Raw genomic sequence first — 113,821 nt, 5'->3', positions numbered from 1 at the left:
GGCCCTGCCCGGGTCGCGCCGGGACACGGAAGGCGGGCACGATGCGCGTACGGACACGGCTGGCGGCGGGCGCGGTGGGCGCCCTGACCCTGGCGGGTCTGTTGACCGGGTGTGGGGACGCCGGCTCGTCCGGCACCGACGCTCCGCAGCAGGGTGCCAGCGGTGCGGGCTGCGCCCCGGTCGCCGGTGACCAGCTCGTCGTCCTCGACGACGACAAGAAGCTCCAGAACACCGACAACATCATCCCGGCGGTCAACGCCAAGGTGGCCAACCCGCAGCTGCTCGCCGCGCTGGACAAGGTCTCCGCCGCGCTGGACACGCCGAAGCTGATCGCCCTCAACAAGGCGGTCGACGTGGACCGCAAGACGCCGAAGGCGGCCGCCGAGGAGTTCGCCTCGGCCAACGGGCTCACCACCGGCATCGCCAAGGGCCCGGGTGGGCAGATCGTCGTCGGGGCGGGCAACTTCTCCGAGAGCCAGACCCTGGCCGAGCTGTACAACATCGCCCTGACCGCGGCCGGTTACCAGGTCAAGGTGCAGCAGATCGGCAACCGCGAGCTGTACGAGCCGAGCCTGGAGAAGGGCGAGATCCAGGTCGTCCCCGAGTACGCGGCGACCATGGCTGAGTTCCTCAACACCAAGGCCAACGGCAAGGACGCCACCCCGGTCTCCTCGCCGGAGCTGGACAAGACGGTCAGCGCGTTGAAGTCCGAGGGTGACAAGGCGGGCATCACGTTCGGCACCCCGTCCTCGGCGCAGGACCAGAACGCCTTCGCGGTGACCAAGGCGTTCGCCGACAAGTACTCCCTGAAGACCCTCTCCGACCTGGCGGCCAAGTGCTCCGGCAAGGACACCGTGCTGGCCGGCCCGCCGGAGTGCCCGCAGCGGCCGAAGTGCCAGGCCGGTCTGGTGGAGGTCTACGACTTCAAGGCCGGTTCGTTCAGCTCGTTGGACGCCGGCGGCCCGCAGACCAAGAACGCGCTGAAGACCGGCACCGCCAGCGTCGGTCTGGTCTTCTCGTCCGACGGCGCACTCGCCACCAGCTGAGCGTGATCCCGGTCGCGGTCGGCTCCTCCCGACCGCGACCGGGCCCGCCCCGGAACGGGGTGATCGTGCCCCGGCTGACCAGGGCGGATGCCGGTCGGCGGCGATCCGGTCGCGCCGACCGTACCGGCCGAGATCGGGGCAATTCTGCCCTGGGACCGTTCCCAGCCCGCGTACATCTCGGTAGGCTGCACAGCCATGCCCTCCCCGGTCGTCTCCGAGAAGCGCAGACCGCAACTACTGACCGTCCTGTTCTGGATCGGGGTGGCGTTCGCGCCGATCGCCGCGCTGATCCTGCTGTTCGCCGACGGCAACGGTCCGCTGCGCTTCGCCGCGGTGTTGGCCATCACCGCCGTCGTGCTGATCGGCCTGTCCATCGCGCTGCGCGCCGAGGGCGGTGCCCAGCCGTCCGACGAGACGGTGCTCGACGAGTTGGAGCAGCTCCGACGCGAGCTGCGCAGCGAGATCGTGGCCGCCGCCCAGCGCGGCAACCAGGCGTTGGACCAGTCGCAGCGGGCCGAGGAGCAGGTCACCGCGTTGCGTCGCCGGTTGGATGCGGCAGCCGAGCTGGCTGCCGCCGTCGCCGCCCCGCCCGCCGAGGATTCCGTCGCCGGTGCGGGCCGGGCCCGGGTCCCGGCCGCCGAGCCGGAACCGGAGGCCCCGGTGGGCAGGCGACGGGCCGTGGTCGAGGAGCCCCCGTCGGACTGGAGCCACCCGGAGGGTTCCGCGCCGGTCGCGGCGGGCCGGGGACGGGTCCCGGCCGACCGGGAGACCGCCGAACCGACCGGCCGCCGTTACGCCCCGGAGCGCCCGCCCACCGGGCAGGCCGGGGTGTACGGGGCGGCCACCCGGGAGCCACGCGGCGGGGTGCCCGCCGGCGAGGCGACGTCCCGCCCGCTCGGGGTGGTGCGGCACACCGAGACCGTGCACGTGACCACCCGGCACACCGTCGTCGACGGCCCCGATCCCGCAGGCGGCTACGGCGGTGGGTACGCCGGCCGGTGGGCCGCCGGCGGGGACGAGTCGTCCTGGGCTGGCGGGGAGCCGGAGCGTCCCTGGTCGGCGTCGGCCGAGCCGACCGGCCGGGGCTGGTCGGCCCCGCCGGAGGACCGTTCCCGGGCGGCCCGTCCGGCGTCCCGTGACGAGCGGGCCTGGCCGGCCGCGGCCGGCCCCGGGTGGTCGACGCCGGGCGACGACCGGCCCGAGCCGGGCCGGCCGGAGTGGTCGGCGGGCGGCGGGGAGGCCGGTGCCTGGTCGGCGGGCGGCCGGTCCGGCTGGGCGGGGGGCCGTGCCGAGCCGGCCGAGCCGCGCGCCGGTGACCGCTGGGTGCCGGACCGGGCCGATGCGCCGGACCGTGAGGCGCGGGCCGGTGACCGCTGGGCCGAGGCGCGCGACGAGGGACGGGCCCGGGAGGTGCGGGTGGGGGAGCGTCGCGCGGAGGCGCGTGCCGACGGCGGCTACCACTATTCGGACCGGTGGGCGTCGGTGCGGCAGGAGGAGCCGTACCGGGACGGGACGGAGCCTATCGGCGACCGGTGGGGTGGCGGTCGCCCGGAGCAGCCCGACCGTCCCGCGCTGCCGGCCGGGGGTGTGCCGGTGCCGCAGCAGTGGCGGGAGCCGGCGCGCAGCCACCGGCCGGCCGAACAGTGGCCGGCCCACGCGACCCCACCGGCGCAGGAACGGGCGGACGGTCAGTGGCCGGCCCGCGCCGAGCCGCAGCCCGCCCAGGAGTGGCCGGCGCGCGCCGACGACAGGCGGTGGGAGGGGCAGCGGGCCGAGCCGCGGCGGGACCGGGAGCCGGTGGTGTCGTGGCGCGACCCCGAGCCCGAGCCGCGCGACGACCAGCAGTGGGCGGGCGGGCAGCGGTACGGCTACCCGCCGCAGGACGACGCCCCCCGCGCGGGTGGGCACTGGCGCTGACCGGCGGGGCGTCGGGGCGGCCGTTGCCGGCCGGGTCAGGGGCGGTTCACTTGTCGATGTCGCCGACCACGAAGAACATCGAGCCGAGGATGGCGATCAGGTCGGGCACCAGGCAGCCGGGGAGCAGGGTGGCCAACGCCTGCACGTTGGCGTACGACGCGGTGCGCAGCTTGAGCCGCCACGGCGTCTTCTCGCCCCGCGACACCAGGTAGTAGCCGTTGATCCCGAGCGGGTTCTCCGTCCACGCGTAGGTGTGCCCCTCGGGGGCCTTGACCACCTTGGGCAGTCGGGTGTTCACCGGTCCGGTGAGCCGGTCGACCCGGTCGAGGCACTGCGCGGCGAGGTCGAGGGAGGCGTACACCTGGTCGAGCAGCACCTCGAAGCGGGCGTGGCAGTCCCCGGCGGTGCGGGTGACCACCGGCACGTCGAGTTGGTCGTACGCCAGGTAGGGCTCGTCGCGGCGCAGGTCGAGGTCCAGCCCGGAGGCACGGGCGACCGGCCCGGACGCCCCGAACGCGGCGGCGTCGGCGGCCGAGAGCACCCCCACCCCGACGGTCCGGGCCAGGAAGATCTCGTTGCGTCGGATCAGGTTGTCCAGGTCGGGCATCCGGCGGCGGACCTCGTCGATGGCGGCGCGGGCCCGGCCGGTCCAGCCGGCGGGGACCTCCTCCTTGAGCCCGCCGACCCGGTTGAACATGTAGTGGATCCGGCCGCCGGAGACCTCCTCCATCACCGCCTGGATGGTCTCCCGTTCCCGGAACGCGTAGAAGACCGGGGTGATCGCGCCGATCTCCAGCGGGTAGGAGCCGAGGAACATCAGGTGGTTGAGCACCCGGTTCAGCTCGGCCAGCGCCATCCGCAGCCAGGTGGCCCGCTCGGGCACCTCCATGCCCATCAGCCGTTCCACGGCGAGCACCACGCCCAGCTCGTTGGAGAACGCCGACAGCCAGTCGTGCCGGTTGGCCAGCACGATGATCTGCCGGTAGTCGCGGACCTCGAACAGTTTCTCCGCGCCTCGGTGCATGTACCCGACGATGGGTTCGGCGGCGACCACCCGTTCCCCGTCGAGCACCAGCTTCAGCCGCAGCACGCCGTGCGTCGAGGGGTGCTGCGGGCCGATGTTGAGCACCATGTCGGTGCCGAGCTGCTCCCCGCCGGCCCCGGTGCCGACGGTCAGCTCGCGCGTTTCACCGGTGTCCGTGGTCATGTCGGTCATCGTGCCATGAGCGCATCGACGGCGACGCCGACCGGCTGGAGCAGCCAGTGGTGTCCGCCGAGCCCGGCCGGGTCGGTCAGCTCGGCCACCGCCGAGGCGGCGGCGAGCGCCCGCACGTAGCCGGCCGGGTCGGTGCCGGCCAGGCTCAGCGCCGGTCGGCCGCCGTCGGCCCCGAGCGCCCGCAGCGCCTCCCGCTGCGACAGCAACGTGTACGCGTACCCGGCGACCCGGGCACCGGCGGTGGCGACGGAGTCGATGGCGACGTGTGCGGTGATGTCGCACGACCCGTCGGGCACCGGCGGCACCTGCCGTCCGTTCCGGTACCCGGTCAGCGTGCCGCCCACCGGCCGCCGCCCGCGCAGGTGCCCGTAGTCGACGGCCAACGCCACCCCCCGCCGCAGCCTCCCGACTACCGCCTCCCAGGCCAGGTCCCGCCCCCGCCCCAGCTCCACCCGCTCCCCACCCCCGGTGATGGGGGCGGTGGGTGGCGGAGTGGGGTGCCAGGTGGTTAGCCAGGTCAGGTCTTCCGGGGTCAGTGGGGGGCCGGGGGTTTCCTCGCCGGTGCGCGGGTCCACCAGGTGGTAGCGCCAGCCGGTGTCGGTGGGGATGGCCACGTCCAGGGGGACGTTGTCCAGCCATTCGGTGGCGGTCAGCAGGCCGGTGATTCCCGCCGGGGGCTCGGCCGTCCAGCCGATGACGGTCGGCAGGTCCGCCGGCCGGGGGGCCAGTTCCACGGCCGTGAGGCGCAGGCGGTCAGCCAGCGGCGTCGGAGCCGCGCCGGACGTCGCCGACCCGTGGGCCAGGACGGCCAGGGCGCGCAGCAGCTCACCCCGGCCCGCGCCCACGTCCACCACGTCGAACGGGGTGGGGAAGCCGAGGGCGGCATCGAGGCGGGACACGAGCCGGAACACCGCCGCCGCGAACTCCGGGGAGGCGTGCACGCTGGTCCGGAAGTGGTCGGCCGGGCCGGACCCGGAGACGAAGAAGCCGTCCGGTCCGTAGAGGGCGGCGGCCATGGCCTCCCGCCAACGAATCGCGTTCATCCCGTGTCCAGGGTCCGTCACCGTGCCGACCCTACGGTCTGCGGGCATGAGACGAATCGTGATCCCCGCGCTGGCGGTCGTACCGCTGCTGACGACCACCGGTGCCGCCGCCGCGCCCGGTCCGGGCGGTGGCCGAGACACCCGCCCTGTTCGACGACGCGGCCGGCGGCGACGCCGACGCTCCCGGTGGAGCGGGTCCGCGAGTACGGCGGCCCGGCGGTCTTCGGCCCGGCGGTCGACGACTGCGTCACCGACCACACCACCGACCCGGGCTTCGGCGGGCGGATCGCCCAGGACGTGGAGGGCCTGACGATCATGCCACCGGCCGGTACGCGGGCACCCTCGTCGTGTCCAGCCAGGGCGACGACACGTTCTTCACCTACGACCGGGTCAGCAACCGGCCCGCCGGGCGGTTCGCAGTGGTCGACGGCCGGTTCGACGGCGCGCAGGAGTGCGACGGGGCGGCGGTGACGCCGGGTTCCTGGCCGGCCGGCGGTGAGCTGCCACACCGGGACGCCGGCCGCCACCGGGACGCCCGGTGCCGACGGTCGGTGAACGTTTTCACACATCCTTGTTCGGCTTCCCTGCCCCCGGCGCATACTTGCCATCGACCGGTACCCCCTTCGAGGACTGGATCGTCGCCATGAGCGCACCGCTGCGCCCGCGTCCGGCCGCCCCACCCGGCGTCGCCGTACCGCAGGGCCCCGTCGTACCCGATGTCCCGATCGTCCTTCCCGCCCACCTCACCGTGGGTGTGGTCGGTGCCGGCCGGGTGGGTGCCGTGCTCGGGGCGGCGCTGGTCGCCGCCGGGCACCGGGTGGTCGCCGCCTCCGGCGTCTCCGGGGCGACCCGGGCCCGGATCGCGCTGCTCCTGCCGGACGCGGTGAACCGCTCGGCGACCTCGGTCGCCCGGGAGGCCACCGACCTGCTGCTGCTCGCCGTCCCCGACGACGCGTTGGCTGGTGTGGTCGCCGGGCTGGCCGACACCGGGGCGTTGCACCCCGGCCAGGTGGTCGCGCACACCTCCGGAGCGCACGGGCTGGCCGTGCTGGCCGCGGCCGCCGCCGTGGGTGCCCGGCCGCTGGCCCTGCACCCCGCGATGACCTTCACCGGTACGCCTGACGACCTGTCCCGGCTGGCCGGCATCTCCTTCGGGGTGACCGCCCCGGCGGAGCTGCGGGCGGTGGCGGCCCGGCTCGTCGCCGACCTGGGCGGGGTGCCGGAGTGGGTGGGGGAGACCGACCGGGTGCTCTACCACGCGGCGCTGGCGCACGGCGCGAACCACCTGGTGACCCTGGTCAACGAGGCGGCCGACCGGCTGCGGGACGCCGGGGTGGCCCAGCCGGAGAAGGTGCTGGCCCCGCTGCTGCGGGCGGCGTTGGAGAACGCCCTGCGGCTCGGTGACGACGCGCTCACCGGCCCGGTGTCGCGCGGCGACGCGGGCACCGTACGACGGCACCTGGACCGGCTGGCGCAGACCGCGCCGGAATCCGTCGCCCCCTACCTGGCGTTGGCCCGACGGAGCGCCGACCGGTCGATCGCGGCGGGCCGGCTGCGCCCGGTCGACGCCGAGCCCCTGCTCGACGTGCTGGCGGGCGCGCACCGCGAGGTGGCGGCGTGAGCCGGGTCTGCGAGTCCCGCAGTCGCGAACGAAGGGCGATCCGGTGAGCGCGAGGAGCGAGCCGGGTCTGCGAGCCCCGCAGCGCGAACGAAGGGCGAATCAGTGACGGAACTGGTGCACACCCGGGCGGAGTTGGCGAAGGCGCGGGCCGGCCTGGCCGGCACGGTCGGCGTCGTGATGACGATGGGTGCGCTGCACGCGGGGCACGAGACGCTGATCCGGGCCGCCCGGGAGCGGGCCGACCACGTGCTGGTGACGATCTTCGTGAACCCGTTGCAGTTCGGCCCGAACGAGGACTTCGACAGGTACCCGCGCACCCTCGACACCGATCTGGAGGTGTGCCGGCGGGCCGGTGCGGACCTGGTGTTCGCCCCGGCGGTGGCGGACATGTACCCGGACGGGCAGCCCACGGTCCGGGTGAACCCGGGCCAACTCGGTGAGGAACTGGAGGGGCAGAGCCGGCCCGGCTTCTTCCACGGGGTGCTGACCGTGGTGTTGAAGCTGCTCCAGCTCACCCGGCCCGATCTCACCTTCTTCGGGGAGAAGGACTACCAGCAGCTCACCCTGGTCCGCCGGATGGCCCGGGACCTGGACGTGCCGGTCGAGGTGGTGGGCGTGCCGACCGTCCGGGAGCCGGACGGGCTGGCCCTGTCCAGCCGTAACCGCTACCTGTCGGCGGACGAGCGGCAGGTGGCGCTGGGGCTGTCCGCCGCGCTGCGGGCCGGTGCGGCCGCCGCCGAGCGGGGTGCCGACGCGGGTGACGTGCTGGCCGCCGCCCACCGGGCGTTGGGCGCGACGCCGGGCGCGCGGCTGGACTATCTGGTGCTCACCGACCCGGAGTTGGAGCCGGGGCCGGTCGCCGGGCCGGCCCGGCTGCTGATCGCGGCCTGGGTGGGCGGCACCCGGCTGATCGACAACCTGGCCATCCGGCTCGCTCCCCGCAGCTGACCCCGTACCTCTCTGAAAGGCACCACGATGCTCCGGACCATGCTCAAGTCGAAGATCCACCGGGCGACGGTGACCCAGGCCGACCTGCACTACGTCGGTTCGGTGACGGTGGACCAGGATCTGCTCGACGCCGCCGACCTGCTCCCGGGCGAGCAGGTGGCGATCGTGGACGTGACCAACGGGGCCCGGCTGGAGACGTACGTGATCCCCGGTGAGCGGGGCAGCGGCGTGATCGGCATCAACGGCGCGGCGGCGCACCTGGTGCACCCGCAGGACCTGGTGATCCTGATCTCGTACGGTCAGATGGACGACGCCGAGGCCCGGACGTACCGCCCCCGGGTGGTCCACGTGGACGCCGACAACAGGGTGGTTGAGCTGGGCGGCGACCCGGCCGCTGCGGCCGTCGGGACGGCCGGCGACCCGGTGCCGAGTCCGCTCGCCGTCGTCGGCTGACCAGAATTCCGGTCTGTTACCGGAAGGTCATTTTTGGTTACCCTGGGCTGACCGTCGGATTGACGGTCGTCGGCTGGGGGAGGCGCGTTGCGCCGTGCGATGAGGGTCCGCCGAGCGGTGACGCTCGCCGTCGCCGCCGTGGCGGCGGGAGCGGTCCTGGCGGCCTGCGGTGCCCCGGGCGGCCTCGACGGCGATCTCACCGACGACTGGGCGGCCCTGCCGTCGGCCGGGCCGTTCACCCCCGCGGCGGGCGTGTGCCAGGTGGCCGACTTCACCGACACGGTCTCCCTGGCGGCGTACGCGCCGGTGGACTGCGCGGTGCCGCACCTGGTGGAGACGGTGCACGTGGGCGCGTTGCCGGGTACGCGGGCCACCGCGCCGGCCACCGGCTCGACGGAGTTGCGGGGCGCGTTCGCCGAGTGCGACACCCACGCGGCCGGCTACGTGGGCGACGACTGGCGGGCCGGCCGGCTGCGGCTGGCGGTGGCGCTGCCTACCGCGCCGGGTTGGGCGGCGGGGGCCCGCTGGTTCCGGTGCGACCTGAGCGAGCTGAACACCGTCGAGGCGGCGGCCACGGTGGTCACCCGGACGGGCAGCCTGCGGGACGCGTTGAAGGGGCCCTCCCCGCTGCGGCTGGGCTGCCAGCGGGCCAAGAGCGGCCGGGGCGCGGGGGTGCAGGTGCTGGTGCCGGTGGAGTGCTCGGCCGTCCACGAGGCGGAGTTCGTGGGCGTCTGGAAGGCCCCCGACCGGCCGTACCCGACCAGGGACGTCGACTGGCTGCCGTTGTACGCCGGCTGTCGCGGCATACTCGGCCGGTACGTGGGGGTGCCGAACGACACCAGCCTGCCCTTCCGCAGCGGGGTGGTGGTGCGTCCGCCCGGTCCGGGCCGGTGGCGGGTCGGTGACCGGGGGGTCCGCTGCTACCTCTGGTTGAGCGACCGGACGGTGACGGCTTCGCTGAAGGGCGGCGGTCCGGCCGCCCTGCCGGTGCGGACTAAGTAGCGGACGGGGTAGTCGAAACCACTCGTCCCGCCCCCCGTCCCCCGTTGCGAGGATCGTTCGGGTTGACTGTGGTCATGGAACTTCGTCCGACCGTCGACCTGCCGGCCCTGCCCAGCCTGCTGGCTGCTCCCGCGCCCGGCTGGGTGGAAACCACCGACGTGATCGTGGTCGGCTCCGGGGTGGCCGGGCTCACCGCCGCGCTGCACCTGCGCGAGGCGGGCCTGCACGTCACCGTGGTCACCAAGGTCAACATCGACGACGGGTCGACCCGCTGGGCGCAGGGCGGCATCGCCGCCGTACTCGACCCGGCGGACTCGCCCGCCGCGCACGCGCGGGACACCGAGATCGCCGGGGTCGGACTCTGCAACCCGGCGGCGGTGCGGGTGCTCGTCGAGGAGGGGCCGCTGCGGCTGCGGGAGCTGATGCGCATCGGCGCGGAGTTCGACCGCAACCCGGACGGTTCGCTGATGCTCACCCGGGAGGGCGGGCACCGGGCCGACCGGGTCGTGCACGCCGGTGGTGACGCGACCGGGGCGGAGGTGCAGCGGGCCCTGCACGCGGCGGTCCGCCGCGACCCGTGGATCAGGCTGGTCGAGCACGCCCTGGTGCTGGATCTGCTGCGCGCCCCCGGCGACGGCCCGGACTCTCCCGGCCCGGCCTGCGGGATCACCCTGCACGTGCTCGGCGAGGGCAGCGAGGACGGCGTCGGCGCCCTGCTGGCCCGCGCGGTGGTGCTGGCCACCGGGGGCATGGGGCAGGTCTTCTCGGCCACCACCAACCCGGCGGTCTCCACGGGCGACGGGGTGGCGCTGGCGCTGCGGGCCGGCGCGGCGGTCACCGACGTCGAGTTCGTGCAGTTCCACCCGACCGCGCTGATCGTGCCCGAGCAGGCCCGGATGCCCGGGGCCGGCCTGGCCCAGCAGCCGCTGGTCTCCGAGGCGCTGCGGGGCGAGGGCGCGCACCTGGTCGACGCCGACGGCAAGCGGTTCATGCTCGGCCAGCACGAACTGGCCGAACTGGCCCCCCGCGACGTGGTGGCCAAGGGCATCCACCGGGTGCTGCTGGCCACCGGCGCCGACCACGTCCATCTCGACGCCCGGCACCTCGGCGGGGACTTCCTCGCCGGGCGGTTCCCGACCATCGTCGCCTCCTGCCTGGCGATCGGGGTCGACCCGGCGACGGACCTGATCCCGGTCGCCCCGGCCGCCCACTACGCGTCCGGCGGCGTCCGCACCGATCTGCGCGGCCGGACCTCCATCCCCGGCCTGTACGCCTGCGGCGAGGTCGCCTGCACGGGTGTGCACGGCGCGAACCGGCTGGCCAGCAACTCGCTGCTGGAGGGGCTGGTCTTCTCCCGGCGGATCGCCGAGGACATCGCCACCGGGCTGCCCGAGCAGGCGCAACCGGCGTCGACCGGGGCGTGGGTGGGCGGCGGGGGCGGGGTGCTGTCCGCCGGGGGCGTACCGGAGCTGCAACGGGCGATGACCCGGGGCGCCGGGGTGCTGCGGTCGGCAGCCAGCCTCGCCGGGACCGCCGCCACCCTGACCAGGTTGGCCGGTGACACCGGCCGGGCGGGCACCGCCGGTTGGGAGGCGACGAACCTGGTCACCGTGGCGGCGACGCTGGTGGCCGCCGCGTACGCCCGGCAGGAGACCCGGGGCTGCCACTGGCGGGAGGACTTCCCGACGGCCGACGAGCGGTGGCGCGGCCACCTGGTCGCGGCGATCGGTGCCCGGGGCGAGCTGACCGAACGTTGGGAGGGCCTGCCCTGACCACGGGCGGCCCAGGAGCGGTGGCGCGGGTAGCGCCGACGAACGGAGGGATCCACGTGCGGGAATCGACGCGGCAGGCGCTGACCGCCGGTGGGCTGGACCCGGAGCGGGTGCGGCGGGTGATCGTGGACGCGCTCACCGAGGATCTGGGGGCGGACTTCCTCGACGTCACCAGCGTCGCCACCATCGCGGCCGGGCAGACCGACACCGCCGACCTGGTGGCCCGGGAGGACGGGGTGGTGGCCGGGCTGGCGGTGGCCGCCGCGGTCTTCGAGCTGGTCGGGGAGGTGACCGCTGCGGAGCGTACCGTCGAGGTGGTCGTGGTGGCCCACGACGGCGCGCGGGTGGCCCGGGGTGACGTGCTGGCGACGGTGACCGGCCCGACCCGACTGCTGCTCACCGCCGAGCGCACCGCGCTGAACCTGCTCTCCCGGATGTCCGGGGTGGCCACCCACACCCGGGCCTGGGCGGACGCCCTGGCCGGCACCAAGGCGACCGTGTTGGACACCCGCAAGACCACGCCCGGCCTGCGGATGCTGGAGAAGTACGCGGTCCGCGCCGGTGGCGGCACCAACAAGCGGATGGGCCTGTACGACGTCGCCATGATCAAGGACAACCACAAGCTGGCCGCCGGCGGTGTCGGGGCGGCCTTCCGGCGGGTCCGGCAGACCTTCCCCGAGGTGCCGGTGCAGGTGGAGGTGGACACCCCGGCCGAGGCGGTGGAGGCGGTGGAGGCAGGCGCCGAATTCCTGCTGCTGGACAACATGTCACCGGCGACCCTGCGCGAGGTGGTCGCGGCGGTCGGCGACCGGGCGGAGCTGGAGGCGACCGGTGGGCTGACCCTGGAGGTGGCCGCCGAGTACGGGGCGACCGGGGTGGACTACCTCTCGGTGGGCGCGCTGACGCACTCGTCGCCGATCCTGGATATCGCCCTGGACCTGCGCGAGCGGTGAGCCGGCACGGGCCGCCGGACGCCGGCCCACTCCTCGCGCCCGCCGGCCCGGCCGGCGTCTAGGCTGCGTGCGTGCTGCTCTGCATCGACATCGGAAACACCAACACCGTGCTGGCGACCTTCGACGGCGACCGCCTGGTGCACTCGTGGCGGATCAAGACCGACGCCCGTTCGACAGCGGACGAGCTGGGGCTGATGTTCCGGGGGCTGCTGGCCGGTGACGCCGTGGAGATCACCGGGGTGGCCGCCTGCTCGACGGTGCCGGCGGCGCTGCGCTCGCTGCGGACCATGCTGGCCCGCTACTACGCCGACCTGCCGAGCGTGGTCGTCGAGCCGGGGGTACGCACCGGCGTGCAGCTCGCCATCGACAACCCGAAGGAGGTCGGCGCGGACCGGGTGGTCAACACGCTGGCCGCGTACACCCTCTACGGCGGTCCGTCGATCGTGGTGGACTTCGGCACCACCACCAACTTCGACGTGATCAGCGGCCGGGGGGAGTTCCTCGGCGGGGCGTTCGCCCCCGGCATCGAGATCTCCTTCGACGCGCTCGCGGCCCGCGCCGCCCAGCTGCGCAAGGTGGAGGCGAACAAGCCCCGCTCGGTGATCGGCAAGAACACCGTGGAGTGCCTCCAGTCCGGCCTCTACTTCGGCTTCGCCGGGCAGGTCGACCGGATCGTCGAGCGGATGACCGAGGAACTGGGCGGGGTCCGGGCGGTGATCGCCACCGGTGGGTTGGCCTCGGTGGTGATCGGCGAGTGCCGGACCATCACCCACCACGAGCCGATGATCACCCTGATCGGCCTGCGCATGGTCTACGAGCGCAACACCTGATCACCGCGGGCGGGTCATCCCGTAACGGCCACCCGGGGGCTTGAGTACGCTCATGGGCTGACCCCGCCGAAACTCCCTTAGCCGAGGAAGCGTGCCGTGACCGAGCAGAACGCCGTGCCAGTGGACCCCGCCGACGACCTTCCCGAGCAGATGAAGGTCCGCCGGGAGAAGCGGGACCGGATGCTCGCCGAGGGCGTCGAGCCGTACCCCGTCGGTTTTCCCCGGACCAGCACCCTGGCCGAGGTGCGCGAGCGGTACGCCGAACTGCCCACCGACACCGCGACCGGGGACCGGGTCTCGGTCACCGGCCGGGTGATCTTCGTACGGAACACCGGCAAGCTCTGTTTCGCGACCCTGCGCGACGGCGACGGCACCGAGTTGCAGGCGATGCTCTCCCTGGACCGGGTCGGCACGGAGCGGCTGGAGGACTGGAAGCGCCTGGTCGACCTGGGTGACCACGTCGGTGTCACCGGCGAGGTGATCACCAGCCGGCGCGGTGAGCTGTCGGTGCTCGCCGACGAGTGGGCGGTGACCGCCAAGGCGTTGCGTCCGCTGCCGGTGGCGCACAAGCCGCTGAGCGAGGAGGCCCGGGTCCGGCAGCGCTACGTGGACCTGATCGTCCGTCCGCAGGCCCGCCAGATGGTCCGGACCCGGGCCGCGGCGGTGCGCAGCCTGCGCGACTCGTTGCACGGTCAGGGATTCATCGAGGTCGAGACGCCGATGCTCCAGTTGCTGCACGGGGGCGCGGCGGCCCGCCCATTCGTGACCCACAGCAATGCGCTCGGTACGGATCTGTATCTACGAATCGCGCCGGAACTGTTTCTCAAGCGCGCCGTGGTCGGCGGGGTCGACCGGGTGTTCGAGATCAACCGCAACTTCCGCAATGAGGGAGTCGACTCGTCGCACTCGCCGGAGTTCGCGATGCTGGAGACCTACCAGGCGTACGGCGACTACGACACGATGGCCGAGTTGACCCGCAATCTCGTGCAGCAGGCGGCGGTGGCGGTCAGCGGCTCGACGACGGTGACCCACGCCGACGGGCGCGAGTTCGACCTGGGCGGGCAGTGGCGGTCGGTGACCCTCTTCGGGGTGCTTTCCGAGGCGCTCGGCGAGGAGGTCACGGTCCGCACCGACCGGGCCCGCCTGGTGGAGTACGCCGACAAGGTGGGGCTGGCGGTCGACCCGAAGTGGGGTCCGGGCAAGCTGGCCGAGGAGCTGTTCGAGGAACTCGTGGTGCCGAGCCTCCAGTCGCCGACCTTCGTGCGGGATTACCCGGAGGAGACCAGCCCGCTGACCCGGGCCCACCGCAGCGAGCCGGGGCTGGCCGAGAAGTGGGACCTGTACGTGCTCGGCTTCGAGCTGGGCACCGCGTACTCGGAGCTGGTCGACCCGGTGGTGCAGCGGGAACGCCTGGTCGCGCAGGCCCAGCTGGCCGCCCGGGGCGACGACGAGGCCATGCGGCTGGACGAGGACTTTCTCCGGGCCATGGAGTACGGAATGCCGCCGGCCGGGGGTATGGGAATGGGAATCGACCGGCTCTTGATGGCGCTGACCGGCCTGGGAATTCGGGAAACCATCCTCTTCCCGTTGGTCCGCGCCGAGTAGCTCCCCGGTGGGACCTTTGCCGGGTCGTTACGGCGACCTATTGACGCGGCAAGCATCGGGCGGGTTATCGTGCTCCTATTGCAGGAGCACCCTGCTCGAAAGGAATGTGGGACGTGGCCAAGCAGATCATTCACAAGCTGGTCGATGACCTGGACGGCGGGGACGCGGACGAGACCGTCAAGTTCGCCCTCGACGGCGTTCAGTACGAGATCGACCTGTCGAACTCCAACGCCGACAAATTGCGGGATGTTTTCGCGCCGTACGTGGCCGCCGGTACCCGGGTCGGTCGGGGCGGCGTGGTCGTGGGTGGCCGGGCCGCCCGGGGCCGGGGCGGGGCGACCGCCGACCGCGAGCAGAACAAGGCGATCCGGTCCTGGGCCAAGAAGAACGGCAAGGACATCTCCGACCGGGGCCGGATCCCGCAGGAGATCGTCGACGAGTACCACGCGACCCGCTGAGCGTCAGCGGCGAACCGACGCCGGGCCGGAGCACCCCTCCGGGCCGGCGTCGCCGTCTGTGGGCGGTCCGGCGGACCGGGCGGCGAGCGCCGTGGCGGGAGGGAAGTTTTCCGGCTCCGGGGGCGTTGTCCACAGCCGGTGGAGACTTCGTCCACAGCCTGTGGATGACCCACGGGCCCCCGGGAGGGCGTTCTGCACCCCGGGCGAATTTCGCTCTGCGCGTACAGGCTGGGGTGCCGGAACACCTCCTGAGCGCGGATGGTTGGTCAAAACGACGTCGGAACGGCTCGGTACGAGGAGACACGACCTCAGCGGAGTCGGTCAGCGGCGATAGAGTAAGGAGGCACGGACGCCCGTCCCGGACGTCCGAGCACCGGCCCCGCCAAGATCTCGCGGTCGAGGCGCACGGCACGTGAGGAGCACGAGGGCATGTTCGAGCGGTTCACCGACCGAGCGCGACGGGTTGTCGTCCTGGCCCAAGAAGAGGCCCGGATGCTCAACCACAACTACATCGGTACGGAGCACATCCTGCTGGGCCTGATCCACGAGGGTGAGGGTGTGGCGGCCAAGGCCCTGGAGAGCCTCGGCATCTCCCTGGAGGGCGTCCGCCAGCAGGTCGAGGAGATCATCGGCCAGGGCCAGCAGGCACCGAGCGGGCACATCCCGTTCACGCCCCGGGCCAAGAAGGTGCTGGAGCTGTCCCTGCGCGAGGCGCTACAGCTCGGCCACAACTACATCGGCACCGAGCACATCCTGCTCGGGCTGATCCGTGAGGGCGAGGGCGTCGCCGCCCAGGTGCTGGTGAAGCTGGGCGCCGACCTCAACCGGGTCCGCCAGCAGGTGATCCAGCTCCTCTCCGGCTACCAGGGCAAGGAGCCGGCCGCCGCCGGCACCGCGCCGGGTGAGGCCGCCCCGTCGACCAGCCTCGTGCTGGACCAGTTCGGTCGCAACCTGACCCAGGCTGCCCGCGAGGGCAAGCTCGACCCGGTGATCGGGCGCGAGAAGGAGATCGAGCGGGTCATGCAGGTGCTGTCCCGCCGCACCAAGAACAACCCGGTCCTGATCGGTGAGCCCGGCGTCGGCAAGACCGCCGTGGTGGAGGGCCTGTCCCAGAAGATCATCAAGGGCGAGGTGCCCGAGACGCTGAAGGACAAGCAGCTCTACACCCTCGACCTCGGTGCCCTGGTCGCCGGCTCCCGCTACCGGGGTGACTTCGAGGAGCGCCTCAAGAAGGTGCTCAAGGAGATCCGCACCCGGGGCGACATCATCCTGTTCATCGACGAGATCCACACCCTGGTCGGTGCGGGTGCCGCCGAGGGCGCGATCGACGCGGCGAGCATCCTCAAGCCGATGCTGGCCCGGGGTGAGTTGCAGACCATCGGTGCGACCACCCTCGACGAGTACCGCAAGCACCTGGAGAAGGACGCCGCGCTGGAGCGTCGTTTCCAGCCTATCCAGGTGGGTGAGCCGTCGCTGGCCCACACCATCGAGATCCTCAAGGGCCTGCGGGACCGCTACGAGGCGCACCACCGGGTGAGCATCACCGACGCCGCCCTCGTGGCCGCCGCGACGCTTGCCGACCGGTACATCTCCGACCGCTTCCTGCCCGACAAGGCGATCGACCTGATCGACGAGGCCGGGGCCCGGATGCGCATCCGCCGGATGACCGCGCCGCCGGACCTGCGTGACTTCGACGAGCGGATCGCCCAGGTGCGCCGCGACAAGGAGTCCGCGATCGACGCGCAGGACTTCGAGCGGGCCGCCCAGCTGCGGGACAAGGAGAAGCAGCTGCTGGGTCAGAAGGCGCAGCGGGAGAAGGAGTGGAAGGCCGGTGACCTGGACGTCGTCAGCGAGGTCGACGACGAGCAGATCGCCGAGGTGCTCGGCAACTGGACCGGTATCCCCGTCTACAAGCTGACCGAGGAGGAGACCTCCCGGCTGCTGCGGATGGAAGACGAGCTGCACAAGCGCGTCATCGGCCAGGAGGACGCGGTCAAGGCGGTGTCGAAGGCGATCCGGCGTACCCGGGCCGGCCTGAAGGACCCGAAGCGGCCGTCCGGCTCGTTCATCTTCGCCGGCCCGTCCGGTGTCGGTAAGACCGAGCTGTCCAAGGCGCTTGCCGAGTTCCTGTTCGGCAGCGAGGATGCGCTGATCCAGCTGGACATGTCCGAGTTCCACGACCGCTACACGGTGTCCCGCCTGGTCGGTGCCCCGCCCGGCTACGTCGGTTACGACGAGGGTGGCCAGCTGACCGAGAAGGTCCGTCGCCGTCCGTTCTCGGTGGTGCTCTTCGACGAGATCGAGAAGGCCCACCCGGACGTGTTCAACACGCTGCTCCAGATCCTGGAGGACGGCCGGTTGACCGACGGTCAGGGTCGGATCGTGGACTTCAAGAACACGGTCATCATCCTGACCACCAACCTGGGCACCCGGGACGTCGCCAAGGCGGTGTCGTTGGGCTTCCAGCAGTCGGAGGACTCCGAGTCCACCTACGACCGGATGAAGCAGAAGGTCAACGACGAGCTGAAGCAGCACTTCCGGCCCGAGTTCCTCAACCGGATCGACGACACCATCGTCTTCCACCAGCTGCGGCAGAACGAGATCCTCTCGATCGTGGACATCATGATCCAGCGGATCGAGGGTCAGCTCCGCAACAAGGACATGGGTCTGGAGCTGACCGACAACGCCAAGAAGTACCTGTCCAAGAAGGGCTTCGACCCGGTGCTGGGCGCCCGTCCGCTGCGTCGGACGATCCAGCGCGACATCGAGGACAACCTCTCCGAGCGGATCCTGTTCAACGAGCTGACCCCCGGTCAGATCGTGGTGGTGGACTGCGAGGGAGACCCGGAGGACATCGACAAGTCGAAGCTGGTCTTCCACGGCTCCGACCGTCCGGCCGCAGTGCCGGACGCCGTCCCGGCCGACCTGGGTGGCGCCGCCACCACGGGCGAGTAGGCCCCGACGGGTCGGTAGGACATCGAGCACCAGGGCGGCGGCCCGGTGGCGTGAGCCACCGGGCCGCCGCCCTGTCTGTCGAGTCAGCGCGGTCGGGCCGGCCGGATGCGGCCCCGGTCAGCCGGGAAGGGGCTGGGTGGCGGGGCCGTCCCCGATGAGCCGGAAGTGCTCCTCGCCGACGGGCTCCACCATGCCGTCCTTGACCAGCGCGGCGAGCGCCCGGGCTCGCTGCACGTCGTCGTGCCACACCTGGTCGAGCCGCTGCTGCGGCACCGGGCCGGTGGCGTCCCGGAGCACCCCGAGCAGCAGCCCACGTACCTGACGGTCGGTGCCGGCGTACCGCTGGATCTTGCGGGTCGGGCCGGTGGGTGCCACCTGGCCGGAAGCCCGCCAGGCGCAGATCGACTCGACCGGACAACCGGTGCAGCGCGGCGAGCGGGCGGTGCAGACGATCGCCCCGAGTTCCATGAAGGCGGCGCTGGCCAGCGCGGCGGCGGCCGGCTCCACCGGCAGCAACTCCGCGCAGGCGACCAGGTCGGCCGGGGTCGTGGCCGGGCCCGCATCCGGTGCACCGGCGACGGCCCGGGAAACGACCCGCCGGACGTTCGTGTCGACCACCGGGTGCCGCTGACCGTACGCGAACGCGGCGACGGCCCGCGCCGTGTACGTCCCGATGCCGGGCAGCGCCAGCAACTGGTCCAGTTGGTCGGGCACCCGGCCGCCGTGCCGCTCCACGATCGCCACCGCGCACTCGCGCAGCCGTACCGCGCGGCGGGGGTAGCCGAGCCGTCCCCACATGCGGATCGCCTCGGCCGGGGTGTCGGCGGCGAGGGCGGCGGGATCGGGCCAGCGGGCGAGCCAGGCGTGCCAGGCGGGCAGGACGCGTACCACCGGGGTCTGCTGGAGCATGACCTCGCTGACCAGGATCGGCCAGGCCCCGATCCCGGGCACCCGCCAGGGCAGGTCGCGGGCGTTCTGCTCGTACCACCGGCTGACCAGGGTGGTGAAGGTGGGTTCAGTCATCGCGCCGACGATGATGTCACGCGACGCCTTCCCGCTGGTTGGGCGGGCCGGGCGGGGCGTCGTCGGGTCGCCGGGCGGATCGGGCAGAATGCCCGGATGAGCGAGCTCGCGATCACCGTCATCGGTCGGGACCGGCCCGGCATCGTGGCCGACGTCGCCGAGGTGCTCGCCGGGCTCGGCGCGAACCTCACCGACTCCACGATGACCCGGCTGCGCGGTCACTTCGCCATGACCCTGATCTGTGTCGGCCCCGCCGCCGCCGAGGTCGAGGCCGCCCTGACGCCGCTGGCCGCCGACGGTCAACTCCTGGCCACCGTACGCGCGGTCACCCCGGACGGTACGGCGACGCCGGCGGGCGAGCCGTACGTGCTGGCGGTGCACGGGGCGGACCGGATGGGCATCGTCGCCGCGATGACCCGGGTGATCGCCGAGGCGGGTGGCAACGTGACGGATCTGAGTACCCGGTTGGCCGGCACGCTCTACGTGGTGGTGGCCGAGGTGGAACTGCCCGCAGGCCGCGCCGACGAGCTGGCCGGCCGGCTCTCCCGGACGGCCGCCGACCTGGGGGTCGGGGTCTCCCTGCGCCCCGCCGACCCGGATCTCCTGTGAGCGCGAGGAGTGAGCGGGGTTTGCGAGCCCCGCAGTCGCGAACCGAGGTGGGCCTGTGAGCGCGAGGAGTGAGCGGGGTTTGCGAGCCCCGCAGTCGCGAACCGAGGTGAGCCCGTGAGCGCGGAACCGTACGTCGGGCTCGGTGGCTGGACCCCGGCGGACCTGGGCGTTCCGGGGGAGGTACGCCGGGTGGTCTGCGCTCCCGAGGCGGTGCTGAGCCGGCCGGGGCCGGAGGTGGACCCGACCGCCGAGGAGACCGTCCGCCTCGCCGCCGACCTGGTCGCCACGATGCGGGTGTCGCCCGGCTGTGTGGGGTTGGCGGCACCGCAGGTCGGGGTGGGCGCACAGGTGTTCGCGGTGGACGTGACCGGGCATCCCAAGGCGGTGACGGTGCACGGCACCTTCGTGCTCTGCAACGCCCGGGTGGTGGAGGCGAGCCGGTGGAAGCCGGGTCGGGAGGGCTGCATGTCGGTGCCCGACCTGACCGGTGACGTGAAGCGGGCCAGCCGGTTGGTGGTCGAGGGGGTGCTGCCCGGCATCGGTACGCCGGTCCGGCTGGTCACCGACGGGTTCGAGGCGCGGGCCCTGCAGCACGAGATCGACCACTGCGCCGGGCTGCTCTTCCTGGACCGGGTGGCCGGCGCGCACGCGGTCTACCAACGCAAGGTCTACCTGTGACCCGGCGGGTCGGAACGGCGGCGACGCGGGTTCCCGCCGGAGCGGGCCGGCCGACTGTCGTCAGTGGAACGTCGTTCGTCGCCCGGTGGCCGATGCCCGGCGAGTCGTGGCCGGTCCACGTGCGCCGCGCCGCTACGGTGGGGGCATCATGCGTCTGACGGTCGGTCCCCTGCCTTCCGCCGTGTACTGGCGGCGTCGTGCCGTCGTACTCGGAGCGGGGCTTCTGCTCCTGGTTGTTCTGCTCTACTCGTGTGCCCGATCGGGGGACACCGGCACCACACCTGGTGCCGGGTCCTCGTCGTCGGCCCCCGCGGCGGGTGCGTCCACACCGACGGCCGCCTCACCGCCTGCCGGGTCCGCGTCCCCGTCGGGTGGTTCCGACGCGGCGGGCCCGCCGGCCGGGCCGACCGCCGATCCGGGTACGAACAACGTTCCGGCCGCCGATCCGCCCGCCCCGCCGACCAATCAGGCCCGGGTCGACGACGGTACCTGCACCGACAGTGAGATCGTGGTGACCCCGGTGGCGCTGCCCGCCGAGGTGAGCAGCGGTGCCCCGGTCGACCTCAGTCTCAAGATCAGGAACAAGTCGCAGCGGACCTGCAACCGGGACGTCGGCGCGGACGCCCAGGAGCTGTTCATCAAGTCCGGGGCGGAGAAGATCTGGTCGTCGGACACCTGCGGCACGGGCCGGGGCGCCGACGTGCAGTCGTTCACCCCCGGCTTCGAGCGTTCCTACCAGCTCACCTGGAACGGCATGGACGCCAGCCGGTGCAAGCAGGGGGTGGCCGCAGGCCCCAACCCGCCGGCCGGCAACTACCAGGTCTTCGCCCGGGTGGGCACCAAACTGAGCGAGCCGGTCAAGCTGGTCGTCACCGGCTGACCCGCCCGGTCAGACGTAGCGTTCCAGGATGGAGGCCTCGGCCAGCCGGGACAGGCCCTCCCGGACGCCCCGGGCCCGCGCGTCGCCGACGCCCTCGACGGCCTGGAGGTCCTCCACGGTCGCCCCGAGCAGCCGCTGGAGGCTGCCGAAGTGCAGCACCAGCCGGTCGACGATGGCCACCGGCAGCCGGGGCACCTTGGCCAGCAGCCGGAACCCGCGCGGGCTGACCGCCGCGTCGAGCGCGTCGGAGGCGGCCGGATAGCCGATCGCCTTGGCGACCGCGACCAGGTCGATCAGCTCGGTCGCGCCGAGCAGGTCCAACTCGACAAGGGCCTCGTCGAGGGTGCGCGACTTGCGGCCGGTGGGCAGGTAATCCCGGATGACCAGGGTACGGTCGGCGTCGACACCGGCCATCAGCTCGTCGAGTTGCAGGGCGAGCAGGCGGCCGTCGGTGCCCAGCTCGACCACGTACCCGGCGATCTCGTCGGCGATCCGGCGGACCATCTCCAGCCGCTGCACCACGGCGACCGCGTCGCGGACGGTGACCAGATCCTCGATCTCCAGCGCGGACAGCGTGCCGGAGACCTCGTCGAGGCGGAGCTTGTACCGCTCCAGGGTGGCCAGGGCCTGGTTGGCCCGGGAGAGGATCGCCGCCGAGTCGTCGAGCACGTGCCGCTGCCCGTTGACGTAGAGGCTGATGATCCGCATCGACTGGCTGACCGAGATGACCGGGTAGCCGGTCTGCCGGGCCACCCGCTCGGCGGTGCGGTGCCGGGTGCCGGACTCCTCGGTCGGGATGGACGGGTCGGGCATCAGGTGCACCCCGGCCTGCACGATCCGGGTGCCGTCGCTGGAGAGCACCACCGCGCCGTCCATCTTGCACAGTTCCCGGACCCGGGTCGCGGAGAACTCGACGTCCATCGGGAAGCCACCGGTGCAGATCCCGTCGACGACCTTGTCGTAACCGAGGACGATCAGCGCGCCCGTACGACCGCGCAGGATGCGTTCGAGCCCGTCGCGCAACGCGGTGCCGGGTGCCATCAGGGCGAGGTTGGCCCGCAGCGGGTCACCGGCGCTGCCGGTGGCTCCGGCCACGCTCACGCTGATCGGACGGGTGGGCGAGCCCACGGCGGCGGCGCGGGTGTGGGGCGTCGCGCCGGCAGGCTTGGCGGCGTCGCGGTCGGTCGGCACGCGCACAGTCTACGGACTGCCCTGCGGTGGGTGCTCTCGTGGTTACTGTGATGTGTCACGGCGTCGGATTCTTCCCACCGGTCGGACCTGCCGGACGTCGACCGGTATGGCCCGACCGGTCCCCCGCCGTCGCCACCCTCGGTCACTCCGCGGATGCGCGGGCGACCGCCTGGAGCGCCGACCGGACGTCCGTGACCTCGGTCACCCGCATGTTCTCCGGGCCGGCGCCGGTGCTCTCGGGGCCGCAGCCGGGTGGCACCAGGGCCATCCGGAAGCCGAGCCGGGCCGCTTCGGCGAGCCGTCGGGGAACCGCGCCGACCCGGCGCACCTCCCCGGTCAGCCCGACCTCGCCGATCGCCACCAGGTGCGGCGCGATGGCCAGGTTGAGCCCGCCGGAGGCGACCGCCAGCGCGACCGCGAGATCGGCGGCCGGCTCGACCACCCGGATGCCGCCGACGGTGGCCGCGAAGACCTCCCGGTCGTGCAGGGTCAGCCGTTCGGTACGGCGTTGCAGCACCGCCAGCACCATGGCCAGCCGGGCCCCGTCGAGCCCCGAGACGGTACGCCGGGGCGAGCCTGCCACCGTCGCGCCGATCAGCGCCTGCACCTCGGTCAACAGTGCCCGCCGCCCCTCCATCGCCACGGTGACGCAGGTGCCGGGGACCGGCTCGGAGTAGCGGGTGAGGAAGAGTCCGGACGGGTCGGCCAGGCTGCTGATGCCCCCCTCGTGCATCTCGAAGCAACCGACCTCGTCGGCCGCGCCGAACCGGTTCTTGACCCCCCGGACCATCCGCAGCGAGGAGTGCTTGTCCCCCTCGAAGTGCAGCACCACGTCGACGAGGTGCTCCAGCACCCGGGGGCCGGCGACCTGACCGTCCTTGGTGACGTGACCGACCAGCACGGTGGCGATGCCGCGCTCCTTGGCGACCGCGACCAGGGCGGCGGTGACGGCCCGTACCTGGGTGACCCCGCCCTGCACCCCCTCGGCACCGGTGGTGGAGATGGTCTGCACCGAGTCGAGGACGAGCAGGCCCGGCTTGACCGCGTCGAGGTGCCCGAGCACGGCGCTCAGGTCGCTCTCGGCGGCCAGCCAGAGCTGTTCGTGCAGGGCACCCATCCGCTCGGCGCGCAACCGGACCTGGCTGACCGACTCCTCGCCGCTGACCACCAGCGACGGGCTGCCGGCGGTGGCCGCCCACTGCTGCGCCACGTCGAGCAGCAGGGTGGACTTGCCGACCCCCGGCTCGCCGGCCAGCAGGACGACCGCGCCGGGGACCAGGCCGCCGCCGAGGACCCGGTCGAGTTCGCTGACCCCGGTGGGGCGGGCGCGGGCCGGCGCGGCGCTGATCGTGGCGATCGGCCGGGCCTGCTCGGCAGGCATCCGGGAGCTGACCACCCGGCCGGAGACGACGGGCCCGGTGACGGTGGACTCGACCACCGAACCCCACTCGCCGCACTCCGGGCACCGGCCCACCCACTTGGGCGGCTGGTGGCCGCAGGCGTCGCACTCGTAGGCGGGGCGGGGCTCGCGGGCGGCCCGGCCCCGGGACGCGCCGGAGCCGCTCCGGGCGGGGGTCGATCGGGAGGTGGTCACCCCAGGACGCTAACCCCCACCGGTGACGAAAACACCGTCGGCGTGGTGGTCACCACGCCGACGGTGTCGTCGGTGTCTCGGGGCCGGCCGGTCAGCCGCCGTGGCCGGAGCTGCCCTCCTGGCCGCTCTCCTCGCCACCCTCGCGGTGCACGATCGGCGAGGGCCGGGCGGCCGGGCTCAGCGGCACGCCGACCGGGACCGGGGTGCTGACGGTACGGCCGTCGCCGAAGTCGAAGGTCAGGTTGACCTGCTGACCGGTGCGCAGCGCCTCGTTCAGCCCGACGAGCTGGAGGTGCTGGCCGTTCTGCACGTTGAGCTGTACGTAACCGAGGGCCGGGACCTCGATCCGGGCCGGCTGACCGGCCGGCGCGGACGGGCTGGCCGACGGCGAGGCACCGTCCGACGGCGAGGCGCCCCCGGACGGGGACGCCCCCTCGGAGGGGGAGGCCCCCTCGGCCGGAGAGGCGCTGCCCGACGGCGACGCGTTCTCGGACGGCGAGGCGCTCTCCGAGGGGGAGGCGGAGCCGGAAGGGCTGGCCGAGCCGGCGGCCCCGGTGAGCACGATCTGCCTGGCGCTGTCGGTGGTGACGGTGACGGTGACCGGGTCCCGGGTGTCGTTGTAGATCACCGCGTTGAGCGCGGCGTTCGCACCGGCGGTGAGACCGTCCGCACCCGGGTAGTCGACGTAGAGGCCACGCACCTTGTACGCGTTGTCCGGCGTCTGGACGTTGACCCCCTGGACCGACGGCTGCTTGTTGGCGGTCTCGGACACCTGGCCCGCCCCGCAGCCCGTCGCCAGCAGGGCGGTCGCCCCCGCCAGGCCGGACAGCAGCAGGGTGGCCCGCCGGGAACCCCTGATCGAGCGCGTCACGTCGGTCCTCCTCGTCACGATCCCCACCCGGTGCGTGCCCCGGGCGCGGGGTGGTCATACCCGCGCAGACCGCGCTCCAGGGTAGTTGGGGCTGATCGAGGGCCGCACAGGGACCCGGTGCCGCCACCCGGGCGGGTACCGGTCAGACCACCCGACCGCTCGCCACCAGCAGCAGCACATCGATCAGGGCCACCACCAGCACCGCCCGGAAGGCGGCCACCGAACGGCCGTCGCCCCGGGCGGTGACGCGACCCGCGTACCAGCCGACGGTGGGTACCACGACGGCCGCCGCGACCGCCGACCAGCCGACCCACGACGGCGGCCCGGGTGGCCCGAGGACCAGGGCGACGGTGGCGGCGAGCAGCAGCCCGGCGGCGGCCAGTCGGCTGCCCTTGGCACCGAGCCGGTGCGGCAGGCCGCGTACCCCGGTCCGGGCATCGTCGGCCAGGTCGGGCAGCACGTTGGCGAAGTGCGCCCCCGCGCCCAGGCAGGCCGCCGCGACGACCAGCCAGACCGGCGGTGCGGGCGCCCCCGGCAGGGCGAGCACCACGAAGGCGGGCAGCGAGCCGAACGAGACCGCGTACGGCAGCACCGAGACCGGGGTGGACTTCAGTGGCCAGTCGTAGAGCAGCGCCGAGACCAGGCCGACGGTGTAGCAGAGCGCGGCGACCGGGTTGGTGGTCAGCGCCAGCAGCGGGGTGGTGACCGCGGCCAGCACGGCGGCCACCACCACCGTCCGGCGGCTCACCGCCCCGGCGGCGACAGGCTTGTCGGTACGTCCCACCGTGGCGTCCCGCCCGGCGTCCACCGCGTCGTTGGTCCAGCCGACGGCGAGCTGGCTGGACAGCACGGTGAGCACCACGGCGACCGTCCCGGCCGGACGGTGGCCGACCGCGACGGCGAGCAGTCCGGCCACCGTGGTCACGGCCAGGCCCGGCTCCGGATGACTCGCCTTGACCAGCCCTAACACCGTCCGCGACATAAGAGAAGTCTGGTCGTTACCGGCCGGTCGTGCCACGCTCGATGCCATGGGTGACGGTCCGGTGTCCAACGGTGTGCGGGTGCTGCCCCCCAACGACCCCCGCCAGTACGACGACCTGGCCGACGAGTGGTGGCGGCCCGACGGCGCGTTCGCGATGCTGCACTGGCTGGCCCGGGCCCGTGCCGCCCTGGTGCCACCGGCGTCCCGGCCCGACGCGGTCCTGGTCGACCTGGGCTGCGGTGCCGGGCTGATGGCCCCCCACCTGGCCGGCAAGGGTTACCGGCACGTCGGGGTGGACCTCACCCGATCGGCGCTGGAGCAGGCGGCGGCGCACGGCGTCACCACGTTGGTCGGTGACGCCACGGCGGTGCCGCTCGCCGACGGATGCGCCGACGTGGTGGCGGCCGGCGAGGTGCTGGAGCACGTGCCCGACTGGCGGGCGGCGGTCGCCGAGGCGTGCCGGCTGCTGCGCCCCGGCGGGCTGCTCGTGCTGGACACCCTCAACGACACGGTGCTGGCCCGGCTGATCGCGGTGGAGCTGGGCGAACGGCTGCCCACCGTGCCCCGGGGCATCCACGACCCGCGGTTGTTCGTGGACGACCGGGCGCTGGTCGTCGAGTGCGCCCGGCGCGGTGTCGCCCTGCGGGTGCGGGGGGTTCGTCCGGGGTTGCGGGCGACGCTGGGCTGGCTGGTGCGGCGCTGGCTGGTGCGGCGGAACCGTGGGGGTGCCGCCGGCGAGGCGTCCCACGGCGGGCCCGCGATCCGTCCGACCTGGTCGACGGCGGTGCTCTACCAGGGCCGGGGGGTCCGGCACGGGTAGCCGCCCCGGTTCGGGGTACCAGGAAAACCCAGGAAGGGGACCGAATTGACTGTGGACGCACCGGCGGTGGCCCGTCGGTTGGCACCGAGGTTCGCCGCCCGGGCGGCCGGGCACGACCGGGACGGCACGTTCCCGGTCGACGACTTCGCCGACCTGCGGGAGTCCGGGCTCTTCGGGCTGATGGTCCCGGCCGCGCTGGGCGGCGCGGAAGCCTCCTTCGCCAGCTACGCGGCGGTCGCCACCGAACTGGCCCGGGGCAACGGCGCGACCGCGCTGGTGTTCAACATGCACGCCTCGGTCACCGGTGCGCTCGGCGCGGTCACCGAGGAGCTGGCCGAGGCGCTGGGCGTACCGGACGAGGCGCTGGCCGCCCGGGACCGGCTGCTGCGCGCGGCGGCCGAGGGCGCCTGGTACGCGGTGGCGATGAGCGAACGCGGCGCGGGGGCCCGGTTGTCCAGGCTCAGCACGGTCTACGAACCGGTCGACGGCGGCTGGCGGATCAAGGGGAGCAAGACCTTCTGCTCCGGGGCCGGGCACGCCGACGGCTACCTGGTGGCCGCCCGCAGTGCCGCCGACCCCTCGCTGGTCTCCCAGTTCCTGGTGCCCGCCGGTGCGGGGGTGACCGTGGAGCCGACCTGGGACGCCCTTGGCATGCGGGCCACCTCGTCGCACGACCTGCACCTGGATGTGACGGTGCCGGCGGACCGGCTGCTCGGTGGCGTGGAGGGGCTGGCCCTGGTGGTCGCCCAGCTGATGCCGCACTGGCTGGTGGCCAGTTACGCCGCCGTCTACGTGGGGGTCGCCCGGGCGGCGGTGGAGGCCGCCGCCGAGCACCTCACCGCGCGGGACCTCGGCGGCCTGCCGGCGGTGCGGGCCCGGCTCGGCCGGGCGGACGCGGCGGTGGCGGCGGCGGAGCTGGTGGTGGCCGAGGCGGCCCGCCGGGTCGACGACGCCCCCGGCGACGCCGAGACGAACCGATGGGTGTGGCGGGCCAAGCTGCTCGCCGGCACGACGGCGGCGGAGGTGGCGGCGTCCATGCTGGAGGCGGCCGGGACGTCGGCGACCCGCCGGGGGCATCCGCTGGAACGGCTCTACCGGGACGCCCGCTGCGGGTCGCTGCATCCGGCGACCTCCGACGTGTGCGCCGACTGGCTCGGGGTGGCGGTGCTCGGGGGTGACCCGGACCGCGACGGAACGGCCCCTCGTTGGTGAGGGTGACGGGGGTCGGGGCGACCACCGGACGAGCAGTGCGGACGAGAGGCGGGACAGATGGCCGTGCCGTTGATCGCGGGGCTGGGGGCGGCACACCCGCCCGGCGCCGCCCAGGACGAACTCTGGACGGGCTACTTCGCCCGGCACTTCTCGGGGGCCACCCGGGCGCTCGCCGAGCGGATCTTCGCCAACTCGGGGGTGTCCCACCGGCAGGCGGCGGTCAACCCGTTGCTGGAGGACGTCTCCGACTGGCCGACCGACCGACGGATGCGGCGCTACCAGGTGGAGGCGTTGCCGCTGGGCAAGGAGGCGATCGGTCGGGCGTTGACCGCCGCCGGTCTGGCCGCCGGTGACCTCGGTCTGTTCGTGGTCTGCTCCTGCACCGGGTACGCCACCCCCGGGCTGGACATCCTCCTCGCCCGCGACCTGGGCATGGCCCCGGACTGCCAGCGGATGTTCGTCGGGCACATGGGCTGTTACGCGGCCCTGCCGGGTCTGGGCGCGGCTGGTGACTTCGTGACCGCGCGGGGCCGGCCGGCGCTGCTGCTCTGCGCCGAGCTGACCAGCCTGCACATCCAGCCGTCCTCGGCCCGGATGGACACCCAGCAGATCATCTCGCACGCCCTCTTCTCCGACGCCGCGGTCGCCACCGTGCTGGTGCCGGGGACCGACACCACCGGCCGGGGGTACGCGTTGCGCGAGGTCGCCTCGGTGACCGACACCTCCACCGCCGACCACATGACCTGGGACGTCACCGACACCGGGTTCCGGATGGGCCTGTCGCCGAAGGTGCCGCAGGTGCTCTCGGCCCACGTCCGGGGGCTGGTGGACGACCTGCTGGCCCGGCACGGCACGACGGTCGCCGAGGTGGACGGCTGGGCCGTGCACCCGGGCGGCCCGCGCATCCTCAACGTGGTGGAGCGGGAACTGGCCCTGCCCGACGACGCGCTGGCGGCCTCCCGGGCGGTGCTGGACGCGCACGGCAACTGCTCGTCGCCTACCGTGCTGCTGATCCTGGAGCGGCTGCTGCGGCTGGCGGCACCGCCCCGGTGGATCGTGCTGCTCGCCTTCGGTCCGGGACTGACCCTCTACGCCGCCCTCCTCGAACGCCGCTCCTGATCCGCCCGTCGCCCACCCGCCACCGCGCCCCGGCCCGGCCGCCCCGCCAGCCTGCCCCCGAACCAGCCCGGCCCGAACCGGGTCCGGCCCGGAATCCGGCGGCCCGGATCTGCCGCCGGCCGGTCGGTAGCGCCCAAAGTGAGGCGGACGACCTGGTCAGGGCCGGTGGGGATCGGCGCTGCGCCGAGCGCCGCCGTCGGCCGCTCGTTACCCTCGCCGGGTGGGGGTCGACAGGGGCGGCGGTGATCGGCTGCGCGGTGCGGTGCTGGCCGGCGCAGCCCTGCTCGCCCTGGGCGGGGGCGGCTGGTGGTGGTCGGCCACCGCCCCGGCGGTCGACCCGGTCGGCTCGGCGGCGACGGTGTCACCGCAGCCGTCGGTCGGCGCGGAGGCGACCCGGCGGGTGGTGGTGATCGACGCCCGCACCGGGCGGGTGCTGGGCGCGACCGAACTGCCCGGGACCTCCGGTGACCCGGACGTGGGGCTGCCGACGTTCACCGACACCACGTGGCGGGAGCGGATGACCCTGGTGTCCGGGCGGGCACCGGTGCGCCGGGAATCGGCCCCGGACGGCGCTCGGCACCTGTTCCAGTACCGCTGCTCGGGCGACGGGACGCTGCTGATCTCGGTGCTGCACGACGATCCGCCGCAGCACCGGCGGACGGCCTGCGACGGCGAACTGGTCGCCTGGGAGCTGCGCGGTCCGGACGGGGGCACCCGGTTGGAGTTCTCGGTGGTCGGGCCGGGCTCGGTCGAGCTGGAGGCGCAGGTCGTCGCGGTGCCCTGAGCGGCCCGGGTCAGCCGGCGAGCCGGATCAGGTCGCTCCGGTAGTCGGCGGCGGCGCCCAGTTCGGGCAGCACCCGGACGACCGTGCCGGCCCGGTCCACCAGCAGCGCCGGGGCGGCACCGGCCTGGGCGGGCAGGTGCAACGCGGCGCGTAGCTCGCCGGCGGGGTCGGCGAGGGTGCGGACCGGTCCGCCGGCCGGTGGCGCGGGGGTTACCTCCCGTCCGGCGGCGACGCTGACCACCTGCACCCCGTCGGGGGCAGCGTTGGCGGCGGCGGTCACCTGCTCGGCGCAGGCGCAACCGTCGACCAGGATGATCATCGCGGGCAGCAGGCCGCGCAGCGGGACCGGCCGCTGGTCGACGTCGACTAGGTCCAGCGCGGGCAGCGACCGCCCGACCAGCGGCACCGGCGTGCCCGTCTGCGGCAGGACGGTGGGTCGTTCGGTGCCCCGGGACGACCGGGGCCAGGTGACGGTGACCAGCCCGACGGTGGTGGCGAGCACCGCCACCAGGAGCATCAGCAGGGGCAGCCCGAGCGGTGGCCGCCCGTCGGGGCGGGCGGTCAACCCCAGCCGGCGTCGCCACCGGCCGGACCGGGCCTGCCGGTGCAGCTCCCGGCGGAGTTGGGCGGCCTCGTCGGCGAGCGCGGACGCGTCGTCCGGCACCACCACCCGCCCCCACTCCGGTGGCAGGTCGGGCAGTCCGTCGGTCGGACCGTGTCCCTCGGCGTCGGGCATGCCCATCGGACCCCCCGGTAAGCGGTGCGGCGAGCGGTGTGTGGTACCCCTCCAGCGTCCCGCACGGACCCTCCTGCCGCTAGACATGGGCGGCCGGGACGCCGCCGGGCTACCATGGGAGAAGCGCACGGCTGGAGAAATCCGCGCTCCGATCACCCGTACCGGGTTGTCATCCGCTGCTCACGGAGCGTGTTTGAACCACTGGTTTGGCCGCCTGTCAAGCCGAAGCAACGCCTCTCACAGGGCCCCTGAGCTGCGCCAACGGTCAGGACGGCAGCGGGACATTGGTGCCTGAGCGTGTTACCCTAGACACAGCGAAAGGGGTTTCGAACCTATGGTTTTCAGCGTCGGCGAGACCGTTGTTTACCCCCACCACGGGGCCGCACTCATCGAGGCAATCGAGACTCGGGTCATCAAGGGCGAACCCAAGCAGTACCTCGTCCTGAGGGTCGCGCAGGGTGACCTGACGGTCCGGGTGCCGGCCGAGAACGCCGAGATCGTGGGTGTGCGTGAGGTGGTCGGCGAAGAGGGCCTGGGAAAGGTCTTCGACGTGCTCCGTGCACCGCACACCGAGGAGCCGACCAACTGGTCGCGGCGTTACAAGGCGAATCTGGAGAAGCTGGCCTCCGGCAACCCGCTGAAGGTCGCCGAGGTCGTCCGCGACCTGTGGCGTCGGGAGCGGGAGCGGGGCCTGTCGGCGGGTGAGAAGCGCATGCTCGCCAAGGCCCGCGACATTCTCGTCGGCGAGGTCGCGCTGGCTGAGAAGAGCACCAAGGACGAGGCGGAGACGCTGCTCGACAAGGTCCTCACCGAGGCCTGATCCCACCGCATCGTCGTACCCACCCCGCAGCGAAGAATTCCCGAGGACCGCGACGTGACCGCGCAGCTCAATCCGCGCGGTGACGTCGCGGTCCTCGTTCCTGCGGCCGGTGCCGGGGTACGGCTCGGGCCGGGCGGCCCCAAGGCGCTCCGGCTCCTCGGCGGCGAACCCCTGCTGGTGCACGTGGTGCGCCGGATCGCCGCCGCCCCGTCGGTGCACACCGTCGTCGTCGCCGCCCCGGCCGCCGAGGTCGACGCCGTCCGGCAGTTGCTGACCCCGGTCGCCCCGGTGCTGGTGGTGGCGGGCGGTGCCGAACGTCAGGCGTCGGTGGCGAACGCGCTGGCGGCGGTGCCGTCCGGCCCCGACATCGTGCTGGTGCACGACGCCGCCCGGGCGCTCACCCCGCCCGCGCTCGTCGAGGCGGTGGCGGCGGCCGTCCGGGCCGGCCACGACGCGGTGATCCCGGTGCTCCCCGTCAGCGACACGATCAAGAAGGTCGACGACGCCGACGTCGTCCTCGCCACCGTCGACCGGTCCGCCCTGCGGGCCGTGCAGACCCCGCAGGGTTTCCGCCGGGAGGTGCTCGCCGCCGCCCACGCCGCCGCCGGTGACCCGCTCACCGACGACGCCGGCCTGGTCGAGCAGCGGGGGGTGCCGGTGTTCTGCGTCCCCGGCTCGGAGTACGCGCTGAAGGTCACCCGCCCGTTCGACCTGACCCTGGCCGAGTACCTGCTGGCCGCCGGGCACTGACGCGTACCCTCGATCCATGATCGTTCCCAGGGTCGCCGTCGGCACCGACATCCACGCCTTCGCGGCCGGCCGGCCGTGTTGGCTGGCCGGCCTGCACTGGCCGGGTGAGGACGGCCTGGCCGGGCACTCCGACGCCGACGTGGTCGCCCACGCCGCCTGCAACGCGCTCCTCTCCGCCGCCGGGCTCGGTGATCTCGGGGCGAACTTCGGGGTGGACCAGCCGGAGTGGGCCGCCGCCTCGGGGGTCACGCTGCTCACCGAGTCCGCCCGTCGGGTTCGCGCGGCCGGGTACGCGATCGGCAACGTCTCGGTGCAGGTCGTCGGCAACCGGCCCCGGATCGGGCCGCGTCGCGACGAGGCACAGCAGGTGCTCTCCACGGCGGTCGGCGCACCGGTCACCGTCACCGCCGCCACCAGCGACGGCCTCGGTTTCACCGGCCGGGGTGAGGGCCTCGCCGGTATCGCGGTGGCCCTGGTCTACGACGCGTCGGCCGGGTAGGGCCGCGATGACCGACGACGAGTCGCCCCTGGACGGCTACCGGCAGCGGGCCCAGCTCCTGGCCGAACTGGGCCGCCACGACGAGGCCACCGAGGAACTGGGCTTCGCGCTCGCCCTGGCTCCCACCGACCCGGCCGCGTTGACGCTGCTGGCCCGGCTGCATCTGGCCGCCGGCCGCCCCGGCGAGGCGCTCGCCGCCGCCGACGCGGCGATCACCCCACCCCGTTCCGGCCCGGCGCAGCCTCCCACCCCGCCGCAGTTCCTCGGCCCGCCGCTTTCCGACCTGCCGCACCCGCCGGCACCGCCGGGGCCGGCCACGTCGCCGGAATCGGCGGTACCCCCCGGATCGAGGGCTGGCTCGGCTCTCCCGGACGCGCCGCAACCGCCATCGGCACCCCTGGCCGCCGCTGATTCGCCGACAGCCTCGCACCCGCCGGCATCGCCCGGCCAACCCGCACCGCCGATCGGCTCCGACCCGACCGGCACCGGCCCGTCCGGCACCGACTCGACCGGAGCGGTCGGGCCGGCTGGGGCGGCCGGGGCGAGGGTGCCGACGGCTGCGCTGGTCGTCAGGGCGATCGCCCTCGCCGACCTGGGGGAGTACGCCGAGTCGGCGCGTACCGCCGATCGGATTCTGGCGGCCGGGCCGGGTGACGCGTACGCCCAGCGGAGCGCCGCGGCGATCCTGGCCGAGGCGCGCAACGGCCAGCCGGCGCTGAACGCGGCCTGGCGTGGGGTGGAGCTAGCGCCCGACGAGCCGCAGGCGCATCTGGTGCTGGCCCTGGTCGCCGGCCGGCTGGAGTTGTTCGACCTGGCCGAGCGGGCCTACCGGGAGGCGCTGCGGCTCGACCCGGAGCTGGCCGAGGCGCGGCACGACCCGGGGGTGCTGCGGTTGGAACGGCGGCGCTGGGTGCTGGCGCTGGAACAGGTGGCCGCGCTGGCGCCGGTGCAGCCGGCCCGGGCCGAGAAGCTGCCGCTCTGGGCCGGGCTGCGCCGGCTCGTCCTGATCGGTAGCGGCTGGTCGCTGGTGGCCAGCCTGCTGCTCGCGTTCCTGGCGGTGGGCGGGGCGGGGGCGAGCCGGGTGGTGGCGGTGCTGGCGGCGGCCGGTGGCGCGCTGCTGGCCTGGCGGCTGTCCCGGCAGGTGCCCGAGCTGGGCCGGGTGGTGCTGCCGGCGCTGCGCCGGGAGGACCGGGCGTTGGCGTTCGCCGTGTACGCCGTCCCGGCCGGCCCGGCCCTGCTGCTGCTGTTCGCCCTGGTGGGCAGCCCGTGGCCGCTGGCACTCGCGATCGCCTTGGCGGTGCCGTCGACCCTGATCGCCGCCACCCGCGCCGGCGTCTCCTAGCCGCGCGCCCCACCTCTGGTCGACGACGGCTGAGCGACCCGCCGCGCCGGGAAAGCCGCCGCTGAGCCGTGACCGATCAAGGCACCCGGGAGGTCAGGGATGGCGGTTCCAGGTCCAGGCGTAGCCCGGGTCCTCGCACTCGACGGCGGCGTCGCAGAGGTCGAGTGGGCGGAAGGTGTCGACCATGACGGCCAGTTCGTCGAAGAAGTCGACGCCGATCGAGCGTTCCGCCGCACCGGGCTGCGGGCCGTGGGTGAAGCCGGACGGGTGCAGCGAGATCGAGCCCTGCCCGATGCCGGAGCCGCGTCGGGCCTCGTAGTTGCCGCCGGTGTAGAAGAGCATCTCGTCGGAGTCGACGTTGTGGTGGTGGTACGGCACCGGGATCGCGTCCGGGTGGTAGTCGACCTTGCGGGGCACGAACGAGCAGATCACGAAGTTGGGGCCCTGGAAGGTCTGGTGCACCGGTGGTGGCTGGTGCAGGCGGCCGGTGATCGGCTCGAAGTCGTGGATGGAGAACGCCCACGGGTACTGGTGGCCGTCCCAGCCGACCACGTCGAACGGGTGGTGGGCGTAGACGTGCCGGGTCCAGGCGGTGCCGGTGGCCCGGGACCGGTGGCGGACCAGCACCTCGACGTCGGTGCCGTCGACGAGCAGGGGCGTGTCCGGCCCCCGGACGTCCCGCTCGCAGTAGGGGGAGTGTTCCAGGAACTGGCCGCGTACGGACAGGTAGCGCTTGGGCGGGCCGATGTGCCCGGTGGCCTCGATGGTCAGCAGCCGGACCGGGGCGTCGCCGGTGGGCACCAGCCGGTGGACAGTCGAGGTGGGGACCACCACGTAGTCGCCGGCGACCAGGTCGAGCGTGCCGAAGGTGGACTCCAGCCGTAGCGTGCCCGCCTCGACGTAGAGGCACTCGTCGCCTGTGGCGTTGCGGTAGAGCGGGGACGGCCGGTCGGCCAGCACGTACCCGATCCGGACGTCGTCGTTGGCGAGCAGCTGACGCCGGCCGAGCACCGGGTCGGCCCCCGCGCCGTCGAGCTTGTGGGTCTGCAGGTGGCGCGGCTTGAGCGGATGGTTCGGCAGCCGGGTGTACCCGGGCGGGGCGAACTCCTCGGCGGCGACGATCGCGGTCGGCGGGTGCCTGTGGTAGAGCAGGGAAGAGTCGGCGGAGAAGCCCTCCTGGCCCATCAGCTCCTCGGTGTACAGGCTGCCGTCGGGCTGGCGGAACTGGGTGTGCCGCTTGCGGGGCACCTCGCCCACGCGGCGGTAGTACGGCATGTCGCCTCCCGTATTGTCCCGATATCCGGCCGGTGGCGTCCGACAACCGGACGTTGCTGTCCGTTCCTTGACAGCGTCCCGTAGATTCTTGTCTCGTGTCAACGCAGGTCCCCCGCCTCCTCGCCGGACTCGTCGACGACGCCGCCGTCTTCCCGCCCGGCAGCGCGTCGCTGCCCGACGCGATCGCGGCCCACCGCGAACACCGCACCTCCTGGTACGCCGACCTGGTCGGCCCGCTGCTGGTGCCCGCCTCCGCCGTCGGCGCGCTGGACGGCCTGCCCGAGGGCACGGTGACCGGGCTCATCGGCGACACCGGCGTCGCCGGGCTGCCCGCGGCGCTGGGCGGGCTCGCCGCCGCGGGCATCGCCGTCCGCCAGGTCGAGGTGGCCGTCGCCCGACGCGGCGAGGACCCCCAGCCCGGCCTGGCCGCGCTGCGCGGCGTGCTCGCCCGCCACGGTGACCTCGACTGGTACGCCGAACTGCCACTGACCTTCGGGCTCACCGCCGCGCTGGACACCCTCGCCGAGGCCCGCGCGGCCGGCGAACCGGTCGCCGCGAAGTTCCGCACCGGCGGGCTGGCCGCCGAACTCTTCCCCACCCCCGTCGAGTTGGCCGCGGTGATCTGCGCCTGCCGGGACCGGGCGCTGCCGTTCAAGCTGACCGCCGGGCTGCACCACGCGCTGCGCCAGATCGACCCGGAGACCGGCTTCACCCACCACGGCTTCGGCAACGTGCTGGCCGCCACCCTCGCCGCCGCCGCCGACGCCGAGGTGGACGCCGTCGCCGCGCTGCTCGCCGACACCGATCCGCTGCGGGTGGTCGAGCCGGCCCGGGCGGCCCGGGACGACGACCGTCCGCTGTGGATCGGGTTCGGCTCGTGCAGCGTGCGGGAACCACTTACCGATCTGATCCGGCTGGGGCTGGTGAACGGGGGATTCGACCGATGAGCTGGGTGACGGGCGCGGACGGCTCGCCGTACGGGGTGACCAACCTGCCGTACGGGGTGTTCCGGCACGACGGGCGGCCACCCCGGATCGGCGTACGCGTCGCCGACCTGGTGCTCGACCTGACGGGGGCGGAGGAGGCCGGGCTGGTCCTCGCCGCCGGGGCGATGCGCCGGCCCACCCTCAACGACTTCATGGCGCTCGGCCGTCCACAGTGGACCTCGGTCCGGCAGCGCATCGTCGAGCTGCTCACCGACCCGGCGCACCGGGCCGCCGTCGAGCCGCTGCTGCTGCCGCTGGCCGCCGTCGAGCTGCTGCTGCCGTTCGCGGTGGCCGACTACGTCGACTTCTACTCCTCCGAACACCACGCCGGCAACGTCGGGCAGATCTTCCGCCCCGGCCAGCCGCCGCTGCTGCCGAACTGGAAGCACCTGCCGATCGGCTACCACGGCCGGGCCGGCACGGTGGTGGTCTCCGGCACCCCGGTCGTCCGCCCGAGCGGGCAGCGCGCCACCGGCGAGGGTCCCACCGTCGGCCCGTCGGTACGCCTCGACATCGAGGCCGAGGTGGGCTTCGTGGTCGGCGTGCCGAGCGGGCTCGGCGACCGGGTCACCACCGGCGACTTCGCCGACCACGTCTTCGGGGTGGTGCTGGTCAACGACTGGTCGGCCCGGGACATCCAGGCCTGGGAGTACCAGCCGCTCGGGCCGTTCCTCGGCAAGTCCTTCGCCACCTCCGTCTCCGCCTGGGTGACCCCGCTGGACGCCCTGGCCGACGCGTTCGTGCCGGCCCCGCAGCAGGACCCGCCGGTGCAGGACTACCTGCGCCAGACCCCGCACCTGGGCCTCGACCTGCGGCTTTCGGTCGAGTGGAACGGTGAGCGGGTCACCGAGCCGCCGTTCGCCGGCATGTACTGGACCCCCGCCCAGCAGTTGGCCCACCTCACCGTCAACGGCGCGTCCCTGCGGACCGGCGACCTGTACGCCTCGGGCACCGTCTCCGGCCCCGAGCGTGGCCAGGTGGGCTCGTTCCTGGAACTCACCTGGGGCGGGGCCGAACCGGTCACCGTCGGCGGGGACACCCGTACGTTCCTCGCCGACGGCGACACCGTCACCCTGCGGGCCACCGCGCCCGGCCCGGACGGCTCCACCATCGCCCTCGGCGAGGTCACCGGACGCATCCTGCCCGCCCGCTGAGCCGACGCCTGACGGTCGCACCGGCTGTCCGACCGTCAGGCACTCCTGCCGCGTTTCTCCCACCGGATTCCGCCGTACGCCCCGCGCCGCCGTCTCCCGTCGGCGGCGCGGGGCGCGTCGGCGTGGCACGTCCCAGTGGAGAGGAGGTACGAGCATGAACGATCTCGTCGGCGCGGTGTGGCGCACCAGTAGCCGCTCGAACGACCAGGGGCTCTGTGTGGAGGTGGCGGACAACCTCGTCCGCACCCGGGCCGTGGTCGGGGTACGCGACTCCAAGGACCCGTCGGGCCCGGCCCTGGTCATCGGCCCACCGGGGTGGACGGCGTTCGTCGATGCCGTCCGGCAGGGGACCTTCCGCCCCTGACCGCCCCCGTCACCGGCGTCCCACCCGGGACGCCGGTGACGGAAATTTCACCGTACGGCCTCCCGTCGGTCGCTCACCCGCCGTACGGTGGACGACACGGGAGGTGCCATGTCGACGGTTGCGGTCACCGCTGTCATCGAGGCGTCGGCCGTCGACGTGTGGGAACTCCTGACCGACCTGCCCGTCCGGGCCGACTGGCTCTGCACGGTCAGCGCCGCCGAACTGCTCACCTCCGGGCCGTTCGGTCCGGGCACCGCGTGGCGGGAGACCCGTACCCGCCCGGACGGCGGCGACCAGGCGGAGGAGTTCCTCGTGCTGGCCGCCGAGCCACCGCACCGGCTGGTGCTCGCCTCCCCGGGCATCGGGGTCGACTACCGGATCACCTGGACCCTGCGCGCCGTCCGCCGTCGTCGCCGCGCCTGCACCGCCGTCACGGTCGAACACCGTGCCCTCCCGACCGCCCCGTCCGGGCGGGTGATGGCGCTGCTCTTCGGCGGCCTGGCCGCCCGGACGGTCGAGGGTGCGATCCGGCACGACCTGACCGCCCTGGCCGCCACCGTGCGCACCACCGGCCGGGCCACCGCCGCCTGATCCGCGTCCGGGCACCGGCGGCCCGACTTCCTTCGCGCGACGCGACGTGACCTGACCGGTCCCGAGGGGGAACGCCTGGGTAGGGTGCCGGGCGGAGGTGGGCATGGGATTCCCGAAGGGACGGCGGCGACTCGTGGTCGCGGCCACCACGCTGCTCACCCTCGCGGCGGTCGCCGGCATCGGCTACCGGGTGCTCGCCCCCGCCGAGGTCGTCACGCCCGCCCGGGGCGCACCGCCGCCCGCCGGCACCCCGGCGATCGGGGTGGTGGGTCGGCTGCCGGTCGCGCCGCTGGTGGTGGCGGGGCGGCTGCGGGTCTACGCCGCCGAGCGTCAGCTCTACGCCGACCAGCCCGCCGACAGCCGCAACCGGGTCACCCCGTTCTGGTCGTACCGGCGCTGGCCGGCCACCCTCGACGGGGTGCTGGCAGCCGGTACGACGGTGCTCAGCCGCTGGTCGGACGGGAAGCTGGTGGCCCTGGACGCGCTCACCGGAAGGGTCGCCTGGCGGGCCGACGGGCCGACGCCGAACGCCGTCGCCCCCGCCCGGCGTACCGGAGCGGCCACCGTCTGGGACCCGCGCGGCATCTCCGTCGCCCCCGCCCCCGGCAGCCGGACGGTGCTGGTCGTCTCCGGGCGGGACGGTCTGCGCGGCTACGACCTCGCCGACGGACGGGAGCTGTGGCGGGTCGACGGCGGCCGGGACTGCCGTACCGACCTGGGCACCACCGCCGCCGGGCAGGTCTTCTCCGTCGACTCCTGCGCCGGCCCGATGGTGGTCGAGTTCCGTGCCGTCGCCACGGGCACGGTGGGCACCCGCTGGCGGCCCCCGGACGCACCCGAGCGGTTCACCGTCACCCCGGTCGGCTGCCTCACCCCCCGCTCGCAGTGCCGGGGGCTGCGCACCGACGGCGGTTCCGGTAGCCGGGGCTGGCAGGTCGGCCCGGGTGCGCCGATGGCCGCCCCCGCCCTGGACGCCGCCGACACCACCCTGGTGGGCGAGTTGGCCGTCGGCGACGACGGCGGGGTGCTCAAGGGCCGGGAGGCACGCAGCGGCAGGGACCGCTGGCAGCGCGGTGACCTGGGGCCGGTGACGATCCTCGCCACCGAGGCCGGCCGGCTCCACGTGCTCACCGAACGCCGGGAACTGGTCACCCTCGACCCGGTCACCGGCGCGCAGCGGTCCCGCTTCCCGATGACCCCCGGCCGGGACGGCATCGGCTGGAAACCCGGCCGGGCTTACGCGGCCGGCGGCTACGTCGCGGTGGAACGGTTGCGGGAGCGTGCCGGCCCGGACGACGACGACCAGGCGTACTTCCTGATGGCCGAGCCGGTGGTGCTCGCCGCGACCTGACCCCGCCCGGCCCGACCCGGCCGGCGGGCCGGGGGCCGGGCGACGGTTCAGGACAGGGCGGCCTCCGCCACGGCCAGGAAGGCGTCGTTCTCGGCCGGGGTGCCGATGGTGACCCGGACGCCGTCGCCGGGGAACGGGCGGACGATCACGCCGCGCGCCTCGCAGGCCCGGCCGAACTCCACCGCCCCCTCGCCCAGCGGCAGCCAGACGAAGTTGGCCTGGCTGGACGGCACGTCGGGGACGAACTTGCGCAGCGCCGCGGTGACCCGGTCCCGTTCCGCCACGACCAGCCCGCAGCGGCGTTCCACCTCGTCGGCCTGGGCGAGCGCGGCCAGCGCCCCCGCCTGCGCCGCCATGCTGGTGGAGAACGGGGTGACCACCTTGCGGACCGCGGCGGCGACCTCAGGGGCACCGACCAGCCAGCCGATCCGCAGCCCGGCCAGGCCCCACGCCTTGGACAGGGTGCGCAGCACCACCACGTTGGGCCGGTCGAGGTAGGTCAGGCCGTCGGGCACCTGCGGGTCCGTGACGAACTCCCGGTACGCCTCGTCGATGACGACCAGCACGTCGTCGCCCACGGCGTCGAGGAAACGGTCCAGCTCCGGCTGGTGCACGGCCGTGCCGGTGGGGTTGTTGGGGTTGCAGACCAGCACCATCCGGGTCCGGTCGGTCACCGCCGCCGCCATCGCCGTCAGGTCGTGCCCGTGCCCGGCGTCGTTGGGGACCCGCACGCTGCTCGCGCCGCTGGTCGCCGCGATGATCGGGTACGCCTCGAACGAGCGCCACGAGTAGAGCAGCTCGTCGCCGGGCAGGCAGGTGGCCCGGACCAGGTGCTCGGCCAGCGCCACCGACCCGCAGCCGGTGGCGATCCGGTCCGGGTCCACGCCGTACCGCTCGGCGAGCGCGGCGCGCAGCGCCACCACGCCCATGTCCGGGTAGCGGTGCGACCCGGCGACCGCCTCGGTGACCGCCTCGACCACCCCGGGCAGCGGCCCGTACGGCACCTCGTTGCTGGCCAGCTTGATCGCCTCGGCCAGGCCCAGCTCGCGGGCCAGGTCGGCCGGGCTGCGCCCGGGGACGTAGTTCGGCAGGGCGTCCAGGTCGGCGCGGGTCAGTCGCAGCGGGGGCTGGTGCCGTCCGGTGTCGGTCATGGGGTGTCTCCCGGGGGCTCGGGGTCGGTGCGGTCGGTGGTGGTGTCGGGGTCGTCGGTGGGGGTGTCCGGGTGGTCGGTGCGGGGCACCTGCACCACGACCGTCTGGGCCCGCTTGTCGTGCAGCGCCTGGCGCAGCGGGTGGTCGAACAGCGCGGAGACCGCGTCGACGAACTGGAGCAGCAGGCCGAAGCCGCAGCAGAACCAGAGCAGGGTGGGCATGCCCATGGTGCTCCACCGCCGGGTGGCCCGGCCGAAGCCGAGCGGCTGGTCGGCGTCGACGGGCACCGCCCGGATGCGCAGCAGCCGCTTGCCCAGGGTCTGCCCGCCGGAGGCCATCGTCGGCACCTCGTAGGCGAACCAGAGCGCGGTCGCGATGACCAGGATGGCGATCTGGAGGCCGCCGGCCTGCTCACCGATGACGGGCAGCCCCTCCCGGGAGGAGTCCCCGGCCATCGCCCGACGGACCGCCTCCCGCAGGTAGGGCGCGGTCTCCTCGAAGTACCGCCAGACGAACCAGCCGTTGACCACCGCGTTGAGCCCGAAGACGACCCCGAAGTCGATCAGCCGGGCGAGCAGCCGGGCACCGTAGCCGGCCAGCGGCACGCCGTGCGGCCGGGGTTCCGGTGGACGCCCCGGCCAGGTCGGGTGCGGCCACCCGGGCGGCGGCCCGCCGGGCTGCCCCGCGCCCGGCTGACCGGCCCAGGGCTGCCCGGCCGCCCCGGGCTGGCCCGTGCCCGGCTGGCCTGCGTCGGGTTGCCCGGCCCAGGGCTGGCCCGCCCAGGGTGCGCCGGGCGCGTCAGGCGTGCCGGGCGCGGCCGGGGTCGGCGGGTGCTGGCCGGAGGCCGTGGTGGCCCCGGCGGGGGCGGGCGGCTCGGCGGCGGGCTCCGGCTCGGGCGGGGGCGGGCCGTCGGGCGGGGTGGCGTCGACCGGGATCGGGGCGCCGATCCAGCCCTCGCCGTCCCACCACCGTCGGGTGGTCGGCTCGGCCGGGTCGACGTACCAACCTGGTTGCACGCTCACGGTCTCGCCCTGCGCTGTCCGGTGCGGTCGCTCTGCTCGCTCACCCGGCAACCTTAACGACGATGGTGCCGGCGAACTTGTCGTGGAGGCACTGCTGCCACGGCTTGTCCCAGAGTTGCCACAGCCCGTCGAGGTAGCTGAAGACGGGAATGACCGCCCCGCCGATCTGGTAGGCGGCCCACCGCTTGGCCGCCGCCGTACGGTTCAGCGTGGCGGCCGGGTCGAGCGGCACCACCTGGATCTTCATCACCCGCTTGCCGATGGTCTGCCCGGTCTTGAACATCATCTCGACCTGGTAGACGTAGCTCAGGGCGAACGCCACCACGAAGATCACGCCCTGCAACGCCAGAATCGGAATCAGCAAGTTGGTGAACGGGTCGGAGGTGGGCCGGCCGTCGGCCGTGGTGGTCAGGTCGGGCAGGACCATCCGGAAGAAGACGATGAAGGCCGGCACGATGAAGACCATGCTGGCCGCCCCGACCACCAGCCCGTCGATGAGCAGGGCGAGCAGCCGGTCACCGAAGCTGGCCAGCGGCAGCCCCCGCGGCGACATCCCGGGCGGCGGCATGCCGGGTGCCGGCGGCGGGTACCCGGGCGGCCCGGCGTACGGGCCGGGTCGCGGGTACCCGCCGGGCGGGGCGGCGTAGGGGCCGGGTTGCGGCGGCACGGCGTACCCCTGCGGGTGTGGGCCGGAGGGCGGGGCGAAGCCGCCGGCGGCGGGCCCGGGCCCACCGGCCGGCGGTGTCGGGTAGCTCGGAGGTTGCGTCACGCGAGACAGTGTTACAAATTGCCGCGCGCCTCCTGCTCGCGCTCGATGGCTTCGAACAGCGCCTTGAAGTTGCCCTTGCCGAAACCGAGCGAGCCGTGCCGCTCGATCAGCTCGAAGAAGACCGTCGGCCGGTCCTGCACCGGCTTGGTGAAGATCTGGAGCAGGTAGCCGTCCTCGTCCCGGTCGACCAGGATCTTGCGGGACTTCAGTTCCTCGATCGGCACCCGCACGTTGCCGATCCGGGCCCGCAGCTCGGGGTCGTCGTAGTACGAGTCAGGCGTGTCGAGGAACTCGACGCCTGCCGCCCGCATCGCGTCGACGCTGGCCAGGATGTCGTTGGTGGCGACCGCGATGTGCTGCGCGCCGGGCCCCTGGTAGAACTCCAGGTACTCGTCGATCTGCGACTTCTTGCGGGCCACCGCCGGCTCGTTGAGCGGGAACTTCACCTTCCGGGTGCCGCTGGCGACGACCTTGCTCATCAGCGCCGAGTAGTCGGTGGCGATGTCGTCGCCGATGAACTCCGCCATGTTGGAGAAGCCCATCACCCGCTTGTAGAACTCCACCCACTCGTCCATCCGGCCCAGCTCCACGTTGCCGACCACGTGGTCGACGGCCTGGAAGAAGCGCTTCGGCTGGAGGCCGGCGGCGATCATCGGCTGCCGGTCGACGATCGGGCCCCGGGCCACGAAGCCGGGCAGGAACGGGCCGCTGTAGCGGGACCTGTCGACCAGGCTGTGCCGGGTGTCGCCGTACGCGGCGATGGTGGCCAGCCGGACGGTGCCGTACGTGTCGGTCACGTCGTGCGGCTCGATGAGGCCGGTGGCGCCCTGGGCCACGGCGTGCGCGTACGCGGCGTCCACGTCCGGCACCTCCAGCGCGATGTCACTGACCCCGTCGGAGTGCTTCGCGACGTGGTCGGTGCCGGCCGCGTCGGGGCGGACCGCGCCGGTCAGCACGAACCGGGCGGACCCGCTGGTCAGCACGTACTCGGCGTGGTCCCGGTAGCCCTGCTCGGGCCCCCGGTAGGCCACGCAGGTCATGCCGAACGCGGTGGAGTAGTAGTGCGCGGCCTGCTTGGCGTTGCCGACCAGGAAGTGCACGTGGTCGAGGCCCTTGACCGGGAACGGGTCACGGGTGATGTCGTGGTCGACTGCGCCGACGAGCGTGTCGACGTCGATGTCCTCGGTCGACTGGGGTCGGTCGATCGCCTGGGTCACGGTGGCCTCCCTCGGTTGCGGCCGGCGTCGTGGGCCGGTGGTCCGTCAGCTCTTGCAGGCAGCATCGCGGTGGGCCCGTCCACTGGGCAACACTCACGTATTCCGCTGGTCAGGTTGCGCAATCGGTAGGGTGTGCAGCCATGAACGCTGGACAGGGTGCACAGCTCGACGAGCTGGACGGCAGGCTGGTCCAACTCCTCGCCGACGAACCCCGGATCGGGGTGCTGGAATGCTCCCGCCGGCTCGGGGTGGCCCGGGGCACCGTGCAGGCCCGGCTGGACAAGCTGGTCGACCGGGGGGTGATCGGCGGGTTCGGGCCGGAGATCCGCCCGGCGGCGATCGGGTTCGCGGTGACCAGCTTCGTCACCCTGGAGATCAGCCAGCGGCACGGCCACGACACGGTCACCGCCCACCTGGCGGCGATCCCCGAGGTGCTGGAGGCGCACACCATCACCGGGGCGAGCGACCTGCTCTGCCGGATCGTGGCCCGCTCCAACGCCGACCTGCAACGGGTGATCGACCAGATCGTCTCGTCCGAGGCGATCCGCCGGGCCTCCACGATCATCGCGCTCGCCGAGCAGATCCCGTACCGCACGCTGCCGTTGCTGCGGTCCGCCACCGGAACGTGATCAGTCCAATTGGGCTGATATAGCGGCATCCGAAGGCCCTGTCGGCGCTATATCGGCGATGGTGCGATGCGTCCGATCTGCCCGACGAATGCGCGGCCGGTCGGGGAGAAAGCGGGGCGACACTCCGGCGCGGGGGCGGGGCGGGGAGGTGATCGTCGCTACGGTGTCCGGTGTGAAGGGCCTTGGCGGGGTGCGGGGAGGGCTGCTGCTCGGGCTCGTCATCGTGATCGCGCTCGCCGTCACCGGCGTGTGGAACCCCTTCCCCGGAGTGTGGGACTGGGTCGACCGCAGCGAGCCGATCTCCGAACCGGACGTGCTGTGGCAGCAGCGGGTCGGCGGCACCCCGAAGAGCGTCACGATCGTCGGCGACACCGTCGTGGTCGAGCAGCGTACCCGCACGGAGGTGCGCAGCCTCGCCACCGGCGCGCCGCTGTGGGAACGCAAGGCGGACTGGTCGGCGGTGGCCGGCGGGGACCGCGACGCCGTCGTCGCCGTGGGCAAGCTCCTGGTCAAGGGGTACGAACTGCTCGACCCCACCACCGGGGCGGTACGTCGACGCGACGGCGACGCGGTGGCCGTCTGGACGTACCGGAACATGTTGCTGGACGCCAGGTGCGTGGCCGCCACCGACTGCACGCTGAGCGCCTGGGACCCGCGCGGCACCAGCCCACTGTGGACGGCCTTCCTGCCCGGCGTCAGCAGCGGACTGTTCGCCGACAACCCGGGCCTGCTCGGCACCCGGCGGCTCACCGCGCAGCGGATCGACGAGGGGGTGGCCGGTCCGGAGGCGGTGCCGCCGCTGCTCGGATTCCCGGTCGACGGTCGGGTGCACGTGGTGGACACCGCCACCGGCCGGGTCGTGCAGGACGTCGAACCGGGGCAGGACGAGCGGTTGTCGGTGGTCGGCGGCCGGATGCTCAAGATCCGCGCGGTGTCGGTCGACGGCAGTTGCCAGTACGCCGTCTCGGCCCGTGACCCGGCCACCGGGCAGGAGGTGTGGCGGCGCAGCGGGTTCAACCTGCGGACCGCCGACAGCGCCGGGTGCGCGCAGCGGGAGGACCCGCAGGGGGCGCGCAACGTGCTGATCGGGGTGGCCCCCGACGGGCGGGAGGCCGTTCTCGACGGCTACGACGGCCGGCTGCTGCTGGTGGACGCCGAGGGGGAGAAACTGCTCGCCGTCGACGACAGGTACGCCCTGGTCCGCAGCGCCGACAAGGACTCGGTCATTGCCCGGGAACTGGGCACCGGCAGGGCCCGCTGGAACCGGCCGGCCGGGGCGAAGGCGGGCGCGGCGCTCACCCTGTACGCGGCGGTGCTGACCGGGGACAAGCCGAACCGGCTGGTCGCCGTGGACCCGCGTACCGGCCGGGAACTGGTGGTGTTGCGGACCAGCGCCAACGCGCTCGCCGTCGGGCCCAACGGGATGGTCGTCGGCGAGGGGCGGGAGATCGGGTACGTCCGGTTCGGCGCGGGCTCCGGTGCGCCCCCGCCCGCCGATCCCCCGGCCGGTTCGGACGCCGGCGTCGGGCCCGGCCCGGGGCGCACCGGCGGCGCGCCGGAGCCCGGGGACAGCTGCGGACCGAAGCGGGAACTCTGCGCCGACGGCAACGGGTGAGAGCGGCGTCCCACGACCCACCCGGCGGGTGTCACCGATCGCCCGGTCTGCCCTAGGCTTTTCGGTCATGAGCAGTGCCGCCGCGTTCTCGTACGCCCCCTTGCTGCCGACCGGTCCGGATCAGACCGAATACCGCCTGGTCACCGACGAGGGCGTCGACGTCGTCCACGGCCCGGGGGGCCGCCGTTTCCTGACCGTGGAGCCGGCCGCGCTGACCGCGCTGACCGCCGAGGCGATGCACGACATCGCCCACTTCCTGCGCCCGGCGCACCTGGCCCAACTCCGGTCGATCATCGACGATCCGGCCGCCTCGCCCAACGACCGGTTCGTCGCGCTGGACCTGCTGCGCAACGCCAACATCGCCGCCGGTGGCGTGCTGCCGATGTGCCAGGACACCGGCACCGCCATCGTGATGGGCAAGCGTGGCCGGCACGTGCTCACCGACGGCTCCGACGCCGAGGCGATCTCGCGTGGCGTCTACCAGGCGTACACGCGGCTGAACCTGCGGTACTCGCAGCTCGCCCCGCTGACGATGTGGGACGAGCGGAACACCGGCAGCAACCTGCCCGCCCAGGTGGAGCTGTACGCCGAGGACCCGGACGGGCACCCCGACGCGTACAAGTTCCTCTTCATGGCCAAGGGTGGCGGCTCGGCCAACAAGTCGTACCTCTACCAGGAGACCAAGGCGCTGCTCAACCCGACCCGGATGATGCAGTTCCTGGAGGAGAAGCTGCGGCTGATCGGCACGTCGGCCTGCCCGCCGTACCACCTGGCGATCGTCATCGGCGGCACCTCCGCCGAGTACGCCCTCAAGACCGCCAAGTACGCCTCCGCGAAGTACCTCGACGCGCTGCCCACCTCCGGCTCGATGACCGCGCACGGCTTCCGGGACCTGGAGCTTGAGGCCGAGGTGCTGGAGCTGACCCGTAACTTCGGCATCGGCGCGCAGTTCGGCGGCAGGTACTTCTGCCACGACGTGCGGGTGGTCCGGCTGCCCCGGCACGGGGCGTCCTGCCCGGTGGCGATCGCCGTGTCCTGCTCGGCCGACCGGCAGGCGGTCGCCAAAATCACCCCGTCCGGGGTGTGGCTGGAGCGCCTGGAGACCGACCCGGCGCGCTACCTGCCGGACGTCACCGACGAGACCCTCGACGCCTCGGACGTGGTGCGCGTCGACCTGAACCGGCCGATGGACACCATCCGGGCCGAGCTGTCGAAGTACCCGGTGAAGACCCGGCTGTCGCTGACCGGCCCGCTGGTCGTCGCCCGGGACATCGCCCACGCCAAGATCGCCGAGCGGCTCGACGCCGGTGAGTCGATGCCGCAGTACCTGCGCGACCACGCCGTCTACTACGCCGGCCCGGCCAAGACCCCCGAGGGCTACGCCTCCGGCTCGTTCGGCCCGACCACTGCCGGTCGGATGGACGCGTACGTGGCGAAGTTCCAGGCGGCCGGCGGCTCCCAGGTGATGCTGGCCAAGGGCAACCGGTCCGCCCAGGTGACCCGCTCCTGCCAGCAGCACGGCGGGTTCTACCTCGGCTCGATCGGTGGCCCGGCGGCCCGGCTCGCCCAGGACTGCATCAAGCACGTCGAGGTGCTGGAGTACGCGGAACTGGGCATGGAGGCGGTCTGGAAGATCGAGGTGGAGGACTTCCCCGCGTTCATCGTCGTCGACGACAAGGGCAACGACTTCTTCGCCGAGGTCACCAAGCCCGTGCTGACGGTCGGCCGCCGCTGAGCAACGACACGTGCTGCTCAACTTTCTTATTCGATTTACCTCCTCTCCTGGAGTGTTAGTCTGACCGGGAGATCATGGAGGTTCCTTGCCGCATGTAGACGTGGATGAAGCCACGGACAAGTACCTTGCCTTTGCCGCCAGTATCGCGGGGTTGACCAAAGGGGAGGTGGTGGCACGACTGGTGTTGCAGGCCCAGGCGGCGACCGCTCTGCCCCTCGGTGACGGAGGCAACGAGGAACCCGCTGCCGTACGGGTCTACGCCGACTACGCCGGCCACCGTACCTACGCGTCCTTCGTGCCAGGACCAGGCCGGATCGACATCACCTCTGGTCCGCTGGCCGGGCAGTCCTTCCGGACCCCCAGTCAGGCGGCCCGGGAGATCGTCAAGCACTACAACCCTGAGGTGAGCCCGCATCGGAACGGCTGGAGCTTCTTCTTTCTGGCCGCCACCGGTGCGCCGCTTCAGAGCCTCCGGCACCGGGCAGTGTGAGGCAGCCAGATGGGATCGCGTATCTACGTGGACGAGACCAAGGAGCGAGGGTCCCTGCTCGCGGCGGCCACACTGGACGACTCGCATCTGACGGCTGCTCGGGCCACCGTCGGCCGATTGGTGTTCCGTGGGCAGCGCAGTATCCACTTCTGCAAGGAACGGGACGAGCGGCGGCGACAGATTCTCCGCGCCTTCCGAGATCTTCCTGTGGAGATCGTGATCTACGACGCGACGGCGTATCGGAACGACAAGCCTGCCCGTGACGCATGCCTGCGCGGCCTCGTCGCCGACGCTGCCAAGATGGCAGCCGAGCGGCTGGTACTGGACCTCGATACGTCGTGTCTCGGCTCCGACAGGAGTCTTCTCGGATACGAGTTGGGCTCGGTGGGCCTGGCGGGTCGGCTCCGCTACGACCACCTCAACGCCCACGCGGATCATCTGCTTGCGATCCCGGACGCTGTGGCCTGGTCATGGGCCAAGGGCGGGCAGTGGCGTGCCATGGTCCGGCGCATGGTCGTGGAGGTACGGAAGGTGTGAGCTGCGCCGAATGCGCGAAACCCGGCCCACCCACCGTCCGGAAGGCTGCCGGGTTCACTTCCTGCAGCTAGTGCCACAGGCACTTGCATGCTAACTGACCTGTGAAGGTCCGGCAAGTCGTCTCGACTTGACTCCTCTCGACTCCATTGGTGGCCTCGGGGAGTCCCGCATGTGCCTGGGGCCTATGTCTAAGGCGGAGGTTGTCAGCGGAAGATCGCGCTCGATCCTGGGAAGAGTGGCCTCCGGCGGCACGTGACACCGCTCTTTGCCTGATCGAGCGCGATCTTGCCCGACTGCTTTCTCCCGGGCATTCCTGCAGGTGGCCGTCGGGCGGGGCAGGATGGGACGGGTGACGACTCCAGACGCAGCGGGCTACCGGATCGAACGCGACTCGATGGGCGAGGTGGAGGTGCCCGCCGAGGCGTTGTGGCGGGCGCAGACCCAGCGCGCAGTCCAGAACTTCCCCATCTCGGGCCGGGGCATCGAACCCGCCCAGATCAAGGCGCTGGCCCAGATCAAGGGGGCCGCCGCCCTGGTCAACGGCGAGCTGGGGGTGATCGGCGCGGACGTCGCCGAGGCGATCGCCACCGCCGCCGCGCACGTGGCCGACGGCGGGTACGACGACCAGTTCCCGATCGACGTGTTCCAGACCGGCTCGGGCACCTCGTCGAACATGAACACCAACGAGGTGATCGCCACCCTGGCCACCCGGGAGCTGGGCCGGGACGTGCACCCGAACGACGACGTGAACGCCTCGCAGTCCAGCAACGACGTCTTCCCGTCCTCGATCCACCTGGCCGCCACCCAGTTCGTGGTGGAGGACCTGCTGCCGTCGCTGCGCCACCTGGCGGAGGCGTTGGAGGCGAAGGCGGCCGAGTTCGAGACGGTGGTCAAGGCGGGGCGTACCCACCTGATGGACGCCACCCCGGTCACCCTCGGGCAGGAGTTCGGCGGGTACGCCGCGCAGGTCCGCTACGGCGTCGAGCGGTTGGAGTCGGCGCTGCCCCGGCTGGCCGAGCTGCCGTTGGGCGGCACGGCCGTGGGCACCGGCATCAACACCCCGCTGGGCTTCGCCGGCAGGGTGATCGACAAGCTGCGCGCCTCGACCGGGCTGCCGTTGACCGAGGCCCGTAACCACTTCGAGGCGCAGGGGGCGCGGGACGCGTTGGTCGAGACGTCCGGCCAGCTGCGTACCGTCGCGGTCGGGCTCTACAAGATCGCCAACGACGTACGCTGGATGGGGTCCGGCCCCCGGGCGGGCCTGCGGGAGCTGCGCATCCCCGACCTCCAGCCCGGCTCGTCGATCATGCCGGGCAAGGTCAACCCGGTGGTCGCCGAGGCGGTGCGGCAGGTCTGCGCGCAGGTGATCGGCAACGACGCGGCGGTCGCGTTCGCCGGCAGCCAGGGTGACTTCGAGCTGAACGTGATGCTCCCGGTGATGGGCCGCAACCTGCTCGAATCGATCAAGTTGCTCTCCGCGTCCAGCCGGCTGTTCGCCGACCGCCTGGTGGCCGGCCTGGTCGCGGACGCCGAGGTCTGCCTGGCGTACGCGGAAGGGTCGCCGTCGATCGTCACCCCGCTCAACCGCCACCTCGGGTACGACGAGGCCGCCTCGATCGCCAAGGAGGCGCTGGCGAAGCAGGTCTCCATCCGCGAGGTGGTGATCTCCCGGGGGCACGTCGACTCCGGCAAGCTCACCGAGACCCAGCTCGACGAGGCCCTCGACCTGCTCCGCATGACCCACCCCTGACCGGCCGGCCCTCGCTTGATCGACTCCTGTGGGCCGAGGTAGCGGTGTCAGGCGGATTCGACAGCGCTACATCGGCCCCCGCGAGGGGATCATGGCTCGGCGGGCGGGCGGGTGCGGGGTACCCAGGCGAGGAAGCGGGCGAAGAGGGTCGCCGGGTCGGGGCCGGTGTCGGGAAAGAGCCGGTACAGGTCGGCGACGGCGTCGTGCAGCACCGTGCAGAGGTAGATGTTGAGCGCGACCCGATCGTGGGCGTACTCGGAGACGAGGGTGAGTCGGGCGGCCCCGCAGGGCCACGGCGCGGCGCACACCCGGCACAGCCAGAGCGGGCGCAGCGGCAGGTGAGGGCGCGGATTCGCCGGCCCCGGCCCGCCCCGGCCGCCCGGGTCGGGTGGTCCACCGGTGCGGCGCGGCCCGTCCGGGCCGGCCGCCGCGCTCACCGGCGTCCCCGGTTGGCGCGCCACTCCTGGGCCAGCGTGAGCCAACCGACCCGCCCCACCCTGGGAAACGACACGGTGGAGTCCTCCCAACCGGGCGGGGCCGCCCCGGCGCCCGGTGGCACCTCCGCTCCCGTGTCCCGGGGCGGGGCCGGACAGGCGTCCGGTCCGCTGGCCAGGTAGGGGGCCGGATGAGTATCCGGTCCGCTGGTCGGGGACAGGGACAGGGACGGGGACGGGGTCGGGTGGGTGGCCGGTCGGGTGGACGGGGGAGCGGGCTGGGCGGGTTCGGCCGCTGCGGGGAGCCGGGCGGGTCGGAATCCGCGGGCAAGCCGGTGTCGCCAGGTGAGCCGGGGCATCGCGTCGCCTCCATGGTGGGTCGGCTGGTCGTCTCCCCCGGCGGCGGGACGCCGGCCGGGCAGCGGGCCGTCCCACCGCGACACCGGCCCACCCGGAGGGAGAGCGGCCGATGTCGCACTTCACAGTCTGCTGATGAAACCACTACCGTGTGAAGGGTTGTTGTCGGCTTCCGGTCTTGTCCTGTGTTAGCGGCGTCCCTGGTCGGCGTGGTGTCGGAGTCGATCGTCGGCGCGGTGGAGGACGGGGCCGGATGACCGGTCGACCGGACGACCGGCATGATCCGGGGAGTGACCAGCTCGGACGGGGTGCTGCTGACGACGGCCCGGCTGCGGCTGCGCCGCTTCACCACCGACGACGTGCCGCGACTGGTCGAGTTGGACGGTGACCCGGAGGTGATGCGGTTCCTCACCGGCGGTCGGCCGACCCCGCCGGCCACCGTGCGGGACGAGCAGCTGCCCCGGATTCTCGCCGTCCACGACCGCCACCCGGGGCTGGGCCGGTGGGCGGCCGAGGACGCCATCGACGGTGCCTTCCTGGGGTGGTTCGCGCTCGACCCGTCCGACGACGGCAGCGGGCCGGAGCTGGGTTACCGGCTGCGTCGCGCGGCCTGGGGGCGGGGCCTGGCCACCGAGGGCGCCCGCGCGCTGGTCGACCACGCCTTCACCCTGGCGGGGGTACGCCGGGTGTGGGCGCAGACGATGGCGGTGAACGTGCGTTCCCGGGCGGTGCTGGCGAAGGCCGGCCTGCGGCACGTCCGCACCTTCCACCTCGACTGGGCCGACCCGATCGCCGGATCGGAGCACGGCGAGGTGGAGTACGAGCTGCTCAGGGCCGACTACCGGCCGCCTTGCGGGCCCGGTAGGCGTTGACCGCGACCCGGTTGCCGCAGCCGGCGTCGCAGAACCGGCGGGACCGGTTCTTGGAGAGGTCGACCAGCACGTTGGGGCATTCGGGGTGGGCGCAGTGCCGCAGCCGCCCCAGTTCGTCGCCCCGGACCAGGTCGGCGACGGCCATCGCCGCCTCGACGGCCATCCGGGTGGCCAGCGGGGCGTCCCTGGGCACCGCGTGCACGTGGTACGGCTCGTCGTCGTGCCGGATGAGCTGCGGCAGCGCCCGGGATTCGCGGAGCAGGTCGTTGACCACGGTGACGACGGTGTCCTGGTCGTCGTCCCAGAGTCTGCGCAGCCGGGGGCGCAGGGCGCGGACGGCGTGCAGCTCGGCGTCGGTGTGCTCGTGTCGGCCGGTCCACTGGTTGGTGGTTACGAAACGGTCAAGCGCGGCGATGTCGGGCAGCCCCTCGCCGTCCCGGCCGTCGGTGTTGACCAGGGCTGCGGCGGCGGTCAGCCCGCACTCCGTGTCATGGGCGAAAAGCAACTTGACCCCTGTCATCGGCGACGGCTAGCGTCATCGGCGTAATCCTACTTTGCTGATGTCACGCCGGAGGAGTCCCGATGCCGCACCGATCCACCGCCGGCACCGGCCTGGCACTAGCCCTGCTCTCCGCCGTCACGTTCGCCACCTCCGGCACCTTCGCCCGGTCGCTGATCGAGGCCGGCTGGTCGGCCGAGGCCGTCGTGGTCGCCCGGGTCGGCCTGGCCGCCCTGGCACTGGCCGTCCCCGCCGTGCTCGCGCTGCGCGGCCGGGCCGGGGTGCTGCGCCGCAACCTCGGCCCGGTCACCGTCTTCGGCCTGCTCGGCGTCGCCACCGCCCAGGCATGCTTCTTCAACGCCGTCCGCTACCTGCCGGTCGGGGTGGCCCTGCTGCTGGAGTACCTCGGCATCATCCTCGTGGTCGGCTGGCTGTGGCTGGTGCACGGGCAGCGCCCCCGCCGGCTCACCGTCGCCGGGTCACTCGCCGCCCTGGTCGGCCTCGTCCTCGTGCTCGACCTGACCGGCGCGGGCCGGCTGCACCCGGTAGGCGTGCTCTGGGGCCTCGGCGCGGCCGTCGGGCTGGCCGGCTACTTCGTCCTCGCCGCCCGGGTCGACGCCGACCTGCCCTCGGTCACCATGGCCAGCGGCGGAATGGCCGTCGGCGCGGCCGTGCTCGCCCTGCTCGGCCTGGTCGGGGTGCTGCCGCTGCGGGCCACCTTCGGCGCGGTCGACTTCGCCGGGCAACGCACCAGCTGGCTCGTTCCGATCGTCGGGCTGTCGCTGGTCGCCGCCGTGGTGGCGTACCTGACCGGGATCGCCGCGACGCGCATCCTCGGTGCCCGGCTGTCGTCGTTCGTCGGGCTGACCGAGGTGATGTTCGCGGTGCTCATCGCCTGGCTGGTGCTCGGCGAGCTGCCGGTGCCTGTGCAACTCGCCGGGGGCGTGCTGATCGTCGCCGGGGTGGCCCTGGTCCGCCTCGACGAGCTGCGCGCGGGCCGCACCGAACAGGCGGCGGTCCGGACGGACGAGCCGGCACTGACCTGACCGGCCCGCGTGGCCCCGCCGGACGACGTGAGAAGGTGTCGGACATGCTCAGCGTGGTGGTGTTCGACGCCGACGAGACCCTGATCGACCTGCGCCCGGCGGTCACCGGGGCCCTGGCGGCCGTACTGGAGGAGATGCGTCGCCGGACGCCGGTGGCGGCCGGGGTGACCTTCGCCGAGGTGGAGTCCGACTGGCAGGCGGTGTTCGGGTCGATGACCGCCGCGCCGGTGATGGAGATCCGCCGGGCTGCGCTGGCCCGGTCCCTCGACCGGGCCGGGCTGGTCGGTCAGCTCGACGAGTTCGCCGAACTCTTCTTCGCCCGCCGGTACGCGCTCAGCCACCCGTACCCCGACGCCCTGCCGGCATTGGCCGCGCTGCGGGCCGACTTCACCCTCGGTTACGCCACCAACGGCAACAGCCGCGCCGAACGCTGCGGCCTGCCCGGGGAGTTCGCCTTCGAGCTGTACGCCCACGAGGGCGGCCTGCCCAAGAAGCCCGACCCGGCGTTCTACGCCGCGATCGTCGCCGCCGCCGGTGAGCCGGCGGAACGGATCGCGTACGTCGGCGACTCGATCGCCCACGACGTGCTCGGTCCCCAGCAGGCCGGGATGTGCGGCATCTGGCTCAACCGGCTCGGACTCCCCCTTCCCGCCGGGGTACGCCCCGACGCCGAGGTGGGCGCGCTCACCGAGCTGCCGGCGGCGCTGCGCAGCCTGCAACCGACGAATGCCTGATGCGGGGCCAATTCGGATTTGTATCTGGCGGAATCGTCGCCGGTGCTATGGGATGGCTGCCACGTCCCTCAACGAGAGGATCTGATGTGGTGAGCAAGCGCTTCACCGCCGGAGCCGTCGCGACCGCGGCGGCCCTGGCACTTACGGTGACCGGCCTGACCGTCCCGGCGAACGCCGGGCCGACCACCAGCCGGACGTTCACCGTGGTGGCCGAGGACGGCGTTTCGGCGGACGCGGCGATCGCCGCGATCCGCGCCGCCGGTGGCACCGTCGTGTCCCGTACGGACGACGTCGGTCTCTTCCAGGTCACCAGCGACCGGGCCGACTTCGCCGGCCGGGTCACCGCCGCTTCCGCGCTGGTCGGCGCGGCCGAGCAGCGGGCCATCGGCCGCAAGCCCAAGCTGGACCGGGTCGCGCAGGAGAACCTGCTGACCGAGACCAGGAAGGCGGCCAAGGCGGCGGCCAACGCCAAGGGCAAGAAGCTCGACCCCCTCGACGACAAGCTCTGGGGCCTCACCATGATCGGGGCCGACAAGGCCCGCAAGGTCATGCCTGGCGACAAGCGGGTCACCGTCGGCATCCTGGACACCGGCGTCGACGCCAGCCAGCCCGACCTCGCGCCCAACTTCAACTGGGCGCTGTCGCGCAACTTCGCCCCGGACATCGCCGAGGTCGACGGCCCGTGCGAGGTGCCGAGCTGCCTCGACCCGGTCGGCACCGACGACGGCGGCCACGGCACCCACGTCGCCGGCACCATCGGTGCGGCGGCCAACGGCTTCGGCCTGTCCGGCGTGGCCCCGAACGTCTCGCTGGTGGAGCTCAAGGGCGGCCAGGACTCCGGGTACTTCTTCCTCAACCCGGTCGTCAACGCCCTGGTGCACGCCGGCAAGTCCGGACTCGACGTGGTGAACATGTCGTTCTACGTCGACCCCTGGCTCTACAACTGCACCGCCAACCCGGCCGACTCGCCCGAGTCGCAGGCCGAGCAGCGGGCCGTCATCAAGGCGATGAAGCGGGCCCTGAACTTCGCCCACAACAAGGGCGTCACCCTGGTCGGCTCGCTGGGCAACAACCACGAGGACCTCGGCGCGCCCCGCACCGACGTGTCCAGCCCGGACTACGGCGCCGACCCGTACCCGCGCCCGATCGACAACGAGAGCTGCTGGGACTTCCCGGTGGAGGGCCCGCACGTGATCGGTGTGTCCGCCATCGGCCCGTCCGGCAAGAAGGCCGACTACTCCAACTACGGCACCGAGCAGATCTCGGTCGCCGCGCCGGGTGGCTGGTTCCGCGACGGCTTCGGCACCGACACCTACCGCACCGACGCCAACATGATCCTCTCGACGTACCCGAAGAAGGTGCTCCAGGAGGAGGGGTCGGTCGACGAGAACGGCAACGTCGTGCCGGGCTTCGAGAACTCGGTGTTCAAGCAGTGCACCACCGCCGGTGAGTGCGGCTACTACACCTATCTCCAGGGCACGTCGATGGCGTCGCCGCACGTCAGCGGGGTCGCCGCGCTGATCGTCAGCAAGTGGGGCAAGAAGGAGGGCCGCGACGGTTACGGCCTGGCCCCGGCCAAGGTGGAGCAGCACCTCTACCGGACCGCCACCGAGCACGCCTGCCCGGAGCCGCGTCTGCAGAGCTACGCGAACGAGGGCCGGTCGACCGAGTTCGACGCGTACTGCGCCGGGTCGCTGAACTTCAACGGCTTCTACGGGTACGGCATCGTGGACGCCAACGCGGCGGTCCGCAGCCCGCTCAAGCCGAACGTCACCCCCTGACGCCACGGCCCTGGGAGAGGCCCGGACGACCCCGGTCGTCCGGGCCTCTCCGTGTCCGGACTCTTCTGCTTCTGCGCGACGGGGCCGATGTTGCGGTGTCGGGGTGAGGGGACAGCGCAACACCGGCCCAAGGGGGCGGATCATCGGCGCCAGCCGCGTCGGGTGAGGACCACGCGTACCTCGCGGGCCACGGCGGGGAAGTCGTCCCTCAGCCGGCGGCTGGTCACATGCAGGACGGTCCAGCCGGCGGCGACGAGGTGGTTGAGCCGGCGACGGTCCCGGTGCAGTTGCTCGGGATCGCTGTGCCAGTGCCCGTCGTACTCCACCGCCACCCGGAACTCCGGCCAGGCGAGATCGGGATGCAGCACCAGCCCCGACGGCAGCCGTACGGGATGCTGCGCGACCGGCCGCGGCAGGCCGGCCAGCACGAGTCGTACCCGCAGGTGCGACTCGGGCGGTGACTGCGCGGCCGGATCGGTCAGCTCGAAGACCCGGCGGGCCCGCACCCCACCACGCCTGTCGGCGAAGCGCGCGGCGATCTCGGCGAGAGCGGCCGGGCTGGTCAGGCCCCTGCCGAGCAGCGAGTCGACGATGCCGACCGCCCGGACCGGGTCCAGCCAGGCCGCCGTCTCCCAGGCGGCGAGCGCGGGGGACGACCGGGGTAGGACGGGCGGTGTCGGGCGCGGGCCGGTCGACGGTGCGCGGACGTCCGCCAACGCCGCCGCGCCGATCGGGACGGCCCCAGCCGATCCGGGGCCCGACCTGTTCCGGGTCGTCGGCCAATCCGTGCCGGCGGCCCCATCCGCAGGCACGGCCGGTGCGGTGGAGAGGGCTCGTGTGGTGGGCGGGGGCGGCTCGGGGTGCGGGGCTCCTGTGGTAGGTATGGCGGGTCGGGCTGGCGTGGTGGCACTGGCCGCAGCGCGGTGCGCTGTCGCTGGTGTGGCGTCCCCGGGGAGCCGGCGGGACGCATCCGGCTGCGGATGAGCGACCGGCCCGCCGGGTGCGGCGACGGTGTGCACCCGGATGCCGCCCGGGGAACCGGACCGCCCGCCACCCGCACCGGGCCGAGTCCCGCCCGCGTCGAGCCGGATTGCGCTGGTGACGGTGAGACGCGCGGGACTGCGGGAGGCGGACGTGACCGCTCCCTGGGAGCCGACCCGGGCGGTCCGGGGGACGAGCACGTGCACCTCGTCACCGAAGCCGGCGGCGTGCTCGATCCCGTGCAGGCACGCCGCCGACGGCCCGGCGACGACAGTGCCGGCGGGCATCCGGAGGAGGGCGGCGCGGCAGGTCAGGGCGTGGTCGAGGGCGAGGCGGGCATCGGCGTACACGTCGTGGCCGAGCCGGAGCCAGGACGCCCCGCGCAGCTGGTGGCGGGTGAGCAGGCCCTGGCGGATCGCGTCCGAGCCGCGGAACACCTGCCCGACGAGGGCCGCCGGGCGATGAGGTCGAGGTGGCATGACCCCAGCGTCGGGCCTCACCGCCGCCCGGCGACACCCCTGTGGACAACCACCCCGGTCCGTGGCAGCACCCCCTGTGGACAACCCCCACCGCCCGCCGAAGCGTGGTAGTGCACGGTCTCCCGCCCGTCCGTGCGCCCCCACCTTCTCCCACCCGCTTCCGTCCCTCGGTCTCCACGCCCTCACTCGTGAGGGCAGGCGAGGGGAGAGCGCCGTGATCAACTCATGTGGGCCGAAGTTGCGGGGTGAAGGTCGAGGGGATACCGCTGATTCGGCCCGGATGAGTCGATCACCCCCAGCCCAGCCCAGCCCAGCCCACGCCGGGGCGGGGCGGGTCGGGACGGAGGCGGGCCGGCAGTGGCAGGGCAGGGTGCCGGGAGGGAGTCAGGACAGGACGGTGGCGATCGTCCGGGCGGCGGTGGTGACCTGCGGGCCGACCGTGTCGACCGGGAGCGGGGCCAGGGAGATCACCCCGACGCTCGCCTCCAGGCCGGGCACCCCGAGCACCGGTGCGGCCACCCCGTACGCCCCGGCCTGGAGTTCCCCGGTGGTGCTCACCGGGCCCGCGTGGCCGGCCCGCCCGGCGAGGACGGCCCGTCCGGCGGCCCCGCGTTCCAGCGGGTGCCGGGCCCCCGGCCGGTACGCCACGTGGAACGACGTCCAGCTCGGCTCGACCACGGCCAGGGCGACGCCCTCGCCGCCCTCCACCACGGTCAGGTGCGCGGTCGCCCCGGTCTGTTCGGCGAGCCGCCGCAGTGCCGGCAGGGCCCCCTCGGCCAGCAGCGGCTGGGCCCGTCGGGCCAGGTGCAGCACGCCGACGCCGAGGCGCAGCCGGCCGTCGCCGCCCCGGCGCACCATCCCGTGTCCGGTCAGCGCGCCGACCAGCCGGTAGACAGCGGCCCGGCCGATGCCGAGCCGGTGGGCGGCCTCGGTGATGGTCAATCCGGCCGACGCGTCGGCCACCAGGTGCAGCAGGCGTAGGCCCCGGTCCAGGGTCTGCGCCGTCTCGCCACCCGCAGGCACCTGGTTGCCCGGCTCGCCGGGGGCCGCCGTCGTCTCCACAGCAGGCAGCGTACGACCCGGCTCGGGCCGACCCGGGGGAGCACGGACAGCTACCCTGGTACGGTGACGCTACGCCTGTATGACACCGCCGCCCGATCGGTGCGGGACTTCGTTCCGCGGCAAGCCGGCAAGGTGGGGGTCTACCTGTGTGGTCTCACCCTCCAGGCGCCGCCGCACATCGGTCACCTTCGCTCCGGCGTCAACTACGACGTGTTGCGGCGCTGGCTGTCGGCTGCCGGCTTCGAGGTCACCTTCATCCGCAACGTGACCGACATCGACGACAAGATCCTCGTCAAGGCGCAGGAGCAGGGCCGCCCGTTCTGGTCCATCGCGTACGCCAACGAGCTGGTCCTGGCCCGGTCCTACCGGGCGTTGAACGTGCTGCCGCCGACGTACGAGCCGCGGGCGACCGGGCACATCCCGGAGATGCACGAGCTGATCGCCCGGCTGATCGAGACCGGTCACGCCTATCCGGCCACCGACGGGTCCGGCGACGTCTACTTCGACGTGGCCTCCTGGCCGGCGTACGGGTCGCTATCGGGCCAGTCGCCGGACGACATGCAGTCCGCCGGGGACGCCCCGGAGCGCGGCAAGCGGGACCCCCGGGACTTCGCGCTGTGGAAGGGCGTCAAGCCGGACGAGCCGGCCGACGCCTACTGGCCCTCCCCGTGGGGTCGGGGCCGTCCCGGCTGGCACATCGAGTGCTCGGCGATGTGCCTGCGTTACCTCGGCGCGGAGTTCGACATCCACGGCGGCGGCCTCGACCTGACCTTCCCGCACCACGAGAACGAGATCGCCCAGTCGCAGGCCGCCGGGCTGCCCTTCGCCCGCTGGTGGGTGCACCACGGGCTGCTCAGCATCGGCGGCGCCAAGATGGGCAAGTCGCTGGGCAACGCGCTCGACCTCGACTACGTCGACTCGCTCGGGGTGCGCCCGGTGGAGCTGCGTTACTACTACGCGGCGGCGCACTACCGGTCGCGGATCGACTACTCGGAGGACGCGCTGCGTGAGGCCGCGGTGGCGTACCGGCGGATCGAGGGGTTCGTCCAGCGGGCCGTGGATCGGGTCGGCGTGGGGCAGCTCGGGGAGCTGCCCGCCGGGTTCGTGGCCGCGATGGACGACGACCTGAACACCTCCGCCGCGCTCGCCGTCCTCCAGGCGACGCTGCGTGACGGCAACACCGCGCTGGCGGACGGCGACGATGTGACGGTCCGCACCACCCTCGCCGCCACCCGGGCGATGCTGGATATCCTCGGCGTCGACCCCCTCGACCCGGCCTGGACCGGTGGCGGTCGCGTCGACGACCTGCGGGGCGTGGTGGACTCCCTGGTCGCGTTGGCCCTGGAGCAGCGCGCGCAGGCCCGCAGCCGCAGGGACTGGACCGCTGCGGACGCCGTACGCGACCAGCTCAAGCAGGCCGGCGTGGTGGTCGAGGACACCCCGCAGGGCCCCCGTTGGACTATTGGAGAGCAGGACTGATGGCCGGCAACTCGCAGCGCCGTGGCCGGCGACTGACGTCGAAGGCAGGTGCCCCCAAGGGCTCCGGCGGCAAGAACAAGGACTCCCTCGCGGGCCGGGGCAGGACCCTGCCGGCCGACGAGCGTCCCTGGCACAAGGCGTACTCGGGGACCGAGAAGCTGCCCGAGCGCACCGCCTGGAAGCAGGACAAGGAGCGTCGGGCGGCGGCCGAGGAGGGTCGTGCTCCCAAGATCGGCCAGCCGGGCACCAAGGACACCACTTGGGGCAGGGGCACCCGGGGCATGGCCCCCGTCCGGGCCGGCAGTGGTGGTCGAGGCGGCGCGGGCGGCCGGGGTGGCGCGGGCGCGGGCCGCGGTGGCCCCCGGGTCGCACCGGGCCGTAAGTCCAACCCGTCGCGGGACAGCCCGGAGCTGCTGGTGGGCCGCAACCCGGTGCTGGAGTCGCTGCGCGCCCAGGTGCCCGCGACCGCCCTCTACACCGCGCAGGGCATCGACGCCGACGACCGGGTCAACGAGATCACCCGGACGGCCGCCGACCGGGGCATCGCCATCCTGGAGATCAGCCGGGCCGAGCTGGACCGGATGACCGGCGGCGTGCTGCACCAGGGTGTCGGTCTCCAGGTGCCGCCGTTCGCCTACGAACTCTTCGAGGATCTGCTGGCGGCCTCCCTGGAGCAGCCCGCCCCGCTGCTGGTCGCGCTGGACGGGGTCACCGACCCGCGCAACCTGGGTGCGGTGATCCGGTCGGCTGCCGCGTTCGGCGCGCAGGGTGTGTTCGTACCGGAGCGGCGGGCCGCCGGGATCACCGCGACCGCCTGGCGGACCAGTGCCGGCGCGGCGGCGCGGGTGCCGGTCGCCCAGGTCACCAACCTGACCCGGTCGTTGAAGGCGTGTCAGGACGCCGGTTTCATGGTGGTCGGCCTGGACGCCGACGGCGACACCGACCTGTACGACCTGGAGGCCGCCGTCGGCCCGCTGGTCGTGGTGGTCGGCTCCGAGGGGCGCGGGCTGTCCCGGCTGGTCGGGGAGACCTGTGACCTGACCGTCAGCATCCCGATGATCTCCGACGTGGAGTCGTTGAACGCCAGCGTCGCCGCCGCCGTCACGCTCGCCGAGGTGGCCCGCCGCCGCGCCGTGGAGGGCTGATCCGGCGCCGGCACCCGCGCACGGGACGAAGGCACGACGGAAAGGGGCGGCCCGCCGAAGCGGACCGCCCTTTCGCGGGTGGATCAGATGCGGTGGCCGGTGGCCGCGTTGAAGACGTGGCTGCGGCCGGCGCGCGGCTTGACGAACACGGTGTCACCCATGTTCGGCATGTTCCGCCGGTCGGTGCGGACCACGAAACGCTCCTCGTGGCCCTCCAGCGCGGCGTGGCCGTAGACGTTGGCGTCCGAGCCGAGATCCTCGACCAGCTCGACCACGACCGGCATGCCGCCCTCGGTCGGGCTGACCAGGTCGCAGTCCTCCGGGCGGAAACCGACTGTCACCCGGTTGTCGCCACCCTCGCTGCGGGCCGCCTCGACCTGCTCGCGGGTCAGCGGGATGTGCATCTCGGCGAAGGCCGCACCCCGCTCGTTCAGCGGAACGGTCTTGATGTTCATGGCGGGGGAGCCCATGAAGCCGGCGACGAACACGTTGGCCGGGGTGTCGTAGAGCGCCCGCGGGGTGTCCACCTGCTGGAGGACGCCGTCGAGCATGACCGCCACCCGGTGACCCATGGTCATGGCCTCGACCTGGTCGTGGGTGACGTAGACCGTGGTGATGCCCAGCTTCGCCTGGAGCGAGGCGATCTGGGTACGGGTCTGTACGCGGAGCTTGGCGTCGAGGTTCGACAGCGGCTCGTCCATGAGGAAGACCTGCGGCTCGCGGACGATCGCCCGGCCCATCGCCACCCGCTGGCGCTGACCACCGGAGAGCGCCTTCGGCTTGCGGCTGAGGTACTCCTCCAACTGGAGGAGGCCGGCCGCCTCCTTGACCCGCCGGTCGATCTCGGCCTTCGGGGTCTTGCGCAGCTTGAGGGCGAACGCCATGTTCTCGTACACCGACATGTGCGGGTAGAGGGCGTAGTTCTGGAAGACCATCGCGATGTCGCGGGCCTTCGGCGGGAGGTGGGTGACGTCCCGGTCGTCGATGTAGATCGCGCCGTCGTCGACGTCCTCCAGGCCGGCGAGCATCCGCAGGCTGGTGGACTTGCCGCAACCCGACGGGCCGACCAGGACGAGGAACTCCCCGTCGCCGATCTGGAGGTCGAGCTGGTTGACCGCGGGGCGTTCGGTGCCCGGGTAGATCCGGGACGCCTTCGCGTAGGTGACCGTAGCCATGATGGTGCGCTTCCTTTCACCGGCAGGAACGTGCCGGACGATCCGAGTGAAGGAGCTGTCGGCACCCACGGTGCCGACCCGCGGACCACATCCGGAGGGCAGCCTGGCCGACCCCGGGTGTCATCCGTGTCACTGCACGGTAAACGGGATTTCCAGCTGTGCCAAGACGGGATACACCGAGTGGGACGGACGGCATACGCATTTCGGTCAGGCAGGCACGGCCGGGCATCAATCCCCTCGCCTGACGAGGGCCCGGCGCGTCAATTCGTCGGCGGCGCGGGCGTGAGATTGACGTTTTCCATGCTCGGGGACCCTGCCGGCCGGGATTTCCCGACGTCAGTCGCTATGCTGACCTCGCACCACGCGCCCCTGTAGCTCAGCTGGCCAGAGCACTCGCCTTGTAAGCGAGATGTCGCCGGTTCGATCCCGGCCGGGGGCTCCAATTCCACAGCACGGCCGCCACTGGCGTTGCCGCCTGTCGATCCGTCGGCGGCGTGCGGGGGCGGCCGACCGTCCGTGGCGGGGTCCCCGCCGGGGGCCGCCGCCCGTCGCGGGTCCCCGCCGGGCGGGTCCGGCTGGGTAGATTGGGTCGGCGCGAACGGGGACGACGGGGGCGGGGGCCGATGAGTCGTGCGGTGGAGCAGTCGAACCGGGCCATGCTGCGGGCCCGGGACGCAATGGACCGGGCCTACGCCGAACCGCTGGACATCCCGGCGCTGGCCCGGATCGCGCTGGTGTCCGAGGCGCACTTCATCCGTACCTTCCGGGCCACCTTCGGCGAGACGCCGCACCGCTACCTGCAACGACGTCGGGTGGAACGGGCGATGTCGATGCTGGTGGAGACCGGCCGGGACGTCACCGACATCTGTTTCGCCGTCGGGTTCAGCAGTCTCGGCTCGTTCAGCCGCACGTTCCGGCAGATCGTCGGCGAGTCACCGAGCGAGTACCGCAGCCGCCGGTCGGCAGGTGACACGACGGTGCCGAGCTGCTTCACCAAAGCCTGGACCAGGCCCAGCAGTTTTGGATAAGCAGCAGGTCAGGGGCCTGGCCTAGCGTTCCGGGCATGACGATGAACGCGATCACCCGCTCCCAGATCTACGTCCTCGACCAGGACGAGGCGCTCGACTTCTACGTCGGCAAGCTGGGCTTCGAGATCAATACCGACCAGGATCTGGGCTTCATGCGGTGGCTGACCGTCAACGTGCCCGGCGACCCGCAGCGCGAGGTGCTGCTGGAGAAGCCCGGTCCGCCCGCGCTGGACCCGGCTACCGCCGAGCAGGTCCGGGAGCTGCTGACCAAGGGCGCGATCGGCGGGTGGCTGAGCGTCACCACCGACGACGCGCACAAGACGTACGAGGATCTGGTCGCCAAGGGTGTCGACATCACCGACGAGCCGACCGAGCGGCCGTACGGCATCGACTTCGGCATCCGTGACCCGTTCGGCAACCGGATCCGGATCGGCCAGATGTTCCCCCGGGCCTGACCCGGCGACGCTGGGACCGCGGGTGTGGGCGGTGTGGTCGCCGGGCTACCGTCGCCAGGTGACCACACCGAGCCCTACTGACCAGGTGACCACACCGAGCCCTACTGATCTGCCCAGGTTCGAGTTCGCCTTCCCCGGCCCGCTGCGTGACCAGCTCGTCGCCGCCGTGCTCAGCGGGGCGAAGACCTCCACCACGGGCCTGCTCCAGGACTACGAGCGCGACGGCGAGCCGTTGCCGGCCGTCGGTGACCGGGCGGTGGTGGTCGATTCGGCCGACCGACCGGTCGCGGTGATCGAGGTGACCGGTGTGCGGCTGGTCCGGCTCGGCGACGTCGACCTCGACCACGCCCGCGACGAGGGGGAGGGGTACGACTCGGTGGCGGCCTGGCGGGCCGGGCACGAGGACTACTGGCACGGGCCGGACTACCTGGGCTGGCTGGGTGATCCCGGGTTCCGGGTGGACGACGACACCCCCGCCGTCGTCGAACGCTTCCGGGTGGTGTCGGGCCTCACCGGCTGACCCGGCGTGGCCGGGAGGATGGCGGGCCGGTCAGCCGGTGGGCTGTTCCAGTTCGTCCCGGATGGTGAGGAAGTCCTCCTTGCGGTCCGGCTGCTTGGTGGCGGTCAGGAAGACCACCACCCCGGCGACCTCCGGATCGGCCCAGGCGCAGGCGGTGAGGTGGCCCTCGTCGGCGGTCCGCCCGCGACCGCACCGGGCCTCGCCGCCGTACCTGCCGAACTCCACCGACCGGGGTTTCGGAATCCGGTACGGCTTGAGCAGCCGGGCCAGCATGGCCTGCGGGTCGGTGACGGTGCCCGAGACGGCGCTCACCACGATCGTCTCCGGGGTGGGTCGACCCCGCCCGTAGACCCCCTCGACGGTGCTGGTGGCCGGGGTGGCCTCGCGGGTCAGCTCGTTGAGCCGGAACCGGGGCAGCCCGGCGGGCAGTGGCATGCCCGAGCGGGGCAGCCCCAGCAGGGTGTCCGGGGTCCGTAACGTCCGTGCCACCGGTGTCGGGGTGGGCGGCGTCGGTCGTTCGACGTCGGCGACCGCGCACCCCGTGGCCAGGACGGTGGCGACCACCGCCGGCAGCACCGCGACCGGTCCGGGCCGGCGGCGCGGGCCGGCCGGGCGCGGCTCGTGCGGGTGGCCGGGGCCGGGGCCGGCGGGTCGTCTCCTGGGCACAACGCTCCTCGCGGGATTGTCCAGCGGGTAGGTTATCCGACGAGTGTCACCCCGGATCGCCGTCCGGCCGGGCAGGCCGGGTGAGCCGCGCCACCGGTCGACGCGACCGCTGGTCGGGCGCGGATCACGGTCAGCCGGTCGTGGTGGTCTTCAGCAGCAGGGCGGCCAGTTCCTGCGCGGCGGCAGATGGTTGCGGGCCGGTCGGGCAGTCGGTCCAGTCGACCCGGTGCGTCCCGACGGTGAGTTGGTAGCGGTAGGTGTCGGCGCAGCCGTCGTCGGCCGGGCCACCGGCGTCCGCGCGGGTGGCCGGGCCGGTGAGCGTCAGCAGCCGGTCGAGCGCCGCCGCGTCGAGCCGCCCGGTCCGCCGTGCGCCCGCCCGGTCGGTCGTCGTCCACCGGCCGTCGGGTTCGACGGTCACCGTGTCCCGGTTGCCGGCGAAGCCGCCGGAGCGGGTCAGGGTGACCCGGTCGACGCCGGTGGACCGGGCGTCGGGGTCGTCCGGGCTGGCCCCGGCTCCGGTCGGGGTGCTGCCGGTGGGGGTGGGCGCGGTCGTGGCCGCTGGTGGCGCGGGGGTTCCCGGCTCGGCCGCTGAGCAGCCGGTCAGTAGCGCGGCGGCGGCCGTGACGGCCACCAGGACCAGGGCGGATGATCTCATGCCGATCGGACGCGCATCGACGTCAATCGGTTCCCCCGGTGAGAACCGTCCTCCGTTCGGCCAGTGTCGTGTCATGGAACCGCGCCACCCCTTCTCTTTTCCCGGATGTATCGCTATATCTACATGCGTGACTACCCCCGTCACATCTTTCCCTTGCCAGGAGGGCACGTGAAAAGACCCCTCGCCGCCGTCAGCGCAGCTCTGCTCACCAGCGGAATGCTGACCTGCGTCGCCACCGCAGCGCACGCGGCTCCCCCCGCCCCCGCCCCCGATGCCGCCCCCGCCGCCCGCGCCGAGAGCCTGCTGCGCAGCAACCCGGGCGCGGTCCAGGGCACCAGCGCGGAGGCGTACCAGGCGGTCCGCACCAAGGTCGACGCCAACGGCGCGGCGCACACCCGCTACACCCGCACCTACCAGGGACTGCGGGTGTACGGCGGTGACTTCGTCATCCACACCGCGCCCGACGGTGCCCTCGCCGGGACCTCGGTCGGCCTGGCCGCCCCGCTGACCCTCGGCACCACCTCCAAGATCAGCCCGGCGGCGGCCGCCGCGACGGCCCGCAAGGCGTTCTCGGGCACGATCACCGAGGTGGGTACGCCGGAACTCTTCGTCGACGCCACCTCCGGCAAGGGCCGGCTCGCCTGGGAGACCGTGCTGTCCGGCTGGAAGGCCGACCAGCAGACCCCGTCGAAGCTGCACGTGATCACCGACGCCGTCACCGGCCGGGTCATCGGCGCGCACGACGAGATCGAGTCGGTGGTCGGCAGCGGCCAGGGCATCTACACCGGCTCGGTCAGCATCGACACCACGCTCTCCGGCAGCACCTACCAGATGATCGACCCGTCGCACGGCAACGGCCGCACCTGCGACATGAACAACGGCACCAGCACCTGCACCACGTTCACCGACGCCGACAACGCCTGGGGCGACGGCACCAACGCCAACCGGCAGTCCGCCGCCGTCGACGCCCACTTCGGGGCGGCCAAGACGTTCGACTACTTCAAGAACGTGCACGGCCGCAACGGCATCTTCGGCAACGGCGCGGGCGTGCCGAGCCGGGTGCACTACGGCCGCAACTACATCAACGCCTTCTGGGACGGCGCCCAGATGACCTACGGCGACGGCGCCAGCAACTCCCGGCCGCTGGTCTCCCTCGACGTGGCCGGCCACGAGATGAGCCACGGCGTCACCGAGGCCGTCTCCGGCCTGGTCTACTCCGGCGAGTCGGGCGGCCTCAACGAGTCCACCAGCGACATCTTCGGCAACATGGTCGAGTTCTACGCCGCCGCGCCGAGCGACCCGGGCGACTACCAGGTCGGCGAGAAGATCAACATCAACGGCAACGGCACCCCGCTGCGCTACATGTACAACCCGTCGCTGGACGGCTCGTCCGACTCCTGCTGGACCACCAGCACCAAGAACAAGGACGTGCACTACTCCTCAGGCGTCGGCAACCACTTCTTCTTCAACCTCGCCGAGGGCACCGGCGCCACCGCGTACGGCACCTCGCCGGTCTGCGGCTCCGCCCCGGCGGTCACCGGCATCGGCCGGGAGAAGGCCGAGAAGATCTGGTTCCGCGCCCTGGACGTGTACTTCACCTCCAACACGTCGTACGTCAACACCAGCACCCCGTCGAACACCGCCCGCGCGTACAGCCTCAAGGCGGCGACCGACCTGTACGGCAGCTGCTCCACCGAGTACAAGGCCGTCCAGGCGGCGTGGACCGCGGTGGCCGTCTCCGGCAGCGACGCCCCCTGCTCCTCGACCGGTAACGACTTCTCCGTCTCGCTCTCCCCGACCTCCGGCTCGGTGACCGCGGGCGGCTCGGTCGCCACCACCGTCGCCACCGCGACCACCAGCGGCACCGCGCAGACCGTGACGTTCTCCGCGTCCGGCCTGCCGACCGGTGCGACCGCGACGTTCAGCCCCGCCTCGGTGACGTCGGGCGCCGCGTCGACCCTGACCATCGCCACCTCGGCCAGCACCCCGGCCGGCAGCTACACGGTGACGGTCACCGGCACCGGCGCGGTGGCCCACTCGGCCAGCTACGCGCTGACCGTGAGCAGCGTCGGTGGCACCTGCACCGCCGGCCAACTGCTGGGCAACCCCGGCTTCGAGTCCGGCAACACGGTCTGGTCGGCCAGCACGGCCGTCATCGGGCAGAACGGCGCCAGCCAGCCCACCCACGGCGGCACCTGGAACGCCTGGCTGGGCGGCACCGGTGGCACCCTGACCGAGACGCTCTCCCAGTCGGTGAGCCTGCCGGCCGGCTGCGCGACGTACAACTTCAGCTTCTGGCTGCACATCGACTCGCGGGAGGTCACCACGACCACCGCGTACGACAAGCTGACCGTGCAGGTGCTCAACTCCTCCGGCACCGTGCTGGCGACGCTGGCGACCTACTCGAACCTGAACAAGGCCACCGGGTACACCCAGCGCTCGTTCTCGCTGGCCGCGTACGCCGGCCAGAGCGTGACCCTGAAGTTCACCGGCACCGAGGACGCCTCGCTGCGGACGTCCTTCGTGGTCGACGACACCGCGCTCGACGTGTCCTGACCTGACCCCTGCGTCGGTGGGCCCGGCGGCCACCCCTCCCGGGTGGTCGTCGGGCCCGCGCCGTTATGGTCGCCGCACCGGTGGCACGAGGAGAGGGGCGCGACGGTGTCGGACGCGGAGTTGACCGTCGGGGTGACCGGCGCGGTGGCGACGGTGACCATCCGTAACCCCAGCCGGCGTAACGCGATGACGCCGGACATGTGGCGACGGCTGCCCGTGCTGCTGGACGGGCTGGAGGCCGACCCGGCCGTGCGCGCCCTGGTGCTCACCGGCGCCGACGGGGCGTTCTGCGCCGGTGCCGACCTCGGTGACCTCGACGAGCTGCTGGACGCGAACGGGGGCGCGGGCATCGCGGTCGCCGCCGAGGAACGGTTGGCCGCGTTCGCCAAGCCCACGATCGCGGCGGTGCAGGGCCCCTGCGTGGGCGGTGGTTGCCTGCTCGCGGTCGCCTGCGACCTGCGGATCGCCGCCCCGGACGCCCGGTTCGGGGTGCCGCCGGCCCGGCTCGGGCTGGTCTACCCGGCACCGTCCACCCGGCGGCTGACCCGGCTCGTCGGCCCGTCCACGGCCAAGTTCCTGATCTTCACCGCCGAGCTGGTCGACGCCGAACGGGCACTGCGGGTCGGCCTGGCCGACGAGGTGGTCGATGACCTGCCCGGCCGGGTCACCGCGATCACCGCGGCCATCGCCGCGCGCTCCCAGCTCAGCATCGCCGCCGCCAAGGAGATCATCGACGACCGGGCCGGGCCGGCCCGGATCGCCTGGTGGCACCGGAAGGTGCAGGACAGTGGCGAGGCCCGCGAGGGCGTCGCGGCCCACCACGAACGCCGCCAACCCGACTTTCCCTGGTCCCCGTCCGGCGGTCAGTGACCCGGGTCGCACCGGCGGCGACGTTGCGGTATCCGAGCCAGCGGATACCGCTACCCCGGCGACAGCGACTCGATCATGAGGGGCGGTGGGACCGGCGGGCGTCGCACCGGGCGTACCCGACGCGACCCCCTGTGCCCGCCGGCCGGTCCGGTCACCGCCCGGCGAGGCTCGCCCAACTCGGCGTCGCCGGTTCCCGCCGCAGCGGCATGTCCGCCTCGGCCGGGGTCCGGTCACCCTTGTGCTGGTTGCACGGGTAACAGGCGGCGGTGGTGTTCCGCCAGGTGTTGCCGCCGCCGCGCGAGCGGGGTAGCACGTGGTCGACGGTGCTGGCCGGCCCGCCGCAGTACGCGCACCGACCACCGTCGCGGCGCAGCACCCCCGCCCGGGACCAGGCCGGGCCGGCGCTGAACCGCCAGCGGGTGACGACGTACCGGACGAGACGGACCACCCGGGGGAGGGGGAAGACCCCGATCACCCGGTCCGGCTCGGCCTCGTGGATCTCGGCGACCCGACGGCACAGCATCCGGATCGCGTGTTGGACGGTGACCCGGTGCAGCGGGCCGAGGTCGGCGTTGATGACGAGGACGGCGTCCACCGGGCTCTCCCTTCGCGGTCGGTGGGTCGATCGGGGCGGCGGGCGGAGTCACCCGTCCGGAGTGCGGCCGGCCCGGACGAACCCGCCGCCGGAGGTCGGCCCGGACGACGAAGGCCGCCCGGTCCTCGGGTGGGACGGGGCGGCCGGCGCGTACGGGCACGCGTCAGTCGGGATTCCCGCCCCGGGGACGTTCGGCTCGATCACCGCCGACGGGTGGCGTCGGCCACGCGCTGGTGGGGTGCGGCGACGTCATGGCGTGCTCCCAATTCGACTGGTTGACCGTGCGCGGATCACGCTATGCGCGGCGGTGCGAGCGGGCAACGCATTTCGATGCCCCCGCCGCCGCCCGTACCCTGCACGATCGTGACGGGAGGTGGCGGCTCCCCGCCACGATCCACGGGACCGGGGAGGCGGTGGTGGGTCAGGAGCGGACCGACCAGACGGTGACGTCGACCGAGGCCGGCGTCCCCAGGTAGCGGTTGTGGTCGATCCGGACGTAGTTGACCACGGTCGGGTCGCCCGGGTCGGGCTGGCAGTAGGTGACCGGGGTGGGTTCGAGCTGTTCGAGGTCGATGCTCGGATACCGCTGTGCCTTCGGGTTCCGGCAGCCCTCGTAGCTGAGGTCGGTCGGGTCGTCGGTCCAGTCGTAGAGGGCGAGCTGGTGGTGCTGCGCCTGGAAGATCAGGGTGCCCGCGCCGGTGCCCCTCGCCACCCGGGGCCTCGGCAGGAAATAGACCGAGTCCTCGGCGAGCAGGGTCCAGTGCGGTGCGCCGGCCGGCGGCACCCAGTCCGGCCCCACCGGCCCCCTGGTCGGCGTCGGTCCGGGCGTGGGGGTGGGCGCGGGGCCGGTCGTCGGCCCGTCCGGACCCGGGTCCGGGGTCGCCGGAGTGGCGGTGGGCGTCGCCCCGGACGGATCGACGGTGGGTGTGGACCCGCCCGGGGTCGCCGCGCCGGTGGGGCCGGCCGAGGCGGCGTCGACGGAGGTCGCGGGGGAGGCACCCCGCGCGTCAGGCGTCCGGTCCGTCGGCCAGGAGAGGACGGCCACCGTGCCGACGATCACCAGCAGCAGCGCGGCGATCCCGGCCGGCAGCCACCAGCGGCGGCGCGGCCCCGGGCCGGCCGGTGGGGCGGTGGACCCGGCCGGTGCGTCGGGCGCGGCCGGGGTCGACCCCGGCGGCAGGGCGGCGGCGTCCGTCGCCGCCCGGGACAGCCGTGGGTCGATCGCGCTGAACAGGGACAGCAGCCCGAGCGCGCTCGCGGCGAAGACGCCGGCCAGGCCCACCACGGCGTTGGCCTTGTCGACCCCCATCCGCCAGGCCAGCACCGCCACCCCGATGGCGGCCACGGTGAGCAACGTGTAGGCCTTTCGCGGTCCCGTCATGCGAATCATGGTGGACGGGGGCGGCGGGGCACGGTGTCGGGTAGGCGACGCTGCGTGGCCCCCGCCCGACATCGGGACCTTCGGCCGACCGGACACGCCCGGGACGGCGCGACGACGGGACCTTTGGCCACCGTCGGACGGGTCCTTGCGCCCCACCGCCGAGACGCCCGTCGATGGATGCTGAGGGTGTCCGAGACGCCGCCAACCGCCGAGGTGAAAGCATGTCGACCGCACTCGCCACCACGATCGACGCCCTGGTCGCCGACGGCCTCAAGGCCCTGGCCGACTACGACCGGTACGACCAGGAGCAGATCGACCACATCGTCCGCAAGGCGTCGGTGGCCGCGCTGGACCGGCACGCCGCCCTCGCCCAACTCGCCGTCGCCGAGACCGGTCGGGGGGTGTTCGAGGACAAGGCGGTCAAGAACATCTTCGCCTGCGAACACGTCACGCACAGCATGGCGAAGACCCGTACCGTCGGGGTGATCAGCCGGGACGAGATCAGCGGCATCGTCGAGATCGCCGACCCGGTGGGCGTGGTCGCCGGCATCACCCCCGTCACCAACCCCACCTCGACCACCATCTTCAAGGCGCTGCTGGCGCTCAAGACCCGCAACCCGGTCATCTTCGCCTTCCACCCGGCGGCGCAGCGGTGCAGCGTCGAGGCCGCCCGCACGGTACGCGACGCGGCGGTCGCCGCCGGAGCGCCCGAGCACTGCATCCAGTGGATCGAGGAGCCGTCGGTCGAGGCGACCACCGCGCTGATGCACCACCCGGGGGTCGCCACCATCCTCGCCACCGGCGGCAACGCCATGGTGCGGGCGGCGTACTCGGCGGGGAAACCGGCGCTCGGCGTGGGCGCGGGCAACGTGCCGGCCTGGATCGAGGCGACCGCCAAACTCAAGCGCGCGGTCAACGACATCGTGCTGTCCAAGTCGTTCGACAACGGCATGATCTGCGCCTCCGAGCAGGCAGTCATCCTCGACGCGGCGATCCACGACGCGGCCGTCGAGGAGTTCCGCACCCTGCACGCCCACCTGGCCACCCCGGCCGAGAAGGCCGAGCTGGAGGCGCTGCTGTTCCCCGCCGGCAAGCTCAACCCCGACGTGGTCGGCCGGAGCGCCGCCTGGATCGCCGACGCCGCCGGGATCACCGTCGCCCCGGACACCTCGATCATCCTGGTCGAGGTCGACCGGGTCGGCCCCGACGAGCCGCTGACCCGGGAGAAGCTCTGCCCGGTGCTGGCGGTGCTGCGCGCCGACAGCCGCGAGCAGGGCCTGCGGTACGCCGAGCAGATGGTGGAGTTCCACGGGCTCGGGCACAGCGCGGTCATCCACACCGCCGACGAGGAGCTGGTGGAGGAGTTCGGCCGCCGGGTCAAGGCAATCCGGATCATCTGGAACTCGCCGGCCTCGCAGGGCGGCATCGGCGACATGTACAACGCGTTCCTGCCGTCGCTGACGCTGGGCTGCGGCAGTTACGGGCGTACCTCGGTGTCCGACAACGTCTCGGCGGTGAACCTGCTCAACATCAAGCGGATCGGCCGACGGAACAACAACATGCAGTGGTTCAAGGTCCCGTCGAAGATCTTCTTCGAGGCGAACGCGATCCGCTACCTGGCCGAGATGCCCGACGTGCACCGGGTCACCGTGGTCACCGACGCCACCATGACCCGGCTCGGCTTCGTCGACCGGATCAACCGGGTGCTGCAACGCCGCCCCGAGCGGATCGCCCTCCAGATCATCGACGACGTGGAGCCCGAGCCGAGCGTCGACACCGTCGACCGGGGGGCCGCGCTGATGCGGGCCTTCCGGCCGGACACGATCGTCGCCCTCGGCGGCGGCTCCGCGATGGACGCCGCCAAGGTGATGTGGCTGCGCTACGAGCACCCGGACGTGGTCTTCGACGACATGCGGGAGAAGTTCTTCGACATCCGCAAGCGCGCCTTCACCTTCCCCACCCTCGGCGCGCTGGCCCGGCTGGTCTGCGTACCGACCACGTCGGGCACGGGCGCGGAGGTCACCCCGTTCGCGGTAATCACCGACCACCGGACCGGCAAGAAGTACCCGCTGGCCGACTACGCGCTCACCCCGACCGTGGCGATCGTCGACCCGGTGCTGACCGCCAGCATGCCGGCGACCATCGCCGCCGACAGCGGCTTCGACGCGCTCACCCACGCCATCGAGGCGTACGTGTCGGTGTACGCGAACGACTTCACCGACGGGCTCGCCCTGCACGCCATCCGGCTGGTCTTCGGCAACCTGGAGCGGGCGGTGGCCGACGCCGACCCCGAGGCGCGGGAACGGATGCACAACGCGGGCACCATCGCCGGGATGGCGTTCGGCAGCGCCTTCCTCGGCATCGTGCACGCCATGTCGCACACCCTCGGCGCGACGTTCCACATCGCCCACGGCCGGACCAACGCGGTGCTGCTGCCGCACGTGATCCGCTACAACGGCACCGTCCCGTCGAAGCTGTCCGGCTGGCCGCGCTACGAGAGCTACCGGGCACCGGAACGGTTCGCCGAGATCGCCGCCCAGCTCGGCCTGCCGGCGGGCACCCCGGCGGAAGGGGTGGCGTCGCTGGCCGACGCGGTGGAACGGCTGCGCGACGCGGTCGGCATCGAACCGTCGTTCGCCGCGATCGGCGTCGACCGGGCGGCGTTCGAGGCGGCGCTGCCGCAGCAGGCCCTCAACGCCTACGAGGACCAGTGCGCCCCGGCGAACCCCCGGATGCCGATGCTCGACGACATGCAGCAGCTCATGCGGGACGCCTACCACGGAACCGCACGCTGACCGCCCGGCCCGCCCGACCCCACCGGTCGGGTGGGCCGGCGGGACGGTTCACTCCCCGGCGAGCAGTCCCCGGGGGCGGATCGAGCGGACCGGTTCGGTGGCCGCCCCCGCGGCCCGCAGGATGTGGTTGGCGGCGACGATCCCGGTCGCTGCCGACCGTTCCATCAACGCGCTGGGGAAGTCGGTGCCGATGCCGTCCCCGGCCAGGTAGAGGCCCTCGGCGTCGGTGCGTACCCCGGGCCGGCCGGGGTGGCTGCCCGGGGTGAACGCCGGGGCCTGCGCCTCGACCCGGGCGCGCAGCTCCCGCACCCCCAGCCCGGCGACCTCCGGCCAGAGCGCGACCAGTTCGGCGCGCATCCGTTCGGCCAGTTCCTCGGCCGGCACCCCCTCGTCGCAGGCGTACGCGTGCAGCTCCACCACCGCGCCGCCGGTGCGCTGCGCCCAGCGGCGGGACTCGTTCTCCAGCCGGTGGTAGAGGGTCACCGAGTCCAGGGTGGGCTGGCGGGACACCCCGCTGAACACCGCCCGGTCGGCCCGGACGTCCCCGTCGAGCCAGTATCGCGCCACCGCGTACGGCGGACCCGGCCGGCCGAACGCGGGCATCCGCGCCACCAGCTCGGGCGCCACCGCGACCAGGCCGGGGGAGGCGTCGACCAGCGCCGCCAGCGCGGGCGGGTCGACGGCCAGCACCACCTGCCCGGCGGGGTGGACGGTGCCGTCGGCGGTGGTCACCCGCCAGCCGTCCGGCTCCCGGTCCAGCCGGGCGGCGGCCGAAGCGGTGCGCACCCGGCCGCCGTGCTGCTCCAGGTACCTGGTCAGCGGCTGCCAGATCGCCGTGGCGTAGTCCTCGTCGGGGCAGTCGAACGCCAACCCCTCCGGGTTGCCCAGCAGGTAGAAGTGGAACTGGGCGATCATCTCGGCGGCCGACATCTCGGTCTCGTGGTTGAAGAACGAGTGCGAGAAGACCTCGAACAGCATCGCCCGCGCCCGGTCCGGCAGCTTCAGCGAGGCGAGCAGCGCGTCGGCGGTGGTGTCGTCGAACTCGACGTAGGTGCGCACCGGATCGTAGCTGAGCAGCGGCAGCGCGGCGTCCCGGTCCATCGTGCGCAGGTCGGCCAGGCGCAGGCTGGGGCTGCGCAGCAGGAGCGCGAGCAGGTTGGCCGGCGGGGCCGGGGGCAGCCTGCCGAACTCCTCGGTGGGCCACTGCGCGGACAGGATCGGGTAGCCGGGGACCGGCTTGAGGAAACCGAGCGTCGGATCGACCCGCCGCAGGATCGACCGCCAGTTGTAGTACTGCCTGAAGAACGCGTGGAAGCCGTGCTCGTTGAGCTGGCTGCCGTCGGCGAGCGCCTCCGGCCACGCGCCGAGCCGGCCGCCCAGCGTCGGCGCGGCCTCCAGCACCGTCACGTCCACCCCGCGTTCGGCGAGCACCACCGCCGCCGACATGCCGGCGATCCCGCCGCCCACCACCACGGCCGTGGTCGGCCGGGCCACCCGGGGGGCGCCACCCCCGCCCGGGTCCACCACGTGCTCGCGTACGCCGATGAGCCGACCCAGCTTCTGCGACAGCGCCATGTGCACCTTCCGACCCGAGGGACCCCCAGTCTGCCCGACCAGGCCCGGTCCGGCCGGTCAGGAGGTTGCGCCGCCGTCGGCGGGCCGCCCGGCGGCGAGCGGGGGGCGGTCGGACGGCGGCCAGACGTACTCCAGGTCGGACGGTACGTCGCCGAACTGCGGGCGGTAGTGCTCCGGGTCCTTGCGCAGCAGCGCCGAACGGTGGCTGCGGTGCAGGTCGTCACGGCCCAGCCAGGGTGGCAGCTCACCGGCGGCGGCCAACTCGGCCTGGCTGCGTACCCGGCCGTGGCCCCGGGCGGTGGTCAGGTCGGTGACCAGGGTCGACGCGCAGGTGTCCGCCCGGCCCGCCGCCGACCAGACCGCGCACACGTCCAGCCCGTACCGGGTCAACGCCTCCTCGTAGCCGGCCCACATCCGCACCGCCGGGTGGTTGCGCCAGCCGTACCCCGGCCGGGTCAGCCCGCGCAGCACCTGGAGCGCCTCCACCCGCTGCTTGCCCAGCCGCCGCTGGTCGAGGGAGCGCGCGCTGGCCAGGAAGTCCGGGTACGGCAGGAACGTCTGCACGCCCGCTGCTCTACCCGCCGCCACGCCCACCATGCCTACGCGGCCACCGGTGCCGTTCCCACGCCGGCCGGTGCGGCTCACCAGGGCTGCGTCCCCGGCGACCGGCTGGCTACCATCCGGGCATGGCCGAACCCCTGCGGGACCGGGCCCGGCGCGCGACCGGCTGGCGGTTACGGATGAACGGCGACACCCGTCCGCACTACGTGGTCTGCGGCGGTGACCCGCTGGCGTACTGGGTGGTGCGGGCGCTGCTCGGCACCGACCTGGCGCACGGCCGGGTCCGGATCACCCTGGTGGTGCCGGAACGCCGCCGCTCCGAGGGCCCCGACGGGCGGGACGTCGACGGCGTCCAGGTGGTCCGGGCCGACCGGCTCGACGAGGCGACCTTCCGCCGGGCCGGCCTGGCCGGGGCGGACGGCCTGGCCCTGCTGCACCAGGACGACGTGGGCAACATGCAGGCCGCGCTCTGCGCGCAGGAGGTCGAGCCCCGGCTGCGCCTGGTGGTCCGAATGTTCAACACCAGCCTCGCCAACGGCCTGCGGCAGCTCTTCCCCGACTCGGCGGTCCTCTCCGACGCCTCGATGGCCGCCCCGGCGTTCGTCGCCGCGGCCCTCGGCGAGGTGGCCCCGACCCACTTCCGGCACGGTGGTCGCACCCTCTACGTGGCCCGCCGCGCCGACGTCCGCCCCGCCGACGTGGTCTGCGGGCTGGCCGTCACCACCGATCCGGAACTGGTCCGGGTGCTGCCCGCCGACGAGAACGCCGCCGACGTGGTGCTCGCCGAGGCGACCGGGCAGCCCGCCGGCACCGAGCTGGCGGCCCGTCGGCTGGTCCGGGCACGCCGTCGCCGGCGACCCTTGGCGGTGCTGCTGCGGGCGGTCCGCAGCTTCGCCACCCGCAAGATCGGCATCGCGGTGCTGACCCTGCTCGGGGTGATCGCCCTGCTCGGCTGGCTCAACGCCCGTGCGGTCGCGGTGAGCTGGACGGAGGCGCTCTACCTGACCCTGGTCACCACGCTCAGCGGCCAGGACCCGGACGTCACCAAACCGGCAGCCGCCCAGATCATGCAGGTGGTGCTCAACCTGGCCGGGCTGGCGCTGATCCCGCTGATCACCGCCGTGGTGGTCGACGGCATCGTCAACGCCCGGCTGGCCCTGCACGCCGGGCGCATCCAGCCGGAACGCACCGGGCACGTGGTGGTCGTCGGACTGGGCAACATCGGCACCCGGGTGATGGCCCAGCTGCACGACTTCGGTGTCGAGGTGGTGGCGATCGACCGCAGCGCGGAGGCGCGCGGCGCGGCGCTGGCCCGGCGGCTGGGCGTACCGCTGATCGTCGGGGACGCCGCCCGCGAGGAGACGCTGCGCTCGGCCTCGGTGGAACACTGCCAGGCGCTGGTGGTGGTCTCCACCGACGACGGGGTCAACCTGCGGGCCGCGCTGAACGGCCGGGCGCTCAACCCGGAGCTGCGGGTGGTGCTGCGGCTCTTCGACGGCGACTTCGCCGAACGTATCCAGCGGGCGTTCGGCATCGGCATCTCGCGCAGCGTGTCCTACCTGGCCGCGCCGTCGTTCGCCGCCGCCCTGCTGGACCGGGCGGTGATCGCCACCATCCCGGTCGACAGGCACGCCCTGCTGGTGGTGGAGGTGCCGGTGGCGGCCGGTGCGGCCCTGGACGGTCGCCCGCTCGGCGCGGTGGCCCGGCCCGGCGAGGTGCGGCTGCTGGCCCACTCCCGGCCCGGTCACAGGACCGACTGGCGGACCGACCCCCGGACGGTGATCTCGGCGGGGGACCGGCTGACCGTGGTGGCCCGGCGGGCCGGGCTGAGCGCCCTGCTCCGCGAGACCACTCCGCCCCCGCCTCCCGCCGACATCCCGGCGTCGCGTGATCCGCAGGAGTGACCAGCGGGGGCGGACGGCGTACCAGAGCCGAGGGCGAGCACCCCGAAGCCCCGGCAGGTTACGGGGCGGAGGTGAACGGGCGGCCCCTGTCGCGCGACCGGCCCGGGTCGGCGGTGAACGGGCGGTCCCAGCCGCGCAGCCGGGACGGTAACGGCAGCTCGTCCCAGGGGACCCGGCGCAGCAGCCGGTCGAGCAGCAGCCCCAGCAGCAGCCCGGCCACCGAGTCGGTCAGCCAGTGCCAGCCCAGGTAGGTGGTGGTGCACAGGACCACCAGCGGCGGCACCACCCGCACGGCGGTGGCCAGCCGGGGTGGCATCCGCCGGCCGACGGTACGCAGCAGCGGGACGAGCAGCAGGGCGAGCACGCCGTACCAGACGATCGCGTTGGCCACGTGCCCCGACGGGTACGACTGGGCGTAGCGGACCGGCAGCTCGTGCTGGAACAGCGGCAGGGTCCGCTCCGGCGACAGGAACGGCTCCTTCACGCTGGCGCTCGGGGCCGGGCGGGCCGTCCACACCTTGAGCGGGCCGATGGTCAGGTAGGTGAGCGCGAAGGCGACCACCGGGGGCAGCACCGGGCGGACCGAACGGAGCCGGAGGGCCAGCAGCACCCCGAGGGCGGTGGCGAGAAGCGTCAGCGGGGTGCCCTGGCCGAGCAGGTTGAGCACCCGGGCGATCCAGTAGGCGGCGGTCGGCCGGTGCGTCTCGGCCCAGTCGGCGACCGCCCGGTCGACGCCGAACAGGTGGTCGGTGGCGAGCGCACCGGTCAGCGCGACCAGGGCGGTGAGCAGCAGCAGGTCGTACCACCAGCCGGCCGGGCGGACCGGTCTGAGCCGTACCCCGCCGCGTACCGTCGTGGTTCGCTGCCGCACGCGATCACGCTACCGGCCGCCACCGGTGGCCGGGACGGCACGGGCCGGGGTCGATGTGTGCCGAACCACGAAGGGAGGCGTCGGGCGGGGACACCCGGCACACTTGTCCCCGTGCGGATCACCTCGGCCCTCGTCGACCCGGCGCTGCTCGACCTTCCCTGGTCGACCCCGCTTACGCAGTGGCCCGCCCGGCACCTGGTGGCGCTGCCGCAGGGCATCTCCCGGCACATCGTCCGTTTCGTCCGCCTCGGCGACTACGTGTACGCGGTCAAGGAGACCGGTGAACGGGTCGCCGAACGCGAGTACGACCTGCTGCGGGCGCTGGAACGGATCGACTTCCCGTCGGTGGAGGCGATCGCCATCGTGGCCGACCGGCAGGCCGACGACGGCACCCCGCTGGACCCGGTGCTGATCACCAGGCACCTCCAGTTCTCGCTGCCCTACCGGGCGCTGTTCTCCCGCACGCTGCGTCCGGAGACGATGGGCCGGCTGCTCGACGCCCTCGCCGTGCTGCTGGTCCGGATGCACCTGACCGGCTTCTTCTGGGGCGACTGTTCGCTGTCGAACACCCTGTTCCGGCGGGACGCCGGGGCGTTCGCCGCCTACCTGGTCGACGCCGAGACCGGCGCGCTGCACCGGTCGCTCTCCTCCGGCCAGCGCGGCGAGGACCTGGAGATCGCCCGGGTCAACATCTTCGGTGAGGCGCTCGATCTCCAGGCGGCGGGGCTGCTGCACGAGTCGATCGACCCGGAGGTGGTCTGCGAGGAGGTGGTGCAGCGCTACGAACGGCTCTGGCACGAGATCACCTACGAGCAGCAGGTCGAGCGGGAGGCCCGGCACGACATCGAGCGGCGCATCCGTCGCCTCAACGAGCTCGGCTTCGACGTCGCCGAGGTGGCCCTGTCCACTGTCGACGACGGGCGGTACCTGGTCCGCCCGAAGGTCGTCGACGCCGGCTACCACACCAGGCGGCTGATCCGGCTCACCGGCCTGGACGCCGAGGAGAACCAGGCCCGCCGGCTGCTCAACGACCTGGACGCCTACCGGGTGGAGAGCGACCTGACCGACGAGCAGCAGGCGGCCCACCGCTGGCTGACCGAGGTCTTCGAGCCGGTCGTCCGGGCGGTTCCGGCGCACCTGCGGCAGAAGCTGGAGCCGCAGGAGGTCTTCGCGCAGATCATCGAGCACAAGTGGCTGCTCTCCGAGCGGGCCGGCCGGGACGTGGGGATGGGGCCGGCGGTGCAGTCCTACCTGGCCGACGTGCTGGTGCACCGCCCCGACGAGCAGGCCGTCCTGGGCGTCGAGGTCCCCACCGCCTGACCCGCCCGACCTCTCCGGCGAGCGGGGTCAGTCGAGCCAGGCACCGGCGCGCATCACCCGGACGACGTTCAGCTCGTCGTCGAGCACCACCAGGTCCGCCCGACGGCCCGTCTGGAGCGCACCCACCCGGTCGCCGAGGCCGATGGCACGGGCCGGGGTGGTGGCGACCATGCGTACCGCGTCGGCGATCGGGATGCCGGCGGCGACGGCGTGCCGCAGCGCCGCGTCCATGGTGAGGGTGCTGCCGGCGATCGCCCCGTCCCGGGCCAGCCGGGCCACCCCGTCGGCCACGGCGACCGCCTGGCCGCCCAGCTCGTACTCGCCGTCGGGCATGCCGGCGGCGGCCATCGCGTCGGTGATCAGGGCGACCCGCTCCGGGCCGGCCACCGAGGTGGCGAAGGTGAGCATCCCGTCGTGCAGGTGCACCCCGTCGGCGACCAGTTCGCAGACCACGTTCGCGGCCTCCAGCAGGGCGACCACCGGGCCCGGTTCGCGGTGGTGCAGCGGGCGCATCCCGTTGAACAGGTGGGTGCCGACGCTCGCCCCGGCCGAGACGGCGGCCCGGGTCTGCTCCCAGGTGGCGTCGGTGTGGCCGACGGCGGCGACCACCCCGTGCGAGGTGAGCAGCTTGATGGCGTCCAGCGCGCCGGGGCGTTCGGGGGCCAGGGTGACCATGCGGACCGCCCCGCCGCCCTCCTCGATGAGCCGAGACAGCTCGTCGGTGGACGGGTCGCGGAGGAACTCCGGGTTCTGCGCGCCGCACCGGGCCGCCGACAGGTACGGACCCTCGAAGTGGACGCCCGCCAGCACCCCCTCGCGGACCAGCGGCGCGAACGCTGCGGTCGCCGTGCGCATCAGTTCGAACGGGGAGCTGACCAGGCTGGCCAGCAGGGAGGTCGTGCCGTGCCGCAGGTGGAATCCGGCGGCCTCGCGGGCGGCGTCGACGTCACCGGTGGTGAAGGTGTGCCCGCCCCCGCCGTGGGTGTGCATGTCCACGAACCCGGGCACGATCCAGTGCCCGTCGCGCTTGGCCGGGTACTCGGCGACGGCGGTGATCCGCTCGTCGTCCAGCTCCACGCACCCCTGCCGGATCACGCCGGTCGGGGTCACCACCTTGCCGGTCACCCGCTGGGTCATCGTCTCTCCAGACTGTCGAGGGCGAGCAGGGCGGCACCGAGGCAGCCGGCCTCGTCGCCGAGGGCCGCCGCGACCAGGCGCGGCTCCCGATGGAAGGTCATCCGTTCGCGCAGGGCCGCGCGGAGCGGGTCGAGCAGTTGCCCGCCGGCCCGGGCCAGGCCGCCGCCGATGACCATGGTGTCGACGTCGTAGAGCGCCTGCCCGGTGGCGAGCCCGTCGGCGAGGGCCTCGACGGCCTCCCGCCACACCCGCCCGGCCAGTTCCTCACCGGCCGCCGCCCGCCCGGCCACGTCGGCCGCGCTCGCCGTCGCCCCGCCCAGTTCGGCGTAGCGGCGGGCGACGGCCGAGGCGGACGAGAGGGCCTCCAGGCAGCCGGGCCGGCCGCAGCCGCAGCGTGGGCCGTCGGGGCGTACCAGGATGTGGCCGATCTCGCCGGCCGCACCGTGCGCGCCGACGGCGGCCGAGCCGGCGACCACGTGCGCGGCGGCGATGCCGGTGCCGATCGCGACGAAGAGCACGTGCCGGGCGTCCCGGCCGGCTCCGAGCCGGGCCTCGGCGATCCCGCCCACCCGCACGTCGTGCCCGAGCGCCGCGGGCAGCCCGAGCCGTGTCCCCACCAGCGTGCGCAGCGGTACGTCCCGGAAGCCGACGTTGGCCGACCAGACCGCCACCCCGGCGGCCTCGTCGACCACCCCGGGCACGGCGACGCCGCAGGCCACCGGGGTCGACCCGGCGGCGTGGGCCCGTTCGGCCAGCCCCTCGGCGACGGCGAGGACGGTCTCCACCACGGCGGTTGGGCCGCGCCCGGCGTCGGTCGGGTGCCGTTCGGCGTGCAGCACGCTGCCGTCCGGCCGGACCAGGGCGCACTTCATGCCGGTGCCGCCGACGTCCAACGCGACGACGACCCGGTCGTCGCCCGGCGGCCCCTCGGTCATGCCAGCACCACGGAGCGGGTCAGGTGCCGGGGTGCGTCCGGGTCCAGCCCCCGGCTGGTCGCCAGGGCCACCGCGAAGCGTTGGGCGAGGATCAGGTCGGCCAGCGGGTCGACCGGGGTCCGGCCGGCCGCCCAGCTGCCGAGCACGGTGTGGCAGCCGTGGTGCCGGCTGTGCACGAACGCCGCCCCGGTGGCCGCCACGTCCTCCGGCAGGCCGTCGGGCAGCTCCCCGAACGCCCAGACCAGCCGGCCGGGGCCGGCGATCGAGATGGGGCCGTGCCGGTAGTCCATGGCCGGGTACGCCTCGGCCCAGAAGGTGGCCGCCTCGCGGCACTTCAGCGCGGCCTCCTGGGCCAGCCCGACCGTCCAGCCGCGACCGAGGAAGGTGGCCTGGTCGATGCGGGCCGGGTCGAGCGGCAGCGGGGCGCGGACGGCGACCTCGGCGTCGGCGGCCAGCGCCTCGACGTTGTCGCCGAGGTGGGCGCGGAGCAGCGCCAGGGCGGTGGTGGCGAACCGGGTCTGCACCACCGACCGCTCGTCGGCGAAGGGCATCGGCACGGCCGCGTCGGCCAGCGTGACGGCGGGCGAGCCGGGATCGCCGACCAGGACGGTGGTGGGGGTCCGGCCGCGCAGCGCGACGAGCAGGTCGAGCACCTCGGTGGTGGTGCCGGAGCGGGTGACCGCGATCAGCCGGTCGTAGCGGCGGTCGGCGGGGAACTCGCTGGCCTGGAAGGCGTCGGTCTCGCCGTGGCCGGCCCGCTCGCGCAGCCCGGCGTACGCCATGGCCATGAACCACGACGTGCCGCAACCGACGACGGCGACCCGCTCGCCGGGGCGTGGGAGCACGCCGGCGACGGTGCCGGCCAGTCGGGCCGCCTCCCGCCAGCAGTCGGGCTGGCTGGCGATCTCCGCGTCGACGTACGCCATGGGGAACTCCTCGCACAGGGGAGGGAGGTGCGCAATACGGCTCATTACCACCGTCTTTCGCGCGTTATTCTGCGCGAACCGAGGTGTGCGTGGCAACCTGCCCCCGGATCGCGCAGTCGGGGTTTTTGCGTACCGGGAGTTTCGCGCACTACTGTGCACGCATTCGATCACCCTTCGTGCAGAGTCGGAGGCCCCCCGTGGACCGGTACGCCAGGTGGAACGCTCTGCTCGAAATGCTCACCGACAGTGGTCGGGTCAGCGTCGAGGAGGCCGCCGAGCGGCTGGACGTCTCCCAGGCGACCATCCGGCGCGACTTCGACCAGCTCGCCCAGCAGCAGATGATCACGCGGACCCGGGGCGGCGCGGTCGCCAACGGCGTCTCCTACGACCTGCCGCTGCGCTACAAGACGGCCAAGCACTCGGCCGAGAAGCAGCGGATCGGCGCCGCCGCCGCCGCGCTCGTCTCGCCCGGCACCGTTGTCGGCCTCAACGGCGGCACCACCAGCACCGAGGTGGCCCGCGCCCTGGCCGTCCGGCCGGATCTGAACACCAGCGCCGAGGGCGCCCAGCTCACCGTGGTCACCAACGCCCTGAACATCGCCAACGAACTGCTGGTCCGCTCCCGGATGAAGGTGGTGGTCGCCGGGGGTGTGGTGCGGCCGAAGTCGTTCGAGTTGGTCGGGCCGTTGGGTGGGGCGCTGCTGCGCGAGGTCACCCTCGACGTCGCCCTGTTGGGCGTGGACGCGCTCGATCCCCAGTTGGGTGCCGCCGCCCACCACGAGGGGGAGGCGGCGATGAACAACCTGATGGTGGCGCGGGCCAAGCGGGTGGTGATCATCGCGGACTCGTCCAAGCTGGGCGGTCACGCGTTCGCCCGGATCTGCCCGGTGGAACGGGTGGAGACCCTGGTGACCGACTCCGGGGCGGCACCGGAACTGGTCGATGCGTTCCGCACCGCCGGAGTGACCGTCGTCTGTGCCTGAGTGAACCGTCGGTGCACCGACGGTAGTGAACGGGCCCCGATGCATACCGGGTATTGCCCTGCCGGGTATACCGAGTATGGTGACCGCTGTCATCAGCCACCATCGGGGGAGGCGCAGCTTGTCGGCTGTCCTGGAGATCGAAGGTCTACGTAAGACGTACAAGAGCCGCCGGCGCGGGGTCCGCAACGCGTTGGACGGCTTCGACATGCGGGTGGAGGCCGGTCAGGTGCACGGCTTCCTCGGCCCCAACGGGTCGGGCAAGACCACCACCCTGCGTACCCTGCTCGGGCTGATCCAGCCCGACGGTGGGCGGATGGCCGTCCTCGGCCACGAGGTGCCCGGCGCACTGCCCGCCGTCGCCGGCCAGGTCGGCGCGATCGTGGAGAGCCCGCAGTTCTTCCCGCACTTCTCCGCCCGGGACACCCTGTCCCTGCTCGCCGGGGCCGGCGACGTCCCCGCCGTACGGGTCGACGAGGTGCTCGAACTCGTCGGGCTGCGCGACCGGGCAGGCGAGCGCGTCAAGACGTACTCGCTCGGCATGAAGCAGCGGCTCGCCGTCGCGTCCGCCCTGCTCAAGAACCCCCGACTGCTGATCCTCGACGAGCCGGCCAACGGCCTCGACCCGGGCGGCATCCGGGAGATGCGCACCCTGATGCGCACCCTCGCCGAATCCGGGATGACCGTGGTGCTCTCCAGCCACATCCTCGGCGAGATCCAGCTCATCTGCGACGAGGTCACCATCATCTCGCTGGGCCGCCGGGTCGCCGCCGGCCCGGTGGAGCAGGTGCTGGCCCAGCACTCGCACGGCGGCGTACGGGTGCGGCTGGACGCCGCCGAGGACCTCGCCGCCGCCGCCGACCTGCTCGGCCGGGCCGGCGTCGCGGTCACCCGCCACCCGGACCACCTGATGCTGGCCGGCGTGGACAAGCCGGCCACGGTCAGCCGGCTGCTCGCCGAACAACACCTGTACGTCAGCGAACTGGCCCCGGTCTCGGTGGACCTGGAGAGCGTCTTCCTGGAGATCACCGCCACCGCTCCGGTCCCCGGTCAGCACCGCCAGGTCGACCAGTCCGCCACGATCGGCGAGCCGGGCCACGCCGCCGGCACCACGGGAGGGTGGGGCGCATGAGCCTGTACGTCACCGAACTGCGTCGGCTGGCCAAGCGCCGGCTCACCCGGGTCATGCTGATCCTGCTCGTCGTCGGCCTGGCCGGCATCGTCACCGCCTTCGCCTTCTCCAGCCACAAGCTCTCGCCGGCCGTGATCGCGCAGGCGCAGGCGGAGTCGGACGCGAACTTCCGGGACGCCGTCCGGGAGTGGGAACGCTCGATCGTCGAGTGCGACGCGGCCAAGGCGCGCGGCGAGGAGACCGAGGAACGGTACGGCCCGAACTGCGGCCGGGACTGGAAGCCCACCGCCGACATGTTCGACCCGAAGTGGAACCTGCCCTACCAGTTCGACTTCCGGGCCGAGTTCGGCGACTTCATCGCCGTCTTCGCCGGGGCGGTGGCGCTGTTCGGCTTCCTGATCGGTGCCTCGTTCGTGGGTGCCGAGTGGAGCACCGGCGGGATGATGAACCTGCTGCTGTGGCGGCCGAAACGGCTCACCGTGCTCGGCACCAAACTGGCCGCGGTGCTCACCACGCTGACCGGGGTGACCGTGCTGCTCGGGGCGCTGTGGACCCTGGCCTTCTGGCTGATCGCCACCTTCCGGGGAACCACCGCTAAGGTCACCTCCGGGGTGTGGCAGTCCGCCGGGATCAGCGGCCTGCGGGCGCTGGCGATGATCCTCGCCGCCGGCGCGGTGGCCTTCGCCCTGGCGTCCCTGGGCCGGCACACGGCGATGGCGCTCGGGGTGGCCGTGGGGGCCGGGGTGGTCAGCGAGATCGGCATCCGGATCGCCACGACGATCGCCGAGGTCCGGTTCGGTGACAGGTGGGTGCTGTCCACCTACGCGCTGGCCTGGTTCCAGAAGCAGTGGACCCTCGTCGACTACCGCTCCTGCGACTTCGTCCAAGGCGCGTGCACGCCCAAGGAGATGCTGGTGACCTGGCAGGACTCGGCACTGGTGTTCGGCATCGGCATTGTCGTGGTGATGGTCGCCGCGTTCTGGATGATGCGCCGGCGGGACATCACCTGATCCGGGCCCCGTCCGTCGTCCGGAAGCGTCGCCCACCCTGGTTAAGCTGGGCTTCCCCGGCCGGCACGCCCGGTCGTCCACCCTGCCGAGGAGCGCCGTGCCGCCGCCCACCGACGCCGACCTGCCCGCACCCCGACCGGCACCGGACGCCGACGTGCCGTCGCCCCGGTCCGGGCCGGCGGCCGGACAGGACGGTGCGCGGGCGGGGTCCGGCGGCGACGAGCTGACCGAGCGGGAGCGGTCGATCCTCGCCTTCGAACAGCAGTGGTGGCGGCACGCCGGGGCCAAGGAGCAGGCCATCCGGGACACCTTCGGGCTGTCCGCGACCCGCTATTACCAGCTGCTCAACGCCCTGCTGGACCGTCCCGCCGCGCTGGCCGCCGAGCCGCTGCTGATCGGCCGGCTCCGCCGGCTGCGCGCCTCCCGCGCCCGCAACCGCCGCCGCTGAGCCCCGCCCGCCGTGACAGCGGAGCGTGAGGTTCCCAGCTCCGATGGGACGACCGGCCGATACCTCCGACCAGACCGCCAGTCACCGGCCAAAGGGGTGGACGACGTCCGGTGCGGGCGGCAGACTGCGGCACGTGGCAGGCACGGTACGGCTGGAACCGGTGGACGAGGCGAACCTGGAATCGTTGCTCTCCGTAGCGGCGGCCGAGGCGGAGCCGGCTGACGTCATGCCCCCGGTCGACGCCCCCGCCGGCTGGTCGCTCGCCCGTCGCGAGGCGTTCCGGGATTTCCACCGGGCCAGCTTCGGTGGGCTGAACGGCCCGACCCGCACCCTGATGTTCGCCGTGTGTGCCGGCGGCGAGGTGGTCGGCATGATCCGGATGACCCGCCGCGACGCCCCGGGGGTGGTGGAGACCGGGATGTGGCTCGGCCGGTCGGCCCGGGGCCAGGGCCTCGGCGCGGCGGCCCTGCGGGAGTTGCTCAACGCCGCGGCGGCGGCCGGCATGCACTCCGTCGTCGCCGAGACCACCCCGGACAACCTGGGGGCCGTCGCGGTGCTGCGCAACTGCGGTGCCAAGCTCCGCGAGGACGACGACAGGGTGTATGCGGAGATCTCGCTCGACGCGACACCCCCCGCCGCCGGCTGACCCCGCCGCCGGCCACCCCGGGGGTGGCGTGTCGCCGACGGTCGAGGTTCCCACGGTGAGTGATATGACCACCTGTCATATTTATGCCGCTCAGGCATGTCGCTCACCGCCACGTCCACCTGTTACCGGCGATCCGCCCGGCCCGAGCTGGCAAACCCGCCTGCCCGCCCGGTCGGGACGAGTCGCGTCCCACGGCAACAACAGCGGGCTCAGCCCGCGTGCTTGTCGGCGTAGGCGGCGAGCCAGGCGACCTGCTCCGGGTCCAGGGAGGGGCGGACGCGGTCCCGGGCGGTGGCGACGTGGGCGGCGGTGACCGTGGCGGCCGACAGCGACTCCCGCATCGCGGCCAGCGCCGCCTCCCGCACCAGCGCGGCACAGTCCGCCGCCGAGAAGCCGGTCAACTCCTCGCCGAGCGCCGCCAGGTCGACGTCCTCGGCGAGCGGCACGGCGCGGGACGCGGCCCGCAGGATCTCCGCGCGGGCCGGACCGTCCGGCGGCGGCACGTACACCAGCCGTTCCAGTCGGCCGGGGCGCAGCAGGGCCGGGTCGACCAGGTCCGGACGGTTGGTCGCCCCGATCACCACCACGTTGCGCAGCGCCTCCACCCCGTCCAACTCGGTCAGCAGGGCGGCCACCACCCGGTCGGTCGTACCGCCGTCGGTGGCCTGGCCGCGCACCGGGGCCAGCGCGTCCATCTCGTCGAGGAAGACCAGCGTCGGCGCGGCCTCGCGGGCCCGGCGGAACAGCTCCCGCACGGCCCGTTCGCTCTCGCCCACCCACTTGGACAGCAGCTCGGCACCCTTCACCGACAGCACGTTCGCCCGTCCGGTCCCGGCCAGGGCGGTCACCAGGTAGGTCTTGCCGCACCCGGGCGGCCCGTAGAGCAACACCCCCCGGGGCGGCTGCACCCCCAGCCGCGCGAAGGTGTCCGGGTAGGTCAGCGGCCAGAGCACCGACTCGGTGAGGGTCTGCTTCACGTCGCCGAGGCCGCCGACGTCGTCCAGGGTGACCGTCGCCAGCTCCAGCGTGGACGCCGCCATGGTGGTGGGCCGGACCACCTCCAGCGCCGCCGTGAAGTCGGCCATCGCCACCGTCGGGGTCTGCGCCGTCTTCTGCCGCAGCGCCGCCCGTACCCCGGCCTCGCGGACCAGCGCGGCCAGGTCGGCGGCGACGAACCCGGGGGTACGCCCCGCCACCTCGTCGAGCCGGACGTCCTCGGCCAGCGGCACCTGCCTGGTCAGTACCGTCAGCTGTTCCCGGCGCAACGCCGGATCGGGCAACGGCACCGAGATCCGCAGCGACAGCAGATCCGGTGCGCGCAACCCCGGATCGACCGACTCCGGCCGCGAGGTGGTGCACACCACCGCCGTGCCCGACCGGACGGCCCCGGCGAGCACCTGCCGGAACACGGTGGCCAGCGGCCCGGCGTCCTCGGCCGGGGCCAGCGCCTCCACGTCGGTGACCAGCAGCACGGCCGGCCCGCCCGAGGCCAGCTCGGCGGCGGTCTCGCGCAGCCGTCGGGCCGCCGCGTCGTTGGTCAGCGCGGCGAGTTCCGGCGCCCACAGCGGGCGTACCCGGGCACCTACCGCCTTCGCCACCGCCCGCACCAGCGCCGACTTGCCCGAGCCGGCCGGCCCGCTGAGCAGCACACCGAGCGAGACCGTGGTGCCCAGCCGCCCCAGCACCTCCCGGTGGTGGAAGCCGAGGTCCAACAGCTCGGTCAGCTCCTCGGCCTGGGCCCGCAGGCCGGGCAGCTCGTCCACGTGCGGCACGTCGTCGTCGTGCGCGGTCCCGCCGGCCTCCCCGGCCGGACCCGCCGCGCTGCCGGCCGGAGCCGCCCCGGTCCGGCCTGTCGAACCCCGCCCGGAACCGGCCGGGCCGGAGGAACCGTGGGTGACCTGGCCGTGTTCCCAGCCGACCACGGTGTCCATGGTGACCAGGCCACCGGTCTGCGGGTCGGCGGTGACCACGGTCAGCAGGGTGCTCGTCCAGGCGTACCCGACGGTGTTGGCGAGGCTGCGGCGGGCGGCCTCGACCAGACCGCGTACCGAGGCGTCGGGGAGCACGTCCTGGGGGAGCAGCGAGACGTTGTCACCCTCGCTGACGACCTTGCCGAGCAGGGCGAGCCGGAGCATCTCCGGGGACACCGCGGCGAGCACCGACACCGGGCCCGAGAGGGTCACCCGTCGGGCCGGGGTCACCGGGGCGGGGCCGACGGTCACCTGACCGCCGTCGCGCAGCCCGAGGTTGCCCAGCGTCAGGTCGTCGGCATAGAGCAGGGCGGCGCTGGCGGTCGGCTCGGCGGGCGCGACGATCCCGGCGGTGACCCGCCTGCCGGCCAGCCGTACCGGGTCCCCCGGGCGCAGGGCCAGGGCGGTGAGCACCTCCGGGTGCAGCCGGACGATGCCACGTCGGGCGTCCAGCGCGGCCGGGCGCAGGCTGGCGGTCAGGGTCAGATCCGGTGCGGGCATCGCCCGACAGTAGCCGCCCGCCGCCGCCTCCGCCCGTGGTCATCCGGTACGACCGCCCAGGCCAGCCGCCCGACCGGCCCGGAACGCGTGGGGCCGCGCCACGGTCGTGCCGTCAGGTGTCGTTGTCGAGCAGCGTCGGGTCCCGCCGGATCAACTCGGCGAGCCGGGCCGCCGGATCGACACCCGGCACCTCCCGGGCCGGCGTCCAGGCCGGTGGCGTCCGGTCGGCCAGCGGCCAGGCCGGCGGCGGGGCGGCCGGCGGGTCGACGCCCGCCCGCGTCCCGACCTCCGGCCGCTCGTTGCGGGCCGCGGGCTGCGCCTGCTCGATCCGCAGCGGGTACGTGCGCCCCGCGTACTCGACGCGCAGCACCACGGTCAGTCCGGGACGGGCGGCCACCACCCGGCGGACCGCCTCGGCCACCTCCTCCACCGGGTCGCCGCCGTCGTCGGTCTCCGGATCGGCCGACCGGCGACGACGGGCCTCCTCACGGCGGGCCAACCGGGCCAGTGTCTCGTCCAGACCACCCCTCATCACGTCCCCCTCTCCGATGGAAACGACCGGGCGTCGGTTCGGTCAGGCGCCCTTCTCCCGCACCGCCCGGTCCAGCGCCCGGTCCAGGACGACCAGCAGGGCGTCCCGCACCGACAGCCGTTCCCGGGCGTCGAACTGCACCAGCGGCACGTGGTCACCGATGGCCAGCGCCCACCGGATCGCCCCCAACTCGTGGGTCAGCCGGCCGTCGAAGGTGTTCACCCCGACCACGAAGGGCAGGCCGGCCCGTTCGAAGAAGTCGATCGCCGGGTAGCAGTCGTCCAGCCGGGAGCTGTCCACCACCACCAACGCGCCGAGCGCGCCCCGCGCCAGGTCGTCCCACATGAAACCGAACCGGTCCTGGCCGGGCGTGCCGAACAGGTAGAGCTTCAGGCTCCGGTCGATGGTGACGCAGCCGAAGTCCATCGCCACCGTCGTGGTGGTCTTCCCGCTGCGGGCCCCCGGGTCGTCCACCCCGATCCCGGCGCTGGTCATCTCGGCCTCGGTGGTCAGCGGGGCGATCTCGGAGATCGCGCCGACCGTGGTCGTCTTGCCGACCCCGAAACCTCCGGCGATGAGCAGCTTGACCGGGATCGGCGGGGCGGCCGGCGGGCCGGTGCGGGTGTCCGCCGTCGGTGTCGCCGACGCCGCCGGTGGTCGGTACGGCGGCGGCGCGCTCGGGTGCTGCGGTGCCGTCGGAGGGCCACCCACGGGCTGCCCGTAGCGGGCGGAGGCGCTGTTCGCGGCGAGCCCGCCGAGCGGGGCGACCGGCCATTCAGGAGATCGCACGGAGTCCATCAATCACTCGCAGGATGAGGTCGGGGTCAAATGCGTCGTCGACGGCGCCGACGTGCACGTCGAGATGGCCGGCGGCCCGCAGGTCACCGACCAGCACCCGGGTCACGCCGAGGTGCAGCCGCATCCGGGCGGAGATCTCCGCGACCGAGATGGGCTCACCGCACAGGGCGACGATCGCCTGCAACTCGGGGGCCAGCAGGGCCGCCACGGCGGCGGCCCGACCCGGCCCGGACCGGGCGGTGACCTGGGTTTCCAGGCCGATCGCCGGGTCCGCGCCGGCCACCCGCCCGGCGGTCAGCACGAACGGGCGGGGGCTGGCCGGGCGGTCGGCCTCCGGCTCGGGGACGGGCGCGGGCGTCGGTGTCGCGTCGCCCATCGGGGTCCGCAGGTAGGGGCGGACCCGGACCATGGGTTCGGGTTCCGGTTCCTCGCCAGCGGCGTCCCGGGTCATTGCTGAACGGCGTTCTTCAGCTCGGCGATGAGTTTCGGTGTCAGCGCGCCGCCGGCCCGGCCGGCGAAGAGTGTCATCTCGTACGCGACGGTGCCCAGGTTGGCCGACCGGTCGGCGATCACGCCCAGCACGGAACCGCTGCTGATCGCCGTGATCAGCAGGTAGCCGTCGGCCATGTCCACGATCACCCGGTTGAGCCCGCCGAGGGCGTACCAACTGGCGGCGCCCCCGGCCAGGCTGGTCATGCCGGAGACGACGGCGGCGAGGCGTTCCGCGTTGGACCGGTCCTTGATCGACGACATGGCCATCAGCAGCCCGTCGGAGGAGACCGCGATGGCCTCCAGGACACCTGCGGTGCTGGAGGTGAACGAGTCCAACAGCCAGTTGAACGTGCGCGCCTCCGGGCTGAGGTCTCCGGCGGGATGGTTCTGGTAGTCGACGTTCTCGTGTACGTGCGGGCTGGTCACCGTGTCGTTCCTTCTTCAGTGCGGTGGTCGGTGCGGACTTCGCGCAGAGCCCGGGCGACGCCCGTCTCGAACGCGTTGATGAGATCGCGGACCTCGCCCGGATCTCCCGGATTCTCACTCGGCGCCTGCCGGGGCGGTGCGACGGTCAGGTTGGCGCCCGGGATCCGTCGGGTCAGCCGGGGCACCGCCGGTGCGGCGGGGGGCCGGGCGGCAGCGGGCGCGGCGGCCGGCCCGGCCCGTTCGGCCCGCTGCACCCCGGACTGGAACTGCTCGACCAGGGCCCGCGCGGCCTCCGGGTCGGCCCGGCTGCCGTCCACCGGCCCGACGACCGGTGCGGTCCGGGGCAGGCTGGCCCCGGGGACCCGCTGCCGGATGCCGGGCAGCGGGGCCGGCCGGTCCGCCGCGGGCGCGCTGGTCTGCCCCACCGCGGGGAGCAGGACGGCCTGCGGGACCGCCGGGCGGGGCGCATCGGCCACCGGGGCCACCGCGGCGGTGCCCCGGGCCGGCAGCACCGTCGTGGCCCCGGCCGGATCGCCGCCGGCGGGGCGGCCCGGCTCCGGGTCGGTACCGGGGGTGCGGGCCGGTTCCGGGTCGGCCGGCACGGTGCCGAACGCGTCCCAGGGGCCGGTGGCCGCCATGCTCCTGGTCGCCTTGCTGAGCAGTGTGGGGTCGAACCCGGGCAGCGCCGTGGCGTCGACCACCGGCCGGGTCGACGCCGCGTCGACCGTGGGCCGGGCGGGACCGGCGTCGAGCACGACCGGCGTGCGGCCGGTCCGCAGGGGGCCGTCGGTGCCGGACCCGGTGGCCGGGCCGGTCGATCCGGGTCGGTCCCGCGACGGCAGCGCGACCCGGCTGACGGATGCCCCAGTACGTCCCGTCGCCGGGCGTGCCAGGGCGGCGGCGGGGAGCACCAGGCTGGCGGTCACCCCGCCGCCCGGGGTCGCGGCGAGTTCCACCGTCCAGCCGTGCCGGCGGGCGAGCCGACCCACCACGAAGAGCCCCAGCACCTCGGACGGGGCCAGGTCCAGCCGTTCCCGGTGGGTGAACCGGGCGTTCTCCTCGACGAGCCGTTGCTCGCTCATCCCGATGCCCTGGTCGATGACGGCCAGCCGGGCGCCGTCGTCGGTCGTCTCGGCGGTGACCACCACCCGGGTGTGCGGCGGGGAGAACACGGTGGCGTTCTCCATCAGCTCGGCGAGTGTCAGCACCAGGTCACCGACGATCGCCGGTGCGGCGACCACCTCCGGCGGGACCTGGACGTCCACCCGGGTGTAGTCCTCGATCTCACCGAGGGCCAACCGGACCACGTCGGCGACCGGGACCGGTGCGACGTGCGCGTCGTCGCCTGTCGCGCCGGAGAGCACGACCAGGCTGCCGGCGTTTCGGCGCAACCGGCTGGAGATGTGGTCGAGCCGGTACAGGTGCTCCAGCCGTCCCGGCTCGGTCTCCTGCTGCTCCAGCCGGTCGATCAGGGCGATCTGCCGGCCGACCAGGTTCTGGGTACGCCGCCCGACGTGGCCGAACATCTGGGCCACGTTGCGTCGGCTCGCCACCTGCCGTTCCACCAGCCGGGCGGCGGTGTTCTGGACCCGTTCGAAAGCGCGGGCCAGGTCGCCGATCTCGTCCCGGGCACCCACGTCGACCGGGTCGAGGCGTACCGGTGGGGTGGTCTCGGACTCGTCGTCGGCGACCCGGACCAGTTCGGACTCGGCGACCCGGGCGACCCGGTCGGCGGAGCGGGTGAGCCGGGTGAGCGGTCGGGCCACCGCCCGGCCGACCGCCATGGTGAGCAGGATGACCGCGATCAGGATGGTCACGGTCAGCAGGGTCACCCAGTACGCCCCGGCGAGCGCCACCTGCCGGTCGGCGCGCACCTCGGCGGTGACGTCGGCGGCCAGTTTCTTCTCGACGAACTGGCCGAGCGTGATCATCGAACCGACGGTGGGGAAGAGGGTCGCCACGTCCAGCGCGCCGATGGCGGTGGCCGGGTCGACGGCGCTCTGGTCGATGAAGTTCGGCCCGGTCCGGTTGGCGACCGCGACCTCCTCCAGGGTGAGCAGGTCGAGCTGCTCGGGGGTGACCAGGGCCTGGAGCCGGGCGCTCTCGTCTTCGAGGACGGCGAAGTTCGCCACGTAGGCGGTGACGGTCTGGGCGTTGGGCCGGGCGGCGACCAGCACGATCAGGGTGGCTCCGGCGCTGAGGCTCTCGCCGGTGCGCAGCACGCCGTCCAGGGCCAGCACCTGTCGTCCGGCCGGGGTGCGGGTGTCCGCGTTGAGCCGCAGCCGCAGCGAGTCGATCAGGGCGGTGTTCACCGGCCCGTACGCGGCCATCAGCTGGTCGGGGCCGGTCTGCCCGGCGACCGCCGCCGTCCGCAGGGCGGCGAGCTGGCGTACCCCGTCGAGGGCGGTGTCGACCTCGGCGGGCAGGTCGTCGCCGAGGTCGGAGCGCAGGTCGGCGACCCGGTCGTCCACCTCGGCGATCTTCTGCACGAGGTCGGTGCGCTGCACCTGCCCGAGCAGCAGGCCGACGGCGAGCAGACGTTCCTGCTGGAGGTGTTGCAGGATCGTGCCGACCCGGCTGGCGATCCGGACCCGGTCGGCGATGTCGCCGGCCCGCTGGGCCTCGGAGGCCCGTTCCCAGACCACCGGCACCGTGAGCCCGGCCATGCAGAGCAGGGGGACGACCACCAGCAGGGCCAGCTTGCCCCGGATTCGCAGCCTACCGAGCAGCATCGAAGGGCCTCCACCTGTCGGGTTCGGCCCCCCGGCCGGCCGGCTGGAGCACCGCCCCGGTGGGCAGGCGACCGGGTGGCGTCGGTGGCTCCCACGGGGTGGTCGCGGTGGCGTCGGCCGGCTCACCGCCCGACGGGGTGCCCCGGCCCGTCGGGCGTTCGCCGCGGCGCGTCGGCAGCCAACCACTCGCCCCGAGCGCCACCAGCAGCAGCCCGGCCACCCCGCCGGCGGCGAGGATCAGCAGGGCGTCGCGGTCGAGCCGGTCGATGCGCTGCCGCAGCAGCCTGTCGAGTTCGTCGAGGATGACCGGCTGGAGTTCCCGGGCGGCGGTCTGCGCCTGGGTCCGGGCCCCGGCGAGCTTGGTCAGGTCAAGATCCTGCGTCCGACCCCGGGGTTGGGACAGCGCCCCCAGTGCCTCGACCGCCCGCTGGTAGTTGTCGAACGGGGTGAGCACCCCGGCGCCGATGTCGGCGCTCTCCGAGGTGTCGACCACCGTCTGGAGGTCGTTGACCAGGTCACCCGCCGGTTGCAGGGCGGCGAACCGGAGGGTGGCCAGTTCACCCACGGTGCGGGGCTGGTCGGCGGCGGGCCGTCGCTGCGCCAGCACGACCAGGTCGACGAGGCGTCCGGCCGCGACGGTCGCCTCCGGCATCTCCTCGCCGACGCCGTCCTGGAGGAAGTACGAGTCGGAGCCGGGGTCCCGGATCAGGCCGGAGGTCTCGCGGATCTTGCCGTGCAGGGCGAGCAGCAGGTCGGTGACCTCGCCGTACGCGGTGAAGGCGGTTTCCGGGTCGGTGAGCGACCGGCTGGGCAGGCCCTCCAGTTTCGCCCGCAGGCCGGCCCACCGTTCGGTGCTGCGCAGTTCGCCGCCGACCCGGGCGTCGACCGCGGCGGCCTCCTCCACCGCCCGGTCCAGGGCGTCGCGGGGCACCGGGCGGCCGGCGACGGCGGCGGTCTGCGCGTCGACCAGGGCGTTGGTGACCGGGCCGAGGGCGCGCAGGTACTCGACGCCGAGCCGTTCCCGTTCGGCCAGCTCACGGTCGGCGTCCACGAGCCGGTGGCCCTGTACGACGAGGAACGCCACCGGCAGCAGCAGCGCGGTGGCGAGTAGCAGCGGCAACAGGCGGCCCGGTGTCCTGGGCCGTCGACGGACCCGCGAGGCGGGAACGGTCATGGTTGTCTCCTCCGGCGGCGGCGCAGGGGTTCGGGATGACGTGACACTTCGGTCCCGTGCGTCGGACCGAGAACCTAATCGACAGGTGATCCCTGGCCGGAGGTCTACGCGGGTCAGTTTTGCGTCACTTCGAGTGATGTGACGTGAGACTGACGTTCTGGACACGCTGCGTACTGTTGTCACGGTGACATGCTCGTTTCCATAGCGGTATCGCGTCTTACGCGTGAATTCACGTATTCCGAATTCGGTCTGCGTGAACGCCGGGTGACCTTGTGCGGTTTGCCCTGTCCGACCGCCGATCGGCTGGCCAGGACGGACGTACGGCGGATCTCAGCCAACGCTCAGGTTCCGGGCCGTACCGTGAGCCGAATGAAATCGCCGTTGTCGGCCGCCCGGCTCCGCCGTGCACTGCCCACCGGTCGCCGCGCGGTCGCCGCGTCGGTGGTCGTCGTCCTGCTGGCGGCGGTCGTCGGCTGGGCGGTCTGGCCGGACCGGGCAGACTTCCGCACCGAGTCGACAGTGCTCACCGTGCGTTCCGGGCCGGCCGGCGACGAGCCCGTCGACCTGGACACCACCTTCTACCTGCCGAAGGGCGCGTCGGCCGACCGGAAGGTCCCGGCCGTGCTGCTGGCGCACGGCTTCGGCGGGACGAAGGACTCCGTCCGCGCCGACGCCGAGGACCTGGTGGGGCAGGGCTACGCGGTGCTGACCTGGACGGCGCGGGGCTTCGGCCGCAGCGGCGGTCAGATCCACCTGGACAGCCCCGACCACGAGGTGCGCGACGCCCAGCGGCTGCTGGACTGGTTGGCCGCCCGCCCCGACGTGCGTACCGACGCCGCCGGTGACCCCCGGGTCGGGGTGGTCGGCGGCTCGTACGGCGGCGGCCTGGCCCTGCTGCTGGCCGCCCAGGACCCCCGGGTGGACGCCATCGTCCCCATGATCACCTGGAACGACCTGTCCCGCGCCTTCCTGCCGGAGAGCACCGGCAGGCCGGCCACCGAGGGCGTGTTCAAGAAGGGCTGGGCCGGCATCTTCTTCGGGGGCGGCGGCAGCGCCGGCTCCGGGCCGGCCGGGCTCTCCGGCAACACCGCCGCCGCCCAGCCGGAGGGGGCGCCCGCGTCGGCCGGTGCGCCCAGTCCGCAGCCGGGCAACGGGCAGGGCAGCCGGTCGCCGCGCGTGCCGGGGGCCGCCGCCGACCCGTCCTGCGGCCGGTTCGCCGCCGACGTCTGCGCGGCGTACCTGCGGATCGCCACCACCGGGCGGGCCGACCAGGCGGCGGTGGACCTGCTGCGCCGCTCGTCCCCGGCCGGCGTGCTGGACCGGATCAAGGCCCCCGCCCTGCTGGTGCAGGGCGAGGCGGACACCCTCTTCCCGCTCACCGAGGCGGACGCCAACGCGCGCGGCATCGCCGCCGCCGGCACCCCCGTGCGGGTGGCCTGGTTCACCGGCGGCCACGACGGCGGCACCGGGCCGACCAGCGACTCCGACCGGGTGAAGTACCTGACCGTGCAGTGGCTGGACCACTACGTCAAGGGCACCGGCGCGGCCCCCGGCGACGACTTCACGTTCTCCCGGATCGCCGGCTTCGACGCCCTCGACCGGGGACTGGTCGCCACCGGCTACCGCACCGCCGACTATCCCGGGGTGACCGGGGACGCCCGGCGCGAGGTGCCGGTCGCCGGGCCGGCCCAACCGGTCGCCAACCCGCCCAACGGCAACCCGGCGGCGATCTCGGCGATCCCGTTCGCCGGGTCGCTCGGCTCCCTGCTCGACGGGGTGGCCGGCGACGTGCCCGGCCAGCACGCCCGGTTCGAGTCGACGCCGCTGGCCGAGGCGGTGGACGTGGTGGGCGCACCCACCGTCACCGTCCGGGCCGCGTCGGCGACCGGCGAGGCGGTGCTGTTCGCCAAGCTCTACGACGTCGACCCGGCCGGGGCGGCGACGCTGCCCGACGGGCTGGTCGCCCCGATCCGGTTGACCGGCCTGCCGGCCACGATCGACGCCGCGCAACCGGTCACGGTCACCCTGCCGGCGATCGTCCGCCGGGTCGAGGCCGGGCACCGGCTGCGGGTGGTGCTGGCCACCGCCGACCAGGCGTACACCACGCCGACCGCGCCGGCCGTCTACACGGTGGCGGTCGACGGGGCGGTGAGCCTGCCGACGGTCACCGCCACGCCGATCCCGACCACCGCGACGGTGTGGCGCTGGGTGCTGGTCGGTCTGCTGGCCGCGATCGTGGTCGGGCTCGTCGCGGTCGTCGCCGTGGTCCGCCGCCGGCACCGCCGCCAGGACGACTCCGTCCATCCCGAGTACGCGGGCATCCCGCTCGCCGTCCGCGACCTGCGCAAGGAGTACGCGGACGGGTTCGTCGCGGTGTCCCGGGTCGACTTCGAGGTGCACCCGGGCCAGGTGATGGGGCTGCTCGGCCCGAACGGCGCGGGCAAGACCACCACCCTGCGGGTGCTGATGGGGCTGACCCAGCCGACCGCCGGGGAGATCTACGTCTTCGGGCACCGGCTGGTGCCCGGCTCGCCGGTGCTGTCGCGGATCGGCGCGCTGGTGGAGGGCCCCGGTTTCCTGCCGCACCTGTCCGGCCTGGACAACCTGAAGGCGTACTGGCGGGCGACCGGCCGGCCGTGGGCCGACGCGCACTTCGACGAGGCGTTGGAGATCGCCGGTCTGGGTGACTCGGTGCACCGGCGGACCAAGAACTACAGCCACGGGATGCGGCAGCGGCTGGCCATCGCGCAGGCCATGCTGGGCCTGCCGGAGCTGCTGGTGCTCGACGAGCCGACCGACGGGCTGGACCCGCCGCAGATCGCCGAGATGCGCCGGGTGCTCCAGCGGTACGCCACCGACGGCCGGGCGGTGCTGGTCTCCAGTCACCTGCTGGCCGAGGTGGAGCAGACCTGCACGCACGCGGTGGTGGTGAACAAGGGCCGGATCGTCGCCGCAGGGCCGGTGGAGGAGATCGTCGGCGAGTCGCCGAGCACCCTGTTCGAGGTGACCGACCAGGCCGCCGCGCGGCAGGTGCTGAGCCGCCTCGACGCGGTGCAGGTGCTGACCGCCGACGACGCCGGTGGGCTGGTGGTGGACACGAACGGGACCGCCCGCAGCGAGGTGGTGGCCGAGCTGGTCCGGGCCGGGATCGGGGTGGACCGGGTGGTGCCACGGCGTCGCCTGGAGGACGCGTTCCTCGCCCTGGTGGGCGAGAACTCTCGGGGAAGCGGTGACCGGTGATGGCAGGTTCTTCGGTGGGCCCCCCGTCGGGCGCCGACCCGGACGGTGGCGCGGTGCCGGCCGGCGCGGCGTCGGGTGTCGGTGTGGCGACCAAGGGGTTCGGGCCGGGTGGGGCGGCGGCCGGGTACCGGCCGGGGGCGACCCTGCCGTTCGGGGCGGAGTTCCGCAGGCAGGCGTCGCGGCGGCGTACCCAGTTGGCGCTCGGGTTCATGGTGCTGCTGCCGTTGATCATCCTGGTGGCGTTCCAGTTCGAGTCCGGGGACGACGACGGCGGGGGCCGGGGCGAGTTCGCCAGCCTCGCCGACCTGGCCACCTCGGGCGGGCTCAACTTCACCCTCTTCTCGATCCTGGTGTCGGCGTCGTTCCTGCTGGTCGTGGTGGTGGCGCTGTTCTGCGGTGACACGGTCGCCAGCGAGGCGAGCTGGGGCAGCCTGCGCTACCTGTTGGCGGTGCCGGTGCCCCGGGCCCGACTGCTGACGGTGAAGCTGCTGGTGGCGCTGGCGTACTCGGGGCTGGCCCTGCTGTTGCTGGCCGGCACGGCCCTGCTCGCCGGCACCCTGCGTTACGGCTGGTCGCCGCTGACCAGCCAGGTCGCCGCCGAGCTGACCCCGACCGAGGGGCTGGTAAGGCTGCTGGCGGTGCTCGGCTACCTGGCGGTGGTGCTGCTGGTGGTGGCCGGGCTGGCGTTCCTGCTGTCGGTGGTCACGGACGCCGCGCTGGGTGCGGTCGGTGGCGCGGTGCTGCTGTGGATCCTGTCCAGCATCCTGGACCAGATCACCGCGCTGGGGGTGCTGCGCGACTTCCTGCCGACCCACTACAGCAGCGCCTGGCTGGGTCTGCTGTCCACCCCGATGCAGACCGACGACGTGGTCCGGGGCGCGATCTCGGCGGTCAGCTACGCCACCCTGTTCTGGGGCCTGGCCTTCTGGCGCTTCACCCGCAAGGACGTCACGAGCTGACGCCGGCCCGGCCCGGCCCCGTCGGGTCGTTCACGACCGGGGTCGCGGAGCCGGGTCAGGAGGGCTGGGCAGGGAGACGGTGACCACCAGGCCGCCGCCGGGGCGGGGGACGGCCCGCACCGTCCCGCCGTGTGCCCGCGCCACCGCCCGGACGATGGACAGCCCCAGGCCGAAGCCCCGCTGACCGGCGACCCGCTCCCGGTTGAGCCGGCGGAACGGCAGGAACATCGTCTCGATCTCGTACCCGGGCACCACCGGTCCGCTGTTGCCGACGGTCAGGGTGGCCCGACCGTCGACCACCGCCGTGGCGACCGAGAGCCAGCCGTCGGTGTCGACGTTGTGCCGGACGGCGTTCTCCACCAGGTTCTGGGTGAGCCGTTCCAACAGGACCGGGTCGCCGGCCGTCCGCGCCGGGGCCAGTTCGCGGGTGACGGCGAGCGTGGTGGACCGGGCGGTCTGCTCCGCGACGTGCCCGGCGATCTCGGCGAGGTCCACCTCGGCGTGTTCGGCCAGGGCGTTCTCCGAGTCGGCGAGGGTGAGCAGCCCGTCGATCAGCCGTTCGTGGCGTTCGTTGACGGCCAGCAGGGTCTCGCCGAGCTGCCGCAGCTCGGGTGGGGCGTCCGGCCTGGTGATCGCCAGCTCCACCAGGGACCGGTTGATCGCCAGCGGGGTCCGCAGTTCGTGCGAGGCGTTGGCGACGAAGCGCCGCTGCCCGTCGAAGGACCGGTCGAGGCGTTCGAGCATCAGGTCGAACGTGTCGGCCAGCTCCTTCACCTCGTCGGTCGGCCCGACCAGGGCGATCCGCTCGTGCAGCCCCCGGCCGGCGCCGTCGGCGCCGGCGATCCGGCGGGCGGTGCCGGTGATCTGCTGCAACGGCTGCAACGCCCGGCCGGCGACCAGCCAGCCGAACGCGACCGCCGCGATGGTCACCACGGCCAGGGCCACCCCACCCTGGGTGAGCAGCGAGTCCAGGGCGTCGCGGCGGGCGTCGTCCTGCACCTGCCGGACGATGTCGCGCAGGTGTTCGGCCTGGCCGGCGTTGATCTGCGTGCCCTGCGGCAGCGAGATCGACTCCTTGCCGCCGCTGCCGCGCAGGGTGAATCCGAGACCGTGGGCGAGGCGCTGGTCGACCAACACGTACGTCACGGCGAGCAGCACCGTGCCGGCGAGCAGGAACAGGCCGCCGTAGATGAGGGTCAGCCTGGCCCGGATGGTCGGTTTCCTCATCGGATCTGGTATCCCACCCCGGGCACCGTCTCGATGACCGGCGGGTCGCCGAGCTTGCGACGCAACTTCATCACGGTGACCCGCAGCACGTTGGTCATCGGGTCGATGTGCTCGTCCCAGGCCCGTTCCAGCAGGTCCTCGGCGGAGACCACCGCGCCGTCGGCGCGCAGCAACTCGGCCAGCACGCCGAACTCCTTACGGGACAGCGGCACGAAGTGCCCGTCCCGGGTGACCTCCAGCCGGGACGGGTCCAGGACGATCCCGGCCCGGCTCAGCTTCGGCGGGGCGGCCGGCCGGGTGCGCCGGGTCAGCGCGTGCACCCGGGCGCTCAGCTCGACGAACGCGAACGGCTTGGTGAGGTAGTCGTCGGCCCCGATGGCGAGGCCGGCGACCCGTTCCCGGACGGCGGCGGCAGCGGTCAGCATCAGCACCCGGGTGTCCCGTTCGGCGCGGACCAGTGCCCGGCACACGTCGTCGCCGTGCACGACGGGCAGGTCCCGGTCGAGCACGACCACGTCGTACCCGTTGACGCCGATCCGTTCCAGGGCCGCGTCGCCGTCGTACGCCACGTCGACCGCGAACGCCTCCCGGCGCAGCCATTCGGCGATCGCGTCCGCGAGCAGCTTCTCGTCCTCGCACACCAGTACGCGCACCGTTCCATCCTCACCCATGCGGGGATAACCACCGCGTTAACGTTGCCGCTTACGCCCTGGATACCGCCTTGGGAGTTGAGTTGTCCCTGATGCCGGCTCTCTGCCGGCCGGAAGGGAGACCAACGATGCGACGACATCCGCTACGCCTGCTCCTGGCCCTGCCCGTGGTGGCGGCCCTGGCCCTGAGTGGCTGCCAGTCCGGTGGCGACGACGATCCCGGGGTGGCCAGCGCCGGTGGTGGGGGCGACACGACGCCCTCGCTGTCCGCCGCCGCCGGGATGAGCGACGAGGAACGCCAGCTCAAGTTCACCGCGTGCCTGCGCGAGCAGGGGCTCGACGTGCCGGACCCGCAGCCGGGGCAGAACGGGCCACGGTTCAACTTCGGCGGCGACGTCGACCCGGCGAAGGTGCAGGCGGCGCTCCAGCAGTGCCGCGAGTACGCCCCCAACGGCGGGCAGCCCCGGCAGCTCGACGCCGGTCAGGTCGAGCAGGTGCGCAAGCTGGCCCGATGCATGCGGGAGAACGGCGTGCCGAACTTCCCCGACCCGTCCGCCGACGGGCGCATCCAGCCCGGCCGGGCTGACATCGACCTCAAGGACCCGGCGGTGCGGACCGCGTTCGACAAGTGCCGGGAGACCGTGCCCAACCTCGGTGAACGCCGGGGGACGTCATGACCGGCACACCGCGGACCACCGAACCGCCCACCGACGTGCCGGCCGCCGCCGGATCGCCCGCCGCCGGGAGGCAGGCGTCACCGGCCCGGCGGCGACGCCCGCGACCGGGGTTCCTGCTCGGCGCGGCGGGGCTGCTCGTGGTGGCGGTGGCGGGCACGGCGGTCATCTTCGCCAGCGGCGGCCACGCCGACCGGTCGGCGTCGCTCGACCGCAGGCCACCGTCGACCACCACGGTCACCCGGCAGAACCTGGTCGACCGGGAGACCAAGAACGGCGAACTGGGGTACGGCACCCCGCGCGCCCGGGACAGCCGGCTGGGCGGGACGGTCACCTGGCTCGCCGAGGGCGGCGCGACGGTCAAGCGGGGGAAGGCCCTCTACCGGATCGACGACGAACCGGTGGTGCTGCTCTACGGCAGCCTGCCGGCGTACCGGATGCTGCGCTCCGGGGTCAGCGGCACCGACGTGAAGCAGTTCGAACAGAACCTCGCCGCGCTCGGGCACACCGGCTTCACCGTCGACGAGGACTTCACCTCGGCGACCGCCGACGCGGTCCGGGACTGGCAGGAGGACCTGGGCCTGCCCGAGACCGGCCAGGTCGAGCCGGCCCGGATCGTCTACGCCCCCGGCGAGGTCCGGGTGGAGAGTCACGGCGTGGAGGTGGGCGACACCGTCGGCGTGGGCAAGGTGGTCCTGTCGACCACCGGCACGGCCCGGCTGGTCACCTGCACCCTCGACGTCGAGGATCAGCGGCTGGCCCGTAAGGGCGCGGAGGTGACCATCACGCTGCCCGACGGCACCCGCAGCACCGGCCGGGTCGACACGGTCGAGACGGTGGTGCAGACCTCGGCGGCGACCACCGGCAAGGACGCCGAGACCGACACCAAGATCGAGGTGACCATCACCGGGAACGACGCCAAGGCCCTGGCCGGCTACGACAAGGCGGCGGTCGACGTCGGCCTCGTCGCCTCGGAACGCGCCGACGTGCTCACCGTCCCGGTGGCGGCGCTGCTCACCCTCGCCGAGGGCGGCTACGGGCTGGAGGTGGTCGAGAAGGGCGGCACCCGGATCGTGGCGGTGCGTACCGGCCTGTTCGCCGACGGCCGGGTGGAGGTCGCCGGCGGGGCGGTCACCGAGGGGCTGACCGTGGGGATGCCCGGTGACTGAGCCGGCCCGCGTCGCCCACCCCGTGGTCGAGCTGCGCGACGTGACGAAACGCTACGGCGACACGGTCGCCGCCCTCGGCGGGGTCTCGATGACAGTCGACCGGGGCGCCCTGGTGGCCATCGTCGGCCCCTCCGGATCGGGGAAGTCCACCATGCTCAACGTGATCGGCACGCTGGACCGGCCCAGTTCGGGCGCGGTCCACATCGACGGGTACGACGCCGCCCGGCTGTCCGACCGGGAGCTGTCGGCGCTGCGGGCCAGCCGGATCGGCTTCGTGTTCCAGCAGTTCCACCTGGCTGCCGGCGTACCCCTGGTGGAGAACGTGGCGGACGGCCTGCTCTATGCCGGGGTGCCCCGGCGGGAGCGGCGGCGGCGGGCGGAGGCGGCGCTGCGACGGGTCGGCCTGGGGCACCGGCTGGACCACCGGCCGCACCAGCTCTCCGGCGGCGAGCGGCAGCGGGCGGCGATCGCGCGGGCGGTGGTCGGCGAGCCGCCGCTGCTGTTGGCCGACGAGCCGACCGGCAACCTCGACTCCAGCTCCGGGGCCGGGGTGATGGAGCTGCTGCACGAGCTGCACGCGGCCGGCACCACCGTCGTGGTGATCACCCACGACCGGGAGATCGCGGCGAGCCTGCCCCGGCAGGTGCAGATGCGCGACGGGCTGATCGTGGCGGACTCCGCCGCGCCGACCGGGGCGGTGGTCCGGTGACCACGACCGCGGTGGACCGGTTACGGCCGGCCCGGCTGAGCCCACGGGACGTGCTGCGGGTCGGCGGGGTGGGGTTGCGGACCCGGCCGTTGCGGGCGTTCCTGTCCGCCCTGGGCATCGCCATCGGCATCGCGGCGATGATCAGCGTGGTCGGCATCTCCTCGTCGTCGCGGGCCGACCTGGACCGGACGCTGGCCGCGCTCGGCACCAACCTGCTCACCGTCGCGCCGGGCAGCACGCTGTTCGGCGCGGACGCCCAACTGCCGGTCGAGGCGGTCGGCATGATCAGCCGGATCGGCCCGGTACGCCAGGTCTCGGCCACCGCCCAGCTCGCCGACATGCCGGTCTACCGGTCGGACCGGATTCCGGCGGCGCAGACCGGTGGCCTCGGCACCCAGGCGGTGGAGCTGGATCTGCTCGACACCGTGGGCGGTTCGCTGGCCAGCGGGACGTGGCTCAACGAGGCCACCGCGCGGTATCCGGCCACGGTGCTCGGGGCGGTCGCCGCCGAGCGGCTCGGGCTCGGCGCGGCCGGGCCGGACATCCAGGTCTACCTGGACGGGCGGTGGTTCACCGTGATCGGCATTCTGCAACCGGTGCCGCTCGCGCCGGAACTCGACTCGTCGGCGCTGGTCGGCTGGTCGGCGGCGACCACCTACCTGGGCCTGGACGGGCATCCGACCCGGATCTACACCCGCTCGGCCGAGCAGCACGTCGAGGCCGTCCGGGCGGTGCTGGCGGCGACGGCCAACCCGGAGCAGTCCAACGAGATCCAGGTGTCCCGGCCGTCGGACGCGCTCGCCGCCCGGCAGGCCACCGACGAGGCGTTCACCGGCCTGCTGCTCGGCCTGGGCGCGGTGGCGTTACTGGTCGGCGGCGTCGGGGTGGCCAACACCATGGTCATCTCGGTGATCGAGCGGCGGGCCGAGATCGGGCTGCGGCGGTCGCTGGGCGCCACCCGGGGGCAGATCCGCACCCAGTTCCTCGCCGAGTCGCTGCTGCTGTCCGCCCTGGGCGGGCTGGGCGGGGTGCTGCTCGGCGGCCTGGTCACCGCCGGCTACGCCAGCTCCCAGAGCTGGCCGACGGTGGTGCCGCTCTGGGTGGTGGCCGGCGGCATCGGGGCGACCATCGGCATCGGCGCGCTGGCCGGGCTCTACCCGGCGATCCGGGCCAGCCGGCTCGCCCCCACCGAGGCGCTCGCCACCCCGTGACCGTGCCCCGACCCGCCCGCCGGACGTCCCGGACGGGCGGGTCGGGCTGCGTCGGGTGGCCCGGCGGACGGTGGGGACCGTACCGTCCGCCGGGCCACGATCAGCCGGCCCGGGTCAGCGTCGGCTCACCCGGATCAGCTCCCAGCCGCCCTTCGGGACGCCTGGCGTCGGGTCGGTACGCAGGTTCATCGGGTTCGCCATCCCGAGGTAGAGCGTGGAACCGTCCACCACCATGGTGCGGACGCCCTGGTTGAGCGGGTTGCCGAAGCCCCCGGTGTCGACCGCGCGGGCCGGCCGGCCGGGCGCGTCGAACGACCACAGGTCCGCCCCGAAGGTCGGCGGGCTGGTCGCCGTGCCGGCCGGGGGCGTGGGCAGTTCACCCTCCAGCGAGATGTAGGCGAAGTCCATGGTGCCGACGTAGAGCCGGCCGCCGGCCACCGCCATCTTCCAGGCGTACAGGTTGAACGGGTCGCCGAAGCCGGAACCGCCGTGGACCGGGGTCGACCCGGTGGGTGCCGGGGCCCATGCCCCGACGCCGTTGTTCGCGGTCGGGTCGTACGCCGGCAGCGCCGACTCGCCGTAGAGGGTCTCGACCCGTTCGCGCGTACCACCGAGATCCTGGCCACGGAAGACGGCGAACGCCCGCTGGGTGTTCTGTACGGTGGCCTGGAGCTGCGCCGGGCTGCGCGGCGGGTACACCGACAGGTGCAGGGCGGTCGCCTGCAACGGCACGTGCATGGTGCCCCAGTAGAGCCGGCCGCCGAACGAGGCGAGCCCACCGAGGGCGTACGCCCGGCGGACCACCGGGTCCGGCTCGTAGTCGGCGGCCGACCAGACCTGCGCCCAGTCGCCGGCGTCCTCCGGGTTCAGCCCGGGTGCGCCGGCCGCCAGCGGCGGGCTCATCCAGATCCCGGCCAGGTCGGCCGGGTCGGTGCCCTCTCCGACACCGTCGGGCGTCGCCGGGACGCCGCCGGGGCGCGGTGCCTGCCCGCCGACGTACGACGGGCCGGCCGAGTACGGGGCCGGGATTCCGCCGGCTGCGGCGCGCTCGGCCGCCGAGCCGTCGACGATCGCCTTGGGCCAGGTCGACACGTAGAGCCGGCCCTGGTGCTCGGTGAGGTCGGCGACCTGGGTGGGCAGGTCGGCGACCTCGGTGAAGGCGAACGGGGTGGTGCGGTCGCCGGTCCAGCGCAGCACCCGGCCGGCCTCGCCGCCGTTGGCGCCCAGCCCGACCCCGGCGTAGAGCACGCCGCCGGCCACCACCCAGTGTCTGATGTTCTCGTACCCGGAGAGGTTGGTCGAGCCGAGGTACCGGCCGGTGACGGTGTCGAAGGCGAACATGTTCACCCCGCCGACCACGCTCGGGCCGCCGAGCAGCACGACTCCCTGGTGGGCGGCGGCGCTGCGCAGCCCGGCGGTCGTCCTGAGCAGGTTCGCGTCCGCCGGGGAGGCGGACGTGATGTCGGCGGTGCGTTCGGTGAGCCGTTCGGTGGACAGGTCGTAGGTGAAGACCTCGGGGGTGCGGTGGTCACCGAGGGTGACCGGCAGGCTGGGGTTGGCCCGGGCCGGCTGGCTCCGACCGAACTCGCAGACGTAGTCGTCGTTGAGGATCGGTTCGCGGACCTGGTAGCCCTCGGGCTTGAGGCAGAGCACGTTGGCTCCGGTGCCGAACCACAACCGCCGGCCGGCCTGGGCGAGCCCCCAGACGTACGACTGGTTGACCTTGGGTTGTCCCTCGGCGCAGGGCGGTCCGGGGGGATAGTCGACCCCGACTCCGGCGAAACACTCGTCGGCGGCGGCCTTGGCGAGCAGCCGTATCGATTCGGGCCGGGTGTCGGCGCTGGCCGGGGTGGCGAGAAGAGGTAGCAGAATCAGGATGCCGAATGCGGGTAGCAGTCGTGACGGCAGGGGTGGTCGACGTCGCACGGTGGTCCTTTCCGTGAATACCGGTCGAGGTGGCGTCAGCCGGGACGGGGTGCGGCTCGACCGCTCTCGACCAGGGGGGATGGATAATGGACGTGACGCACGGAATTGCAGCGCCGGACGACTGTGTAACGTCGTCCGGTGAACACGGAAAATTGCCGGCACGAGAAATAATGGGCCGGTCCGGTGCGGTGCGGGTGACTGATGATTCCGGGGGTGGGTCAGCAGTTCCGGGCGTAACGTGGTGACGAGGTTAACGTATTACGACGGTCATCACCGTGATACGGGTTGTTAAGGATTTTTGAACTGCCCGGTGGGTCGGTGGAGGCGGTGGGCGGTCGCCCGGAGGTGACGCCGGACGCCCGGAGCGGGCACCACGAAAATTGCTGACGGGTCTGGCTTTCGGGGTCTCCCGGGAATACCGCGCCAACCGGTTGCTGTCGTCCGAAGCCGGCGTGCGGGCCGGGGTGGACGGTGATGGGCGTCGGCTGCCGCCGGGGCGGGTGGCAGGTCTCCACGTCTGCCGGCGCGCTCGATGGACGTGCACGTCACGGGGTGGCGCTCCGGCGGTGCCGGTCGGGTGCGACGGTCGGGGAGCCGTGTCGTCCGGGTCGCCGGGGTCGGGGCGGCCGGGCCGGCTGGTGGTGCCGCCCGCTCCGTGACGTTCCCGCCGGCGGTCACGCGAATTGTGCGCATATTCATTTACCATAAACATGGCGTATGAATTTAATGACAGTTCATTAATAGTTAACAATCATTACGTATCGAACGCCCTCGGGGTGCCGCTCGGCGTGGGTGTGGCGGCGGGGTGGACGCCGGCCGCGTGTCGGGTGTCGCCGGCCGGATCGGCGTCGGCGCGACGGGCGGGCGACCCGGGTTGCGGGGGTGGGGTATTGTCTCGCAACGGGATCTTCCCAGTAACAAAGAATTTATCGATTTAACTGCTTCGATGCCTCATCATGGTGGGACGTAATCCCTTCCATGGAGGTTCCCATGAACGTCTCTCGGCTCGGCGGGCCGACCCTGTCCCTGTACCGCATCGTCATCGGCTTGCTGTTCACGCTGCACGGCCTGTCGTCGGTCTTCGGGTTGTTCGGCGGCAACCCGATGACCGGCAAGGCCATCCCGGTCGGTACCTGGCCGGGCTGGTGGGCCGCGCTGATCCAGCTGGTCTGCGGCGCGCTGGTGCTGGCCGGTCTCTTCACCCGGCCCGCGGCGCTGCTCGCGTCCGGCTCGATGGCGTACGCCTACTTCGTGGTGCACCAGCCGGAGGACCTGCTGCCGCTGCGCAACGGCGGCGAGCTGTCCGCGCTGTTCTGCTGGTCGTTCCTGCTGATCGCGGTGCTCGGCCCGGGTTCCTGGGCGCTCGACACGCTGCTCGGCCGCCGGCGTTCCGACGCCCCGGCGGCCCCGGTGTCCGAGCCCAGCTCGGTGCCGGTCTGACGGACTGACCCGCGTCGCCGGAGCCTCGACGAGGCGGCCCCGGCGACGCGCCCGGTCAGGGGTTGTAGGGAGCGTCGGTGTGGCTCACCTCGGTGAGCGTGCTGCCGGAGAGCTTGTAGACCGACGTGCGCTTGATGTCCAGCTCGGCCATGCCCCGGCTGGGGCCGCGGGTCAACCAGACCACGGTGGCCCGCCGCCCGGCCACGCTCACCGACACGACCGGGGTCCGGTCGCCGAGGTCGGCCAGCGCCCGGAACACCGGCAGGCCGCCGTTGTTGCGCCACACCGCGACGGTGTAGAAGGTGCCGCTGCCCCCGGAGTTGAGCGAGACCACACCGACCGCGTCGTCCGCGCCGTCGCCGTCGAGGTCGCCGATGCCGCAGGGCTTCTGGAGCGTCACTGTCGCGCCGTCCTCGCCCGACCACTGCCCCTCGGTCAGCGGCAGGTAGTCCGGGTAGCCGTTGTAGGGCGTCTTGCTGCTGCCGAGCTTGGCGCCCGCCAGATGGGCGCAGGTCAGCGGAGCCTTGACCACCGGCGCCGGGAGGGTGGTGGTGGCCGCCGGGGCGGTGCTGGGGGCGCTCTTCTTCTGCGGGGTCGGCTCGGCCTCGGTGGGCGTCGGCTCGGGCGTGGCCGCGTTCAGCACCGAGGCGGTGGAGGGTCCGGTGGACGGGTCGACCGTGGGCGCCGCCCCGTCCGTCGTGCCCTGTTCACCCCCGCACGCGGTGAGCAGGCAGACCAGGGCGAGACCGGTGAGGCTCAACGGGATCCGTCGCATGGCCGGGGGGTCCTCTCTCGACATCAGGTGACCCGCACCGTACTGATCGATGGCAATGCCGGTCATCGGCTCCATGGACGGCCCGGGCCGCCCTGTCGGAGCGCGGTCAGGGGCCGACCGGAGGGTCGGCGTACGGCTTTCTCCGCCCGGTGCGTACGGGCGTGTTGAGCTGGAAACTTCCCCGAAACATCGGTCTCGACCGGGGTGGTCGGCAGGTGCCCGGCGGCGGAGTGGCGCACACCATGGTTCACACCGTGGGAAGCGGGCTGGGCGATGGCCGCGAAGCTGCCTAGACTCGGCTTCACAACTGCATACCTCATCCAGAGGGGCTGAGGGATACGGCCCGACGACGCCCCGGCAACCACCCCGCGCGCTCATCGCTGAGCGTCCGGCGGGGCAGGTGCCAATTCCGTCCCCGCCGCAGGGTGCGATGCGGGGAAAGATGAGAGGAATCGACATGACGTCGACGCTCGCCGCCCCCGGTATCGACACCGCCGCCAGCCCCGCCCGCGCCCTGGTCTGCCGCGCCTGCTCCGCCCGTTACCCGCTCGCCGCGCAGCACGCCTGTTACGAGTGTTTCGGCCCGCTGGAGGTCGACTACGACGCCGCCGCGCTGGCGCGCGTCACCCGGGAGCAGATCGAGGCCGGCCCGCAGAACATCTGGCGGTACGCCGCCCTCCTGCCCGCCGGCCAGGACCCGGCCACCCGGGTCACCCTCGACCCGGGGCTGACCCCGCTGGTGGCGGCCCCCAACCTCGCCGCCGAGCTGGGCATCAGCGCGCCGCTGTGGGTCAAGGACGACAGCGCCAACCCGACCCACTCGTTCAAGGACCGGGTGGTCTCGGTGGCGCTCACCGCCGCGAAGGCGCTCGGCTTCCAGCGGTTCGCCTGCGCCTCGACCGGCAACCTGGCCAACTCGGTGGCCGCCCACGCGGCCCGCGCCGGTGCGCCCTCGGTGGTCTTCATCCCGGGCGACCTGGAGCAGGGCAAGGTGATCACCACCGCCGTCTACGGCGGCGACCTGGTCGCCATCGACGGCTCGTACGACGACGTGAACCGGCTCTGCGGCGAGCTGGTGGAGACCGACGAGTTCGAGGACACCGCCTTCGTCAACGTCAACGTCCGGCCCTACTACGCCGAGGGCTCCAAGACCCTCGGGTACGAGGTGGCCGAGCAGCTCGGCTGGCGGATCCCGGCCCAGGTGGTCATCCCGATGGCCTCCGGCGAACTGCTCACCAAGATCGACAAGGCGTTCACCGAGCTGGTCGAGATCGGCCTGGTCGAGGCCCCGGCCGGGGGCTGGCGGGTGTTCGGCGCCCAGTCGGCAGGCTGCAACCCGATCGCCGCCGCCCTGCACGCCGACACCGACACCATCACCCCGGTCCGGCCGACCGGCATCGCCAAGTCCCTCAACATCGGCGACCCCGCCGCCGGCCTGTACGCCCTGGAGGCGGTGCGGCGTACCGGCGGCTGGATGGAGTACGTCGACGACGAGGAGATCCGCGCCGGCATCCGGCTGTTGGCCCGTACCACGGGCGTCTTCGCCGAAACGGCCGGCGGGGTGACCGTGGCGGTGCTGCGCAAGCTCGTCGAGACCGGCCGACTCGACCCGACCGCCGAGACGGTCGTCTTCAACACCGGCGAGGGCCTGAAGACCATCGACGCGGTCGCCGGTCAGGTCGGCCCCACCCACCGGATCAAGCCGTCCCTGCGGGCCGCCCGCGACGCCGGTCTCCTCTCCTGACCGTTCGCCACCCCGTACTCCGACGATCGACTCGTCGGGGCGCACGGTGCGGTGTCAGCGTGCCGGAACGCCACCCTCTCGGCCCGGTCGTTTCGATCATGGGCGCGCGACGGTCCGAGTGGATCTCTGGGTGACCGGGTTTTCGCGGTGGGTGGTGAAAACCCACCGGGAGGGACTTGACGGCACGAACCGGGCGGCGGAAGATGCTCCGTGCGGGAGGGCTTTCGCCGGAGACTTTTCAAGTTCTTACGACCCAACGCCGGAGGCGTTGTGCGAACGTCCCTCCCGACCAACGTGAATCGGGGGCCAGCGGAAATCCGCTGGCCCCCGATGTCGTCCACGGGAAAGACTCGCGGCGTGGCCCTGGACGTCGCGACGATCGACCGGACCGACCAACCCACCCTCGACGCGGCCTACCGGATCGCGGCCACGGTCGAGGCGATGGAATCCCCCGACCTGCCGCCGCCGTGCCGGCGACGCTTCGAGGCACCGCTGTGGCACCCGATGCCCGGCATCGACACCCGGTGGTCGGTGGCCCGACTCGACGGGGTGCCCGTCGGCTGGGTCCGGGTCAACCTGCACCTGCTGGACAACACCGACAACGCCAACATCGAGCTGGCGGTGGACCCGGCGTACCGGCGGCGCGGGGTGGGGCGGGCGTTGTTCGCCCACGCCCGGCTACTGCTCCGGAGGGCCGGCTGCAAACGGGTGGTCGGCGCCGCCGTGACCGCGCTCCCCGACGACCCCTGCGACGCGACGCCGGCCTGGCCGGACGGGCACGCGTCGGCCGGGGCGGGGCGGGAGTTTCCCGGGGGTGCTTTCGCGGCGGCGCTCGGTGCCCGGCCGGTGCTCGTCGAAGTCCGTCGCCGGCTGGACGTCACCGCGCTCGACCGGACCCGGCTGGCCGCCCTGCGGGCCGGGGCGCGATCGGCCGCCGCCGGCTACCGCACGGTCCGCTGGCACGGACACCCGCCGTCGGAGCACCTCACCGACCTCGCCCACCTGGAGGGCCGGCTGATGACCGACGCGCCCCTGGGCGACCTGGAGTGGGAGCCCGAGCGGATGGACGCCGAGCGGATGCAGGGCATGGAGCAGGCGCTCGACGCGCGGGGGGTCCGCCGGTACAGCGTCGCCGCCGTGCACGGGGCGTCCGGCCGGCTGGTCGCGTGGAGCGTGCTCAGCCTGGCCGCGAACACCACCCGGCACGCCTGGCAGCAGATCACCATCGTCGATCCGGCCCACCGGGGGCACCGGCTCGGCCTGCTCTGCAAGGCCGAGAACCTCGAACACACCCTGGCGTACGAGCCGGAGCTGAGCGTGGTCGACACCTACAACGCGGCGCTGAACACCCACATGATCGCGATCAACGAGCAGCTCGGGTTCCGGCCGGTGGCCGGGGCCACGGAGTGGCAGGCGACCATCTGATCTGTGACACGCCCCTACTGATCTGGCCGCCATCTGTTGCATGATGGCGGGCATGACGGAGACCCCGCACCCGCTGTACGACAGGCACGCCGACACCCTCCACCGGGCGCTGACCGCGATCACCGAGCGGGGGTACTGGTCCGCGTATCCCGAATCACCCAGCCCCCGGGTGTACGGCGAGACCGCCGCCGCCGACGGCAGGGCCGCCTTCGAGGCGTACCTCGGTGGTGACTTCCCGCTCGACCAGCCGGGGGCGGCCGACCGGGTCGCCACCGAGACGAGCCCGTTCGGGGTGGCCCTGGACGTGCGCTATCCGCACCCGGGCGCGGACGAGGTGGTCGCCGCCGCCTCCGCCGCCCTGCCGGCCTGGCGCGACGCCGGCCCGCAGACCCGGGTGGGGGTGTGCCTGGAGATCCTCGCCCGGCTGCACAGCCACATCTTCGAGCTGGCCAACGCGGTGCAGTTCACCAGCGGGCAGGCGTTCGTGATGGCGTTCCAGGCCGGCGGCGCGCACGCGCTGGACCGGGCGCTGGAGGCGATCGCCTACGCGTACGCGGAGATGACCCGGCACCCCGGGACGGCCGGCTGGGAGAAGGCCGCCGGCAAGGGCGACCCGCTGCGGATGACCAAGACGTTCCACGTGGTGCCGCGCGGGGTGGCCCTGGTGATCGG

The 113,821-nt window shown here is 73.4% G+C and carries 101 protein-coding genes, 1 tRNA gene, 2 pseudogenes and 1 riboswitch (1 of these 105 cut by a window edge); of the genes and pseudogenes, 65 read left to right on the top strand and 39 right to left on the bottom strand.

What is annotated here, in order from left to right; translation table 11 throughout:
* Positions 1-41: 41 nt before the first annotated feature.
* Together Q2K16_RS17860 and Q2K16_RS17855 are read left to right on the top strand one after the other, a co-directional pair.
* Positions 42-1,046, top strand: a complete 1,005-nt coding sequence (locus Q2K16_RS17860) for a glycine betaine ABC transporter substrate-binding protein (protein ID WP_302738727.1) — start codon at positions 42-44, stop codon at positions 1,044-1,046.
* 195 nt (positions 1,047-1,241) lie between these two features.
* The gene (locus Q2K16_RS17855; RefSeq protein WP_302738726.1) at positions 1,242-2,963 is read left to right on the top strand and encodes a hypothetical protein; all 1,722 of its coding nucleotides are present in this window, start codon (positions 1,242-1,244) and stop codon (positions 2,961-2,963) included.
* 46 nt (positions 2,964-3,009) lie between these two features.
* On the opposite strand, the gene Q2K16_RS17850 is transcribed toward Q2K16_RS17855, so the two are convergent.
* The gene (locus tag Q2K16_RS17850; RefSeq protein WP_302738725.1) at positions 3,010-4,179 is read right to left on the bottom strand and encodes an NADH-quinone oxidoreductase subunit D; all 1,170 of its coding nucleotides are present in this window, start codon (positions 4,177-4,179) and stop codon (positions 3,010-3,012) included.
* On the bottom strand, positions 4,176-5,222 hold the full coding sequence (locus Q2K16_RS17845) for an SAM-dependent methyltransferase (protein WP_302746520.1): 1,047 nt from the start codon (positions 5,220-5,222) through the stop codon (positions 4,176-4,178). The genes Q2K16_RS17850 and Q2K16_RS17845 overlap by 4 nt, the downstream gene beginning before the upstream one ends.
* A 643-nt stretch (positions 5,223-5,865) precedes the next feature.
* On the opposite strand from Q2K16_RS17845, the gene Q2K16_RS17840 reads away from it, so the two are divergent.
* The 10 genes from Q2K16_RS17840 (at position 5,866) to Q2K16_RS17795 (ending at position 17,819) form a co-directional block, all read left to right on the top strand.
* Positions 5,866-6,843 carry a Rossmann-like and DUF2520 domain-containing protein gene (locus tag Q2K16_RS17840; RefSeq protein ID WP_302738724.1) on the top strand — a complete coding sequence of 326 codons (978 nt, stop codon included), beginning with the start codon at positions 5,866-5,868 and terminating at the stop codon, positions 6,841-6,843.
* Between the two features lie 102 nt (positions 6,844-6,945).
* A complete protein-coding gene (panC, locus tag Q2K16_RS17835; RefSeq protein ID WP_302738723.1) occupies positions 6,946-7,791 on the top strand; it encodes a pantoate--beta-alanine ligase in 846 nt (281 codons plus the stop codon).
* A gap of 27 nt (positions 7,792-7,818) precedes the next feature.
* On the top strand, positions 7,819-8,244 hold the full coding sequence (gene panD / locus Q2K16_RS17830) for an aspartate 1-decarboxylase (RefSeq protein ID WP_088647581.1): 426 nt from the start codon (positions 7,819-7,821) through the stop codon (positions 8,242-8,244).
* A 99-nt stretch (positions 8,245-8,343) separates the two neighbouring features.
* Positions 8,344-9,246 (top strand): septum formation family protein, encoded by a 903-nt coding sequence (locus tag Q2K16_RS17825; protein WP_302738722.1) that lies wholly within the window; start codon positions 8,344-8,346, stop codon positions 9,244-9,246.
* A gap of 74 nt (positions 9,247-9,320) precedes the next feature.
* Positions 9,321-11,018: an L-aspartate oxidase gene (locus Q2K16_RS17820; RefSeq protein ID WP_302738721.1), complete on the top strand. Its 1,698-nt coding sequence runs from the start codon at positions 9,321-9,323 to the stop codon at positions 11,016-11,018.
* A gap of 56 nt (positions 11,019-11,074) precedes the next feature.
* Positions 11,075-11,971, top strand: a complete 897-nt coding sequence (nadC, locus tag Q2K16_RS17815; protein WP_302738720.1) for a carboxylating nicotinate-nucleotide diphosphorylase — start codon at positions 11,075-11,077, stop codon at positions 11,969-11,971.
* A 71-nt stretch (positions 11,972-12,042) separates the two neighbouring features.
* Positions 12,043-12,801, top strand: coding sequence for a type III pantothenate kinase (locus Q2K16_RS17810; RefSeq protein WP_302738719.1), 759 nt, complete (start codon positions 12,043-12,045; stop codon positions 12,799-12,801).
* Positions 12,802-12,897: 96 nt separating this feature from the next.
* Positions 12,898-14,406 carry a lysine--tRNA ligase gene (gene lysS, locus Q2K16_RS17805; RefSeq protein WP_302738718.1) on the top strand — a complete coding sequence of 503 codons (1,509 nt, stop codon included), beginning with the start codon at positions 12,898-12,900 and terminating at the stop codon, positions 14,404-14,406.
* 113 nt (positions 14,407-14,519) lie between these two features.
* Positions 14,520-14,864 carry a histone-like nucleoid-structuring protein Lsr2 gene (locus tag Q2K16_RS17800; protein WP_168222573.1) on the top strand — a complete coding sequence of 115 codons (345 nt, stop codon included), beginning with the start codon at positions 14,520-14,522 and terminating at the stop codon, positions 14,862-14,864.
* A gap of 429 nt (positions 14,865-15,293) precedes the next feature.
* The gene (locus tag Q2K16_RS17795; RefSeq protein WP_088647575.1) at positions 15,294-17,819 is read left to right on the top strand and encodes an ATP-dependent Clp protease ATP-binding subunit; all 2,526 of its coding nucleotides are present in this window, start codon (positions 15,294-15,296) and stop codon (positions 17,817-17,819) included.
* 117 nt (positions 17,820-17,936) lie between these two features.
* Here the strand turns inward: Q2K16_RS17795 and Q2K16_RS17790 are convergent, their stop codons facing one another.
* Complete coding sequence (locus Q2K16_RS17790) at positions 17,937-18,842, bottom strand: HhH-GPD family protein (RefSeq protein WP_302738717.1); 906 nt, start codon at positions 18,840-18,842, stop codon at positions 17,937-17,939.
* 96 nt (positions 18,843-18,938) lie between these two features.
* Between Q2K16_RS17790 and Q2K16_RS17785 the strand changes: the two genes are divergently transcribed.
* The 3 genes from Q2K16_RS17785 to Q2K16_RS17775 all read left to right on the top strand — a co-directional run bounded on the left by Q2K16_RS17785 (position 18,939) and on the right by Q2K16_RS17775 (position 21,009).
* Complete coding sequence (locus Q2K16_RS17785) at positions 18,939-19,451, top strand: glycine cleavage system transcriptional repressor (protein ID WP_302738716.1); 513 nt, start codon at positions 18,939-18,941, stop codon at positions 19,449-19,451.
* Between the two features lie 114 nt (positions 19,452-19,565).
* Entirely contained in the window at positions 19,566-20,129 is a 564-nt protein-coding gene (locus tag Q2K16_RS17780) for a peptide deformylase (RefSeq protein ID WP_302738715.1), read from the top strand.
* A 148-nt stretch (positions 20,130-20,277) separates the two neighbouring features.
* Positions 20,278-21,009: a hypothetical protein gene (locus tag Q2K16_RS17775; RefSeq protein WP_302738714.1), complete on the top strand. Its 732-nt coding sequence runs from the start codon at positions 20,278-20,280 to the stop codon at positions 21,007-21,009.
* 9 nt (positions 21,010-21,018) lie between these two features.
* On the opposite strand, the gene disA is transcribed toward Q2K16_RS17775, so the two are convergent.
* From disA to Q2K16_RS17755, 4 genes are all read right to left on the bottom strand, one after another.
* On the bottom strand, positions 21,019-22,200 hold the full coding sequence (disA, locus tag Q2K16_RS17770; protein WP_208567771.1) for a DNA integrity scanning diadenylate cyclase DisA: 1,182 nt from the start codon (positions 22,198-22,200) through the stop codon (positions 21,019-21,021).
* A 142-nt stretch (positions 22,201-22,342) separates the two neighbouring features.
* Positions 22,343-23,794, bottom strand: coding sequence for a DNA repair protein RadA (radA, locus tag Q2K16_RS17765; protein ID WP_302738713.1), 1,452 nt, complete (start codon positions 23,792-23,794; stop codon positions 22,343-22,345).
* A gap of 91 nt (positions 23,795-23,885) precedes the next feature.
* Positions 23,886-24,665, bottom strand: coding sequence for a copper chaperone PCu(A)C domain-containing protein (locus Q2K16_RS17760; RefSeq protein ID WP_302738712.1), 780 nt, complete (start codon positions 24,663-24,665; stop codon positions 23,886-23,888).
* A gap of 142 nt (positions 24,666-24,807) precedes the next feature.
* The gene (locus Q2K16_RS17755) at positions 24,808-25,647 is read right to left on the bottom strand and encodes a UbiA family prenyltransferase (RefSeq protein WP_302738711.1); all 840 of its coding nucleotides are present in this window, start codon (positions 25,645-25,647) and stop codon (positions 24,808-24,810) included.
* A gap of 46 nt (positions 25,648-25,693) precedes the next feature.
* Here Q2K16_RS17755 and Q2K16_RS17750 point away from each other — a divergent pair, with 46 nt between their 5' ends.
* From Q2K16_RS17750 to Q2K16_RS17735, 4 genes are all read left to right on the top strand, one after another.
* The gene (locus tag Q2K16_RS17750) at positions 25,694-26,467 is read left to right on the top strand and encodes a class I SAM-dependent methyltransferase (RefSeq protein ID WP_302738710.1); all 774 of its coding nucleotides are present in this window, start codon (positions 25,694-25,696) and stop codon (positions 26,465-26,467) included.
* A 45-nt stretch (positions 26,468-26,512) separates the two neighbouring features.
* Positions 26,513-27,679 (top strand): acyl-CoA dehydrogenase family protein, encoded by a 1,167-nt coding sequence (locus tag Q2K16_RS17745; protein WP_302738709.1) that lies wholly within the window; start codon positions 26,513-26,515, stop codon positions 27,677-27,679.
* Between the two features lie 57 nt (positions 27,680-27,736).
* Positions 27,737-28,798 (top strand): type III polyketide synthase, encoded by a 1,062-nt coding sequence (locus tag Q2K16_RS17740; protein WP_302738708.1) that lies wholly within the window; start codon positions 27,737-27,739, stop codon positions 28,796-28,798.
* A 220-nt stretch (positions 28,799-29,018) separates the two neighbouring features.
* Positions 29,019-29,582 (top strand): hypothetical protein, encoded by a 564-nt coding sequence (locus Q2K16_RS17735; protein WP_302738707.1) that lies wholly within the window; start codon positions 29,019-29,021, stop codon positions 29,580-29,582.
* 10 nt (positions 29,583-29,592) lie between these two features.
* Here Q2K16_RS17735 and Q2K16_RS17730 read toward each other — a convergent pair whose 3' ends face one another.
* Positions 29,593-30,324, bottom strand: a complete 732-nt coding sequence (locus Q2K16_RS17730; RefSeq protein WP_302738706.1) for a hypothetical protein — start codon at positions 30,322-30,324, stop codon at positions 29,593-29,595.
* A 328-nt stretch (positions 30,325-30,652) separates the two neighbouring features.
* Between Q2K16_RS17730 and Q2K16_RS17725 the strand changes: the two genes are divergently transcribed.
* The 5 genes and pseudogenes from Q2K16_RS17725 to Q2K16_RS33255 form a co-directional block, all read left to right on the top strand.
* A complete protein-coding gene (locus Q2K16_RS17725) occupies positions 30,653-31,138 on the top strand; it encodes a CarD family transcriptional regulator (RefSeq protein WP_007073334.1) in 486 nt (161 codons plus the stop codon).
* A gap of 54 nt (positions 31,139-31,192) precedes the next feature.
* The gene (gene ispD, locus Q2K16_RS17720) at positions 31,193-31,888 is read left to right on the top strand and encodes a 2-C-methyl-D-erythritol 4-phosphate cytidylyltransferase (RefSeq protein ID WP_302738705.1); all 696 of its coding nucleotides are present in this window, start codon (positions 31,193-31,195) and stop codon (positions 31,886-31,888) included.
* A gap of 16 nt (positions 31,889-31,904) precedes the next feature.
* Positions 31,905-32,387 (top strand): 2-C-methyl-D-erythritol 2,4-cyclodiphosphate synthase, encoded by a 483-nt coding sequence (gene ispF, locus Q2K16_RS17715; RefSeq protein ID WP_302738704.1) that lies wholly within the window; start codon positions 31,905-31,907, stop codon positions 32,385-32,387.
* Between the two features lie 7 nt (positions 32,388-32,394).
* A pseudogene (locus Q2K16_RS33260) lies at positions 32,395-32,583 on the top strand (tetratricopeptide repeat protein); the annotation flags it as partial.
* A 351-nt stretch (positions 32,584-32,934) separates the two neighbouring features.
* A pseudogene (locus Q2K16_RS33255) lies at positions 32,935-33,729 on the top strand (tetratricopeptide repeat protein); the annotation flags it as partial.
* 93 nt (positions 33,730-33,822) lie between these two features.
* Here Q2K16_RS33255 and Q2K16_RS17705 read toward each other — a convergent pair.
* Positions 33,823-35,004, bottom strand: coding sequence for a homogentisate 1,2-dioxygenase (locus Q2K16_RS17705; RefSeq protein WP_302738702.1), 1,182 nt, complete (start codon positions 35,002-35,004; stop codon positions 33,823-33,825).
* Between the two features lie 95 nt (positions 35,005-35,099).
* On the opposite strand from Q2K16_RS17705, the gene Q2K16_RS17700 reads away from it, so the two are divergent.
* From Q2K16_RS17700 to Q2K16_RS17680, 5 genes are all read left to right on the top strand, one after another.
* Positions 35,100-35,951, top strand: a complete 852-nt coding sequence (locus Q2K16_RS17700; protein WP_302738701.1) for a hypothetical protein — start codon at positions 35,100-35,102, stop codon at positions 35,949-35,951.
* Positions 35,948-37,144 carry a fumarylacetoacetase gene (gene fahA, locus Q2K16_RS17695; RefSeq protein WP_302738700.1) on the top strand — a complete coding sequence of 399 codons (1,197 nt, stop codon included), beginning with the start codon at positions 35,948-35,950 and terminating at the stop codon, positions 37,142-37,144. The genes Q2K16_RS17700 and fahA overlap by 4 nt, the downstream gene beginning before the upstream one ends.
* A 154-nt stretch (positions 37,145-37,298) precedes the next feature.
* Positions 37,299-37,508 (top strand): DUF397 domain-containing protein, encoded by a 210-nt coding sequence (locus Q2K16_RS17690; RefSeq protein WP_088643247.1) that lies wholly within the window; start codon positions 37,299-37,301, stop codon positions 37,506-37,508.
* Between the two features lie 108 nt (positions 37,509-37,616).
* Entirely contained in the window at positions 37,617-38,099 is a 483-nt protein-coding gene (locus Q2K16_RS17685) for an SRPBCC family protein (RefSeq protein ID WP_302738699.1), read from the top strand.
* A gap of 103 nt (positions 38,100-38,202) precedes the next feature.
* The gene (locus tag Q2K16_RS17680) at positions 38,203-39,450 is read left to right on the top strand and encodes an outer membrane protein assembly factor BamB family protein (RefSeq protein WP_302738698.1); all 1,248 of its coding nucleotides are present in this window, start codon (positions 38,203-38,205) and stop codon (positions 39,448-39,450) included.
* A gap of 47 nt (positions 39,451-39,497) precedes the next feature.
* Here the strand turns inward: Q2K16_RS17680 and hisC are convergent, their stop codons facing one another.
* The 4 genes from hisC to hppD are packed head-to-tail and all read right to left on the bottom strand — an operon-like array spanning position 39,498 to position 43,609.
* Positions 39,498-40,601 (bottom strand): histidinol-phosphate transaminase, encoded by a 1,104-nt coding sequence (gene hisC, locus Q2K16_RS17675; RefSeq protein WP_302738697.1) that lies wholly within the window; start codon positions 40,599-40,601, stop codon positions 39,498-39,500.
* Positions 40,598-41,623, bottom strand: a complete 1,026-nt coding sequence (locus Q2K16_RS17670) for an RDD family protein (RefSeq protein WP_302738696.1) — start codon at positions 41,621-41,623, stop codon at positions 40,598-40,600. Before Q2K16_RS17670 ends, hisC begins: the two co-directional genes overlap by 4 nt.
* A 40-nt stretch (positions 41,624-41,663) precedes the next feature.
* Complete coding sequence (locus Q2K16_RS17665; protein ID WP_302738695.1) at positions 41,664-42,392, bottom strand: RDD family protein; 729 nt, start codon at positions 42,390-42,392, stop codon at positions 41,664-41,666.
* An 11-nt stretch (positions 42,393-42,403) separates the two neighbouring features.
* Positions 42,404-43,609, bottom strand: coding sequence for a 4-hydroxyphenylpyruvate dioxygenase (gene hppD, locus Q2K16_RS17660; RefSeq protein ID WP_302738694.1), 1,206 nt, complete (start codon positions 43,607-43,609; stop codon positions 42,404-42,406).
* A 140-nt stretch (positions 43,610-43,749) separates the two neighbouring features.
* Here hppD and Q2K16_RS17655 point away from each other — a divergent pair, with 140 nt between their 5' ends.
* The 6 genes from Q2K16_RS17655 to Q2K16_RS17630 all read left to right on the top strand — a co-directional run bounded on the left by Q2K16_RS17655 (position 43,750) and on the right by Q2K16_RS17630 (position 50,365).
* Entirely contained in the window at positions 43,750-44,238 is a 489-nt protein-coding gene (locus Q2K16_RS17655; RefSeq protein WP_302738693.1) for an Lrp/AsnC family transcriptional regulator, read from the top strand.
* A 202-nt stretch (positions 44,239-44,440) separates the two neighbouring features.
* Positions 44,441-45,853, top strand: coding sequence for an outer membrane protein assembly factor BamB family protein (locus Q2K16_RS17650; protein ID WP_302746519.1), 1,413 nt, complete (start codon positions 44,441-44,443; stop codon positions 45,851-45,853).
* A gap of 67 nt (positions 45,854-45,920) precedes the next feature.
* Positions 45,921-47,588, top strand: a complete 1,668-nt coding sequence (locus Q2K16_RS17645) for a fumarate hydratase (protein ID WP_302738692.1) — start codon at positions 45,921-45,923, stop codon at positions 47,586-47,588.
* 100 nt (positions 47,589-47,688) lie between these two features.
* Entirely contained in the window at positions 47,689-48,078 is a 390-nt protein-coding gene (locus tag Q2K16_RS17640; protein ID WP_302738691.1) for a hypothetical protein, read from the top strand.
* A gap of 27 nt (positions 48,079-48,105) precedes the next feature.
* Positions 48,106-48,615, top strand: coding sequence for a hypothetical protein (locus Q2K16_RS17635; RefSeq protein WP_302738690.1), 510 nt, complete (start codon positions 48,106-48,108; stop codon positions 48,613-48,615).
* A 349-nt stretch (positions 48,616-48,964) separates the two neighbouring features.
* Positions 48,965-50,365, top strand: coding sequence for a class II fumarate hydratase (locus Q2K16_RS17630; protein ID WP_489671779.1), 1,401 nt, complete (start codon positions 48,965-48,967; stop codon positions 50,363-50,365).
* Between the two features lie 89 nt (positions 50,366-50,454).
* On the opposite strand, the gene Q2K16_RS17625 is transcribed toward Q2K16_RS17630, so the two are convergent.
* The gene (locus tag Q2K16_RS17625; protein ID WP_302746518.1) at positions 50,455-50,703 is read right to left on the bottom strand and encodes a hypothetical protein; all 249 of its coding nucleotides are present in this window, start codon (positions 50,701-50,703) and stop codon (positions 50,455-50,457) included.
* A gap of 743 nt (positions 50,704-51,446) precedes the next feature.
* Here Q2K16_RS17625 and Q2K16_RS17620 point away from each other — a divergent pair.
* Positions 51,447-52,028, top strand: coding sequence for a GNAT family N-acetyltransferase (locus tag Q2K16_RS17620; RefSeq protein ID WP_302738688.1), 582 nt, complete (start codon positions 51,447-51,449; stop codon positions 52,026-52,028).
* On the opposite strand, the gene Q2K16_RS17615 is transcribed toward Q2K16_RS17620, so the two are convergent.
* A complete protein-coding gene (locus Q2K16_RS17615) occupies positions 51,985-52,548 on the bottom strand; it encodes a CGNR zinc finger domain-containing protein (protein WP_302738687.1) in 564 nt (187 codons plus the stop codon). The two genes, Q2K16_RS17620 and Q2K16_RS17615, sit on opposite strands and share 44 nt — an antisense overlap.
* Before the next feature lie 62 nt (positions 52,549-52,610).
* Here Q2K16_RS17615 and Q2K16_RS17610 point away from each other — a divergent pair, with 62 nt between their 5' ends.
* From Q2K16_RS17610 to Q2K16_RS17600, 3 genes are all read left to right on the top strand, one after another.
* The gene (locus Q2K16_RS17610) at positions 52,611-53,573 is read left to right on the top strand and encodes an EamA family transporter (protein ID WP_302738686.1); all 963 of its coding nucleotides are present in this window, start codon (positions 52,611-52,613) and stop codon (positions 53,571-53,573) included.
* A 44-nt stretch (positions 53,574-53,617) separates the two neighbouring features.
* A complete protein-coding gene (locus Q2K16_RS17605) occupies positions 53,618-54,307 on the top strand; it encodes an HAD family hydrolase (protein WP_302738685.1) in 690 nt (229 codons plus the stop codon).
* An 89-nt stretch (positions 54,308-54,396) separates the two neighbouring features.
* Positions 54,397-56,088, top strand: coding sequence for a S8 family serine peptidase (locus Q2K16_RS17600; protein ID WP_302738684.1), 1,692 nt, complete (start codon positions 54,397-54,399; stop codon positions 56,086-56,088).
* A 140-nt stretch (positions 56,089-56,228) separates the two neighbouring features.
* Here Q2K16_RS17600 and Q2K16_RS17595 read toward each other — a convergent pair whose 3' ends face one another.
* Both Q2K16_RS17595 and Q2K16_RS17590 read right to left on the bottom strand, forming a co-directional pair.
* Complete coding sequence (locus tag Q2K16_RS17595; RefSeq protein WP_302738683.1) at positions 56,229-57,548, bottom strand: DUF559 domain-containing protein; 1,320 nt, start codon at positions 57,546-57,548, stop codon at positions 56,229-56,231.
* A gap of 384 nt (positions 57,549-57,932) precedes the next feature.
* A complete protein-coding gene (locus Q2K16_RS17590) occupies positions 57,933-58,610 on the bottom strand; it encodes an IclR family transcriptional regulator (protein WP_302738682.1) in 678 nt (225 codons plus the stop codon).
* 63 nt (positions 58,611-58,673) lie between these two features.
* Here Q2K16_RS17590 and cysS point away from each other — a divergent pair, with 63 nt between their 5' ends.
* Both cysS and rlmB read left to right on the top strand, forming a co-directional pair.
* Positions 58,674-60,089, top strand: a complete 1,416-nt coding sequence (gene cysS / locus Q2K16_RS17585) for a cysteine--tRNA ligase (RefSeq protein WP_302738681.1) — start codon at positions 58,674-58,676, stop codon at positions 60,087-60,089.
* A complete protein-coding gene (gene rlmB / locus Q2K16_RS17580; protein WP_302738680.1) occupies positions 60,089-61,234 on the top strand; it encodes a 23S rRNA (guanosine(2251)-2'-O)-methyltransferase RlmB in 1,146 nt (381 codons plus the stop codon). The genes cysS and rlmB overlap by 1 nt, the downstream gene beginning before the upstream one ends.
* 83 nt (positions 61,235-61,317) lie before the next feature.
* Here rlmB and Q2K16_RS17575 read toward each other — a convergent pair whose 3' ends face one another.
* Positions 61,318-62,409: an ABC transporter ATP-binding protein gene (locus tag Q2K16_RS17575; RefSeq protein ID WP_088643228.1), complete on the bottom strand. Its 1,092-nt coding sequence runs from the start codon at positions 62,407-62,409 to the stop codon at positions 61,318-61,320.
* A 365-nt stretch (positions 62,410-62,774) separates the two neighbouring features.
* Between Q2K16_RS17575 and Q2K16_RS17570 the strand changes: the two genes are divergently transcribed.
* The 4 genes from Q2K16_RS17570 (at position 62,775) to Q2K16_RS17555 (ending at position 64,412) form a co-directional block, all read left to right on the top strand.
* Positions 62,775-62,851 (top strand) — tRNA-Thr (locus tag Q2K16_RS17570).
* Between the two features lie 181 nt (positions 62,852-63,032).
* Positions 63,033-63,437, top strand: coding sequence for a helix-turn-helix domain-containing protein (locus tag Q2K16_RS17565; RefSeq protein WP_194821371.1), 405 nt, complete (start codon positions 63,033-63,035; stop codon positions 63,435-63,437).
* A 35-nt stretch (positions 63,438-63,472) separates the two neighbouring features.
* Positions 63,473-63,892: a VOC family protein gene (locus Q2K16_RS17560; RefSeq protein WP_302738679.1), complete on the top strand. Its 420-nt coding sequence runs from the start codon at positions 63,473-63,475 to the stop codon at positions 63,890-63,892.
* A 58-nt stretch (positions 63,893-63,950) separates the two neighbouring features.
* Positions 63,951-64,412: an ASCH domain-containing protein gene (locus Q2K16_RS17555; protein ID WP_302738678.1), complete on the top strand. Its 462-nt coding sequence runs from the start codon at positions 63,951-63,953 to the stop codon at positions 64,410-64,412.
* A 30-nt stretch (positions 64,413-64,442) separates the two neighbouring features.
* Here Q2K16_RS17555 and Q2K16_RS17550 read toward each other — a convergent pair whose 3' ends face one another.
* Entirely contained in the window at positions 64,443-65,078 is a 636-nt protein-coding gene (locus tag Q2K16_RS17550; protein ID WP_302738677.1) for a hypothetical protein, read from the bottom strand.
* Positions 65,079-65,208: 130 nt separating this feature from the next.
* Entirely contained in the window at positions 65,209-65,733 is a 525-nt protein-coding gene (locus tag Q2K16_RS17545) for a hypothetical protein (protein WP_302738676.1), read from the bottom strand.
* 168 nt (positions 65,734-65,901) lie between these two features.
* Between Q2K16_RS17545 and Q2K16_RS17540 the strand changes: the two genes are divergently transcribed.
* Positions 65,902-68,289: a M4 family metallopeptidase gene (locus Q2K16_RS17540; protein WP_302738675.1), complete on the top strand. Its 2,388-nt coding sequence runs from the start codon at positions 65,902-65,904 to the stop codon at positions 68,287-68,289.
* 105 nt (positions 68,290-68,394) lie between these two features.
* Positions 68,395-69,159, top strand: coding sequence for an enoyl-CoA hydratase/isomerase family protein (locus Q2K16_RS17535; RefSeq protein WP_302738674.1), 765 nt, complete (start codon positions 68,395-68,397; stop codon positions 69,157-69,159).
* A gap of 151 nt (positions 69,160-69,310) precedes the next feature.
* Here Q2K16_RS17535 and Q2K16_RS17530 read toward each other — a convergent pair whose 3' ends face one another.
* Complete coding sequence (locus Q2K16_RS17530; protein ID WP_302738673.1) at positions 69,311-69,754, bottom strand: HNH endonuclease; 444 nt, start codon at positions 69,752-69,754, stop codon at positions 69,311-69,313.
* Positions 69,755-70,175: 421 nt separating this feature from the next.
* A complete protein-coding gene (locus Q2K16_RS17525; RefSeq protein ID WP_302738672.1) occupies positions 70,176-71,135 on the bottom strand; it encodes a hypothetical protein in 960 nt (319 codons plus the stop codon).
* Between the two features lie 221 nt (positions 71,136-71,356).
* Here Q2K16_RS17525 and adhE point away from each other — a divergent pair, with 221 nt between their 5' ends.
* A complete protein-coding gene (gene adhE / locus Q2K16_RS17520) occupies positions 71,357-73,930 on the top strand; it encodes a bifunctional acetaldehyde-CoA/alcohol dehydrogenase (RefSeq protein ID WP_302738671.1) in 2,574 nt (857 codons plus the stop codon).
* A 48-nt stretch (positions 73,931-73,978) separates the two neighbouring features.
* Here adhE and Q2K16_RS17515 read toward each other — a convergent pair whose 3' ends face one another.
* A complete protein-coding gene (locus tag Q2K16_RS17515; RefSeq protein ID WP_302738670.1) occupies positions 73,979-75,505 on the bottom strand; it encodes an FAD-dependent oxidoreductase in 1,527 nt (508 codons plus the stop codon).
* A 57-nt stretch (positions 75,506-75,562) separates the two neighbouring features.
* Positions 75,563-76,069 (bottom strand): MSMEG_6728 family protein, encoded by a 507-nt coding sequence (locus Q2K16_RS17510; RefSeq protein ID WP_302738669.1) that lies wholly within the window; start codon positions 76,067-76,069, stop codon positions 75,563-75,565.
* A gap of 122 nt (positions 76,070-76,191) precedes the next feature.
* Between Q2K16_RS17510 and Q2K16_RS17505 the strand changes: the two genes are divergently transcribed.
* A complete protein-coding gene (locus Q2K16_RS17505; RefSeq protein WP_302738668.1) occupies positions 76,192-77,970 on the top strand; it encodes a potassium channel protein in 1,779 nt (592 codons plus the stop codon).
* Between the two features lie 58 nt (positions 77,971-78,028).
* Here Q2K16_RS17505 and Q2K16_RS17500 read toward each other — a convergent pair whose 3' ends face one another.
* Positions 78,029-78,841, bottom strand: coding sequence for a phosphatase PAP2 family protein (locus Q2K16_RS17500; protein WP_302738667.1), 813 nt, complete (start codon positions 78,839-78,841; stop codon positions 78,029-78,031).
* A gap of 57 nt (positions 78,842-78,898) precedes the next feature.
* On the opposite strand from Q2K16_RS17500, the gene Q2K16_RS17495 reads away from it, so the two are divergent.
* A complete protein-coding gene (locus tag Q2K16_RS17495; protein ID WP_489671778.1) occupies positions 78,899-80,161 on the top strand; it encodes a DUF4032 domain-containing protein in 1,263 nt (420 codons plus the stop codon).
* Between the two features lie 27 nt (positions 80,162-80,188).
* Here Q2K16_RS17495 and nagA read toward each other — a convergent pair whose 3' ends face one another.
* The 3 genes from nagA to Q2K16_RS17480 are packed head-to-tail and all read right to left on the bottom strand — an operon-like array spanning position 80,189 to position 83,159.
* Positions 80,189-81,298 (bottom strand): N-acetylglucosamine-6-phosphate deacetylase, encoded by a 1,110-nt coding sequence (gene nagA, locus Q2K16_RS17490; RefSeq protein WP_302738665.1) that lies wholly within the window; start codon positions 81,296-81,298, stop codon positions 80,189-80,191.
* On the bottom strand, positions 81,295-82,233 hold the full coding sequence (locus Q2K16_RS17485; protein WP_302738664.1) for an ROK family protein: 939 nt from the start codon (positions 82,231-82,233) through the stop codon (positions 81,295-81,297). Before Q2K16_RS17485 ends, nagA begins: the two co-directional genes overlap by 4 nt.
* Complete coding sequence (locus Q2K16_RS17480) at positions 82,230-83,159, bottom strand: SIS domain-containing protein (RefSeq protein WP_302738663.1); 930 nt, start codon at positions 83,157-83,159, stop codon at positions 82,230-82,232. The genes Q2K16_RS17485 and Q2K16_RS17480 overlap by 4 nt, the downstream gene beginning before the upstream one ends.
* A gap of 197 nt (positions 83,160-83,356) precedes the next feature.
* On the opposite strand from Q2K16_RS17480, the gene Q2K16_RS17475 reads away from it, so the two are divergent.
* The 5 genes from Q2K16_RS17475 to Q2K16_RS17455 all read left to right on the top strand — a co-directional run bounded on the left by Q2K16_RS17475 (position 83,357) and on the right by Q2K16_RS17455 (position 87,375).
* A complete protein-coding gene (locus Q2K16_RS17475; protein WP_302738662.1) occupies positions 83,357-84,142 on the top strand; it encodes a DeoR/GlpR family DNA-binding transcription regulator in 786 nt (261 codons plus the stop codon).
* A gap of 118 nt (positions 84,143-84,260) precedes the next feature.
* On the top strand, positions 84,261-85,271 hold the full coding sequence (locus tag Q2K16_RS17470; RefSeq protein ID WP_302738661.1) for an ABC transporter ATP-binding protein: 1,011 nt from the start codon (positions 84,261-84,263) through the stop codon (positions 85,269-85,271).
* The gene (locus tag Q2K16_RS17465) at positions 85,268-86,281 is read left to right on the top strand and encodes an ABC transporter permease (RefSeq protein WP_302738660.1); all 1,014 of its coding nucleotides are present in this window, start codon (positions 85,268-85,270) and stop codon (positions 86,279-86,281) included. The genes Q2K16_RS17470 and Q2K16_RS17465 overlap by 4 nt, the downstream gene beginning before the upstream one ends.
* A 37-nt stretch (positions 86,282-86,318) precedes the next feature.
* Positions 86,319-86,729 (top strand): DUF3263 domain-containing protein, encoded by a 411-nt coding sequence (locus tag Q2K16_RS17460; RefSeq protein WP_302746517.1) that lies wholly within the window; start codon positions 86,319-86,321, stop codon positions 86,727-86,729.
* Positions 86,730-86,862: 133 nt separating this feature from the next.
* Positions 86,863-87,375 (top strand): GNAT family N-acetyltransferase, encoded by a 513-nt coding sequence (locus Q2K16_RS17455; protein ID WP_302738659.1) that lies wholly within the window; start codon positions 86,863-86,865, stop codon positions 87,373-87,375.
* Positions 87,376-87,584: 209 nt separating this feature from the next.
* Here the strand turns inward: Q2K16_RS17455 and Q2K16_RS17450 are convergent, their stop codons facing one another.
* The 7 genes from Q2K16_RS17450 to Q2K16_RS17420 all read right to left on the bottom strand — a co-directional run bounded on the left by Q2K16_RS17450 (position 87,585) and on the right by Q2K16_RS17420 (position 96,000).
* Positions 87,585-89,846, bottom strand: a complete 2,262-nt coding sequence (locus Q2K16_RS17450) for an AAA family ATPase (RefSeq protein WP_302738658.1) — start codon at positions 89,844-89,846, stop codon at positions 87,585-87,587.
* 112 nt (positions 89,847-89,958) lie between these two features.
* Positions 89,959-90,378 (bottom strand): hypothetical protein, encoded by a 420-nt coding sequence (locus Q2K16_RS17445; RefSeq protein ID WP_302738657.1) that lies wholly within the window; start codon positions 90,376-90,378, stop codon positions 89,959-89,961.
* Positions 90,379-90,420: 42 nt separating this feature from the next.
* The gene (locus tag Q2K16_RS17440; protein ID WP_194823239.1) at positions 90,421-91,176 is read right to left on the bottom strand and encodes a GTP-binding protein; all 756 of its coding nucleotides are present in this window, start codon (positions 91,174-91,176) and stop codon (positions 90,421-90,423) included.
* Entirely contained in the window at positions 91,154-91,627 is a 474-nt protein-coding gene (locus Q2K16_RS17435) for a DUF742 domain-containing protein (protein ID WP_145922019.1), read from the bottom strand. Before Q2K16_RS17435 ends, Q2K16_RS17440 begins: the two co-directional genes overlap by 23 nt.
* The gene (locus tag Q2K16_RS17430; RefSeq protein WP_302738656.1) at positions 91,624-92,094 is read right to left on the bottom strand and encodes a roadblock/LC7 domain-containing protein; all 471 of its coding nucleotides are present in this window, start codon (positions 92,092-92,094) and stop codon (positions 91,624-91,626) included. Before Q2K16_RS17430 ends, Q2K16_RS17435 begins: the two co-directional genes overlap by 4 nt.
* On the bottom strand, positions 92,091-94,826 hold the full coding sequence (locus Q2K16_RS17425) for a sensor histidine kinase (protein WP_302738655.1): 2,736 nt from the start codon (positions 94,824-94,826) through the stop codon (positions 92,091-92,093). The genes Q2K16_RS17430 and Q2K16_RS17425 overlap by 4 nt, the downstream gene beginning before the upstream one ends.
* The gene (locus tag Q2K16_RS17420) at positions 94,813-96,000 is read right to left on the bottom strand and encodes a hypothetical protein (RefSeq protein WP_302738654.1); all 1,188 of its coding nucleotides are present in this window, start codon (positions 95,998-96,000) and stop codon (positions 94,813-94,815) included. Before Q2K16_RS17420 ends, Q2K16_RS17425 begins: the two co-directional genes overlap by 14 nt.
* A 369-nt stretch (positions 96,001-96,369) precedes the next feature.
* On the opposite strand from Q2K16_RS17420, the gene Q2K16_RS17415 reads away from it, so the two are divergent.
* Complete coding sequence (locus Q2K16_RS17415) at positions 96,370-99,240, top strand: alpha/beta fold hydrolase (protein ID WP_302738653.1); 2,871 nt, start codon at positions 96,370-96,372, stop codon at positions 99,238-99,240.
* Positions 99,240-100,199 carry an ABC transporter permease gene (locus Q2K16_RS17410; protein ID WP_489671777.1) on the top strand — a complete coding sequence of 320 codons (960 nt, stop codon included), beginning with the start codon at positions 99,240-99,242 and terminating at the stop codon, positions 100,197-100,199. Before Q2K16_RS17415 ends, Q2K16_RS17410 begins: the two co-directional genes overlap by 1 nt.
* Before the next feature lie 30 nt (positions 100,200-100,229).
* Here the strand turns inward: Q2K16_RS17410 and Q2K16_RS17405 are convergent, their stop codons facing one another.
* Positions 100,230-101,426 carry a sensor histidine kinase gene (locus Q2K16_RS17405; protein WP_302738652.1) on the bottom strand — a complete coding sequence of 399 codons (1,197 nt, stop codon included), beginning with the start codon at positions 101,424-101,426 and terminating at the stop codon, positions 100,230-100,232.
* Positions 101,423-102,079, bottom strand: coding sequence for a response regulator transcription factor (locus tag Q2K16_RS17400; protein ID WP_302738651.1), 657 nt, complete (start codon positions 102,077-102,079; stop codon positions 101,423-101,425). The genes Q2K16_RS17405 and Q2K16_RS17400 overlap by 4 nt, the downstream gene beginning before the upstream one ends.
* Before the next feature lie 125 nt (positions 102,080-102,204).
* Between Q2K16_RS17400 and Q2K16_RS17395 the strand changes: the two genes are divergently transcribed.
* Genes Q2K16_RS17395 through Q2K16_RS17380 form a run of 4 tightly spaced genes read left to right on the top strand, consistent with a single transcriptional unit; the run spans position 102,205 to position 105,839 of the window.
* Positions 102,205-102,753, top strand: coding sequence for a hypothetical protein (locus Q2K16_RS17395; RefSeq protein WP_302738650.1), 549 nt, complete (start codon positions 102,205-102,207; stop codon positions 102,751-102,753).
* A complete protein-coding gene (locus tag Q2K16_RS17390; protein WP_302738649.1) occupies positions 102,750-103,919 on the top strand; it encodes a peptidoglycan-binding protein in 1,170 nt (389 codons plus the stop codon). The genes Q2K16_RS17395 and Q2K16_RS17390 overlap by 4 nt, the downstream gene beginning before the upstream one ends.
* A 22-nt stretch (positions 103,920-103,941) precedes the next feature.
* The gene (locus tag Q2K16_RS17385; protein WP_302746515.1) at positions 103,942-104,628 is read left to right on the top strand and encodes an ABC transporter ATP-binding protein; all 687 of its coding nucleotides are present in this window, start codon (positions 103,942-103,944) and stop codon (positions 104,626-104,628) included.
* Entirely contained in the window at positions 104,625-105,839 is a 1,215-nt protein-coding gene (locus tag Q2K16_RS17380; RefSeq protein ID WP_302738648.1) for an ABC transporter permease, read from the top strand. Before Q2K16_RS17385 ends, Q2K16_RS17380 begins: the two co-directional genes overlap by 4 nt.
* Positions 105,840-105,953: 114 nt before the next feature.
* Here Q2K16_RS17380 and Q2K16_RS17375 read toward each other — a convergent pair whose 3' ends face one another.
* Complete coding sequence (locus Q2K16_RS17375; protein WP_302738647.1) at positions 105,954-107,765, bottom strand: hypothetical protein; 1,812 nt, start codon at positions 107,763-107,765, stop codon at positions 105,954-105,956.
* Between the two features lie 990 nt (positions 107,766-108,755).
* Between Q2K16_RS17375 and Q2K16_RS17370 the strand changes: the two genes are divergently transcribed.
* Positions 108,756-109,205: a DoxX family protein gene (locus Q2K16_RS17370; protein WP_302738646.1), complete on the top strand. Its 450-nt coding sequence runs from the start codon at positions 108,756-108,758 to the stop codon at positions 109,203-109,205.
* 55 nt (positions 109,206-109,260) lie between these two features.
* Here Q2K16_RS17370 and Q2K16_RS17365 read toward each other — a convergent pair whose 3' ends face one another.
* A complete protein-coding gene (locus Q2K16_RS17365; protein WP_302738645.1) occupies positions 109,261-109,980 on the bottom strand; it encodes a hypothetical protein in 720 nt (239 codons plus the stop codon).
* A 313-nt stretch (positions 109,981-110,293) separates the two neighbouring features.
* A riboswitch (SAM riboswitch) is annotated at positions 110,294-110,429 on the top strand.
* Positions 110,430-110,437: 8 nt separating this feature from the next.
* Between Q2K16_RS17365 and thrC the strand changes: the two genes are divergently transcribed.
* The 3 genes from thrC to paaN form a co-directional block, all read left to right on the top strand.
* Positions 110,438-111,724: a threonine synthase gene (thrC, locus tag Q2K16_RS17360; protein WP_302738644.1), complete on the top strand. Its 1,287-nt coding sequence runs from the start codon at positions 110,438-110,440 to the stop codon at positions 111,722-111,724.
* A gap of 357 nt (positions 111,725-112,081) precedes the next feature.
* Positions 112,082-113,149, top strand: a complete 1,068-nt coding sequence (locus Q2K16_RS17355) for a GNAT family N-acetyltransferase (protein WP_302738643.1) — start codon at positions 112,082-112,084, stop codon at positions 113,147-113,149.
* 52 nt (positions 113,150-113,201) lie between these two features.
* Positions 113,202-113,821, top strand: partial view of a phenylacetic acid degradation protein PaaN gene (gene paaN / locus Q2K16_RS17350; protein WP_302738642.1) — the 5' end (the start) only. It continues 1,054 nt past the right edge of the window; the window shows 620 of its 1,674 coding nt (coding positions 1-620); the start codon lies at positions 113,202-113,204; the stop codon falls past the right edge of the window.

The organism is Micromonospora cynarisoli (assembly GCF_030518815.1).
Lineage (GTDB): Bacteria > Actinomycetota > Actinomycetes > Mycobacteriales > Micromonosporaceae > Micromonospora > Micromonospora wenchangensis.
This window is presented reverse-complemented; position numbering and strand designations above follow the sequence as displayed.

Excerpts from the sequence above, each read along its gene's own strand:
- Q2K16_RS17860 (WP_302738727.1), top strand. The coding sequence starts at position 42 with ATGCGCGTACGGACACGGCTGGCGGCGGGCGCGGTGGGCGCCCTGACC.
- Q2K16_RS17855 (WP_302738726.1), top strand. The coding sequence starts at position 1,242 with ATGCCCTCCCCGGTCGTCTCCGAGAAGCGCAGACCGCAACTACTGACC.
- Q2K16_RS17850 (WP_302738725.1), bottom strand. The coding sequence starts at position 4,179 with ATGACCGACATGACCACGGACACCGGTGAAACGCGCGAGCTGACCGTC.
- Q2K16_RS17845 (WP_302746520.1), bottom strand. The coding sequence starts at position 5,222 with ATGAACGCGATTCGTTGGCGGGAGGCCATGGCCGCCGCCCTCTACGGA.
- Q2K16_RS17840 (WP_302738724.1), top strand. The coding sequence starts at position 5,866 with ATGAGCGCACCGCTGCGCCCGCGTCCGGCCGCCCCACCCGGCGTCGCC.
- panD (WP_088647581.1), top strand. The coding sequence starts at position 7,819 with ATGCTCCGGACCATGCTCAAGTCGAAGATCCACCGGGCGACGGTGACC.
- Q2K16_RS17825 (WP_302738722.1), top strand. The coding sequence starts at position 8,344 with ATGAGGGTCCGCCGAGCGGTGACGCTCGCCGTCGCCGCCGTGGCGGCG.
- Q2K16_RS17820 (WP_302738721.1), top strand. The coding sequence starts at position 9,321 with ATGGAACTTCGTCCGACCGTCGACCTGCCGGCCCTGCCCAGCCTGCTG.
- Q2K16_RS17795 (WP_088647575.1), top strand. The coding sequence starts at position 15,294 with ATGTTCGAGCGGTTCACCGACCGAGCGCGACGGGTTGTCGTCCTGGCC.
- Q2K16_RS17790 (WP_302738717.1), bottom strand. The coding sequence starts at position 18,842 with ATGACTGAACCCACCTTCACCACCCTGGTCAGCCGGTGGTACGAGCAG.
- Q2K16_RS17785 (WP_302738716.1), top strand. The coding sequence starts at position 18,939 with ATGAGCGAGCTCGCGATCACCGTCATCGGTCGGGACCGGCCCGGCATC.
- Q2K16_RS17775 (WP_302738714.1), top strand. The coding sequence starts at position 20,278 with ATGCGTCTGACGGTCGGTCCCCTGCCTTCCGCCGTGTACTGGCGGCGT.
- Q2K16_RS17755 (WP_302738711.1), bottom strand. The coding sequence starts at position 25,647 with ATGTCGCGGACGGTGTTAGGGCTGGTCAAGGCGAGTCATCCGGAGCCG.
- Q2K16_RS17750 (WP_302738710.1), top strand. The coding sequence starts at position 25,694 with ATGGGTGACGGTCCGGTGTCCAACGGTGTGCGGGTGCTGCCCCCCAAC.
- Q2K16_RS17740 (WP_302738708.1), top strand. The coding sequence starts at position 27,737 with ATGGCCGTGCCGTTGATCGCGGGGCTGGGGGCGGCACACCCGCCCGGC.
- Q2K16_RS17730 (WP_302738706.1), bottom strand. The coding sequence starts at position 30,324 with ATGGGCATGCCCGACGCCGAGGGACACGGTCCGACCGACGGACTGCCC.
- Q2K16_RS17725 (WP_007073334.1), top strand. The coding sequence starts at position 30,653 with ATGGTTTTCAGCGTCGGCGAGACCGTTGTTTACCCCCACCACGGGGCC.
- ispF (WP_302738704.1), top strand. The coding sequence starts at position 31,905 with ATGATCGTTCCCAGGGTCGCCGTCGGCACCGACATCCACGCCTTCGCG.
- Q2K16_RS17705 (WP_302738702.1), bottom strand. The coding sequence starts at position 35,004 with ATGCCGTACTACCGCCGCGTGGGCGAGGTGCCCCGCAAGCGGCACACC.
- fahA (WP_302738700.1), top strand. The coding sequence starts at position 35,948 with ATGAGCTGGGTGACGGGCGCGGACGGCTCGCCGTACGGGGTGACCAAC.
- Q2K16_RS17690 (WP_088643247.1), top strand. The coding sequence starts at position 37,299 with ATGAACGATCTCGTCGGCGCGGTGTGGCGCACCAGTAGCCGCTCGAAC.
- Q2K16_RS17685 (WP_302738699.1), top strand. The coding sequence starts at position 37,617 with ATGTCGACGGTTGCGGTCACCGCTGTCATCGAGGCGTCGGCCGTCGAC.
- Q2K16_RS17680 (WP_302738698.1), top strand. The coding sequence starts at position 38,203 with ATGGGATTCCCGAAGGGACGGCGGCGACTCGTGGTCGCGGCCACCACG.
- hisC (WP_302738697.1), bottom strand. The coding sequence starts at position 40,601 with ATGACCGACACCGGACGGCACCAGCCCCCGCTGCGACTGACCCGCGCC.
- Q2K16_RS17655 (WP_302738693.1), top strand. The coding sequence starts at position 43,750 with ATGAACGCTGGACAGGGTGCACAGCTCGACGAGCTGGACGGCAGGCTG.
- Q2K16_RS17645 (WP_302738692.1), top strand. The coding sequence starts at position 45,921 with ATGAGCAGTGCCGCCGCGTTCTCGTACGCCCCCTTGCTGCCGACCGGT.
- Q2K16_RS17615 (WP_302738687.1), bottom strand. The coding sequence starts at position 52,548 with ATGACAGGGGTCAAGTTGCTTTTCGCCCATGACACGGAGTGCGGGCTG.
- Q2K16_RS17610 (WP_302738686.1), top strand. The coding sequence starts at position 52,611 with ATGCCGCACCGATCCACCGCCGGCACCGGCCTGGCACTAGCCCTGCTC.
- Q2K16_RS17605 (WP_302738685.1), top strand. The coding sequence starts at position 53,618 with ATGCTCAGCGTGGTGGTGTTCGACGCCGACGAGACCCTGATCGACCTG.
- Q2K16_RS17595 (WP_302738683.1), bottom strand. The coding sequence starts at position 57,548 with ATGCCACCTCGACCTCATCGCCCGGCGGCCCTCGTCGGGCAGGTGTTC.
- rlmB (WP_302738680.1), top strand. The coding sequence starts at position 60,089 with ATGGCCGGCAACTCGCAGCGCCGTGGCCGGCGACTGACGTCGAAGGCA.
- Q2K16_RS17575 (WP_088643228.1), bottom strand. The coding sequence starts at position 62,409 with ATGGCTACGGTCACCTACGCGAAGGCGTCCCGGATCTACCCGGGCACC.
- Q2K16_RS17565 (WP_194821371.1), top strand. The coding sequence starts at position 63,033 with ATGAGTCGTGCGGTGGAGCAGTCGAACCGGGCCATGCTGCGGGCCCGG.
- Q2K16_RS17560 (WP_302738679.1), top strand. The coding sequence starts at position 63,473 with ATGACGATGAACGCGATCACCCGCTCCCAGATCTACGTCCTCGACCAG.
- Q2K16_RS17545 (WP_302738676.1), bottom strand. The coding sequence starts at position 65,733 with ATGAGATCATCCGCCCTGGTCCTGGTGGCCGTCACGGCCGCCGCCGCG.
- Q2K16_RS17525 (WP_302738672.1), bottom strand. The coding sequence starts at position 71,135 with ATGACGGGACCGCGAAAGGCCTACACGTTGCTCACCGTGGCCGCCATC.
- adhE (WP_302738671.1), top strand. The coding sequence starts at position 71,357 with ATGTCGACCGCACTCGCCACCACGATCGACGCCCTGGTCGCCGACGGC.
- Q2K16_RS17515 (WP_302738670.1), bottom strand. The coding sequence starts at position 75,505 with ATGGCGCTGTCGCAGAAGCTGGGTCGGCTCATCGGCGTACGCGAGCAC.
- Q2K16_RS17505 (WP_302738668.1), top strand. The coding sequence starts at position 76,192 with ATGGCCGAACCCCTGCGGGACCGGGCCCGGCGCGCGACCGGCTGGCGG.
- nagA (WP_302738665.1), bottom strand. The coding sequence starts at position 81,298 with ATGACCCAGCGGGTGACCGGCAAGGTGGTGACCCCGACCGGCGTGATC.
- Q2K16_RS17485 (WP_302738664.1), bottom strand. The coding sequence starts at position 82,233 with ATGACCGAGGGGCCGCCGGGCGACGACCGGGTCGTCGTCGCGTTGGAC.
- Q2K16_RS17480 (WP_302738663.1), bottom strand. The coding sequence starts at position 83,159 with ATGGCGTACGTCGACGCGGAGATCGCCAGCCAGCCCGACTGCTGGCGG.
- Q2K16_RS17465 (WP_302738660.1), top strand. The coding sequence starts at position 85,268 with ATGAGCCTGTACGTCACCGAACTGCGTCGGCTGGCCAAGCGCCGGCTC.
- Q2K16_RS17450 (WP_302738658.1), bottom strand. The coding sequence starts at position 89,846 with ATGCCCGCACCGGATCTGACCCTGACCGCCAGCCTGCGCCCGGCCGCG.
- Q2K16_RS17445 (WP_302738657.1), bottom strand. The coding sequence starts at position 90,378 with ATGAGGGGTGGTCTGGACGAGACACTGGCCCGGTTGGCCCGCCGTGAG.
- Q2K16_RS17440 (WP_194823239.1), bottom strand. The coding sequence starts at position 91,176 with ATGGACTCCGTGCGATCTCCTGAATGGCCGGTCGCCCCGCTCGGCGGG.
- Q2K16_RS17435 (WP_145922019.1), bottom strand. The coding sequence starts at position 91,627 with ATGACCCGGGACGCCGCTGGCGAGGAACCGGAACCCGAACCCATGGTC.
- Q2K16_RS17425 (WP_302738655.1), bottom strand. The coding sequence starts at position 94,826 with ATGCTGCTCGGTAGGCTGCGAATCCGGGGCAAGCTGGCCCTGCTGGTG.
- Q2K16_RS17420 (WP_302738654.1), bottom strand. The coding sequence starts at position 96,000 with ATGACCGTTCCCGCCTCGCGGGTCCGTCGACGGCCCAGGACACCGGGC.
- Q2K16_RS17415 (WP_302738653.1), top strand. The coding sequence starts at position 96,370 with ATGAAATCGCCGTTGTCGGCCGCCCGGCTCCGCCGTGCACTGCCCACC.
- Q2K16_RS17410 (WP_489671777.1), top strand. The coding sequence starts at position 99,240 with ATGGCAGGTTCTTCGGTGGGCCCCCCGTCGGGCGCCGACCCGGACGGT.
- Q2K16_RS17405 (WP_302738652.1), bottom strand. The coding sequence starts at position 101,426 with ATGAGGAAACCGACCATCCGGGCCAGGCTGACCCTCATCTACGGCGGC.
- Q2K16_RS17395 (WP_302738650.1), top strand. The coding sequence starts at position 102,205 with ATGCGACGACATCCGCTACGCCTGCTCCTGGCCCTGCCCGTGGTGGCG.
- Q2K16_RS17390 (WP_302738649.1), top strand. The coding sequence starts at position 102,750 with ATGACCGGCACACCGCGGACCACCGAACCGCCCACCGACGTGCCGGCC.
- Q2K16_RS17370 (WP_302738646.1), top strand. The coding sequence starts at position 108,756 with ATGAACGTCTCTCGGCTCGGCGGGCCGACCCTGTCCCTGTACCGCATC.
- Q2K16_RS17365 (WP_302738645.1), bottom strand. The coding sequence starts at position 109,980 with ATGCGACGGATCCCGTTGAGCCTCACCGGTCTCGCCCTGGTCTGCCTG.
- thrC (WP_302738644.1), top strand. The coding sequence starts at position 110,438 with ATGACGTCGACGCTCGCCGCCCCCGGTATCGACACCGCCGCCAGCCCC.